At 70.2% G+C, this 115,343-nt stretch carries 96 protein-coding genes, 1 tRNA gene and 2 pseudogenes (1 of these 99 running past the window's edge); 60 read left to right on the top strand and 39 right to left on the bottom strand.

All coding sequences use genetic code 11. The features are described from left to right. From JS756_RS16420 to JS756_RS16345, 16 genes and pseudogenes are all read left to right on the top strand, one after another. Nucleotides 1-500 carry the 3' portion of a TauD/TfdA dioxygenase family protein gene (locus JS756_RS16420; protein ID WP_205383855.1) on the top strand. The gene continues 343 nt to the left of window position 1, outside the view, so the window shows 500 of its 843 coding nt (coding positions 344-843); its start codon lies beyond the left edge, outside the window; its stop codon occupies nt 498-500. Nucleotides 501-583: 83 nt separating this feature from the next. After that, nucleotides 584-1,711 (top strand): YhaZ family DNA alkylation repair protein, encoded by a 1,128-nt coding sequence (locus tag JS756_RS16415; protein WP_205383854.1) that lies wholly within the window; start codon nt 584-586, stop codon nt 1,709-1,711. Between the two features lie 221 nt (nt 1,712-1,932). After that, a complete protein-coding gene (locus JS756_RS16410) occupies nt 1,933-2,772 on the top strand; it encodes an endonuclease/exonuclease/phosphatase (protein WP_240203860.1) in 840 nt (279 codons plus the stop codon). A 255-nt stretch (nt 2,773-3,027) separates the two neighbouring features. Beyond that, nucleotides 3,028-4,962, top strand: a complete 1,935-nt coding sequence (locus tag JS756_RS16405) for an ATP-binding cassette domain-containing protein (RefSeq protein WP_205383853.1) — start codon at nt 3,028-3,030, stop codon at nt 4,960-4,962. Then, nucleotides 4,959-5,504: an HIT family protein gene (locus JS756_RS16400; RefSeq protein ID WP_240203859.1), complete on the top strand. Its 546-nt coding sequence runs from the start codon at nt 4,959-4,961 to the stop codon at nt 5,502-5,504. The genes JS756_RS16405 and JS756_RS16400 overlap by 4 nt, the downstream gene beginning before the upstream one ends. After that, nucleotides 5,501-6,538, top strand: coding sequence for a phosphotransferase enzyme family protein (locus tag JS756_RS16395; RefSeq protein WP_205383852.1), 1,038 nt, complete (start codon nt 5,501-5,503; stop codon nt 6,536-6,538). The genes JS756_RS16400 and JS756_RS16395 overlap by 4 nt, the downstream gene beginning before the upstream one ends. Then, nucleotides 6,522-7,907 (top strand): MFS transporter, encoded by a 1,386-nt coding sequence (locus tag JS756_RS16390; protein WP_205383851.1) that lies wholly within the window; start codon nt 6,522-6,524, stop codon nt 7,905-7,907. The genes JS756_RS16395 and JS756_RS16390 overlap by 17 nt, the downstream gene beginning before the upstream one ends. A 113-nt stretch (nt 7,908-8,020) precedes the next feature. Then, a complete protein-coding gene (locus tag JS756_RS16385; RefSeq protein WP_205383850.1) occupies nt 8,021-9,508 on the top strand; it encodes an NUDIX domain-containing protein in 1,488 nt (495 codons plus the stop codon). Next, nucleotides 9,505-10,773 (top strand): protein-L-isoaspartate O-methyltransferase family protein, encoded by a 1,269-nt coding sequence (locus tag JS756_RS16380; protein WP_205383849.1) that lies wholly within the window; start codon nt 9,505-9,507, stop codon nt 10,771-10,773. Before JS756_RS16385 ends, JS756_RS16380 begins: the two co-directional genes overlap by 4 nt. Further along, on the top strand, nt 10,770-11,639 hold the full coding sequence (locus JS756_RS16375) for a class I SAM-dependent methyltransferase (protein WP_307790712.1): 870 nt from the start codon (nt 10,770-10,772) through the stop codon (nt 11,637-11,639). The genes JS756_RS16380 and JS756_RS16375 overlap by 4 nt, the downstream gene beginning before the upstream one ends. Continuing rightward, nucleotides 11,636-13,081 carry a phosphotransferase gene (locus JS756_RS16370; protein WP_205383848.1) on the top strand — a complete coding sequence of 482 codons (1,446 nt, stop codon included), beginning with the start codon at nt 11,636-11,638 and terminating at the stop codon, nt 13,079-13,081. The genes JS756_RS16375 and JS756_RS16370 overlap by 4 nt, the downstream gene beginning before the upstream one ends. Further along, entirely contained in the window at nt 13,078-14,115 is a 1,038-nt protein-coding gene (locus JS756_RS16365; RefSeq protein WP_205383847.1) for a bifunctional GNAT family N-acetyltransferase/NUDIX hydrolase, read from the top strand. Before JS756_RS16370 ends, JS756_RS16365 begins: the two co-directional genes overlap by 4 nt. After that, a pseudogene (locus tag JS756_RS16360) lies at nt 14,112-14,769 on the top strand (M15 family metallopeptidase). Before JS756_RS16365 ends, JS756_RS16360 begins: the two are co-directional and overlap by 4 nt. Nucleotides 14,770-14,812: 43 nt before the next feature. Then, on the top strand, nt 14,813-17,125 hold the full coding sequence (gene fxlM, locus JS756_RS16355) for a methyltransferase, FxLD system (protein WP_205383846.1): 2,313 nt from the start codon (nt 14,813-14,815) through the stop codon (nt 17,123-17,125). A gap of 40 nt (nt 17,126-17,165) precedes the next feature. Beyond that, entirely contained in the window at nt 17,166-17,924 is a 759-nt protein-coding gene (locus tag JS756_RS16350; RefSeq protein WP_205383921.1) for a PIG-L deacetylase family protein, read from the top strand. 64 nt (nt 17,925-17,988) lie between these two features. Beyond that, complete coding sequence (locus JS756_RS16345; protein WP_205383845.1) at nt 17,989-18,918, top strand: carbon-nitrogen hydrolase family protein; 930 nt, start codon at nt 17,989-17,991, stop codon at nt 18,916-18,918. Between the two features lie 77 nt (nt 18,919-18,995). Here JS756_RS16345 and JS756_RS16340 read toward each other — a convergent pair whose 3' ends face one another. The 4 genes and pseudogenes from JS756_RS16340 to JS756_RS37565 form a co-directional block, all read right to left on the bottom strand. Continuing rightward, a complete protein-coding gene (locus JS756_RS16340; protein ID WP_205383844.1) occupies nt 18,996-19,565 on the bottom strand; it encodes a peptide deformylase in 570 nt (189 codons plus the stop codon). Between the two features lie 102 nt (nt 19,566-19,667). Continuing rightward, nucleotides 19,668-20,513: an SDR family oxidoreductase gene (locus JS756_RS16335; RefSeq protein WP_205383843.1), complete on the bottom strand. Its 846-nt coding sequence runs from the start codon at nt 20,511-20,513 to the stop codon at nt 19,668-19,670. Between the two features lie 150 nt (nt 20,514-20,663). Continuing rightward, a complete protein-coding gene (locus tag JS756_RS16330) occupies nt 20,664-21,653 on the bottom strand; it encodes an XRE family transcriptional regulator (RefSeq protein WP_240203886.1) in 990 nt (329 codons plus the stop codon). Nucleotides 21,654-21,851: 198 nt separating this feature from the next. After that, a pseudogene (locus JS756_RS37565) lies at nt 21,852-22,016 on the bottom strand (helix-turn-helix domain-containing protein); the annotation flags it as partial. Nucleotides 22,017-22,256: 240 nt separating this feature from the next. Between JS756_RS37565 and JS756_RS16325 the strand changes: the two are divergent. From JS756_RS16325 to JS756_RS16310, 4 genes are read left to right on the top strand one after another with little or no spacing between them, the layout of a single operon-like run. Then, complete coding sequence (locus tag JS756_RS16325; RefSeq protein ID WP_205383842.1) at nt 22,257-22,982, top strand: LbetaH domain-containing protein; 726 nt, start codon at nt 22,257-22,259, stop codon at nt 22,980-22,982. Between the two features lie 5 nt (nt 22,983-22,987). Then, nucleotides 22,988-24,298 (top strand): UDP-N-acetylglucosamine 1-carboxyvinyltransferase, encoded by a 1,311-nt coding sequence (locus JS756_RS16320; RefSeq protein WP_205383841.1) that lies wholly within the window; start codon nt 22,988-22,990, stop codon nt 24,296-24,298. Continuing rightward, nucleotides 24,298-25,335 (top strand): serine hydrolase domain-containing protein, encoded by a 1,038-nt coding sequence (locus tag JS756_RS16315; RefSeq protein WP_205383840.1) that lies wholly within the window; start codon nt 24,298-24,300, stop codon nt 25,333-25,335. The genes JS756_RS16320 and JS756_RS16315 overlap by 1 nt, the downstream gene beginning before the upstream one ends. A gap of 16 nt (nt 25,336-25,351) precedes the next feature. Then, nucleotides 25,352-26,476 (top strand): UDP-N-acetylmuramate dehydrogenase, encoded by a 1,125-nt coding sequence (locus JS756_RS16310; RefSeq protein WP_205383839.1) that lies wholly within the window; start codon nt 25,352-25,354, stop codon nt 26,474-26,476. Between the two features lie 46 nt (nt 26,477-26,522). On the opposite strand, the gene JS756_RS36810 is transcribed toward JS756_RS16310, so the two are convergent. Beyond that, nucleotides 26,523-26,912 carry a hypothetical protein gene (locus JS756_RS36810; protein ID WP_240203857.1) on the bottom strand — a complete coding sequence of 130 codons (390 nt, stop codon included), beginning with the start codon at nt 26,910-26,912 and terminating at the stop codon, nt 26,523-26,525. A 945-nt stretch (nt 26,913-27,857) separates the two neighbouring features. Further along, nucleotides 27,858-30,368 carry a hypothetical protein gene (locus JS756_RS16300; RefSeq protein ID WP_205383838.1) on the bottom strand — a complete coding sequence of 837 codons (2,511 nt, stop codon included), beginning with the start codon at nt 30,366-30,368 and terminating at the stop codon, nt 27,858-27,860. A 768-nt stretch (nt 30,369-31,136) separates the two neighbouring features. Here JS756_RS16300 and JS756_RS16295 point away from each other — a divergent pair. Beyond that, complete coding sequence (locus JS756_RS16295) at nt 31,137-32,384, top strand: Fic family protein (RefSeq protein WP_205383837.1); 1,248 nt, start codon at nt 31,137-31,139, stop codon at nt 32,382-32,384. Between the two features lie 174 nt (nt 32,385-32,558). On the opposite strand, the gene JS756_RS16290 is transcribed toward JS756_RS16295, so the two are convergent. The 7 genes from JS756_RS16290 to JS756_RS16260 all read right to left on the bottom strand — a co-directional run bounded on the left by JS756_RS16290 (nt 32,559) and on the right by JS756_RS16260 (nt 38,204). Continuing rightward, complete coding sequence (locus JS756_RS16290) at nt 32,559-33,131, bottom strand: hypothetical protein (protein ID WP_205383836.1); 573 nt, start codon at nt 33,129-33,131, stop codon at nt 32,559-32,561. 641 nt (nt 33,132-33,772) lie between these two features. Further along, nucleotides 33,773-34,864 carry a ParA family protein gene (locus JS756_RS16285; RefSeq protein ID WP_205383835.1) on the bottom strand — a complete coding sequence of 364 codons (1,092 nt, stop codon included), beginning with the start codon at nt 34,862-34,864 and terminating at the stop codon, nt 33,773-33,775. Nucleotides 34,865-35,827: 963 nt separating this feature from the next. Next, the gene (locus JS756_RS16280) at nt 35,828-36,253 is read right to left on the bottom strand and encodes a hypothetical protein (RefSeq protein ID WP_205383834.1); all 426 of its coding nucleotides are present in this window, start codon (nt 36,251-36,253) and stop codon (nt 35,828-35,830) included. Then, entirely contained in the window at nt 36,250-36,780 is a 531-nt protein-coding gene (locus JS756_RS16275) for a hypothetical protein (protein ID WP_205383833.1), read from the bottom strand. Before JS756_RS16275 ends, JS756_RS16280 begins: the two co-directional genes overlap by 4 nt. 65 nt (nt 36,781-36,845) lie before the next feature. Further along, nucleotides 36,846-37,298 (bottom strand): hypothetical protein, encoded by a 453-nt coding sequence (locus tag JS756_RS16270; protein WP_030578383.1) that lies wholly within the window; start codon nt 37,296-37,298, stop codon nt 36,846-36,848. Nucleotides 37,299-37,377: 79 nt separating this feature from the next. Then, the gene (locus tag JS756_RS16265; RefSeq protein WP_205383832.1) at nt 37,378-37,638 is read right to left on the bottom strand and encodes a hypothetical protein; all 261 of its coding nucleotides are present in this window, start codon (nt 37,636-37,638) and stop codon (nt 37,378-37,380) included. Nucleotides 37,639-37,706: 68 nt separating this feature from the next. Continuing rightward, nucleotides 37,707-38,204 (bottom strand): hypothetical protein, encoded by a 498-nt coding sequence (locus JS756_RS16260; RefSeq protein WP_205383831.1) that lies wholly within the window; start codon nt 38,202-38,204, stop codon nt 37,707-37,709. A 363-nt stretch (nt 38,205-38,567) separates the two neighbouring features. Here JS756_RS16260 and JS756_RS16255 point away from each other — a divergent pair, with 363 nt between their 5' ends. Next, nucleotides 38,568-39,179 carry a hypothetical protein gene (locus JS756_RS16255; protein ID WP_205383830.1) on the top strand — a complete coding sequence of 204 codons (612 nt, stop codon included), beginning with the start codon at nt 38,568-38,570 and terminating at the stop codon, nt 39,177-39,179. A gap of 40 nt (nt 39,180-39,219) precedes the next feature. Here JS756_RS16255 and JS756_RS16250 read toward each other — a convergent pair whose 3' ends face one another. The 5 genes from JS756_RS16250 to JS756_RS16230 all read right to left on the bottom strand — a co-directional run bounded on the left by JS756_RS16250 (nt 39,220) and on the right by JS756_RS16230 (nt 42,150). Then, nucleotides 39,220-39,807, bottom strand: coding sequence for a hypothetical protein (locus JS756_RS16250; protein WP_033895227.1), 588 nt, complete (start codon nt 39,805-39,807; stop codon nt 39,220-39,222). Between the two features lie 87 nt (nt 39,808-39,894). After that, on the bottom strand, nt 39,895-40,161 hold the full coding sequence (locus tag JS756_RS16245; RefSeq protein WP_205383829.1) for a hypothetical protein: 267 nt from the start codon (nt 40,159-40,161) through the stop codon (nt 39,895-39,897). Between the two features lie 140 nt (nt 40,162-40,301). Continuing rightward, a complete protein-coding gene (locus tag JS756_RS16240; protein ID WP_205383828.1) occupies nt 40,302-40,913 on the bottom strand; it encodes a hypothetical protein in 612 nt (203 codons plus the stop codon). Between the two features lie 142 nt (nt 40,914-41,055). Further along, complete coding sequence (locus JS756_RS16235; protein ID WP_205383827.1) at nt 41,056-41,445, bottom strand: DUF6354 family protein; 390 nt, start codon at nt 41,443-41,445, stop codon at nt 41,056-41,058. Between the two features lie 72 nt (nt 41,446-41,517). Continuing rightward, the gene (locus JS756_RS16230) at nt 41,518-42,150 is read right to left on the bottom strand and encodes a hypothetical protein (protein ID WP_240203856.1); all 633 of its coding nucleotides are present in this window, start codon (nt 42,148-42,150) and stop codon (nt 41,518-41,520) included. 276 nt (nt 42,151-42,426) lie between these two features. Here JS756_RS16230 and tap point away from each other — a divergent pair, with 276 nt between their 5' ends. The 3 genes from tap to JS756_RS16215 are packed head-to-tail and all read left to right on the top strand — an operon-like array spanning nt 42,427 to nt 47,977. Beyond that, nucleotides 42,427-44,937, top strand: a complete 2,511-nt coding sequence (gene tap, locus JS756_RS16225) for a telomere-associated protein Tap (RefSeq protein WP_240203855.1) — start codon at nt 42,427-42,429, stop codon at nt 44,935-44,937. Nucleotides 44,938-44,958: 21 nt separating this feature from the next. Then, nucleotides 44,959-45,537: a telomere-protecting terminal protein Tpg gene (gene tpg, locus JS756_RS16220; RefSeq protein ID WP_200402162.1), complete on the top strand. Its 579-nt coding sequence runs from the start codon at nt 44,959-44,961 to the stop codon at nt 45,535-45,537. A 37-nt stretch (nt 45,538-45,574) separates the two neighbouring features. Further along, the gene (locus JS756_RS16215; RefSeq protein WP_307790709.1) at nt 45,575-47,977 is read left to right on the top strand and encodes a DEAD/DEAH box helicase; all 2,403 of its coding nucleotides are present in this window, start codon (nt 45,575-45,577) and stop codon (nt 47,975-47,977) included. A gap of 323 nt (nt 47,978-48,300) precedes the next feature. Here JS756_RS16215 and JS756_RS16210 read toward each other — a convergent pair whose 3' ends face one another. Beyond that, a complete protein-coding gene (locus tag JS756_RS16210; RefSeq protein WP_205383826.1) occupies nt 48,301-49,668 on the bottom strand; it encodes an ApeA N-terminal domain 1-containing protein in 1,368 nt (455 codons plus the stop codon). Between the two features lie 233 nt (nt 49,669-49,901). On the opposite strand from JS756_RS16210, the gene JS756_RS16205 reads away from it, so the two are divergent. The 3 genes from JS756_RS16205 (at nt 49,902) to JS756_RS16195 (ending at nt 50,720) form a co-directional block, all read left to right on the top strand. Beyond that, the gene (locus tag JS756_RS16205) at nt 49,902-50,183 is read left to right on the top strand and encodes an HU family DNA-binding protein (RefSeq protein WP_030578350.1); all 282 of its coding nucleotides are present in this window, start codon (nt 49,902-49,904) and stop codon (nt 50,181-50,183) included. 201 nt (nt 50,184-50,384) lie between these two features. Beyond that, nucleotides 50,385-50,591: a cold-shock protein gene (locus JS756_RS16200; RefSeq protein WP_030578348.1), complete on the top strand. Its 207-nt coding sequence runs from the start codon at nt 50,385-50,387 to the stop codon at nt 50,589-50,591. Nucleotides 50,592-50,646: 55 nt separating this feature from the next. After that, nucleotides 50,647-50,720, top strand: a tRNA-Met gene (locus JS756_RS16195). Nucleotides 50,721-50,843: 123 nt separating this feature from the next. On the opposite strand, the gene JS756_RS16190 is transcribed toward JS756_RS16195, so the two are convergent. After that, a complete protein-coding gene (locus JS756_RS16190) occupies nt 50,844-51,266 on the bottom strand; it encodes a hypothetical protein (RefSeq protein ID WP_205383825.1) in 423 nt (140 codons plus the stop codon). Nucleotides 51,267-51,546: 280 nt separating this feature from the next. Between JS756_RS16190 and JS756_RS16185 the strand changes: the two genes are divergently transcribed. The 3 genes from JS756_RS16185 (at nt 51,547) to JS756_RS16175 (ending at nt 55,158) form a co-directional block, all read left to right on the top strand. Further along, nucleotides 51,547-53,085 carry a serine/threonine-protein kinase gene (locus tag JS756_RS16185; protein ID WP_205383824.1) on the top strand — a complete coding sequence of 513 codons (1,539 nt, stop codon included), beginning with the start codon at nt 51,547-51,549 and terminating at the stop codon, nt 53,083-53,085. Then, on the top strand, nt 53,082-53,498 hold the full coding sequence (locus JS756_RS16180; protein ID WP_205383823.1) for a hypothetical protein: 417 nt from the start codon (nt 53,082-53,084) through the stop codon (nt 53,496-53,498). Before JS756_RS16185 ends, JS756_RS16180 begins: the two co-directional genes overlap by 4 nt. A gap of 133 nt (nt 53,499-53,631) precedes the next feature. Beyond that, the gene (locus JS756_RS16175; RefSeq protein WP_205383822.1) at nt 53,632-55,158 is read left to right on the top strand and encodes a hypothetical protein; all 1,527 of its coding nucleotides are present in this window, start codon (nt 53,632-53,634) and stop codon (nt 55,156-55,158) included. Nucleotides 55,159-55,218: 60 nt separating this feature from the next. On the opposite strand, the gene JS756_RS16170 is transcribed toward JS756_RS16175, so the two are convergent. Beyond that, entirely contained in the window at nt 55,219-56,205 is a 987-nt protein-coding gene (locus JS756_RS16170; RefSeq protein WP_205383821.1) for a hypothetical protein, read from the bottom strand. 405 nt (nt 56,206-56,610) lie between these two features. On the opposite strand from JS756_RS16170, the gene JS756_RS16165 reads away from it, so the two are divergent. The 6 genes from JS756_RS16165 (at nt 56,611) to JS756_RS16140 (ending at nt 63,930) form a co-directional block, all read left to right on the top strand. Next, nucleotides 56,611-57,534, top strand: a complete 924-nt coding sequence (locus tag JS756_RS16165; protein WP_307790707.1) for a serine/threonine protein kinase — start codon at nt 56,611-56,613, stop codon at nt 57,532-57,534. A 47-nt stretch (nt 57,535-57,581) separates the two neighbouring features. Next, complete coding sequence (locus JS756_RS16160) at nt 57,582-58,157, top strand: ABC-three component system middle component 2 (protein ID WP_205383820.1); 576 nt, start codon at nt 57,582-57,584, stop codon at nt 58,155-58,157. Beyond that, the gene (locus tag JS756_RS16155; protein WP_205383819.1) at nt 58,154-60,178 is read left to right on the top strand and encodes a coiled-coil domain-containing protein; all 2,025 of its coding nucleotides are present in this window, start codon (nt 58,154-58,156) and stop codon (nt 60,176-60,178) included. The genes JS756_RS16160 and JS756_RS16155 overlap by 4 nt, the downstream gene beginning before the upstream one ends. A 237-nt stretch (nt 60,179-60,415) precedes the next feature. Next, nucleotides 60,416-61,147, top strand: coding sequence for a phosphotransferase family protein (locus tag JS756_RS16150; RefSeq protein ID WP_205383818.1), 732 nt, complete (start codon nt 60,416-60,418; stop codon nt 61,145-61,147). A 195-nt stretch (nt 61,148-61,342) separates the two neighbouring features. Further along, entirely contained in the window at nt 61,343-63,400 is a 2,058-nt protein-coding gene (locus JS756_RS16145) for a hypothetical protein (RefSeq protein WP_205383817.1), read from the top strand. Nucleotides 63,401-63,435: 35 nt separating this feature from the next. Continuing rightward, complete coding sequence (locus JS756_RS16140; RefSeq protein ID WP_205383816.1) at nt 63,436-63,930, top strand: hypothetical protein; 495 nt, start codon at nt 63,436-63,438, stop codon at nt 63,928-63,930. Between the two features lie 496 nt (nt 63,931-64,426). Here the strand turns inward: JS756_RS16140 and JS756_RS16135 are convergent, their stop codons facing one another. From JS756_RS16135 to JS756_RS16125, 3 genes are all read right to left on the bottom strand, one after another. Then, nucleotides 64,427-64,975 (bottom strand): hypothetical protein, encoded by a 549-nt coding sequence (locus JS756_RS16135; protein WP_205383815.1) that lies wholly within the window; start codon nt 64,973-64,975, stop codon nt 64,427-64,429. Nucleotides 64,976-65,183: 208 nt separating this feature from the next. Next, a complete protein-coding gene (locus tag JS756_RS16130; protein WP_205383814.1) occupies nt 65,184-65,543 on the bottom strand; it encodes a hypothetical protein in 360 nt (119 codons plus the stop codon). A gap of 8 nt (nt 65,544-65,551) precedes the next feature. Next, entirely contained in the window at nt 65,552-66,184 is a 633-nt protein-coding gene (locus tag JS756_RS16125) for a hypothetical protein (protein WP_205383813.1), read from the bottom strand. A 339-nt stretch (nt 66,185-66,523) separates the two neighbouring features. Here JS756_RS16125 and JS756_RS16120 point away from each other — a divergent pair, with 339 nt between their 5' ends. From JS756_RS16120 to JS756_RS16095, 6 genes are all read left to right on the top strand, one after another. Beyond that, the gene (locus JS756_RS16120; protein WP_205383916.1) at nt 66,524-70,255 is read left to right on the top strand and encodes an SNF2-related protein; all 3,732 of its coding nucleotides are present in this window, start codon (nt 66,524-66,526) and stop codon (nt 70,253-70,255) included. After that, nucleotides 70,252-71,454 carry a hypothetical protein gene (locus JS756_RS16115; protein WP_205383812.1) on the top strand — a complete coding sequence of 401 codons (1,203 nt, stop codon included), beginning with the start codon at nt 70,252-70,254 and terminating at the stop codon, nt 71,452-71,454. The genes JS756_RS16120 and JS756_RS16115 overlap by 4 nt, the downstream gene beginning before the upstream one ends. 50 nt (nt 71,455-71,504) lie before the next feature. Next, nucleotides 71,505-71,807 (top strand): hypothetical protein, encoded by a 303-nt coding sequence (locus JS756_RS16110; protein WP_205383811.1) that lies wholly within the window; start codon nt 71,505-71,507, stop codon nt 71,805-71,807. 404 nt (nt 71,808-72,211) lie between these two features. After that, nucleotides 72,212-73,837: a hypothetical protein gene (locus tag JS756_RS16105; protein WP_205383810.1), complete on the top strand. Its 1,626-nt coding sequence runs from the start codon at nt 72,212-72,214 to the stop codon at nt 73,835-73,837. 122 nt (nt 73,838-73,959) lie between these two features. Beyond that, nucleotides 73,960-74,925 (top strand): DNA-processing protein DprA, encoded by a 966-nt coding sequence (locus JS756_RS16100; RefSeq protein ID WP_205383809.1) that lies wholly within the window; start codon nt 73,960-73,962, stop codon nt 74,923-74,925. A gap of 176 nt (nt 74,926-75,101) precedes the next feature. Further along, a complete protein-coding gene (locus JS756_RS16095; protein WP_307790706.1) occupies nt 75,102-75,665 on the top strand; it encodes a ComF family protein in 564 nt (187 codons plus the stop codon). A 76-nt stretch (nt 75,666-75,741) separates the two neighbouring features. On the opposite strand, the gene JS756_RS16090 is transcribed toward JS756_RS16095, so the two are convergent. Together JS756_RS16090 and JS756_RS36805 are read right to left on the bottom strand one after the other, a co-directional pair. Beyond that, nucleotides 75,742-76,818, bottom strand: coding sequence for a DUF6615 family protein (locus JS756_RS16090; protein ID WP_205383807.1), 1,077 nt, complete (start codon nt 76,816-76,818; stop codon nt 75,742-75,744). A 314-nt stretch (nt 76,819-77,132) separates the two neighbouring features. Then, complete coding sequence (locus JS756_RS36805) at nt 77,133-78,641, bottom strand: hypothetical protein (protein ID WP_240203852.1); 1,509 nt, start codon at nt 78,639-78,641, stop codon at nt 77,133-77,135. 179 nt (nt 78,642-78,820) lie between these two features. Between JS756_RS36805 and JS756_RS16080 the strand changes: the two genes are divergently transcribed. Continuing rightward, nucleotides 78,821-79,813 (top strand): immunity 49 family protein, encoded by a 993-nt coding sequence (locus JS756_RS16080; RefSeq protein ID WP_205383806.1) that lies wholly within the window; start codon nt 78,821-78,823, stop codon nt 79,811-79,813. A 198-nt stretch (nt 79,814-80,011) separates the two neighbouring features. On the opposite strand, the gene JS756_RS16075 is transcribed toward JS756_RS16080, so the two are convergent. Further along, nucleotides 80,012-81,361 (bottom strand): hypothetical protein, encoded by a 1,350-nt coding sequence (locus JS756_RS16075; protein ID WP_205383805.1) that lies wholly within the window; start codon nt 81,359-81,361, stop codon nt 80,012-80,014. Between the two features lie 145 nt (nt 81,362-81,506). Here JS756_RS16075 and lexA point away from each other — a divergent pair, with 145 nt between their 5' ends. The 3 genes from lexA (at nt 81,507) to JS756_RS16060 (ending at nt 84,044) form a co-directional block, all read left to right on the top strand. Continuing rightward, nucleotides 81,507-82,187 (top strand): transcriptional repressor LexA, encoded by a 681-nt coding sequence (gene lexA / locus JS756_RS16070; RefSeq protein WP_205383804.1) that lies wholly within the window; start codon nt 81,507-81,509, stop codon nt 82,185-82,187. 360 nt (nt 82,188-82,547) lie between these two features. Then, entirely contained in the window at nt 82,548-83,555 is a 1,008-nt protein-coding gene (locus JS756_RS16065; protein WP_205383803.1) for a hypothetical protein, read from the top strand. 75 nt (nt 83,556-83,630) lie between these two features. Then, nucleotides 83,631-84,044 (top strand): WhiB family transcriptional regulator, encoded by a 414-nt coding sequence (locus JS756_RS16060; protein ID WP_205383802.1) that lies wholly within the window; start codon nt 83,631-83,633, stop codon nt 84,042-84,044. Between the two features lie 94 nt (nt 84,045-84,138). On the opposite strand, the gene JS756_RS16055 is transcribed toward JS756_RS16060, so the two are convergent. After that, nucleotides 84,139-85,953: an RNA-binding domain-containing protein gene (locus tag JS756_RS16055; RefSeq protein WP_205383801.1), complete on the bottom strand. Its 1,815-nt coding sequence runs from the start codon at nt 85,951-85,953 to the stop codon at nt 84,139-84,141. 677 nt (nt 85,954-86,630) lie between these two features. Here JS756_RS16055 and casA point away from each other — a divergent pair. From casA to JS756_RS16015, 8 genes are all read left to right on the top strand, one after another. Next, nucleotides 86,631-88,190 carry a type I-E CRISPR-associated protein Cse1/CasA gene (gene casA, locus JS756_RS16050; RefSeq protein ID WP_205383800.1) on the top strand — a complete coding sequence of 520 codons (1,560 nt, stop codon included), beginning with the start codon at nt 86,631-86,633 and terminating at the stop codon, nt 88,188-88,190. Nucleotides 88,191-88,216: 26 nt separating this feature from the next. Next, nucleotides 88,217-88,846 carry a type I-E CRISPR-associated protein Cse2/CasB gene (gene casB / locus JS756_RS16045; protein ID WP_205383799.1) on the top strand — a complete coding sequence of 210 codons (630 nt, stop codon included), beginning with the start codon at nt 88,217-88,219 and terminating at the stop codon, nt 88,844-88,846. Beyond that, a complete protein-coding gene (gene cas7e / locus JS756_RS16040; protein WP_205383798.1) occupies nt 88,843-90,039 on the top strand; it encodes a type I-E CRISPR-associated protein Cas7/Cse4/CasC in 1,197 nt (398 codons plus the stop codon). Before casB ends, cas7e begins: the two co-directional genes overlap by 4 nt. Further along, nucleotides 90,036-90,758 (top strand): type I-E CRISPR-associated protein Cas5/CasD, encoded by a 723-nt coding sequence (gene cas5e / locus JS756_RS16035; RefSeq protein WP_205383797.1) that lies wholly within the window; start codon nt 90,036-90,038, stop codon nt 90,756-90,758. The genes cas7e and cas5e overlap by 4 nt, the downstream gene beginning before the upstream one ends. Before the next feature lie 44 nt (nt 90,759-90,802). Next, a complete protein-coding gene (cas6e, locus tag JS756_RS16030) occupies nt 90,803-91,501 on the top strand; it encodes a type I-E CRISPR-associated protein Cas6/Cse3/CasE (RefSeq protein WP_205383796.1) in 699 nt (232 codons plus the stop codon). 5,477 nt (nt 91,502-96,978) lie between these two features. Continuing rightward, nucleotides 96,979-99,738 (top strand): CRISPR-associated helicase Cas3', encoded by a 2,760-nt coding sequence (cas3, locus tag JS756_RS16025; RefSeq protein ID WP_205383795.1) that lies wholly within the window; start codon nt 96,979-96,981, stop codon nt 99,736-99,738. 468 nt (nt 99,739-100,206) lie between these two features. Further along, on the top strand, nt 100,207-101,568 hold the full coding sequence (locus JS756_RS16020; protein ID WP_205383794.1) for a hypothetical protein: 1,362 nt from the start codon (nt 100,207-100,209) through the stop codon (nt 101,566-101,568). Between the two features lie 214 nt (nt 101,569-101,782). Further along, nucleotides 101,783-102,205, top strand: a complete 423-nt coding sequence (locus JS756_RS16015) for a DUF8825 domain-containing protein (RefSeq protein WP_205383793.1) — start codon at nt 101,783-101,785, stop codon at nt 102,203-102,205. Nucleotides 102,206-102,389: 184 nt separating this feature from the next. Here JS756_RS16015 and JS756_RS16010 read toward each other — a convergent pair whose 3' ends face one another. Next, nucleotides 102,390-102,815: a hypothetical protein gene (locus JS756_RS16010; protein ID WP_205383792.1), complete on the bottom strand. Its 426-nt coding sequence runs from the start codon at nt 102,813-102,815 to the stop codon at nt 102,390-102,392. Between the two features lie 236 nt (nt 102,816-103,051). On the opposite strand from JS756_RS16010, the gene JS756_RS16005 reads away from it, so the two are divergent. Together JS756_RS16005 and JS756_RS36800 are read left to right on the top strand one after the other, a co-directional pair. Then, nucleotides 103,052-104,446, top strand: coding sequence for a hypothetical protein (locus JS756_RS16005; RefSeq protein ID WP_205383791.1), 1,395 nt, complete (start codon nt 103,052-103,054; stop codon nt 104,444-104,446). Nucleotides 104,447-104,566: 120 nt separating this feature from the next. Further along, nucleotides 104,567-105,367: a GNAT family N-acetyltransferase gene (locus JS756_RS36800; protein WP_240203851.1), complete on the top strand. Its 801-nt coding sequence runs from the start codon at nt 104,567-104,569 to the stop codon at nt 105,365-105,367. 38 nt (nt 105,368-105,405) lie between these two features. On the opposite strand, the gene JS756_RS15995 is transcribed toward JS756_RS36800, so the two are convergent. Next, nucleotides 105,406-106,749 carry an XRE family transcriptional regulator gene (locus JS756_RS15995; protein ID WP_307790703.1) on the bottom strand — a complete coding sequence of 448 codons (1,344 nt, stop codon included), beginning with the start codon at nt 106,747-106,749 and terminating at the stop codon, nt 105,406-105,408. 190 nt (nt 106,750-106,939) lie between these two features. On the opposite strand from JS756_RS15995, the gene JS756_RS15990 reads away from it, so the two are divergent. Then, nucleotides 106,940-107,485, top strand: coding sequence for a hypothetical protein (locus tag JS756_RS15990; RefSeq protein WP_205383790.1), 546 nt, complete (start codon nt 106,940-106,942; stop codon nt 107,483-107,485). Nucleotides 107,486-107,569: 84 nt separating this feature from the next. Next, nucleotides 107,570-108,409 carry a hypothetical protein gene (locus JS756_RS15985; protein ID WP_205383789.1) on the top strand — a complete coding sequence of 280 codons (840 nt, stop codon included), beginning with the start codon at nt 107,570-107,572 and terminating at the stop codon, nt 108,407-108,409. Between the two features lie 206 nt (nt 108,410-108,615). On the opposite strand, the gene JS756_RS15980 is transcribed toward JS756_RS15985, so the two are convergent. From JS756_RS15980 to JS756_RS36795, 8 genes are all read right to left on the bottom strand, one after another. Next, nucleotides 108,616-109,050, bottom strand: a complete 435-nt coding sequence (locus JS756_RS15980; protein ID WP_205383788.1) for a hypothetical protein — start codon at nt 109,048-109,050, stop codon at nt 108,616-108,618. Nucleotides 109,051-109,112: 62 nt separating this feature from the next. Further along, nucleotides 109,113-109,541 (bottom strand): DUF4262 domain-containing protein, encoded by a 429-nt coding sequence (locus tag JS756_RS15975; RefSeq protein WP_205383787.1) that lies wholly within the window; start codon nt 109,539-109,541, stop codon nt 109,113-109,115. Nucleotides 109,542-109,656: 115 nt separating this feature from the next. Next, complete coding sequence (locus JS756_RS15970; RefSeq protein WP_205383786.1) at nt 109,657-110,484, bottom strand: HARBI1 family protein; 828 nt, start codon at nt 110,482-110,484, stop codon at nt 109,657-109,659. Nucleotides 110,485-110,602: 118 nt separating this feature from the next. Next, nucleotides 110,603-111,235, bottom strand: coding sequence for a hypothetical protein (locus tag JS756_RS15965; protein WP_205383785.1), 633 nt, complete (start codon nt 111,233-111,235; stop codon nt 110,603-110,605). A gap of 160 nt (nt 111,236-111,395) precedes the next feature. Continuing rightward, nucleotides 111,396-111,869 (bottom strand): hypothetical protein, encoded by a 474-nt coding sequence (locus JS756_RS15960; protein ID WP_205383784.1) that lies wholly within the window; start codon nt 111,867-111,869, stop codon nt 111,396-111,398. Nucleotides 111,870-112,310: 441 nt separating this feature from the next. Then, on the bottom strand, nt 112,311-112,523 hold the full coding sequence (locus JS756_RS15955; RefSeq protein WP_205383783.1) for a hypothetical protein: 213 nt from the start codon (nt 112,521-112,523) through the stop codon (nt 112,311-112,313). Next, nucleotides 112,523-112,690, bottom strand: a complete 168-nt coding sequence (locus JS756_RS15950; protein ID WP_200402129.1) for a hypothetical protein — start codon at nt 112,688-112,690, stop codon at nt 112,523-112,525. Before JS756_RS15950 ends, JS756_RS15955 begins: the two co-directional genes overlap by 1 nt. A gap of 140 nt (nt 112,691-112,830) precedes the next feature. Next, complete coding sequence (locus tag JS756_RS36795; RefSeq protein ID WP_240203850.1) at nt 112,831-113,271, bottom strand: hypothetical protein; 441 nt, start codon at nt 113,269-113,271, stop codon at nt 112,831-112,833. A 526-nt stretch (nt 113,272-113,797) separates the two neighbouring features. Between JS756_RS36795 and JS756_RS15940 the strand changes: the two genes are divergently transcribed. Then, nucleotides 113,798-114,760 (top strand): transcriptional regulator, encoded by a 963-nt coding sequence (locus JS756_RS15940; protein WP_205383782.1) that lies wholly within the window; start codon nt 113,798-113,800, stop codon nt 114,758-114,760. Between the two features lie 79 nt (nt 114,761-114,839). Here the strand turns inward: JS756_RS15940 and JS756_RS15935 are convergent, their stop codons facing one another. Continuing rightward, complete coding sequence (locus JS756_RS15935; protein WP_205383781.1) at nt 114,840-115,115, bottom strand: hypothetical protein; 276 nt, start codon at nt 115,113-115,115, stop codon at nt 114,840-114,842. Nucleotides 115,116-115,343 lie beyond the last annotated feature (228 nt).

Raw genomic sequence — 115,343 nt, 5'->3', positions numbered from 1 at the left:
CCTCGGCGACGATGCTCTACTCGGTCATCACCCCCGCACGCGGCGGCGAGACCCGCTTCGCCGATGCGACCCGCGCCTACGCCGACCTTCCCCCGGCGGTGCGACAGCGGATCGAGGCGATGCGCGCGGTGCACTCCATCGAGCAGCTCGGCGCGCTCCAGAGCCAGGCCAGCGGCGGTCAGTCGTCGATCGCGGCCGGGAGTCTGGCCGCGAGCCCGGAGGTCGTACACCCGCTCGTCCTGACCCACCCCGCAACCGGCGCCCGCTCCCTGCTGCTCGGCTCCATGGTGATCAGTGGCATTAGCACGCTCGCCGAGCAGGAGAGCCGTGCGCTGCTGGAGGAGCTGCTGGAGCACACGACCAGCGCGCCGTACGTCTTCAGCCACCGCTGGGAGCAGGGCGACCTGGTCGTGTGGGACAACCTCGCCACCCTCCACACCGCCTCCCCCTGCGACAGCTCCCGCCACCGCCGGCTGCTGTACCGCGCCGCCGTCCGATAGCCGAAAGCCCCCGCGTTCACACCGCCGGATGACCTGCGGCGAGAACACGAGGTTGCCCCCGTAGCCGGCCCTAGGGTGTGCCCATGACCGCGAAGGTTCCCCTGAAAGAGACCGCTCTCAACGCTGAGCGCATCGCCCGCATCGGCCGCGAAGTCCACGCCGCATGCCCCGAGTTCGACGCCGACAAGTTCGTGACGTCGGTGATGGCGGACCTTCCCCGGCTGGAGCTGGGTGCCCGGATCGCCCGGACCAGCGAGGGCCTGCACACCTACCTTCCGGTCACCGGCTCCCAGGCCCTCGACGTGCTGCTGCGCTCCCTGCCGCCGACCCCGGAAGCGGCCGGCGTGCCGAACGACTTCGGCCTGCACACCTACTCGCCCTACTCCCATTTCGTGGCGCGCTACCTTCGCACCGGCGAGTACCTGGACCAGGCCCTGGCCGCTCTAGCGCGCCTCACCCGGTACTTCTCGGCAGAGGTCGCCGTGCGGCATTTCCTCAACGACTTTCCCGAGGAGACGATGAAGGCGGTCAATGCCTGGGCCCGCGACGAGGACTACCGGACCCGCCGGCTCGCGAGCGAAGCCACCCGTCCGCTGCTGCCCTGCGCCCCACGCATCTCCCTGCCGGCTGACGCGGCACTGCCCGTACTCGAACAGCTCTACGGCGACTCCAGCACTTACGTCCGCGCGTCGGTCGCCAACCACCTCCACGACCTGTCCGATACGCAGCCGGACCTGGTACTTGCCACCCTTCAGCGCTGGAAAGACTCCGGTCGAGCTGCCGACAAGCACTTCACTTTCATCGCCCGGCAGGCCCTGCGCAGCAGGTTGAAGAAGGGCTGGCCGGCTGCGTACGCCTTCCTCGGCTACGCCCACGACGCACCGATCGACCTGTCGCCCCTCACTCTGGAGCGCACCGAGCTCACCGAGGGCGACACGCTCAGCTTTTCCGCCACGCTGACCACCACGGCGGCCGTCCCAGTGCACGTGATGTTCGTGATCTCGTCGACGACACCGACTGGCAAGCCGCGCGAGAAGGTGTACTTCCTGCTGCGTGGCACTGCCGAGCCCCGCAGCGAACTCCTGCTCACGAAGGACCATGTGCTGCGGTCGACGGCCACCGCGAAGCTGACACCCGGCGCCTACTCGATCGCCCTCCAGGTCAACGGGCGCCGATTCCCCGCGGCCGCCTTCACCGTCCTCACTCCCTGACCACTCCCCTCCCCGGCCCGACCCAGGTCCTCCCTGTTCAAGGCAGTGCCCTCCGCGCCGCTGCCGCCCCAGCCATGCGCGCACGACGACCGCACGCCCGGCAAGGACGCGGATGGCGAAGAGAACTGGCTGGCCTAACTACCCGGCGCCCCCACGCCTGCGGGCGCCGGCCCTGGACGCGTCTGCATGATCCAATTACGCGAAAGTGAGATACCAGCCGTATGACTGACTCGCCACTCCTCTTACCGGCGGACCGGCAGCTGCGTGTGGGCAGCTACAACCTCCTCAACGGCGGCCAGGAGCGCTGGGAGGACCAGGTCGGCCTGCTGGGCGGCCTGAACCTGGACGTGCTGAACCTCCAGGAGGCCAAGCACTGGGACCAGAAGGACTCCGAACGCGTGTACGCAACCGCGGAATGGCTGGGGATGCAGCCGCTGGTCGCGCGGTCGCGTAGTCACGGATGCCACCTCGTCACGTACTACCGGTGGCCGCGGGTGCAGTGTCTGGGGTTCTCCCCCGACGGTGCATGCGGCAACTTCCACCACACCGTCCTGCGAGCCCGGTTGCGCATCACCGGGGTCAGGGAGCCGGTCGTGCTCCTTCACACCCACCTCGACCCGTTCAGCCCGCAGGACCGGCTGGCAGAAGTCCAGTGGCTGACCGAGCACGCCGGCGCACGCACCCTGCTGGCCGGAGATCTCAACACCCCCGGCGCCGACGACGAAGAGCCGGAGGACTGGGATCTGATCCCGGCGAACCAGCACTCCGGGCACCGCCTCATGCTGCCCGACGGCTCATACGGCGGCACAGACCGCCGGGCGATCCGCGCGCTCATGCACGCCGGATTCGTCGACCCGCCCGTCCATCTCGATCAGCCCATCCCACGCACCGCGGGCCACCTGCGTCCGGAGCAGAAGTGGGACCACCGAGCCGACCATGTCCTGCTCTCCACCACGCTCGCCTCGGCGCTGCACTCCTACGAGGTACTCGACGACACCGTCACCCAGCAGCTGAGCGATCATCTCCCGGTCATCGTCACCCTCGACATCGCCCGCATGTGACTCCGCCCGGTGGGCCGGCCGAACATCCGCTGTCCTGCCGGCCCTCTCGATATACGGACCTCGACGCGAGCCTCGGCGTTTCGGCCAACTGCACGAAGCATCTGCACCCGTAGACCCCAAGGGTCGGTGCATCCCGCAGTCTCCGCCGCGCGCTCTATTCCGGGGTTCCCAGCTCGACTGAAACACAGGTGTTCGAAATTCATGTCGGGTCGTTGAGCTTCACGACCCAGCCGCAGCGACCGTCAGGGGGCCACGTTGACCTCGGCCAGCACACAGGACCAGCCGGATACCGGCACATCAGAGGCGGGTGCGCCGGACGAGACGAGCAGAGCCCAGGACGAGGAGTTCCTCTACCGGGACGAATCGAGGCATCAGGCTGGGGCGCAGCTGACCACCGGCACCATGGCGCGACGGCTGCCGGCACTGGTTCTGCGGTCACTGAAGATGGCCTGGCAGGTGGACCGAGGTGCGACGGCCGGACTGCTCGCGTGCCAGATCGGCACCGGCGTGCTTGCCGCGTTGGGGCTGCTCGCCGTCACGGGGTCGATCACCGCGCTGATCTCGTCGGGCGACATCACCGAACGCCTGTGGGAGGCGGCGCCACAGCTGGCGGTCGTCGCCGCGGCCACGGGGTTGCGGGCGCTGCTGGGGATCACGGTGACGTGGCTGACCGGGCGGCTGCGGCCGGTGCTGGCCCGGGCGGCGGAGCTGACGATGATCGAGGCCGCGCTCGGCGCGGAGCTGGCGGCGAACAACAAGCCCGGCTACAACGACTTCTACGACATCGCCGACCGCGGTGCCCAGGTCACTCCGGACCTGGTGGACGAGGCGCAGGACGTGTTGGCGGCCACGGCTACGCTCGCCGCCGGCGCGACCGTTCTCGCCGTGCTGCACCCGGTGCTCCTTCCTTTGCTTCTCCTGGCCTGCCTGCCACAGGCCGCCGCGTACGTACGGGCCGCCCGGGTGGTGTACCTGGCGGGCCTCGAGACCTCCGGGCGCCGCCGCATGCTGCACAAGCTGCGCTGGCACATGGCGTACATGGAGTCCAGCGAGGAGATGCGAGCCTGCCTGGCCGGGCCCTTCCTCACCGCCCGGTACCGGCGCCTCGCCGCCTCGGTCAACGCCGCGGAGCGCAAGGCCGCGAACACCGGCGCGTGGATGGGACTGGCCGGCGCGGTTGCCGGCGGAGTGGCGGCGGCCGCTGTGTGGGCCGCGTTGCTGTGGCTCCTGGCTTCCGGGCGCATGAGCCTCGCGGCCGGAGGCGGCGCGGTCTTCGCGCTGCAGACGGCGACCGGGTCCGTGCGCGGCATCATCAACGGCGGGGCCCGACTGGTGCGCACCGGCTGGTACGTGCAGGACTGGCAGAACTTCCTCGACAACGCCCACGGGCAGGCCATGACCGCTTCCCGCGGTACCAAGATGCTGTCCGCTCCGCCGGAGCGGTTCGAGGTCCGCGACGTCACCTACCGGTACGACGGCGCCCCGAAGGACAGTCTCAGCGGCGTCTCCCTCCAGGTGCGGCGCGGGGAGATCATTGCGCTGGTCGGTGAGAACGGGTCGGGCAAGTCGACCCTGTCGCGGCTGATCTGCGGTCTGCTCCTGCCCACGGCAGGTGAGGTGGCCTGGGACCACGTGGCTACGGCCGAGATGGACCCGTGGGAGGCGTGGAAGCATGTCGCCCTGGTGCCGCAGAAGTACACCTATCTGCCGTTGAGCATGCGGGACAACATCACGTTCGGGCAGGGGGATACCGCAGACGCCGCGGTGCTCGCCGCGTGCGAGGCGTCCGGGGCGACGGACATGCTGCCCCATCTGCGGTCCGGTCTGGACACGCTGCTGACGTCCGAGTGGTTCGGCGGCCAGCAGCTGTCCGGGGGCCAGTGGCAGCGGGTGGTGCTCACCAGGGCGTTTCACCGGCAGGCGGCTCTGCTGGTGATGGACGAGCCCACCGCTGCTCTGGACGCGCGGGCCGAGCATCGCATCTTCACCGGGCTGCGGGACCTGGCCAAGGACCGGGCGATCCTGCTGATCACGCACCGGCTCGCCAACGTCGCCATCGCGGACAAGATCATCGTTCTCGATCAGGGTCGCATCGTCCAGGAAGGTTCCTACGAGGAGCTCACCCGCGAGCCGGGGCTGTTCCGCTCCCTGTGGGAACTGCAGCAGCGCACTACCGGCGAGGCAGCATGATCCCCGACCACCCTCAGTCCCACTCCGCGCACTCACCAGCCGGCAGCACCTGGCCGGCGGACTTCACCGCGCACCGGATCGGCGCCGGCTGCCCGATGTGCCGAAACGACTTCGACGCCGACGACATCGGCTGGGGCCTGCTCGTACGGCGCGGTGAGGTCAGCAACGCCTACCTGTGGCGCAGCGGCCAGGTCCGCGGGTATGCCGTCGTGATCTACACAGGACGTCATGTCGCCGAGCCCACTGAGCTGGACGACGGAGAGGCGGCCGCGTTCTGGCGCGACGTCCTGGCCCTGGGCCGCGCGGTGGAGGCGCTTTACGAGCCGCTGAAGATGAACTACCTGCTGCTGGGGAACCAGATCCCGCACGCCCACTGGCACTGCGTTCCGCGACGTGAAGCCGGAACGGACCCGGCGCCGGGCGGGCCGCTGCCCTTCGATGCGCTCGATCTCGGACGGCAGGACGAGGTGCAGCTGCAGGCGGATGCCCTAGCACTGCGCCGGCTGCTGCCTCCCTCCGGCCGGCCGGGGGTGCGGCGATGAACGGCGCAGAGTCGGACGGGATGGTCGTGGCGGGGATCCTGACGCTGTTCTACCGGATCGTCCCGACCGTGGTCGGCGAAGGTCCTGCGGGGACCGCGACCCGCAACTATGTGGCCCGCGACAGCGACGGAGCCCGGTGGTTCGTGAAGTCATACCCGGCGGGCACCGATCTGGACGCGGAGCGCCAGGCGCTCGAGCTCGGCGAGTTCGCGCGGCTCGGCCGGATCCCGGTTCCGGTAGTGCGCAAGACCCTGGAAGGTGACCTCATCGCGGCCGCCGGCGGTATGGCGGTGTCGGTCGCGGCGTACGTCGAGGACACGGAGACGGCGGAGGGCGGCCTGTCCGGCGATCGGTGGGCCGCGGTGGGCGAGACCGTCGGGCACCTTCACCGGACCCTGGCCCGGCACCCGGCCGGACCTCCACGCCGTGTACCCGCCCGGGAAGTCTGCGATGTGAAGCGGGCCCGGCAGCGCCTTGACAGGCTGCTCGTCCTCTTCGCCAAGAGGCCGCCCACCTCGGGGTTTCCCGCCTGGGTACGGGAGACCGCCGCCCGGCGGCTCGACGCGCTGCCTGCCGTGGCCGCCATGGTCAAAGGGCTGCCGACGACGCTGACGGTGCAGACCGTCCACGGAGACCTGGCCTCGCCCAACCTGCTCCTGCGCGGACAGCAGGTGGCCGCATTGATCGACTTCCGGGCGCCCGGTCACCGCAGCCCCGCCTGGGAGCTCGGGCGGATCGTCCTGGACCCGCGCACTGTCCTGGCGCAGCCGCAGTGGCCTACCGGCCTCGCTGAAGCTGTCGCTGCCTACCGGGCAGCCAACCCGGCGCTGCCGGCCGAAGAACTCCTCGCCGTGCCCCGCCTTGCCGCCGGATACCTGGCCTGCTCGGTGTATCCCCTGTCCGAGGCCGTCGACGACCCGGCCGCCGTCACCCCCGAACTCGAGGCGTACGGGCGCAACCGGCAGGCGGCCATGGCCGAGCTGTGCGAGCGCCTGACGGAAGCCGAGGAGGTGCTCCATGACTTCCTCCACTGACCCCTCCTCCTCTCCCGGCACCCGGCCGTCGTTGTGGCGGCACCGCAACTTCCGCCGCTACCTGACCGGGCAGGCAGCCAGCGTGACCGGCAGCTCGATCAGCAGCATGGTGATCCCCGTGCTGGCGGTGCTCGAACTGGACGCGACCACCGCCGAGGTCGCCTGGCTGACGTTCCTGGGCCAACTGCCGCCCGCACTGCTGGCATTGCACGCCGGGGCCCTCGCCGATCGACACTCCAAGCGGAGGCAGATGATCACCGGCGACCTGGTCAGCGCCGCCGCGCTGGCCAGCGTGCCGGTGGGGGCCGCGCTCGACCGGCTGTCCCTGACCCAGCTGATGGTGGTCGCGGCCGTGCAAGGCGCGGCGGGGGTGCTGCACGATGCCGCCGCGATCAGTCTTCTGCCCAGCCTGGTCGAACGGTCCCTGCTCCAGCGGAGCAACAGCCGCATCGGCGGGCTCTTCGCCGTCGCCGCCACCGCGGGCAGCAACCTCGGCGCCGCCCTGACCGCGCTCCTCGGACCGGCCCGGGCGCTTCTCGGGGATGTCCTGTCCTACCTCGTCAGCGCCTGGTGCACCGCCCGCATCCAGGCCCCCGAAAGCTCCCGGCCGGCAGCGGCAGGCCGTCGGCTGCACACCGAGATCGGTGATGGCCTGCGCTACGTGAACGGCGACCACCGGCTGCGCACCCTGACCCTCGTCAACGCGACGACGTCGTTCGCCCTGGCGCTCCTCAATACCTTGTGGGCGCTGTACCTGCTCCGGTCCCTCGCCATGGGCGCGACCGCCTTCGGCGTGGTCCTGGGCATCGGAGCCCTAGGCGCGGCGGCCGGCGCTCTGGCCGCCCCCTCACTCGCGGCGCGGTACGGGCCCGGGCCGATGATGCTCGCCGCCCTCGCGATCACCCCGCTCACCCAGATCCCGTTGCTCCTCGCCTCCCCGGGCCTGGGCTGGCAGTTCGCCATCGGTGGTGCGCTGTTCCTTCAGCTGGCCTGTGCCGCGGCCGCGGGGACGACCCAGCGCACCATTCGCCAGGTCGTCACCGCCGACGGCATGCAGGCCCGGATGCAGGCCGTGAGTACCTGGCTCACCTCCGGTGCACGGCCCGTAGCCGCGCTCCTCGCCGGCGGGCTCGGCACCTGGATCGGCGTACGCCCCACCCTGGTCGCCGGCGCCTGCCTCCTCCTCGTCCCCCTCGTGGTCCTCTACCGCTCCCCGCTGCGCAGTCTGCTGGACATGCCCGGCTCGCCCGCCGTGGCTTCTCCTTCAGCCGAGGCCGCCACACTTCCGACGCCGTCGGGGCCGACCGTCCCCCATCCCGCAGTCGCCGTGGATGTGCGGCACGACCGCTCCTTGGAAGGTGGCCCGTGAGCATCCACCTGCACACGGTCCCCGGCCCGGAGCCGTCATCGGCGGACCCGCCGCCAGGCGCGCCCCTCCCTCCCAGCCCGTACATTCCGTCCGCCACGTCCCGAGGTGATCACGTGCCGCCCTCCCGCTCTGATATCCGCGCGACCATCGAGACCTACCTCAGCCGGCATGCCGAGGAACGAGACTCCCTGGAAGGGTTGTTGGCTGTCCTCGACGCGGCCGAGGAGCCGTCCAGCCGCGCCACGCTGCCCGGACACGTGACCTGCAGCGCCGTGGTCATCGACCGCGACCGCCGGGTGCTCCACATCGGCCATCGGGTGACAGGGCTGCTCCTTTGCCCCGGCGGCCACGTTGAGGCGGGTGACCGTACGCTCCTGGCCGCTGCCGTGCGCGAGGTGTGCGAAGAGGCCGGATTGCGCCCCGGTGACCTGTGCCTGACCCCGCAGTTCCTCGCCGAGCCGATCGACGTGGACGTCCATGACATTGACGCCAACCCGGCCAAGGGCGAGCCCGCTCACCAGCACTTCGATGTCCGCTTCGCGTTCTACCTCACCGCCGAGCAACCGCCCGCGCTCGCTCTGCAGGACGACGAAGTCGCCGGGGCTCGGTGGCTCCCGTACGCCGACGTGCGATCTCCGACGCTGCGGGCCAAGCTCCTGGCCGCCGAGGCGGACGGCCTCGACGGGTGCCCGGAGCCCGTCAGCGCCAACGCCCTGATCCATGACGGAGCCGGCCGGTACCTCCTTCATCTACGAGATGACCGGGAAGGCATGTGGGAGCCCTGGGTGCTGGCCCTCGTGGGAGGCAAACGGTCGCGGGACGATGCCAGCCTCGAGGCGACACTACGACGTGAGCTTGCCGAGGAGGTGCCGGGTCTGGTGCCCACGGAACTGGTGCCGTTTGCCGTCCAGGAGGCGACGAGCGTTGACGGCGTGGCGGTGCCCATCAGCGTCTATGCCGGGCGCTGGAGTGGGGATGCCGGGGCGGTGGATCTCCGCGAAGGTGTCCTGCTGACGTGGTGCACTGTGGACATGCTCGACCGGCTACGCCTGAGCCCCGGGCTCGGGGAGCTGATCCGGCGCCACGCGGCCGAGCACCCCGCGACCGAGGGACCGCCGGACGACACCTATCCGCTGCCCGACGAGGTCCCGCCGGGGACCGAGCTGCACATCGTTGGTGTCCACCTCCATCTCCAGGACGACCACGGTCGGATCCTCCTCGGCCTGCGCCACCCGGATTCCGCCTTCGCGCCGGACACCTGGCACTTCCTGGCCGGACACTGCGAGCGGGAAGCCGCGATCGACTGCCTGGTCCGGGAAGCGAAGGAGGAAGCAGGCATCACCATCGCGCCCGAGGACGTCGACCTCGTCCACACGGTGCACCATGTCGACTCCCCCAACGTGCGGCCCAGGATCGCGCTCGTCTTCCAGGCTCGCTCCTGGACCGGCGACCCGGAGGTCCTGGAGCCCGACCGGTGCGTGGAGTGGCGTTGGTGGGAGCCGCAGAAACTTCCGGCCGCAGTCGTGCCGTACACCCGACGGGCGATCGACGGAATCCTCCGGGGGCGCCCGTACTCCGAGGACGGCTGGGGCGAGCGATGAGCACTCTGGACACCTGTCCCGCCGCCGGACCGGTCGGCGGGGCCACGCCGACGGATGCACAAGCGGATCCGGCAGCCGCGCGGGCGGTGATGGTCGCCCGGCTCGAGGAGGAAGGGTCTTTGCGGCCGGGCCCGGTCCGCGACGCCCTCCTCGCGCTGCCCCGTGAAGTGCTGATGCCGCAGGCGTACGTACGGCGCAGTGCCCCGGGCAAGGAGCCGCCGCGGTGGGATCTGCGGGACTGGTCGGCGCCGCAGGACCGCCCCGAGCTCCTCGGGCTGCTGTACGGCGGGGCCAGTGTGCTCGTCCAGCACGACGGGGAGCCGCTGCTGGGTCGGGCACGGGGGACGCGGTCGGGGGCGTCGATCACGTCGATGTCGACGGTGATGGGCTTGACCGCCTCGCTGCTGGAAGAGCTGGATCTGCGCCCGGGTCTGCGTGTGCTGGACGTCGGGACGGGCGCGGGGGTGACCGCCGCGGTGGCCTGCCAGGTCTGTGGCGACCGGGGGGTGACGACCCTCGACCGGGACCGTCACCTCACCGACGCGGCCGCTGCCCGGCTGGCCGACCTCGGCTTCCGGCCGCAGGTGGTGTGCGGATCGGGCGAACAGGGCGTGCCGGGCCGGGAGTTCGATCGGATCTTCGTGTCGTACACGGTGGAGCGCGTGCCGACGGCCCTGGTCGAGCAGCTCGCGCCCGACGGCAAGCTGCTGGCGCACGTGACCAGCGCGTCCCCGTCGTGGCCCGGCCTCGCTGTCGTCGGACGCACCGCCGACGGGCGGATCACGGCAGAGCTGCGGGCCGTGGAGTTCGCCCACCGCGCTGGGCACGGCATGGCGCGGATCTGGCTCAACGAGGAGCTCCGGCAGCGTATGGCGACCGAGCCCGGCACCTGGACCCAGCGGAGCAAGCTGGCGCCGCCCGCGGACAGCGACCGCGGATTCTGGCTGGCGGCCGACCATCTCCTCGGAGGCGGTCTGGTGCGGGACTTCGGGTCTGAGCACCTGGCGATCGGCGCACCTGGCTGCGGATCCTGGATGCGCGCGGAGCCGGTGGGCCACCGGCGCTGGAGCGTCACCGTCCAAGGGCCGCGGGACATCTGGAAAGAGATCCAGGACCTCGCCGACCGGTGGCGGGCCGCACGCTCCCCCGACCGCTACCGCCTCTACTTCGACGCGGACGGCGGGCAGCGCGCGGCGTCCGAATGCGGACGCCTGTCCTGGCAGCTACCCGCCACCCACCCGCGCGATGAGGGAGCCACCCCGTGACCTACCCCGACGGGCCCCTTCCGGGCCTTGCACCGAAACAGGAGACCATGTTCGAGGGCGCGGCGTTGGCCTACGCCCGCCACCGCCCCGGCCTGCCGGAGGCGGCGGTGAGCCTGCTCGCCGGCACGCTGCGGGGCCGGCCGTCCCCGGTGCTGCTCGACCTGGGCACCGGAACCGGGCAGGTGCCCCTCGCGCTCCTGTCCGCCGGCGCTGAGCTGACGCACATCGAAGCCGTCGACGTCAGCCCGCAGATGCTGCATCAGGCCAGGCAGGCCCTCACCCCCGTGCTCGGCCACTGCACCCTCACCTTGGTCCACGCGGCGGCCGACGCCTACGAGCCGCTCGCGACGCTGCCCGGCGAACCGGACTCCGGCCCGGACCTGATCACCTTCTGCCGGTCCTACCACTGGATGAACGGTGAGGCGGTCCTGGAGATGGCCGACCGGGTCGCCACACCGGGCGGCGCAGTGGCGATCATGGGCGACGGGAGCCTGTGGACCCACGACGCCGACTGGACCCGTGCGCTGCGCGAATTGATCCAGCGCTACCTGGGCGCCGAGCGCCGGGCGGGCGCCCGCCGTGCCTACGCCGAGCCCCGCCGCTCGTACGAGGAGGACCTCGCCGACTCGGCCTTCAAAGACGTCACCGAGCACCTGTTCCCGGTGACCCGCGCCTGGGCGCCGCACGAGGTGCTCGGCTACCTGCGCACCACGTCGTTCGCCGCTCCCGAGCTCTTCGCAGGGCGGCACCAGGCGTTCGAGGACGAAGCCCTCGCCCTTCTCCACGCGCACGTGGTGGACGGGTCTCTGGTCGAGGAAGCGACGTTCAGGGTTCTGCTCGCCCGGCGTCCGGAGGGAGCGCGATGAGCAGCGAGCAGCGGCACACCGAGCCGGTGGACGTCCACCTGATCCTGCGCCGAGAGACCGCCGACGGGCCGCAGGTTCTGCTGTCCCGGCGGGCCGGGCAGGTGTACGCCGCCGGCCTGTGGCACCTACCGTCGGGGCATCTGGACGGTCCGCACGAGGACGTGGTCACCGCCCTGATCCGCGAGGCACGGGAGGAGACCGGTGTCGTCATCGACCCGGCCGACGTGCGGGCCGCCGTGACCGTGCACCACCGCAGCCCCGGAGGCGCCAGTCGTACCGGGCACTTCTTCGAGGTCCGGCGGTGGAAGGGCGAGCCGGAGATTGCCGAGCCGGACGTCTGCGACGCGATGGACTGGGCACCCCTTGCCGCCCTGCCCGCCCCAATGGTGGCGTACTGCCGTGCGGGCCTGGACGCCTACAGCGCTGGCGCGCGGCTCGCCCTGCACTTCCAACTGACCGGCGACAGCATCGCCTTCGACCCCGGTGCCGACCGGCTGCTCATCGTGCCGGACGTGACCGGCCAGACATCTGCCGCCCGTCCCGACGCTGCGGTCGTGGAGTTTGCGGAGCGGGCGGTCGGCCGGATCGCGCAGTGGACGGATACGTCGTGGGCGCGCGAGGAGAGCCGGGTGTGGCGGGTCCACGGCGTCCAGGGCGGCACTTGGTATGTGAAGGTGCACCAGAGCGAGCGGTTCCACGGCAGGGAAGTGCGGGGGCTACGGACGTGGGCACCTGGGCTGGGGGCGGCCGCCCCCCGGCTGGTCGCCGCCGACGAGACCCTGCGGGCGGTGGTCCTCACCGCGGTGCCGGGCCGCCCGCTGCACGGCGCCGTCCTTGCCCCGGAGCGGGAGAGGAAGGTCTTCCACCGGATCGGGGCGCTGGCCCGCCGCATCCACCAGTCCTCTCCCCCACGGCCCGCTCCCGCCGACAGCGGCCCGGCCGTGGCCAAGGCCGACCGGCACCTGGCCGGGGCGCGGTCTCATCTGCAGCAGGGTGATGAGGAGTTCGTCCGCGAGCTCGTCCGGCAGGCCGAGGACCTGCCACCACTGGAGTGGGTGGAGACCCACGGAGATTTCCAGCTCCGCAACATCCTCGCCACCCCCGACGCAGCCGACGAGACGGACGACCGTGAGGTCTTCCTGGCGGTGATCGACCTCGAGCGCAGCGAGCCGGGGCCGGCCGTACGGGATCTGGTTCGCCTGTCCGACGCCTGGGCTGGCCGCGACGACCTCTTCGAGGCGTTCCTGGCCGGGTACGGCAGGTCCCTGACCGCCGCCGAACAGGCCCGCCTCCTCATCGACGCAGCGCTCGATTCCGTGAGCGGGATCGCCTACGGCGCCGCCCACGGCGACCCCGAGCTGGTCGAACGCGGCCGGCGGACCCTGGCCCGGCTGCGCGCCGAGCACTGTGCCGCCCTCTCACCGACAGGAGATGCCCAGTGAACGACACAGCACTCACTGCCGCGGCCGAGCCGCGCGACGCCGCCGGACGGCCGCCGGTCCGCGCGGCAACCCCCGCTGACGCCGAAGCCATCACCCGGATGCGCTCCGCATACGTCCTGTCCGCACCGTTCACCGAGGACTGGGTCCGGCAGTGCACGGACGAGCTGGCGCCACGGCTGACGCCGGAGGGAGACGCCCGGGCCTTCGTCGTCGACGCCCCGGACGGCACGATGGCCGCCTGCGCCCTCGGCCTGATCCACCCCGTGCTCCCGGCCCCGACCTACCCCCGGGGACGGGCCGCCCGCGTACAGATCGTCGCCACCCAGCCCGAGTTCCGCCGCCGCGGTTACGCCCGGGCGGTCTTATCCGCACTCCTCGACCACCTCGCCGACGTCGAGGACGTCACCCTGTTCGAGCTGCACACCAGCCCGGAGGCTGCGCCCCTGTACCGGGAGCTCGGCTTCAGCGGCAGCCCGGCGCTGATGCGGATGACCCGCCACCGTCAACGTGCCGGTGCTGTGCCCGGTGCGCAGCCGGACTCGACGTGGGTGCCGCCGCAGCAGTACTCCGACGCACTGCCCCGGGCGGCCGCGTACGCGTGCCTCTATGTCACCGACGAGGACGACCGGCCCCTGCAGCTGCACTCCGTCTACTCCCCCGGCCACCCCTGGCACATGATCGGTGGCGCGATGGATCTGGGCGAGCGGCCCTGGGACGCGGTGGTGCGCGAGTGCCGGGAAGAGACCGGCATGACCGCCGCGGGGCCGCCCCGGCTGCTGGCCACCGTGTTCGGACAGCCCCGGGAGCAGCGTCCATACAGCACTCTGCAGCTGATCTTCGACGGCGGTCGCCTGACCGATGAACAGATCCGGGGCATCACCCTCAATCCGCGCGAGCACGACGAGGCCCGCGTCCTGCCCTTGGCCGAGTGGGAGGCGTTGATGCCGGCCCGCGATTTCGTGAGGCTGCGCGCCGTGGAGGAGGCCCGCCGCACCGGCGTGGCCGCATACGTCGACACCTGGGGGAACGCATGAGCGCCAGCAGCATCGTTTTGATGTCCGACCGGCGGGTCGCCGCGATCCCTGTCCAGGAGCGCGGCGAGGTCCTCCTCGACGCCCGCGCACACGGCCTGATGGTCGACGACCGCAAGCAGGACGCTGCGGGCGCCTGGGCTCACGTCCGTCAGGGGGGTGCTCACGCGGCTCCAGCAGGCGCAATCGCGGCTCCCCGGCAGTGTGCAGTTGCTGTTCATCGAGGGCTACCGGCCCCCCTCCCTGCAGCGCCGGTACTTCGAGGAGTACTCCGACGAGCTCGCCCGCGCCCACCCGGACTGGAAGGCCGCCGAGCTCCGGGAGGCCGCCAGCCGCTTCGTGTCACCGCCGGAGATCGCGCCGCACTCCGCCGGCGCGGCCGTCGACGTGACGCTGATCGACCACCAGGGCCGCGAGCTGGACATGGGCACGCGCGTCAACGCCTCCCCTGAAGAGTCCGAAGGCGCCTGCTACACCGACGCCCCCAACCTGAGCGCCCGGGCCCGCACGAACCGGGCCACCCTGGGCGACGCGCTGTCCACCGCAGGCTTGATCAACTACGGGACCGAGTGGTGGCACTGGTCGTTCGGCGACCGGTACTGGGCGCTGCAGACCCAGCAGCCGGCCGCCCTCTACGGCCCCGTCGAACTGCCCTGACACCGCACCACCACCCCCGCCTTTCACGAACGAGGAGCGACCTGTGGGATACACCCGGACTGACTGGTCCGAGCACTACAACGGCGGGCGAGGCTTCCGGCGGCTCGGCGACGAGGAGAAGCGCCTGCTCGTCGAGCATGCCCCGGCAGCCGAGGGCGGCCGCGCGCTCGACGTAGGGTGCGGAACGGGCGAGATGTCCGTCTACCTCACCTCGCTCGGCTACACCGTCGACGGAGCGGACTTCGCCGAGGGCGCGCTCGAGCGGGCCCGCGCGGAGCACGCCGGGGTGGAGGGGGTGCGCTGGCTGAGCCTGGATGTCGAGCGCGACGACCTGGCCGCTCTTGCCGAGGACGGCTACGACCTGATCGTGCTGCGGCTGTGCATCGCGTTCGTCCGCGATCGCGCCCGTGTCCTTCGCCGTCTGGCCGCCCGGCTGCGCGAGGGTGGGGTGCTGGTCATCATCACCCCGATCGTGGAGAACACGCCGGAAGAGCGGCGCCACATCGCGCTGGACGAGAACGAACTAGCCGCGATCACCGACGGGTTCGAGGACGTCGAGCAGTTCGACGCGGAGGGCCTGGCGGTGCTGGTCCTGCGCGGACCGGCCGGATTCAGCGCGGAGGAGAAGCTGCGACCCGAGCCGCAGGCCGTCTTCGGTGCCGCAGTGGTGGTCACCGATACGTTCGGCCGGGTCCTGCTGGGCCGCTCCACCCGAGGCATGTGGGAGCTACCGGGCGGCCGCATCGAGACAGACGAGGCCGCACCAGCGGCCGCGGTGCGGGAGCTGAACGAGGAGACCGGGCTGACGGCGCGCGTGGAGGACGCTCACGTCATCACCGTGCTGCACGACGACCGCCTGGATGTACGCCGCGTCACCGCCGTGGTCCGCATCTCCCGCTGGGACGGTGAACTCTCTCTGCCCGAGCCACACCGCTTCGTACGCTGGGAGTTCCACGACCTGAACACCTTGGTGACCCTCGGGAAGATCTTCGCGCCCAGTGCGCACGCTCTGACCGTGGTGTGGCCCGGGGTGCTGCCGGGGCTCCCGTCGGTCCATTCCTACGCGTGCTCCGCCGCCGTCCCTCCGGTGCCCGGGGAGCCGGTCGAGGCGGTCCGGTTGCGCGAGCGGATGGCGGACATCGTGATCAGCAAGGGCTGGGCGCCCTCGCCGCGGGTCCAGGCCGCGTTGCGTGAGGTGCCTCGGCACCGGTTCGTCCCGGAGACCCGGCTGGAGACGGCCTACCACGACGACCTCGCCGTAGTGACGGTCCGCGAGTCACCCCAGACCGCGCTCAGCTCCGTCTCCGCGGCCTGGCTGCAGGCCGACATGATCGAGCAACTCCGGCTGGTGCCGGGGATGACCGTGCTGGAGGTCGGCTCCGGCGGATACAACGCGGAACTCCTGGCCCACGTCCTCGGGGAACGCGGGCGCGTGGTGACCGTGGACGTCGACCCGTACGTGGTGCACCGGACGCAGCGGCTGTGCGCGGAGGCGGGCAGCGGTCGGGTCACCGCCGTCCTCGGCGACGGCCGGCTTGGCGCGCCGAGCCACGTCCCGGCCAACGGGTTCGACGGGATCGTGATCACGCACAACGCGTCCGACATCGCACCAGCATGGCGAGAGCAGCTTGCCGAGGGGGCCCGGTTGGTCGTGCCGCTGGAGATGGGCGGCTACACCCGCTCCCTCACCCTGGTCCGGCGCGGCGACGTGCTGCACTGCGAGCACTGGACGTACTGCGGTTTCGTGCGGGACCGCGGTGCGGCCGCCCGGACCGCCCCCGCCGTGCGGCTGGCCGACGGCAAGGTCACGGTGCGGTGGGAGGACGGGACGCCCGGCGACACCGCCGGTCTCGACGAGGCTCTGCGCGGTCCCCGGCACGAGCGCTCCACGGGCCTGGTCGTCCGGGGGATCTTCAACTTCGAGACGTTGCAGGTCTATGCCGCGACGACCCTGCCGGGGTTCTGCCGTCTGTCCGCGCCGAAGGGGTCCACGTTCGTGGAGCAGCAGGACGCGGCCGCGATCCTGGCGGACGGCTCGCTCGCCTACTTGACCTACCGGAAGGTCAGGGATGCCCCGGAGCCGGCCGACCGCATGACGGAGTTCTTCATCCACGCCTACGGCCCAGCAGCGGAAGAGGTGGCGGAGCGCTTCGCCGAGTGCGTGCGCGTCTGGGACCGCGAGGTGCGCGAGAGCGGCTATCCGCCGATGACCGTCCACCCGGCCGCAACGCCCGACGACCAGCTGCCGCCCGGCGATGTGCTCGACAAGCCCAGCGCACGGCTTGTCCTCCAGTGGCCGGGCCGGACCCCCGCCGGCGCACTGAGCCTCTCGGCCGCAGGGGGACAGCGTGCCTGACTACGACGAGTTGATCCCCGAGAAGGCGGCGTCCTCCACGATGCCGTCCCTGCTCGGCGTGTTCGCCCATCCCGACGACGAGAGCCTCCTCGCCGGCGGTGTCCTCGCCCAGCACGCCGCCGCGCACGCGCGCACCGCCGTCGTCACCATGACGTGGGCGCCCGACAGTCCGCGGGCTTCCGAACTCGCCGACGCCTTGCGGGCGCTCGGCGCGGGCGCCCCTCGCATGCTCGGATACGGCGATGCCCGCAACGAAAGGGCGGCCCCCGGCCGTCCCCGGCTCGTCGATGCGCCACTCGACGAGGTGGTCGCCGCCCTGGTCCAGCAGATCCGCTCGTTCCGCCCCGACATCGTGGTCACGCACGACGCCCTGGGCCAGCTGACCGGTCACCCGGACCACCGCCGCACCCACCAGGCCGCTCTCCTCGCCGCTCAGGACGCGGGGCTCCCGCACCTTCACCCCGCGGCCGGCAAGCCCTGGCAACCGCGCGCCGTGTACTGCGCCACGCACCCCGAGTCCGGTGTCGGCGAACTCGGGCCGCTGCTGGAGTTCGTCGGCAAAGCCGCGCTCGCGGTGCCGGACACCTACGCCACCACCACCGTCGACGTCTCCCCCTGGCTGGAGCAGAAGTGGGCGGCGATCCTCGCGCACCGCGGTGAGGTCGCACGCGAGCGGCCACTGCCCGGCATCCTCGCCCGCCTTCCCGAAGCCGACCGCACCCAGATCATCCAAACCGAGTACTTCACTCGCCTCACCCTCGGCCCCACAAAGGACGACTCCGCCGCGCTATCCATCTGACACCGCAGCCCCGTGCCGACCACCCTTCACCGCCCACGAGCAAGCACTCACCGATCGGAGAGAGATGACGACGACTTCTGCACCCGACGAACGCCCCAGTGTGGCCAGGACATTGCGGCTGGCAGTCGCACAGAGCACGGTGCCGGAAGACCCCACTGATCGAGGAGCACTGCGGGCGGCCGGGCAGGAGATCCGGGCCCTGATGGTTGAGGCCGCCGAGGCTGGTGCGCGGTTGGTGCAGTTCCCCGAGGGGGCAGTCACCTATCCGAGCAAGCACGTGATGGCGGCGGGCCCGGCGGGCGAGCTGGTGCCGGCTGATTGGAGCCGTGCCGCGTGGGATGTCCTGCGCGAGGAAGCGGAGTCGATCACCGTCCTGGCGGGAAGGCTTGGCCTGTGGACGGTGTTCGGATCGATCCACCCGCTCACACCGCCGAACCGACCGCACAACAGCCTCTACGTCGTCTCCGACCGCGGCCAGCTGGTCGCACGGTACGACAAGCGGTTCCTGTCGCACACCGAGGTGGCCTACTTGTACTCCCCTGGACATCAGCCGCTCGTCGTCGAGGTGGACGGGATTCGGTTCGGCTTCGCGCTGTGTATCGAGGCCAACTTCCCGGAGGTGTTTGCCGAGTACGAGCGCTTGGACGTCAACTGCGTCCTGCTGTCGGTGATGGTCGACGACGCGCCCCGTGCCCGTGTCGCCCAGGCGTACGGGACGCTCTACAACTACTGGGTCGGCTACTCCGTCCCGTCCCAGTTCAGCGCCACGGTGCCGTCCGGGATCGTGGCGCCCGGCGGTCGGTGGCTGGCGCAGTGCCCCGCCGATGGGCAGCCTGCTCTGGCGGTCGCGGACATCGACCTCGACTCGGCCGACCCGGACATCGACGTGGCTCTTCGGTACGCCCGGCCCTGGCGCCGCCGGGCGCAGGAAGGGCTGTACGAGGACCGGCTGGTAGACGGGGACCCGCGCAGCGACATCCGCACGGCCTTCTGAGAACGCCCGCGCCTGACCCGCCAGAGCTTCTTGATCGCGAGTATGTCGCGCCCGCCCACGGTCGGCCCCGCCTCCTTCTACTCGTCGTACGACCAGGGTCGGCCAGTGGCCTCGGCCGTCCTGCGGTACTCCTCGACGGGGACCGGTCTCACGCCGGGCCGCATCCGGTCCATCAGCAGAAGTCCGTCGAGGTGATCAATTTCGTGCGCGATGAGCCGCGCGTCGCCCCGCTCGTAGACGGCTTTCTCGGTACTGCCCGCTGCTGTCATCGTTTCCACCGTGATCCGCAGGGGTCGGGGAACCTGTGCCCGTACGTCGAAGAACGACAGGCACCCTTCGAACCTCTCGTCCATGTCCTCGGAGGCGTCGGTGACACGGGGGTTGAGCAGAACGATTGGGTCGGATCCAGGAGGCTGGACGACGGCTGCGGACCGGCCGATGCCGATCTGCGGGGCAGCCAGGCCCAGGCCCTTGCCAGAGAAGTCGTGCGCGCGGCGGATGCGCTCCATGACCTCAAGGAGCTGACCGACGACTGTGTCGAGGGTTTCCCGCTCGTCGGGGAGTGCGAAGGGGCGGGCAGGGTCACGCAGGACAGGCGCGCCATACTGAACTATGCCGAGGTCGCGCATCTGCTGACTGGGTCGCATCGGACCATCTCCCCCTTCGCGAACGGTCATGGAGAGTCTGCCCACGGCTTGTCACGGGGCGGCACGTTTCGCCCTCAATAGAGGCAGGGTGGTGGGTGACTGTCAGGTCAGCTCCGGGCTGTTCCCGCTCAGGAACTCGCGGGCGCCGCGGAGCCGGGTGCGCAGCTTCTGCTGGGTGGTGCGGCTGTCGAGTCGTACGTCGAGCCCGCCGGGCAGCCCCGTATCGGAGCGGCGTGCGGAGGCCAGCCGGGCGGGGTCGAGCCCGTCGCGGCGGGCGATGAGCTCGCCCAGCTCGTAGCGGCTGAGCGCGTCCGGCCCAGCGAGGTGGAACACGCCGGCGGCGTCGGACCGGGTGATCTCCCACAGAGCGACAGCCAGGTCTGTCACGTGGACGGGGCAACGGACGTCGTCGGTGAACAAGGCGCCCTGCCGGGTGCCGTCCGCCAGCGCATGCACCAGCCGCTCGTGCTCGGACCGGCCGTTGCCGATGATCAGGGAAGTACGGGCGACGGCCGCGGTGTTGGGGCATAGGAGGCGTACGGCGGTCTCGGCGGCTGCCTTCGCGGCCCCGTAGGCGGTGAGTGGGTCCGGAAGGCAGGACTCGTCGTAGCGGTCACGGCCCGTGCCGGAGAAGACGGCGTCGCTGGAGACGTGCACCAGGCGGACGCCGCGGCCGGCCGCAGCTTGGGCGAGGCGGATCCCGCCTTCGGCGGTGACTGCCCAGTCCGCTCCGCCGCTCGTCGCATTGATCACCACGGCCGGAGCCACCGTGTCGAGGACCTCCTCCAGGCGGAGGGGGTCGCGAAGGTCGAGGTGATGCCAGGTTGCCCCGTCGCCGCTGCCGGGTCGGGAGTGGAAGGTGGCGGCCGGGTGCAGGCCCGCGGACACCGCCTGGCGTACCAGCTCGGCGCCCAGGAAGCCGTTGCCGCCGATGATCAGCACAGTCATGCCGCCTCACGCTACGGGCGAGCGCCACCGCCCCGAGCTACTTCGGCAGAAATCACCGATCAGCCAGCCAAGGAGGCATGAGCGCCGGCCCGAACCACGAATACCGCTCCGGCCGTCGGCCGACCTGGCCAGCCGGTCAGTGCTCTCTCCTCAGGCAAGAACGCCGCTGCGTTCGGCAAGGCCGCGGAGTTCCGTTGACGTGGGGCCAGAAACCAGCAGGCTGGAGATCAAGGCCTTCGTCGCAGGTCGGGCGTGGGTCTCCTGTGGAGCGCATCGCTCGGCGGCCAGCAGCGTGCGGACGCAGTCGCTGCGGCGGCCGAGGCGGTCGTAGGTGACGGCGATGTCCCCGAGGGCGCGGGAGCGGCGTTCGACGCTGGGCAGCGCCTTCAGCGAAATCGTGCGAGCGGCATCGAGCGCGGCCCGGGGATCGCCGGCGTGGTTCTCGGCGCTGATCCTGTGAAGTTGCACGGTGAGGGGGCTGAAGCCGCCGCCGTGGTCGCGCAGCAGGGTGACGCCGCCGAGTTCCTTGGCGATGGCGGCAGCTTCGTCGGTCAGGTCCCGCATTCCGTCCCGGTCGCCTCGGCGCGCGAGGGTGTACGACGCACTCTGGACCAGGAGGCCGCGGACCGCAGCCCCGGCGCGTCCGGTGCCTCGCAGATCCGGGTGATCAGCGGCTGAGAGCGCGATCGACAGCGCCTGGTCATGCCACCCCGCCTTCCTGGCGAGCACGGCCAGCTGACGGGCGCACTCGGCAACCGCGAGGACGTCTCCCGCCGACTCGGCGAGCTGCCGCGCGCGGTCGGCCGCCATCCAGCCGAGCTGCTGCTCGTCCATCTTCACGAGCATGCGGGTCGCCAGGAGGTAGCTCTTAGCCAGGAGAGCGTGCTGCTCCGTGTCGTCGCCGCTGGTGGTGGACAGCGCGTGGCCGACGCGGATGAGGCGGGGCAGGCGCACGGCCAGGGATGCGTAGCGGCAGGCGTCGAAGTCGGCGAGCGCGCGGGTGAAGTCGGTGACGAGCGCCTCGGGCGACGATGGCGCGGCCGTGGCCGCTCCAAGTCCGAGCATCGCGTCCCGAAGGCGGGTGACGAGCAACTCGCCCAGCAGGGCCTCCTCGGCCTGCGCGTCTCCGCTCCCGAGCAATGGGGCAGCGGCCGTGGCCGCTAGGCCCACGAGCAACTTGCGTCGACGCACCGGTCCTTCACCGTCCTCCCGCCCGGGTGTACCTACCCTAGGGTCGGGGAGCCGGGGAAAGACGCTGATTGCGGCGACCGGCTGACCATGTCGAGTGTCCGGCCGGGGTGCGGGCGGCGTCAGGCCGAATGCCTGGTGCGGGAGTTCCAGGGCGTCAGCGAAGCACCGCAGGACGTCGACGTCGGTCATCGGCGAGATGCCCCGCTCGTACCGGGAGACCTGTGCCCCGGAGTATCCGGTCATCGTGCCCAGCTCGGCGAGCGTGAGGCCCTTCGCCTTCCGCGTCTGACGTACCAGTTCCCCGGGCTTCACATCAGCCCCCCGGGGCGCTCGTGATCCGTTAACCGCATCCGTACCTCGTTCCCGCCGTTAGCCGAGGCTGCGCCGCTCCCACCGTAGTCCTAGGACTGCATGGCTGACAGGCCGTTTGCATGAGGTGCAAACGGCTTTGCAAGCCAGGACAGCGCCTCTCCCGGCGCTGGGCCGGCAGCAGCGACCTTCGACAGCGAGCGGCCCGCAGCCACGGGCCGCCCCAGATTCCGGGAGGTCCTGATGCAGTCCGCGAATCCCATCCCGTCCACGGCGCCGGCGGCCGATGACCGCCTCATCCCCGCCTACTACGTTCGTCCCGAGGGGCTTGGCCCGTACATCACCCGGTTGTTGGCGGGCTGCTCCAACGTCTTCGACATCAAGGCCACGATGGCCGCCGACCTTGACCACGGAGGCGAGGACCTGCGGGCGGGGCAGGGCGTGGTCGAGGACGGCGCACTGCTCCAGGGCGACGTGATCGTCCAGGCGGGGGCCCGCATCGAGGCGGGAGCCCAGGTGATCGGACCGGTCCTGGTGTGCGCGGGGGCCGTCGTGGCGGCCGGCGCGCTGGTGCGGGACCACAGCGTGATCGGCCCCGGCTGCCGGGTCGGGTTCGGCGCGGAGATCACCCGCAGCCTGCTGGCCGGGCACGTCTTCATGAAGCACCCCTGCTTCATCGGCGACTCGGTCATCGGGCGGCGCGTCAACATCGGCTCGTTCTGCTCCACCACCGGACTGCGGTGCGACCGCGGCCCCGTCGCCGAGCCGGCGCTCGAGGAGATCACCGTCAACCTCGACGGGCAGCGGATCCCCACCGGTCAGACGAAGTTCGGCGCTGTCATCGGCGACGAGGTGGCGCTGCCCGCCGGAACCGTGCTCTCGCCGGGCACCCTGATCGGGCCGGGCACGGTGGTCTACCCGCGCGACCACATCGGCGGCTTCCTGCCCGCCGGCTCTCGGGTCCGGTGACGGCCGTGGCCACCGCACCCACACGCGACGCCATGGACACCACCCTCGTGCGGGTCACCGGCGGGCGCCCGCTGTCCGGCCGGATTCCGGTGCAGGGCAGCAAGAACATCGCCCTGCACCTGTACGCCGCCGCGCTCCTTGCCGACGTCCCGGTCGTCCTGTCCGGCGCGCCGGACATCATTGACACCGGGGTGTGCGCGCAGATCCTGCGCCACACCGGAGCCCACGTCGCCATTGGGGACGGCTGCTTCACGGTGACCCCACCGGACGGTATCTGCCCGGTCGTTCATCCCGAGCTCGGCCGCCGCGTCCGCACGACCGCCGTGCTGGCCGCGGCGGTGCTGGCCCGCACCGGGCAGGTGACCTTCCCCTATCCCGGCGGCGACGCGTTCTGCCCCCGCCTGATCGACCGGCACCTCGCGGCGATGCAGGCCGCCGGCGCCGAGGTCATCGCGATCGACACCGGCATCCGCGCCCGGTGCGATGCCCGCCGGGTACGGGCGTTCACTGTGGACGTGAACACGCCGTACGGGCCGAGCCTCGGCGCGACGGTGACGGCGATGCTGCTGGCCGCCCGAGCGCACGGCGCCAGCCTGTTCACCCATCCGTCGACCGAGCCGGAAGTCACTGAAACCGCCCGCTTCCTGGCCGACCGGGGCGTCTTCGTCCACCTCGACCAGGAGGGCCTGCATGTGTCCGGCAGCGACTGGATCGCCGGCGGCTCGTTCGCAGTGGCCGGAGACCGGATCGAGGCCGCCACCATGGTCATGGCCACCGCCGCGACCGGCGGCAGCGTCCACCTCGACAATTTCACCGCCGCCGACTTCCCCGCCGGCCTCACCCGCGCCCTCGCCGCGGCCGGCATCACCTTGGCCGACGACGCGAGCGGTGGTGTGCGTACGCGCCTCCACGGGCCGCTTCAGCCCGTGGAGGCAGCGACCGGCCCGCACCCGGGCCTGCCGACCGACACCGCGCCACAGCTGGCCGCGATGCTCACCCGAGCCGACGGCACCTCGGCAATCGGCGAACGTATCTACCCCCGCCGCGACACCCACGTTCAGGGCCTGCGCACCTTCGGCGCCGACATCACCGTCACCGGCTCAACGCTCCGCGTCCGGGGGCCGGCCCGCCTGAACGGCGCCACGGTGGAGGCTACGGACATCCGCGCGGTGACCGCACTGCTGATCGCCGCACTCGCCGCCCACGGCACCTCTACGATCCGAGGGATGTTCCATCTCCGGCGCGGCTACGCACGCCTGCTGCCCAATCTGGCCACGCTGGGAGCCGAGATCACCACCATCCCCGGAGGCCCTTGATGCCCGTCCCGTTCACCGCCGATGACACCACCCGCCTCCGGGACACCCTCAACCAGGTCGTCGCCGACGGCGCCACCCCCGGTGGCGTCATCGCCTACGGCACCACCGGCGCGAGCCCCGACTTCTTCAGCGTCGGCAAGGTCGCTCCCGAGTGTGGCGACACCGAGCCCGACCAGGACACCGTCTACGACATCGCCTCGCTGACGAAGGTCGTGGCCACCTGGCCCCTGATCGGCCAAGCCCTGGAAGCCGGGCTGCTCGACCTCGACGCCCCGATCCGCGACTTCCTGCCGGCGATGAACAGCGAGACCCCCAGCGGCGAGGCGACCGTGCGCCAGCTGATCGCGCATACCTCTGGCCTTCGCGCCTCCACGCGCCTCGACCACTACCGCGGCTCCGACCTGCCGCTGCACGAACTCCTGTGCCGCGAACCGCTGGAAGACGCCCCCGGCCAGCACCGGTACATCAACCGCGGCTACATCCTGCTCGGCCTGGCCCTCGCCCACATCCAGGGCCGCCCCCTCGACCAACTCGGCGCTGCTCTGTGGCGAAGGCTCGGGATGGACACCACCGTGTACGGGCCCGTCGCCCGCACCACTAAGGTCGCCCCGACCGAACAGCGCATCCCCGGCGCCCCACGCATCTGGGGCGCCCCGCACGACGACAACGCCGGCCTTCTCGGTGGGATCGCCGGCCACGCCGGAGTGTTCTCCACCCCCAGCGACCTCGCGGTATACGCCCAGCGGCTGTTGGCCGCCTATGCGGACGGCGATGAGCACGGCCTGGGCAACTGGCTGCACGCCAGCCTCGTCCCCCAGGCCCCGATCGAGCCCGGCCTGGACCGCGGCCTGTCATGGGTCCTCGCCGCCGGTGGGCGCGTCGCGTACCACCACGGGTTCACCGGTACGAGCTTCTACCTTGCGCCCGAGACCGGCCGCTACGTCGTCATCTGCACCAACGCCATCTACGGCGGCAACGCCCGCACCAAGATCGCCCCGCTGCGGGAACTCGCACTCAAGACGATCACCGCCACCTGACACACGGAGGCACCCCATGGGGGAGCTGCTGGCCGACCACACCACGCTTCGCCTGGGCGGACCCGTCCACCGTCTCCTCACACACACCGACCCCGCCGCCTGGCCTGACGTCGTGCGCTCAGCGTCGGCTGAAGGCACGGCGCCGTTCGTACTCGGCGGCGGCAGCAACACCCTGGCAGACGACGCTGGATACCCCGGAACCGTGATTCGCATGGCCACCCGCGGTGCGGCCATCCGCCCGCTTGGCGGCGACCTCGTGGAGGTCGTCGTACAGGCGGGAGAACCGCTCTCCGCACTCGTTGCGTTCGCCGTCGACCAGGGTCTCTCGGGCATCGAGTACCTCGGCGGCATCCCCGGCACGACCGGTGCCGCCCCGGTACAGAACACCGGCGCCTACGGACAGCAGATATCTGACACCCTCACCCACGTCGTTGCCTTCGACTGGCGCCTCGAACGCATCGTCGAACTCCGCGCGGCTGACTGCGGCTTCGGCTATCGCGCCAGCACCTTTAAGTCCCAGCTTGGACGGTGGACGATCCTCGCCCTCGGCCTGCGCCTCCTCCGCAGTGCATCAGCGGCCCCGGTTGCCTACCGGCACCTCGCCGAAGCCATGGGGGCCCCCTTGGGGGCCCGGCCACCGCTCACCCAGGCCGCCCAGGCCGTGATCACTGACCGGGAGCAGCGAGGTCTCGCCCTGCCGGGTTCCGGCCCCGATGCCCGGCAGGCAGGTTCCGTCTTCCTCAACCCGGTCATCACCCCGGTCCAGGAAGCAGCCGTACGCCGCGCCGGCGGCCCTGTCCACCGCGACCAGAGCGGAGGCCAGCGCACCAGCGCCGGGTGGCTGCTGGAGCAGTGCGGCTACCGTCCCGGAAGCCGCATCGGGCCCGGGGTGTACTGCTCCGACACCCGGACGCTGACACTGACCACCCGTGACGGTGCCACAGCAGCGTCTTTCACCTCGGCATTGCGGCAACTGGCCACCGAAGTATTTGAGGCGTACGGCATCCGCCTTTGTCCGGAGCCCGTTCGTCCGGGCCTGACCACAGGATGGTTGGAAGTCCCGGCCATGCCCTCACACCGAGCCGTCGCCAAGCCGTCCTCGCCCAACCAGCCTCCGGCTGTCGGGAGTCGGATGTGGTGAGGGCCGAACCGCCGCGCAGGGCCGCAAGCAAGGCCTGCTGGCGGGCTCATTCGCACACTGCCTCGGGTGATCCGTCGTCGGGCCAGGTTGGGCGGTACGGGTCGTCGATGTTCCACCCCCGCCATGCGGTGTCGCGGAGCTCGCCCGTGCTCTCGTCGACCACGCCCTCGGGCACCAGCCGCAGTCGGGGCCGGGCGGGCTGGCGTCGCTCGACGGCGTACTGCGTGCGTTCGGTGAGCCACTGCCGGTACCAGCGCCGCTGGTCGCCGTGTCGTTTGCGGCGCCTTTCGCCCAGGCCGGCGGTGCCCCGGGTGAGCGCGACGTGCTCGAGCTGGTCGGGGTCGGGGCGAAGGCCTTCGCCGCCGGCCAGGTGGCGGGGCAGGTAGACCAGGCCGTCGGCCTCCTCGGCGAGACCGTCTTCGACGAGCTTGTCCACGCGGCGGCGCACCGTGGTGCGGTGCAGAGGCCGGTCGCCGCGGCCAAGTGTGCGACGTCGGCGCCGTCGAGCGGGTCGAGGGCGGCGAGGATCCGGGCGCCGGAGGTGCCGTGGGCGTAGTGGTGACAGGCGTCGGTCCCCATCACGGCGCACAGCGCGCGCGTGCTCACCTCCCGCTCCGTGTGCGCGCCCGGGACATCCTCTGCCCCCCTCTCGCCCGAGGCTGGACGGTGTCCCGGGCGCGCACACGACTTCTGGCTTTCGGGCTTTGTCGGGGGGATGCGCAGGGACCAGGTCGAGCTGTGCTCTCCGGTGCCGGCCGCGACCAGGACCAGCCACCGGGCCTCCCGCAGGCGGGTGTTGCTTGCTTCCACGGTCGAGCGGGCGCAGCCCATCAGCTCGGCCAGCTGCCGTACCGAGACCTCGTGCTCGAGTCCGCCGGCTTGTTCGGCCAGTTGCAGCCGCGCGGTGAGGTTCTTGAGATCGGTGCCGCCGCCGGGCCCCGGCCACACGACGGCTTCCACGGCGGCCCGCAGGCGGGCGATTGCCACCATGGCATCGGCCCGGCACACGATCGTGCCGGAAGTGCCCACGTACGCGCGTGCCTTGTCGAGCATTCCGGCGAGCTTGCCCTCGGCGTACCGCTCCCCCTTGCGTGAGCGTAGCGACCGCGCCCAGGCGCCGCCCGCCGTCGGGCGCAGCACCAGGGCCTCCCACCACTGCGCGAGGGTCCACTCCCGGCCGGGCTGGGAGACCGCGACCGCCAGGGCCATTGTCAGCCGGTAGCCGGAATCGGCGGCTGTCTTGCCCGCGTACCGGCTCTCGGTGTCGCCCTCCAGCAGCAGCCGGCGCGCCGGCCCGACAGACCCGGCAGCCCTTGTACCCACTCGGTCAGCGACGGCCGTCGCACCGGCCGGTGCGCGACAGTAGAAGGTACGGGACGGTTCATGCCCCCACCCCCGCCTCGCTGCCACGTGCCAGCGAGCCCGGCAACGCAGGGGGCCGTCGTACGGACATCGCGCGCTCGGGCGGCGCGGGGCGGATCAGGCCACGGACCTGGGCGGCCGCTTGCGCATACCAGTCGGGTTCGGCATCCGCTTCGGACGTGGGCCGGTCGGCCCGCAGCGTACGCAGCTGGTCGTTGAGGAGCGCGTGTGCCGTGTTGAATCGTGCCGTCTGGGCGGTCTCTTCAGCGGCCTCGCGGGCCGCCTCGAGGCTGTCGTGGAGGTGGCTGCGCCGCATCTCGGTGGCGAAGACCTTCTCGTACTCGGCCTGGGCCGGCGGCTGGTGAGCGAACCAGTTCACAGCCCGGCGTTGCAAGGCGCCCAGCTGGAGTTCCGCGGCCAACCGCGCCGCGAGCGCCACCGATTCGGCGAACACGCCACCGCCCGCAGCGAGCAGGTCCCTCACCGCCTGGTCGATCGCGCCGCGCATGTCCCGCTCGGTCCTGCGCACCGCATCAAGCCGGTACGCCTCGCCGCTCATGCCCCAGGTGGCCACCGCCACGTCGACGGCCTCGGCCACCAGTTCCTCGACGCGTCGCTCGTCGCGGCACCGGCCGCACAGACCGGCTGTCTCCGGCTTCCCGCACACCGTGCAAGCCAGCGCCCGTCGGGCGGCCTCCTGGGCCGCACGCTGGGCCCGCTGCTCGGCCCACACCCGCTCACGGGCGTGCCGCTGGCGGAGTGCGTCCTCGCGGCGCACCGCCGCGGCGGCGGCCTCCCGTTGCCAGCACGCGTTGAGCTCCGCCTCGAACACCGGCCGGTCAACCCGGCCGCCGGCCAGAGCCGTTGTCGCCTTGGCGAAGGCGCGGGAGCGCAGCGCCCGTCCGTCCAGGACCAGCATCTGGCAGGCGGCGCAGTCGGCCCGGGTGTCCATCCGTCGTCCGTCGTCGCACCGACTGTCAGGGCACAACGCCCGGCGCGGCAGGGCACGGCCGACCAGCCACCCCACCGGGTCGGTGACCGGCACCGTGCCCTGCTCGGTCAACCGGCGCTTGAGTCGCTCCCGGAGAACCCGCTCGGCATCCACCCCTGGACCGCACGCCCCCGAGATCTCGTCGAGCCGCGCCCGGACCACCTTCGTGACGTAACGCCTGGTCGTCATCCGGTCCAGCCGGCCCCACACCATGGCCACCGGCTCCAGCACACGCTCCAGCCCTTTGGGCACCTGAGCCCACACCGGCGGCGGCCCCCCCGACGCTGACCGCCACGCCTCAAGCGTCGACACCGCGGCCGACGAACCCGACTCCCCCTCCGCCAGCAGCAGATCAGGCTTGTCCCCGCGAAGCGGGCCAGCCCCGGCGTCGACGGCCGTCACGTCACCGTGGAGACCATCCTCCAGCGTCGGGGAGTTCCCGCCCTCGCACGCGCGTACCGGCTGACGGCAGTACCCCGACGCGGCTTCGCCGGAAAACCCGAAACCTCCAGCACCCTCACCACGTACATCAGCCACAACAGCGTGGTCGGCGTGAGGGTCTGCAGCAGCACGACTCGCCTCGAACGTCTCAAAGACGACCTGACCTGCGAAAAGATCGCTACCAGCATCGTCGAGATCCCTGGGTGCAGTTCCGGAACCCTCCTCGGCGCCTCCAAGGTCATCCCACGACAGCTGCCGCCACCCATCCCCCTCCACCACAAGCACGTCGGCCTCTTCACGCCGGGCACACCGAACACAGCGCGCAGCATCACCGGCAGACGCCGGATCAGCAGACGCAGAACTCTCGAGCTCGGCATCGTCCGGGACCGCGGCCGCGGACCCATGCGCGGCCGCCACCGCCGGCACCACGAGTCGACCCGGCGCGACCGTCACCGCTTCCGCGGCAACAAGCCGGCCCAGCACCGTCGCGGCCACCGGCGCACGGCACCCCAGCATCCGCGCCAGAGTCACCGCCGCCCGGCCATGACGAGCTACCTTCTTCGCCAACGGGCCACCGACCAGCGGAACCCGCCCGTCCGGCCGTGCATGCAGGGCGAGCAGAACCAGTGCCAGCCGATCCGACGCCGCGCCCCTGCCCAGCCGTCCCTTCTTCACCAGCAGGCCCGGGGGCGTGGCGCACTGCTCACCCCACCCCGGAGCGAACAACTCCTCCAAGAACCGCAACAGTGTCGCCAACTCGGCCTTCGTCAAAGCCAAAGGTGCGCCGTCGTCGTTTCGGGCCTCCCACAGAGCTTCCACCCGATACTCGACACCGGTCGGTAGACCGTCGCCGCCCCGCAGCACACGCGCAGCGACAGCATCAACGTCACGGAGAACGTTGAGTACTTCGTGGTCGACGGTCGACTCCGACACCCCGAGCCAACGACCCAGCTCTCTGGCCGTGATCTCAATCCGGCAGCTGCCATGGCTGGCCTTCGCCATCAGCACGAGGGTGCCGAGACGCACAACATCCTTGCGGCCGGCGAGCCTGGGATCGGCAAGCAGAGCGCGGACGGCCGTCAACAGCCGGAACCCCATGCCGCGACCTAGCTGCAGCGGATGGCCTGGGGGGACGGTGGCTGCCGACGAAGAACCCGGCGGACTGGGCTTTTTCTTACTGGATCGGGCGTTATCTTCCTGCGACGCGGAGGAGCCAGATTTTGGCAATGGAAGACTAGCCCTATGGCTGGCGGCTATGATCTGCTCCAGAACTGCATAGGGATGAAGGCACAACGCGACCGACCGCTCGACCGATTGAAGGAAAACTCCAGGTCAGCGGGGGTGAGGCTGAAACCCGCCTGAGCGGCGGGACGGGCAGGTCAGGTTGTCGTTTGCTTCTCCTCCTCTTGCGATTTGCGGGTGGCACCGCAGACCGCGAGTGACGCCGACTGAGTCGGCTCGATGCGGCGGACATGGCAAGACTCGGGGTGGCGACCCCGAGCAGTGGCGATGGGCAACTTGGCGAAGTTGCCCGGTGAGGCGACCCCGAGGGTCGCCTTTTCGCTTTGAGTCCGGTTCTGAAGGTCCCCGTCGAGTGACCGTGGCGACGATCCCACCGTTGACCTTGCCGAGGCGCGGCGCGCCTCGATCCGTCCCGAAGCTCGTGTGTTTTGCGCGCTGACAGGCCGGCCTTCGGTGAGACGGGCACCAGCCCCACTCACCGGAACCACCCTGTGCATCACACCAAACATCACGGGGCACACACTATCCTTAAATGGATCTGCCTGAGGCTGAACCTTTGGAGCGTGTCTAGTGGCAAGGTTTTCGGAGCGGCGCTGGCCCACCCAGCCTGGTGTGACCCCTGGCGTGGAGGAGCAGCACCCCCGGACATTCGCCGCGTATGAGCCGGATCTGCTCAGCGGTCGCCAAATCCGACTGTCAGCTGAACTGGCGGCGGAGGTTGCTGAAGTGGACCGGATGGTTCGCTCCTTCAACGACGCGGCGCCCACCAGCCCGCATCTCGAGTCACTGGCCCGTTTCCTTCTCCGCTCAGAGGCGGTGGCGTCCTCGCGTATCGAGGGGGTCGTGGCCTCCGCCCGAGCTATCGCGCATCTCGAGCTCATGCTTGCCACAAAGGCCGGGGACGATCACCGGACGCACCGAGGCATCAGCGACAGCGCGCGCGAGGTCGTCAACAACGTCCTGGCACTTCGCAAGGCTGTCACTGCGCTCTCAGAAGCCGCGGACGTCTCCGTTGATGACATCAACGATCTGCAGGCTGCTCTGATGGTGGAAACGGAGCAGCACGAGACCTCTGGATACCTCCGGACCGTGCAGAACTGGGTAGGCGGGACTTCCGACGGTCCCCACGGAGCGGAGTATGTACCCCCGGCCCCCGAAGCGGTCGCTCCCCTGATGAGCGATCTCGCCGCGTTCATCTCAGAGAAGCACCCACTTCCGCTCGTCCAAGCAGCTCTAGTGCATGCACAGTTCGAGACGATCCACCCCTACAACGACGGCAACGGCCGCACCGGCAGGGCCTTGATTCACACGGCGCTCGCGCGCCAGGGCCTAGCAGTTGGACACGTCTTGCCCATCTCGATGTCGCTCCTGGCTCACGCCCGCGAGTACATCGCCGGACTGAATGCCTACCGGTATGTCGGCGCTGCTGACAGCGCGGCTGCGGCCGCTGGCATGGATGCCTGGATCCGGGTCTTTTTGGCGGCTACGCGGGACGCGGTCTCTGAAGCTCGTCGCTTCACTGATGAGCTTGCCACGATGCGGAAAGCGTGGAACGCGAAGCTAGCTCAGCACCGGGAAGCTCTGGGCCGCCGTGGACAACCCCGCAAGGGTGCAGCGGTGGTGCGGCTTATGGAGCAGCTACCTGGCGTTCCCATCGTGACCGCCAGGGCAACTCAGATGCTGCTGGGCGTTTCGTTCGTTGCGGCTTCAAGTGCCCTCGAGGAGTTGGCCGGCGCCGGAGTGGTGCAGGTAAAGGAAGTGGAGCGGGGCACCCGCGCCTACCTCGCCACCGACGTGCTCGACCTGATCAGTGGTGCCGAACGCCGGCTGATGACGAAGTGGGACCTTCCGGAGCTCGATGCATGGGCATAGCTCGACGGCATCCGAAGTGCGAGCTTTCCTTTAACGTGGCGTGCCGTCCGTTTAAGGTAAAGACTACCGTGAGTAGCCGAGGCGGTCGGTCTGTGACCTAGAGATGCCTCTGCCCCTGCCTTCTCAGCAAGAGGGAAGCAAGGGGCAGAGTCGGTGCGATACCTGTCGACGTGCTTACTGAATCGTCGTAACCAGGTGCCTCTGGAAGAACGATGCCAGGTGCGATCGCTCGCCAGGCAGCCTGCCGAGGAACTCGGCCACACAGGCACTCACGATCTCGAAGGGCTTGGCCTGGATGTCCTGGATCGAGTCCATGAGATCCATCATGCGGGTGAGCCGGGCATTGACGTCGGCACGAAGCGAACACACCGGGCGGTAGTTCTTCATGCTCGCGCTCTCCTGATCGCTCAGGATGTACCGGCGATATGCCAGTCCCTTCTGCGCAAGCTCCCACACGTAGTCCCGCTCGGCCTCCATGTCATCCATGTCGATGCCCGATGGGTCGAGAGGCCGAAGCACTGGCTCCATGGCCGCGTCGATGTAGTGGGCGATGGTCAGCTTCGGCCGCTGAAGCGTAAGGGTCTTCAGCAGGGCCTTGTCCGCGGTGATCTGCGTTCCAGCTTGGTCAGCCGTCAGCCCGTACAGGTTGATGTTGCGGCTCTCGAACGGCAGGGCCTGAAGCTGAGAGGCGCTGTACACGGTCAGGAGATTGGCATAGCTCGGCGAGTTCTCCGCCAGATCGGCCATCGCGGCCTCATTGCGCTGCCTGGGGGCATCAGCGTTGAACGGCTCAGCAGACCTTCGTCGGCCCGGCCGGCGAGCCGGGAGGCCGGAGAGCGAGGACGAGCCTCGTACGGCCGGGGCGCTAGCAGGGCGCTCCGCCCGTGCCAGTTCCGATGAACGCTCTCCAGTTACGAGTTGGGCCGATGCGACGCCAGCCTCCTGTTCGGCATCCAGAGCCATAGGTGCCGATTGCGAGGGCATGTCGTCCGAGTGAGTGACGGCATGCGCAGTTCCGCCAGGGCCACTCTGAACAGCTCCATTTGCGGAGCCGTCGGTCTCCTCGGCCGCGCTGCTTGTAGAGGATGTCCTCTCCGCAGCGGCTGTAGCTCCGGCAGCGACGGTCTTGGGAAGTTCCTCTTCCCGCGATGCGACTGGAGCGTGATCGCGCTGCTGTGGAGGAACGCCAGCTGCCGGCTTCGGCGTGGTCGTCAGAACGAACCCCCCGCCAGGGCGGAAGTCGTCCTCCTCATCGTCCTCGTCACCTCCACCTAGATCGATGGCGGGAACGATCAGGTGTTTCTTCTCCCCCGCGTCGTCTCGCTTGCTGTTCTTCGACTCGGGTCCCTTCGCTGCGCTCTGAGCCTTACCCGCGGCGGTGGACTTGGTCATGACGCTCCCTGCATTTCCTTCTCACGGAGTTGGGCGTTGCGCTGCCGCACTCGGGTGATGACTCCTCGTGCCACGCTCGAGTAGTCATCCGCGAGGTTCACGGACATCTCCGCGTCGGCGTATCGCCCGTTCTCATCGCGAGGGCGGGGGACCAACTCCCCCTTGTCGTCGAGGAGTTTACCGGTCGCAGCCAGAGCAAATTCGCGGGCGGGCTTCCCGTGATTGCGGCAAAGAGTGGCGATGGAACGCGCATCACGCACGTACTCGTCCAGGATCAGGCCAGGGTCCATCCCGGCATCCGACAGCAGCTGCTCGATCTTGGCACGGACATTGGTGAGCTCCGTCGTCGGCTCGCCCTTGACCTTCCGGAAACCGAGAAACGCGATCGCCGTGAGTTCAGCTTCGGGGTTGAGGCGACGGTTGGAGCGGATGAGCCGCGTGACCGTGGAGAGTCCACGCAGAGCGGCGTTGTCAGTGTTGTGGATGGGCGATACGAGGTGCGTCGCCGCCGCCAACCCGGCCCGCTGAATGGCCTTGTCACCCGGCGAGAAGTCGAGAACGATCCAACGGTACAGATGTGAGATCTGCGCCAAGAGTAGTGCGAGAAGAAGATACGCGGCGAGAGCGTGCGTGTCCGCGAGCTTGTTGATGCGCCCCGCGATGTCCGCGCAGAACTTGCCGGAGATCGTCGCGTCCAGGTACGGGCGAACTCCCTGGACCACCTTGAGGTTGCCGTCGTTGGTGATTGCGTCCCGCAGAGCCTTCCCGTGGTCGTTGAAGACCGTTGCGTCGAGACCGAGGTCGGTCCTTCCGTCGCCGTTCGCGTCGATCTCCATGTACAGAATGGGCTTTGCCGACTTGCCCTGTTCAGCTCGGAGGGCCTGCTCCTCCGACAGCATGTAGGCCAGGTTGGTTGCAAGAGTCGTCTTGCCTTCGCCACCCTTGCCGATCGTCGAACCGATGACGTTCCGCAGGTAGGGCCTGAGTTGAGCGACGAGCTGTGCGAGCACTTCCGGCTCCGTCAGATCGTCGAAGTCGGCGATCGCGCTGAGTCGACTCTGCAGCTCTGTGTATTCGAAGAGTTCCAAGGTTGCTCCGCAGTCCCGAGTTGGCCACGAGGACCACGCGCAAGCTAGCCCACAATGGCTGCATCGATCCGCAACCGGCTCGCGTGTCCCGTCATGCTCGTGCGTGACCCTACACGGCCGCGCGAGCCCATGTCACGTCACGTCACCGTGTCTTCATCGAGGGCGTGTTGCGAAGGTCAAGATCATTCTCGCCTTTCCGTCTTTTCTCGTGTTTCGCCCCCCTAAAGGTGATGTATTTGCTTGCGGTAGTGCGCTTATTGAGGTGTCGCCCAATCTCTCCAAAGCGATTAGCTCATTGCCTGTAGGGCGAGGTGAGTGACTGAGTGAGTAACTGAGTGAAGTATGTGATTTTGTGAAACATGCAGGTCAGGGGCCGTTTTGCCAATCCTTGACCATCCACCGCGTCGGCGTCTGCGCGAGACATGTCGTCTCGTCAAGGTGCTTGGTGGCAGGTGACCCGTCAAGCTCCCCTTGGCGCCGAGGAATTCTGCGCCTCATGTGGTGATCGGTAGTTGGAATAGCCTTGCTCGCGCACAGGTGATTCGCGGAATTTGAAGGCGTGCCCTATCGGAAACGGCGACAGACGCCGCACCTTGCGGCACTGACCAGGGAGCGCGAGCAATCGAGATGGGCCACGACCCTCTGGATCGCCCTCCTCGGGCCGTGGTCGACGTGGTCGGCATCGGGAAGCGGGCATCCACAGGTTCGTGAGTTTGGGGCTGCCTGGTTCATGGCAGAGCGCGATCCGCGCTTCACGAGCGCGGATCGCGCTCTGCCACGTAGAGGAGAGGCAGCCGTTGGTGGTCAGGATGGAGCGCCGGCGGAGGCGAGGTGGGTCAGGATGAGAAGTTCGGGCTGGCCGAGCAGCTGATCGAGGTCTCCCGGGGCCTGGCGCAGCCAGTCGCTCTAGTAGATGACCGGCGTTCGGGGAGAGAGCCGGTCTCGGCAGGAGGGGGGTTTGGCTCAGGGTGAGGCAGGTGCGCGCCAGCGCTTCCAGATCCGACGTCGTGAGATCGAGCGGGCGAGAGGTACGAGTGCGGAGCCCGACAGGCCGAGGACTCGCCACGGTTCTTTTGGCATGTGGCCATCGAGCGTCGGCTCGTCGGGGGCGGGGTCGTTCTCGCTGAGGGTTGTGTCGGTCAAGCGAAGCCAGAGCTGGCCGTCGCCGGTGCGGATGTCCAGGGTGTTGGGGCTGGTGCTCTGGACGTGGCCGGCGGGCCGGGCGCGCAGGACCCTGCGGGCGGCTAGGAGGACGTCAAGGCCGGGGAGTTCTCTGTGGTCGGGGCCGGTGGGTTGTGTCCAGCCGCTGTCGGTGCGGATGTGGACGGTGTAGTTGGCGTCGGGGTCGATCAGCTGACGGGCTGTGGCGTAGGCGTGGTTGGGGTTCATGTCGCTGCTCCGTCGGCCGAGGGGCGGGGGTGTTCGTGCTCGCCGGCGTTGTTCACCTCAACGAGCAGCAGTCCGGGCTCTTCGTTCTGGTCCTCGATGTGGACGTAGGGGACGTCGGTGGCGGGGCCCCACTGGGCTCGGCGGCGGATGAGGACGCTGACGCCGTGGACCTGGATCTCGTAGACGTCGCTGGGGGTGTTGTCCTCGGGGGAGGCGTCGACCACGGTGATCGACGCGTCGCGGATGCGGTGGAGTTCGGGGTCGGCCATGGAGGTTCCGGAGGTTGTTGGCGCGGAGTCGGGGGAGTAGGTGGCGGGATCGAGTGCGACGAGAGCCTCGGCGATGGCCGAAGCCAGGTGGGAGGGGATGAGGCTGGTGTTCTGCAGCAGCGCGAGCTTGTCGTGCGGGGTGTCGGCGTGGTCAATCGCGTCGAGCTGGTCCTGGTCCTCGGTGTCGTCGCACGCCCACTGCTGGGCTTCGGCGAGGAGGGCTTCGAAGAGGGGGCCGGCTGCGTCGGTGGGGTTCATGAGGGGCCTTGGGTCGGGGTGCCGTGCCCTGCGGGCCCGGCACCGGAGGGCGGCGTGGGGTGGTGTCAGGGCTTGGCGGGGAGGAAGTGGACGAGGTGGAGGGGGGTTTGCGGCCCGCGCTCGTTGAAGGCGTCGACGCAGTCGGAACAGGTCGCCAGACGGGGATCGGCCGCGATGGGCTGGTGGGACTCGGCGCCGCACAGGGTCCAGCCCTTGCTCGTCGGAGCGAGCGGGGAGGTGAGGGGGCCCGGGTTCCAGGCGGTGGGGTCGGTCGTGGCTGCGATGCACGCCTCCGTGGTGGGGACGGGCGGGGCGTTGCGGACGGCTTCGGCGAGTTGGAGGAGGAGGCCGAGCACCTTGTCGCGGTTGCCGTAGAGGGCGATGCCGTCGCTGCTGTCGTAGACGGCGGCGACGATCTCGCCGGGCTCGACGAGTGCGTCGTCGGAGTTGAAGCCGGGGTAGAGCAGGACCGGTGTGGCGTCGGCGGAGACCCACTCGAATTCGGTGTTGCCGAGCATGGGAGAGCCCTTCGGGTAGGGGTGCGGGACACGGGCGAGCAGGCGCCCGACGCGTGGCCGGGCGCAGCTGTGGGTGAGGTCAGGGGGTGACCGGCTCGACGTGTTCGACGGTGTCGTCGAGCCAGGCGTCGTCATCGCGGGCGAACTCCTCGTACGCGCGTTGCACGGCGTGGCGGTGGGTGTCGACGGGGAACGTGCACGCCCAGTTCGCGCCGTTGGCGAACGCGGGCCGGGTGAGGGCGTCGACGGCGTCCTGGTCCTCGTCGTCCACCTGGTGGGACGCGGTGATGCTGAGGGTGGCGTTGTCCGTGGACCAGCGGCCGATCAGCAGAGTGGACATGGCGTGGCTCGCCTACGTGGCTGGCCGGGACCCGGCGGTGGCTCACCGGGCCCTGGGGACGGTGAGGTTCAGGAGGCCAGGACGACGCGGATGTGTTCGCCGTAGCCCGGCTTGGACCACCTGGTGAGGGAGTCGAGGGCGGCGGCGATGTCCGCGAAGCGGTCCCGGTCACGGAACCCGCCGGTGACCTCTTCGGTCCTGCCGCCGTACATCTCGGTGACCTCGGCGCCGCGCCAGCCGGGTCCGCCCCAGTAGTCGAAGACCACGGCGTCGGGCATCGGGGCGTCGGGGCCGTAGTGCCGGAGCAGCGCGCGGCGCAGCGCGGCCCACCGGCGCTCGGTGTACATGCACGGGTGGAGGTCGCCGACCGGCTTGCCCTTGCTGCCCCATCCGCAGCCCTCGCAGTAGCGCTGCCCCCGGTAGTTGTAGGCGGGGCAGGCCGGGTTGCCGCAGCGCCACAGGTAGCCGGCATGGCGGGCGAGTTCGTGGATGCGCTGGGTCTCGGGCTCGTCGGCATGGGCGAGGAGACGGGCTATGACGGATCGGATCGCGTCGGCTTCGGACATGGGAGATCTCCGTAAGGGGGCGTGGGGGAGCGGCAGTGCGGCTCCGAGAGGGGGGCGGGGTGGAGGGGAACGTCACCCTCAACATGAATAACACTACACACTGAAACGCGAATAGGCAACAGGTCGGGATGGTGTGGGCCCGCGCAGCCCAACCCTTCAAGGAGACGCAGCGCCACGGGGCCAACGCGCTGCCGTAGGCGGGACCCAACGGCGCGGAGCCCGAGCAAAAGCGCACGGACACACTGACCTTCATCTCGCGCGCGCCGGCCCCTCGGGAGCGCCCGCGCCGCCAACACGCCAGCCATCGGCTCAGCCTCAGCCATTCCGGAGAACGCGGTCCCCTCCTGGGCCACCATCAGAGGCATGCGTGAAGAGGACTTCCAGGAAGAGCAGTACTTCGGCGACGACTTCATTCACCTCACTGACGCGCCCTTGTGGGAGCGAGAGGCCCTGCCCAAGTCGCGCAGGACCAAGAACTTCAAGAATCGGCATCTGCTTCCCGGCGCCAGGGTGCGACTGCTCGACTACTTCGACACGGGGCGTACGCCCCCCAAGGAGATCTGCGCCGCCGTACGGCACAGGGCGTGGGAGGACCTGGAAGAAGCAGGAGGGCCGCTCGATGCCGTCGGCGACCGGCTCTACGTCCTGGAGTTCCGGTCCATGATCGAGAAGCTGTCCTACATCAAGGTCGGCAGGGCGGAGAACACGCCTGCCAACACCCGCGAGGTCGTGGATCGCATCTCACGCCATGAAAGCGACGCGCAGGTGACTCAGGCGCTCCTGTTCCAGGCGTGGATCTCGCGCCCGTGCGCCACGGCTGAGGGATGGGAGACAGGCGTCAAGGATCATCTGACGGCCGTGACGGAGATCCTGAGAATCGGCGTGGCGGTCAAGAAGGAGTACTTCCGAGGCATCAGCCACTTCGACGCCGTGCGGGTTGCGAAGATGCACCAGGAGCACGTTGATCTGGCCTAACACCCAGGAGCGCGCGATCCGGCGAGCGTGTCGGCGATGGTCAAGAGAGACGGACGATGCCGATGTGCACGGTCCGGCCGCACGGGAGGCTTCCCCGCCCATCCAGACCGCTGTCGGTGCGCCATGTCCGGACCTGCTCCAGCCCTGCGCCGACGGCAGCGGCGACACTCTCCACGTCGTCACCGCGTGCGGCTGTCGCCAGCAGCCGGACCGTGAAGACCTGGCCGTCGTCGTCCACCCACAACTGGGCCCCCGACAGCAGCTCTTGATCCAGTGCGGCCGTCCACGGGGCCAGCGTACGCAGCAGGGCAGCCGCCGCCGACGTCGACGTTGAGCGGAGTCTGGGCGCGGTCCCGCGCACCGGCGTGTCCACGGCGGCGACCAGGACCACTTCGTCTTCCAGGTCCGCCGTGATCACACCGTCGTCACGGTCGACCGCCCGGCCGGCCACCTCGCCGCCCGTCGCCGCTGACAGGCGCGCCATACTCGCCGAGGCGGCCGGCCCGCTCGCGCACACCTCCGCCTGCACGTCCCGGTCGCTCATGCACAGCCGGACCGGCTCCAACGGGCCACAGCTATCCAGCAGGCGGGCAACCGCTTCCACGCAGCGGGCCAGGGAGAGTGACATGGCCGCCATTCTCGCCCCAGCGAGGTCGAGGCGTTGGGTTGTCCGGCCAACGGGCCGGCTTGAACCCGGGCAGCCGCCGGTCGGCGGTCAGCTGCCCGCGGCGGCCGTCGGCCGGGTGTCGGTGACCGGCCTGAGCCACGACACCGCGTCGTGGGCGTAGCTCTGGAACGCCGGGGCGAGGTCCGAGGAGTCGTCCAGGGCGCTGAAGTTGAACGCGATGCTCGTGGCGCCGTCGTCCAGGGCGACAACTGGCTCCCGCAGTCGGGGCAGCGACCGCGCCGCGTCTTTGGGGGTACGTGTAGAACCAGACCGGCTCCCGGCCGACCCACACCAGACCCGCCTGAGCCTGTTCACCAAGACGTGTGTCGTCGGCTCAAGTACGCCACGGGAAAGGCGTTGTGGGCTGCGCCAGCCCTCGGGGAGCGGCTCTTCGTACCACGCGCCAGTGCCGGGCGGCCGGAGGCCACGGCACCGCATGGCCTGGGGGCCTACGGCTACGCGACGCTGCCGACGGGGGCATGCCCGGAGACGTGCCAGTCCCACAGCTGGTGGGCGCTGTCCAGGCTGGGGCACCAGGTGACCTTGCGTCCGTTGCGGCAGATTTCGCCGGCACCCGGCGCGCACCGGCACACCACCCGGAACTGTCCGGCGCGCGCGGTCACGACCGCCTGCACGATCCGGCCCATGTGCGTGCCGTGGACGACATCCAGACGGATGGCCGCGGCGAGCTGTTCCGCCGTGACTACCTCCAGCCGGTCGACCGAGTCCAGCGCCTGGCAGACACCGCCGTCAGGGAGCGTGTACGACTTCACGGCCACCCACTGCCCGAGCCGGACCACGGCGCCGACCACTGCGGCCCGCTCCTGCTCGGGGTAGCGCTGCATGACCAGGTCGCCCCGCCGGATGTGAGGGGTATCCGCCAGACGCTGGAGCGAGCTCACCGAGACCTTCGCGCTGACGCGGTCCTCGAGCCGCGCGGACTCCACGGTCCACACACCCGGCCCGGGCTTCATCAGTTCCCACTCGCCCGGCCGGCCCTCCACCTCCACGATCTCACCGGCACTGAACATCCCGCCGTCGGGCGGAGTGTCGGGGGTCCAGAGCATGGCCTGAGTAGACGTCACCACTTCTTCCCAGCTTCCTTTCCGTGTTCATTCGAGTGACCTCGAAGCCGCGAGCCGTCGGCCCGGCCCGCCTTCTCGGAGGCGGGCCGGGCCGCAACTGGGCAAGCGCGCTTCGCGCGGCCGGTCAGCCTTGGGCCTTCGTCGCCTCGGCGGTGAGCTCGCGGTGCACGCACAGCGCCGCGGCCGCGTACGCCACGGGCGACGGGTTGGCACCCTGCACGCCCGTCATCGCCGCAAGGAAGCGTGCGTAGAGGGCCTGGTCGGCGTCGTCGACGACATCCTCGATCAGCTTGAACGCGCTCGTTGCGAAGCGCCGGATGGCCAGCGGCCGGGCCTTGCGGCCGGCCGTGCCCTGCCTGTCGCGCTCCACCACACACTCGGCGTGAGTGTCCGTCAGAGCGAGCACGCGCAGCATCCGCTCGCGGTCGACCATGTCGGGGGCCATGTCCTGCCACAGCTGCCCGACCCGGACGGGTCCGACGGCGGAGGAGACGGGGGAGGGGCTGGTACTCATGAGGAACTCCTCAACAGGGGCGAAGGATTGGTGCCGGGCGGGCGCCCGGGGGCAAGCGGAGGATCGGGGGACTCAGGCCGTGGTCCCGGGGAAGGGAGCCTTGAGGATGCGGAGGTTCTCCGCCTGGATCTCGGCGCAGAACCGGCAGATGAGCACCCACAGCGGCATGGACAGCCCGTCGAGCTGGTCATGGAGCAACCGGGCGGCTTCGTGCATGCCGTGCTGCGCGCGGACGACGTCCATCGAGTCCAGGCCGCGCGACCTCCGCTCAAGGGACCGGCCGGCGCCGAGCAGGAGGTCGTGGGCCTCGCGGCTGACCGTCTCCAGCCGCAGCGGATGCGCTGGGGTGAGCCGGGACGGCGGCGGCGGGGCCGGGTCGAAGGCGGTCGGGCGGGCCGCGCTGTAGCGCGTCGCCCACAGCTCGACCATGTAGACCGCGGCGGCCTGCCAGGCCGCTGCGTCGTGCTCGCCGGTGCGCTCCTGGAACGTCGCGATCGCCCGGTCGAGGAGGACCTCGGCGCGCTCCAGTGCCGTGCCGTGGCCGAGGCGGAAGTCTTCCAGGGCCTTGGCGGCCTCGATCACGTGCACCTGGGCCGCGGGGGCGTGATCGGTGAGACTGCGGCGCATCAGGATGTCGCCCGCCTCCATGACGATCCGCGAGCCCGGCGCGGCGGGCTCCCCTGGTTCGGGGGACAGGTAGGGCATGGCTGTCGTACTCCTCAGGTGTCATGTCGGTCGCGGGAGGCAGATCCCGGCGGGCCAGGAGACGGGCAAGTCCCGGCGTGTGCCGTGTCGTTGCGGACAAGGCTGCCTTCTCGTTTCTCCTCCGGGCGGCCCGGCCAACGAACAATGACAATACAACTTGAAATCCAATCAGGCAACAATCACAATACATACTGGAATCTCAACAAGGCGCTTGCGTCCCTCGGCTCGGGTGCGTTAGATTCGCGTTAGATTTGAACTCTGAGGGTGGAGGTGGAGATGGGGGCCAGCGACCCGGTGACGGCTGTACTCGACCGGATCTCGTTCGACGGTCCGGTGCCGCCACTGCCGGAACCGGCGGAACGGGTCAGGCTCCGGGAGGCGTTCGGCTGGACCGTGACGCAGATGGGCCAGGCCAACGACGTCCGTCGCGAGACGGTGTGGACCTGGGAATCGGACCCGCCCCGCACACCGCGCGGCGAGAAGGGGCAGCGGTACGCCAGGATCCTCGCCTACTTCGCCGCCGAGCTCGCTCGCGTTGGTGCAGAGGGTGGCTCCGCCACCTTGGAACCCGAGCCCGAGTCAGCGCCGGATGCGCTCGCCGCGGAGGCGACTCCTCTCGACGAGTTCGAGTTCGACATCGAGGACCCTCCCGAGCTCGTCTGGCCGGACACCGAGCCCGCCCCGGCCCGCGCGGAGACGGCGGTACCCGAGTTCGACGAGCCCGGCTCCTGGACCGACCTGCCGGAGGGCGTCACCAGGCTGTGCGCCCGCTGCGGGCACCCGACGTCCAGCGTCGTGGACGGCCAGCCCCGCCACGTCTACCTCCAGGCCATGGCCGCCATGGGCATGCCCCGCTGCGGCACCCGGCCCACCACGCAAGCCGAGCCCGCCTCCGCCCCGCGCACCGAGACGGCGCCCACGCCCGCCGTTGCCCCTCCCGCCCCCGCGGCGCCGGCGGTCGCCGCACCGGTGGCCACCCCGGCACCGGCCCTCCCCGCTGCCGCCGCACCCGCCGGCCGTCCGACGGCCGCGACGCGCCGCCCGGCCACCGCTCCGGCCTCCCGCCGTACGAAGCGCACGGCGAAGAAGCCGGCCGTGAAGCCGGTGCCGCCGGAATACGCCGACGGCCCTCTGGCCGTCCTCGGCATCACCGACGGCGCCCTCACCGCGCACCTCGCTGACGGCCGCACCGTTCCGTGCCCGGCCAAGACCCTCCAGGCCCTGGCCGCGTGGGCGCTGGACAAGCGGAAGATCCGCCTGGGCGCGGCCAAGGTCCACGACAACGGCTTCGACCAGGACCCGCTGATCATCCTCACGGAGGGCGCCGTCGCCCACTTCGGCCTGCCCACCAATCTCGCGGACCAGGAAGACCTCCGCCTGCCGGCCGACCACAAGGCCCTCAAGAGCCTCACCAAGGCCGGATGGGAACTCACCAAGGCGGGGTTCGGCCCGTGGCCGCGGATCTTCAAGCGTCTCGACGGCAAGCGCCACTGCATCCAGCTCTTCCTCACCCCGTGGGGCGCCCTGGAGAGCCGCGTCTGGGGCCCGGCCGGCGAGCTGCCCGCGGGCGACCTCGCCAGGATGCTTGGCACCTACGCCCGCCTGGTCATCACCCCCCGCGGCACCGTCGCCGTCACCGGCGAGGAGCTCATGACCTCGCTGCGCCCGCCCACCAAGGCCGAGTGGAGCCAGGACGAGGGCAAGTACGTCTCGGCGAAGGTGCCCCACACCCTCCACACCCTCGTCGACCCCGCCCCGCCCGAGGCCCCCGACGAGCATCCCGTCGTCGCCGCCGACTACCCGGAGGAAGGCTCCCGGCCCGCCAGCGAGGCCCTCGACGAGGAGGCGTGCATCTGGGTCCGTCCCGCCGACCTGATCACCGACGCCGAGCGGGCGTGCACCCACGTCGCCGCCCTGGACGTGCAGGTCGCCTTCCTCGCGGCCTGCCGCCGGCTGCACGTCGGCACCGGCCCCGCCATCCACTACCCCCGCAACCCCGACTTCGACCCCGACCTGCCCGGCTCTTGGTACCTCGACCTCTCCCACGTCGAGACCGACCCGCGCCTGCCCAGCCCCTTCACCTCCAGCGGCGAACGCCCCGACGGTCCCGGCTGGTACGCCACCCCCACCGTCGCCTACGCCGTCGAACTCGGCGCCGACGTCCGCCCCTTGGAGGCATGGGTCCGGGAGACCCACAGCCCTTACCTCCAGCCCTGGTACGACACGCTGCGCGACGCCTACCTGACCGTGATGGCCGAACTCGGCGTCACCCAGGACCTCGACGACGAGGACTTCCTCGCGGCCATGGCCGTCTACAAGGATGGCGACCCGCTGCTGGTGACCCTGGCCAACGCGATCAAGGCCACCGCCAAGTCGGGCATCGGCAAGCTGCGCCAGCGCCCGAACATGGGCGTCGACCACGTCTTCGGCGACCCGTGGCCGGCCCTGAAGCGCCTGACGTGGCGGCCCGACATCCGTGCCATGATCCTGTCGAAGGCGCGGACCAACATGCACCGCAAGATGCACAACCTCGCCACCATGGCGGGCCGTTACCCCCTCGCGGTCAACAACGACTGCGTCGTCTACGCCATCGACGGCCTGTCGCCGCTGCCCCTCCTCCTCGGCCCCGACGGCGAGCCGATCCGCGGCGGGTTCCGCCTCGGTGTCAACCCCGGCTCCGTCAAGCACCAGGGCTCCCAGACCATCGGCTGGGCGCTGGACCTGCTCGCCGACGGAGTGAACATCGCCAACGAGATCAAGGACGCCTCGCTCGTCCGCGTGGCCTGAGACCAAGGAAGCTGACTGACCGTGGGACTGATCGAAGACCGCCTGGACGAGGCCGCCGAGACCGCCTACTCCCAGCCGATCCCCAAGACCCTCGGCGCCCGGATCCGTTTCCTGCTCAAGCAGGAGAAGGGCGTCAGCCGTGCTGAGGCCGCCCGCGCGGTCGCTGAGAAGATCGGCAAGTCCCAGCGCACCGTGGAGCGCTACCGCGACGACAAGATCAAGTCTACGAAGCCGGAGACCGCAGCCCTCGTCGAAGCCGAGGTCAAGAAGCTCTGGCAGCCGCTCGTGAAGGCGAAGAAGCTCCAGGCCGCCATCACCACCGGCGGCATCAAGGTCGACGTACGTGCCAAGTTCGGGTTCACGTCCCCCAAGGGCACCACCAACGACCCCCGCTACCGCCGCCTCACCCGCCGCCTGGACGCAGCCACCGCAGCCGCCCTCTTCGAGGCCAAGACGGCCGGCGCCTCCGAGGAAGACCTCGCCCAGATCGTCGCTGACGGACTGCGCGACGACTACTTCACCGACGGCGGCACCCGTGCCACCTCCCTACAGCAGGTCGAGCTGACCGGCATCGACCACATCCGCTTCAGCATCACCTGACCGCCGACCGCCCCCGGCTGAGAGGACCGGCCACCCCGTGACCGCGACCATCACCACCCCGCCGCCCCGGATCAGGCTGCGCCCGCACCAGTCCAAGGCCGTCCACGCCGCGCACACCGCGCTGCGCCACACCGCCCGGACCTCCATCGTGATGGCCTGCGGCACCGGCAAGACGTACGTCGCCGCGCGCACCGCCGCCCGCGTCGCCCCCCAGGGCACCCGGCTGGTGCTGCTGCCCACCCTGGAACTTCTCGCCCAGACCATCGACGACTGGCGCACCGCCGGCATGAGCGGCCCGGTTCTGGCCCTGTGCTCCAAGCGCCCCAACACCGCGGGCGAGCCGGTCCCGTTCACCACCGACCCGGCCGTCCTCGCCTCCGCTGTCCGCCAGAACCCCGGCCTGACGGTGTTCGCCACCTACCACTCCCTGCACCGCGTCCAAGACGCCCACCACCGCTTCGCACTCCCCACCTGGTCGCTGATCGCCATCGACGAAGCTCACCGCACCAGCGGTGACCTGGGAAAACGCTGGGCTGCCGTCCACGACGACGAGCTGATCCCCGCACACAAGCGGCTCTACCTCACCGCCACCCCGAGGATCTGGTCGGCTGGCGAGCCCGATGACGACGAGGACGACTCGCTCGTCGCATCCATGGACAACCCCGCCCTCTATGGCGACACCTGCTTCCGCCTCCCGCTCGCCGAGGCCATCGACATAGACCTCCTGGCCGACTACCGCGTCGTCGTCATGGAAGTCCATGAGGCCACCATCCGCACCCGGCTCGGCATCTCCGACAAGGCCACCGAAGCCGAACTGCGCCAGGCCGCGCTCCAGATCGCCGTCCTGCGAGCCATGGCCGAGCTCGACCTGCGCCGCGTCGTCTCCTTCCACCACCGCGTCGCCGACGCCCACGCCTTCGCCAGCACCCTCCCCGAGACCGCCGCCCTCCTCCACGCACTCGACGAGACCGGAACCAGCTGCCCCGACCCGGGCGAACTGTGGGCGGCCGGCCTCGACAGCACCATGGACCCCGCCTACCGCCGCGAACTCCTCGACCGCTTCGACGGCCGCCCCGGCGAGTTCCTCGAACCCGCCCACCGCACCGTGATCGCGAACGCTCGCCTTCTCGGCGAGGGCGTCAACATCCCCAGCATCGACACCGTCGTCTTCGCCGACCCCAAAGAGTCCATCGTCGACACGGTCCAGGCCGTCGGCCGGGCACTGCGCCAAAAGCCCGGCCAGGGCAAGAAGGCCACCCTCATCGTCCCCGTCTACGTCGCACCCGGCGAAGACGCCGACGACCTCATGGGCTCCAACCTGTACCGGCCGCTCTGGCGGGTCCTCCAGGCTCTGCGTGCACACGATGACCGCATCGCCGACCGTCTCGCCGTCCCCCAGCAGCCCGCCCACCCGGTCCCGCAAGACGAGGACGAGGAGACCGGCGTGCCCGTGGATGTCGTCTTCGACCGGCCCTTCCCCGCCGACACCATCGCCCAGGCGTTCCGGCTGCGCGTCCTCCACCCCCGCGAAGCGTCCTTCCGCCGCGGCCTGGAAGCCGCCACCGCCTACCAGCAGCACCACGGGCACCTCGACGTCCCCCGGCTCTACGACGACGAGAACGGCTTCGCGCTGGGCCGCTGGATCAACCGGGCCCGAAAGGCGTACGCGGCCGGCACCCTCAAGCCCGCCCAGATCAAGGCCCTCGAACACCTCGGAATCATCTGGAACCTCCAGACCCAGGCCGCCGAACGCGGACTCCTCCACGCCCGCAACTGGGCCGCCCGCCACGGCCATCTCGCCGCCCCCACCGGCGAGATGGCCGGCGACTTCGCCCTCGGCCGCTGGCTCACCAACCGCCGGGCCGCCGCCCGCACCCGCGCGGACAACGGACTCGAACCCGACCCCACCGACACCGCGCTCACCGAGATCGACCCGTACTGGAACCCCGCCTGGCCGATCACCTGGCAGCGCCTCTACTACACCGCCCGCACCTACGCCGACGCGAGCATCACCCTCGACGACCTCCCCGCCGACTTCCTCACCGACGACGACGAACCCCTCGGCGAGTGGGTCCGCGCCCAGAGCACCGACTACAGCACCCTCCACCCCGAACAGCTCCGGCTCGTGCGCGAACTCGGCATCACCCTGATCGAACCCGCCGACGACGAACCGCCCCAGCCCACCGGCCGCGCCGCCCGCCAGCAGCGGCAGCTTGACCACGGCCTGGCGGCCGTCGCCGCCTTCCGCGCCCGCGAAGGCCACCTCCACATCCGCCAACGCGACACCGTCACCGTCGACGGCGCCGAATTCAAGGTCGGCCAGTGGCTCAAGAACCTCCGCAAACGCTGGGACACCCTGCCCCCCGAGTATCTCCAAGCCGTCACCGAGGCAGGACTGACCCCCAGCCCCTCACTGACGCCTGGCCCGGCAGGCACCTGATACGAGCAGCCCCAGAGGGAGGACTGTGCTGTCCCGTGGCACCCGAGTCCAATCCCGCACGCGGTCGGCTGTCGGCGGCAACAGCGACCGAGTGCCCCTCGCCAACAGGCTGGAAGACCGCTGACGACCGACTACCACCCCCGGCTGGCGGCCTGGTCGAAGGCTCTGACAGCCGAGCACGCCCGGCACGAGGGACAGCCAGAGTACGTGCGCCGGATGACTGAGAGACGAGCCGAATCCAGCACGGGATCGACCGCCGCCCTGCGAGAACCCCGCCGACTCACCAACCCGCATGGCAAGGCCAGGTGCTGGCGGAACTGGATTTACGTCCCGATGCTGAGTTGTTTCAAGCTGTCCTGGAAGCGTGTGTTGCGGAGAGCTCGGGCGTCACTATCAGTGATACCTAGGTCTTGGAGTAGTCGCACTCTCATCAACCAAAGCAGCACCTCTCCGCACCAATAGCGTTGAGTTGCGCTTGGCCCCTTGTCTGCTCCGCCGTGAGAAACGCCGGTGCGCGCGTTGTAGACGAGAGTTGGAAAATCTGGAACTGTGGCAAGGATTCTCTGTCCGAGTTTTCCTGTAGACGACACGACATCTACAATTTGCTCCTTGAGTGACTTGTCGTTGCGTCCTTGGATCACATTCTTTGCCCACTGGACATGATCTTGGGGCAAGCCAGCAGCATCGAGTGCCGACACGACCAGTTTGACCCGCGCCCCGTGCTCCTGTTTAGATACGTCTTTGCTGCCGAACTCATTCTTCTTGACCCTGTGATATGCCTCAAGGCTTTGGAAAAAGGATGCGTACCGGTGCGCCGAGTAGGTGAAGGGTGCGTAGAGCGGTGCATGCAGCAGTGCGATCACCGTCTGGCGGTCCTGGTACAGGTCGAACCAGCGAGGCAGGAGCTCTGAGAGAGGTACAGAGGAATCCTCTGCGGTGAGCAAGGTAGGGGCACGGTAGGAGGAAATGCTCGATTCCACAACGCTTCCGGGTGCGAGCGTTCGGAAGTATGCAGACATCCATTCCTCGCTTCCTTCTGGGCGCAACTCCACATCTCTCATCCGGAGTTCTCTACCCAGAGACAAGAGCAGGAGATCATGGAAGGGGCGAAGGTAGGATTCAAGCAACTCTGACCAGCGCTGCGGTGAGCCGGATTCAGCAGAGAAGGCGCACCAGCGGCGAACAGAAACATGGGCTTCATCAGACGATCCGATTACGCCACTTCGAATGGCCAGTGAGGCGTCTCCCCATGTCGTTGAGACGCACTCCGCAATCTTGTCGTCAATAAGAGTTGCCCGCGGCTCCTTTTGCCTCTTGCTCACTGGCGGAGCGCCAACCCAGTCCGCCAGATAGTCAAAGTCGGATCGAATTCCGCTGAAATCCGCGTCCATCAGGTGGTCCCCTATCACGGCCAGCTCTGCATCAAACGTCTGCTCCGTGATTTCAGGCCACTGGCTAGTCATTCCGAAAGCGCCGAGCAGTGTAATGGAACGCTGCTGCTCTTCGCGGCCATGGATGAGGGGGAGAGTTCCCCACTCGGCTGGCCCGGAAAGCTCCCCACCGGGAACCTCCTGGCTCAGCAACGCACCGTAGAGCGTCAGGACCGGGCCTTTCTCGGAGAAACTGAGCTTCCCCGTCGTAGGCGCTCCCCCTGGGATCCACCAGGAACCGTAAACCTCGAAGTTGTCCATCGCTGAAGTCTGTCGGATCGGCGCCACATAGGCCGGGTGATGAGGCATGAAGCCAGCCGGCACCAGTCCTTGAGACCAGCGCTTCAAAGTTGCCCGCACCGCAGCTCCGGTGATCCGGCGAGGAACTGCCTGGCACCGGACCCGGCGTTGTCAGACCCAGGTGACAGGATGGCGCCGCACACGTCCCGTCCGTGCAGCGGACGTGACAACCCGAGGACCACGGAGTACCCCTCATGAACCGCAGTGAGCTGATCGCAGCCCTCGCCGAGCGCGCCGAGGTGACCCGCAAGGACGCCGACGCCGTGCTGGCCGCCCTCGCCGAGACTGTCGGCGACGTCGTCGCCAAGGGCGACGAGAAGGTCACCATCCCCGGCTTCCTGACCTTCGAGCGAACCCACCGTGCCGCTCGCACCGCGCGCAACCCGCAGACCGGCGAGCCGATCGAGATCCCGGCAGGCTTCAGCGTGAAGGTCTCCGCCGGCAGCAAGCTCAAGGAAGCCGCGAAGGGCAAGTAGGCGCCAGCCTCCCGCACGCAGCGGGCCAGCACCGAAGAGCCCGAGGCCCGCTGGGGGGCACAACTTGCACGCCTCAGCCGCGCGGGAGCCGGATTGGTGTCCCGCCTACGGGGTAGAACGGACGCCGGACGCCCTTCGATGACGGAGGGCACCACCCACAGACCGACCGGGAAGCACCCGGCGATTTCGAAGGACAGACGCATGGCCAGCGGCACCGTGAAGTGGTTCAACGCCGAGAAGGGCTTCGGCTTCATCCAGCAGGACGGCGGTGGACCGGACGTCTTCGCGCACTACTCCAACATCTCCGGCAACGGTTTCCGCGAACTTCTCGAAGGCGAGCAGGTCACCTTCGACGTGACCCAGGGCCAGAAGGGCCCCCAGGCCGAGAACATCGTCCGCCGCGGCTGACCCCTGAAAATGAGCGCCGCCCCGCGACGGCCACTGTGTAGAGTGGCGTCACCGACGCGGGGTGGAGCAGCTCGGTAGCTCGCTGGGCTCATAACCCAGAGGTCGCAGGTTCAAATCCTGTCCCCGCTACTGACCGAAGGGCCCGGATCCGTCCGGGCCCTTCTCCGTTTCCGAACCCCGCACAGCCCAGGGCCGACGACCTCTTCGCCTCCTTCCGGCGTAGCTGCCCGGGCCCCTCCCCTCAGGCTGGCGTCATTCCGGCAGTGGCGGAGGCCACAGGAGCCGGGCCCGGCCGTACCGGGCCCTGGCCGCATCCGCGCTCAGACCGTGCGGGCGTCCGATCTGCTCCCAGGTGGCGCTCACCTCCCGATCCGCGATCACCGCGCACCGCACCAGCTCGCTGGTCAGGTGCTGGAAGTCCGCGGCCGCAGTGCTGTGCATCCCCGCGTCGGCCCGCTCGTTGCCGACCGCGTCGGCCAATAGCAGTTCCAGGGCCTCGCATCGGGCCCGGATCTCGCGCGAGATCTGCAGCAGAGCGATCCGGGCCCGGAGGGCAGCTGCCGCTCGCCGCCGCTCCCGGTAGGCCTCTTGCCGGCAGGAACGCGGACGAGGGCAGTACCGGCGCCGCCGCCCGCCGGGTAGCCCGGCGCCACACCACGCGCATGTGTCGTCCATATCCGAAGGATTCCCCCGGAACCCGATGACAGGCACTTGCCACCGTCGTCCGGTAGCACCGGCGTGGCCCGCCGCACACGTCCCTACAACCACATTCGCATGCCGTTGACCTGCAAAGACACCGACTGGAGTGCGGGCCGCAGTACCGCTGCCGGCAGCGCTTCGCCCAGCCCCGGCAAGGCGTTTTCGTATGCTCCGCCGCACCGCGGGCACGCCCTCGCCCGCGGCGCGCCTGGAGCCGGCCGGCTCAGCGCCCAGACACGCAGGGCTGGAGGACTTGATGCGCGGCACGACGGTCGCCGGCCGGTACCGGCTGAAGGAGCCGATTGGCAGCGGAGGCATGGGCACCGTGTGGCGCGCAGAGGATCTCCACGAGAACCACGACCTCGCCCTCAAGATCATTGCGGTGGGGGAGGGGGACCTGGTGCGGGAAGCGGCCTTCCGCCGCGAGGCGCAGGTCGCCGCGCGCCTGTCCCACCCCAACGTTGTTGCCGTCCGGGAGCATGGCGTCGCCGACCTCGACGGCTGCCGGATCCTCTTCCTGGCCATGGACCTCGTCGACGGACGGCCGCTGAACACCCTCACCGGCCGCCCGCTCCCCGTCACCCAGGCCCTGACCTGGGCGATCCAGATCAGCCAGGCCCTGGAGGCTGCCCACCACCGCGGCATCGTCCACCGCGACCTCAAGCCGTCCAACGTCCTCCTCGACCAGGCCGCCGGCAACGCCGCGAAACTGTGCGACTTCGGCATCGCGCGTCTTACCGAGGCCACCCACCACACCCTGACCGTGACCGGCGTCGCCATCGGCACCCCTGCCTACATGTCGCCCGAGCAGGCTCGCGGAGACACCACGCTGAGCGCACCCAGTGACCTCTACTCGCTCGGCTGCCTCCTCCACGAGCTGCTCACCGGCCACGTCCCCTTCACCGGCACGGGCTGGCAGGTCCTCAACCAGCACGTCCACGACGCCCCGGCACCGCTGTCCGTCCTGCGCCCCGGGGTTCCCCGCGAGCTCGAGCAGCTGGTCCTGGAGCTCCTCGACAAGGACCCCGACCGCCGGCCGACCGCGGCCGACACCCGCATGCGGCTCACCCGGCTGTACACCGCGCTGGCCGCCTTCGCCGACGCACCCACCGCGACAGCGCCCCGGCGCACGCCCACGCTGGTCGCCACCACGACCTCCGTCAGCCGCCACCGCGAGCCGGGCGCCCGCAGCAGCACCGTGTGCGTGGCCGGCCTGACCGCGGCCGCCATCACCGGCGCCCTCTCGCTCACCACCACCGTGCCGACGCCCTGGACGACCAGCCTGGGCACTCTCGCCGGGCTGCTGCTCGCCGTCCTCTACCTTCTCGATCCGCCCCAGCCACCGCACCCCGGGCAGCTGAGGATCACCACGGCCGCCCTCATGACCCTCCTGCTCCTCACCGGCGGCGCGGCGCTCGCCGTTCTCGTCACCGACATCTCCTTGTGGGCGTACGCCCTGGCCATCAGCGTCCTCGGCGGGCCCACCCTGGTCGCCTGTACCAGCGGTGTGCGCCGCCTGGTCGAGCACACGCTCCACCGCTCGGCCTGGCACGGCGACCTCGCGGCGACCGCCGGTGGCCTGCAGACCGCCGCCGTGCTGCTCGCCGCCCACCATGCCGGCCTTCCGCCTCTCATCCTCATCGTCACCGGCGCCGTGCTGTGGCCGGCCGCAGCACTTCTCACCGCGGTCCTCAAAACGCGCCGAACCCGCCACGACCCTCTTGCGCCGGCCCGGACCGGAAGCACCGAGCTCCTGCGTGTCACCCGGCCCCGGTCCGCCGTTACCCCCACATGAACGACGCCACCACCGGCTCCGGCGAGATCATTTCCGGCTCGGTGATCGACCGACTGCTTGCCACCGCCGACTGCTCCGACGGTGAACGCGCCCTCGCGAACGGCACTCTTGCCGAGGAAGCGGCCTACAAGTACGCACTGGCCTACGGGCTGTCCGGCGGCCGCGATCTTCACCACGATGCTCACAGCGCCGGCATCGACAACCTCCTGGGCCACGCGGTGCCGGCGGCCGTCGCCTTCGCACTGCACCACCTCGGTGCACTGCTGCCCGACCTGACGATCGAGCAGTGGGAGCGGCTCGATGCCGCCGCCATCGCCCTGCACTCCCGAATCTGCGAGGACCTGACCGGAGCGAACGGCACCGGCGATGCACCCCGAGCCCCTGCCGATGCCGTACCCGATGACGTGAGCTGAGCGGTACGGCCCGCGGCACCGGTTCCCACCGACGGCAAGGCGACGATCAGCGTCGATGTCAGTGGCCGGCTCTATGCTGCGCCGCACAGCGAGGCAAGACCCCGCTCACCCTTGAAAAGCGGGGAGTTGGACCATGGCGCGCACCGGTAGACCGCGGAAGGACCCCCGCGAGCCGGAAGAGATCATGCGGGCAGCGGGCCTGGAGCCGCTGGAGCCCTACCCCGGCAGCTCCGCCCCGTGGCGGTGTCGCCATACGGCGTGCGGGCGGGAGGTCACCCCCCGCCTGAGCAACGTCACCAAGACACAGCGCGGCTGCGTCTACTGCTCCGGGCGGGCCCGGATCGAACCCGAGGCAGCGGCCGGCGTCATGCGGGCGGCCGGCCTGGAGCCTCTGGAGCCCTATCCCGGCAGCGACCGCAAGTGGCGGTGCCGCCACCTCGCATGCGGACGCGAGGTCACACCCACCTACGTCCGGATCAACTCCGGTGCCGGGCCCTGCCGGTGGTGCGCGCCGAACGCGCCGGTCGACCCGGACGTCGCCGCGGCCGACATGCGGGCCGCGGGCCTGGAACCCCTCGGCCCGTACCCGGGAGTGGACACGCCGTGGCCCGTCCGCTGCCGGACGTGCGGAGCGCCCGGGGCACCCACGCTGGGCTCCATCCGGCAGGGCCAGGGCGGCTGTTACCCCTGTGGCCGGCGCAAAGCCAACGAGTCGATGCGCCACGACGCCGAGACCGCGGCCGCGGTGATGCGGGAAGCGGGCCTGGAGCCGCTGGAGCCGTACCCGGGGACCGCGTTCCCGTGGAAGAGCTGCTGCACCAAGTGCGGGTCCATCGTCTCCCCCCGCCTGGGTTCCCTGACCGGCCAGAGCCGGCGTCCGGCCTGCAAGCGGTGCGCCGACCGGGCCAACGGTGAGGCGCAGCGCCACGACGAGGACCTGGCCGTCGCCGAGATGCGCGAGCACGGATTCGAACCCCAGGAACCGTACCGCGGGGTCAAGTACCCCTGGCGGTGCCTGTGCCACGGCTGCGGCACCATCACCTCGCCGACCTTCGGATCCATCCTCGCCGGCCAGAGCGGATGCCGGCGCTGCGCCGACCTCCGCGCCGGCGCCGCCCGACGGGAAGACCCCCAGCGCGCCGCCGCCTCCATGCTCGAAGCCGGCCTCGAGCCCCTGGAGCCCTACACCACGACCATGACGCCCTGGCGCTGCCGCTGCACCACCTGCGGCCGCACCTCGACCCCCACCCTGGCCAAGGTCCGCAGCGGCCGCAGATGCAAGTACTGCGCCCGCTTCGGCTTCGACCGCGCCGCGCCGGCCCGCGTCTACGTCGTCACCCACGCACAGCACGGTGCGGTCAAGATCGGCGTCGCTGGCGCCCTTCAGCGCAACGACCGCATCGCCCAGCACCGCCGCCTCGGATGGACCCTGTTCTACGAACACCACGTGCCCACCGGCGACGACGCCCTGGCCGTGGAGCAGACGATCCTGCGGCGCCTGCGCGCCGCCGGGCACGGCGTCTTCCTCACCGCCGTCCAGATGCCCAACGGCTGGACCGAGACGTTCGACGCAGCCCGCGTCACGGCCGCCCAGCTTCGGGACGCGATCCGAGAACATCAGCCCACGCCGGCCCCTCCCGAGCCGCTGACCCTGTTCTAGCGGCCCAGCCGGGCCGGGGAGCAAGCCAACCTCGGCGGGTCGGGGCGGTGATGGGGCGGGCTATGCCGCGCCCTGGAGGGGGAGGGCCGCGGCAGCGGCCAGCTTGGCGGACTCCAGCGCCTTGGTGAACGTCGAGGCGACTACGGCGGCCTCGTCGGTCAACGCCTCGATCTCGGCGACCGCCAGGTCGTCGACCGTGGTGCGGGCAAGAAGGTCGAGGAGTTCGTCGCTGCCCGCGTCCAGCCGCTCGATCTCCCGTACCTCGGCGTAGCGGGCGTCGGCCTCGGCGACCTGTGAGGCGTAGGCCTCCAGCGCCGCCACCCGCCGCTCGATGCCGTGCAGGCTCGTCGCGAGCACACGCCGGCGAGAGGCGAGCAGCTCGGCCACCGTGGCGTTGTCCGTCTCCTGCGGCGCCCTGTGATCCTTGCGGGCCACGCGGCTGCAGCTCCGCAGGTCTTGGGCGATCGCCCACTCCTGACGGGGGAATGCCGCCTCGTTGCGCTGGGCGTCGAGCCACCTCTCGCGGTGCACCCTGGAGTCGAGCACGGCCGTCATCGCCCGCCGCGCACGTGCCAGAAGTTCCTGGGCCTCGGCGGTCAGGTCCCTCGGATGAACGAGGTGCTGCTGGACGGCGGCGAGCCGGCACAGCTGCCCGTTGTACAGCGCCCGATCGGCGATCAGACCGGCGCCGAGCACGGCCACGACGCCGGCGGCCAGCGGCCACACGGACAGCAGCGTGTGCGCCATGTCGACGGCCTCCTGCAGCTTCCGGTCCAGCGTGCCGACGAGGCTGGAGGAGTCGGCGGCGGGATCCGCGATTTCGAGGCCACCGGTCCACCACCACACCACACCGGCAACCGCGACTCCCGCTCCGCCGCGCGCAAGAAGGGGGACGGCCGCCCACAGCGGGTTGGCCGGGCGGCCCACGTACCGGCCAGGGTCCTCAAGGGCCTGCCGCAGGACCTTCCGAGCGGCGTCCGAGAGCTCCGCATCCGGGTCAAGGACCGGGCGCGTCGCGCTGTCCGCGGACTTCTTGGACTCCGTCACCGCTTCCTCCCCTTGTACGACCACAGACCGCTCGGCCCCGCTCCACCTGTCCCGGCGGTGACCGCGCTGTCGCGGGCCGACACCTCGGTCCGCGCCACGGTATGTGATCGCCTTCCGGCGCCAAGGCGATTGGACTTTCAAGTGCTTCACCCTGGTCCGGTCCCAGTGGACTGCCGCTGTCTTTGCGCGCCAGCCCCATCCACCGTGCCACTGCCGGGATACTGCCGACCGCAAGCACCTTGATCGCATGATTCCGTAACACGTACGCTGACGGCCGTTACTGTGTGTGGCGCAGAGTGAACAGTCCGCTGAACGCGGTTCGCTCGGGTTGCCTGCGGGATGCGGGGGTGCAGGTTGGACAACTCCATGCCGGTGGCAGCTGGTGTTCCGCCCATCCATTTCGGAGTGCACGAACTGAGGACCGGAAGCGCGGACGGGGCACGGGCCGACTTCGAGAAGATGCTCGCGCAGCTCGCCAGTGCGACCAATCCGAACGTCCGGATGATCGCCGCGAATCCGGGCGACTGGGGAATCGACGCTTTCGCCGGTGACCTCGGCGGCGCCATCACTGTCTGGCAGTCCAAGTACTTCATGCCGAAGACCACAACCAGCCAGTCGCAGCAGATTCGTGAGTCCCTCGCGAACGGGCTGAAAGCCGCAGCGGCCAACGGTCACACGATCACGCTCTGGATCCTGTGCATCCCCTCCAGCATGGACGGGCCGGCAGCCCAATGGTGGGATGGCTGGAAGAAGCGGCAGGAGAAGGCGCATGGCCTCGTCATCGAGTTGTGGGACGAGACCACGCTCATGAAGAAGCTGCTGAGCCCCGAAGGTGACCAGGTACGCCGTGCCTATTACGAACCCTTCACGGCGCCCGCCGCCCCCACCCAGGAGCAGATACGCCTCGTGCTGGACGTGGAGGAGGACAAGGCGGCGGCGCTCGACTCGGCTCTATTCGTGCGCCAGATGACCGAGGCCGGCCACGTCGAACTGGACTCGGCGAAACGCCAGTTCTTCAACGCCGACCTGGTGGCGCGCGAAGTCGCGCACAAGGGAGTGCCGGCTGAGGTTGCCGCACTGAGCTCTGCTGACGCCACCCTTCACGGGGTGTGGGAGATGCAGTTCAACGAGTGCTCGGCCGAGGGCACCCTCGCTGCTCTGCACGGCCGGGTATGGCGCGAGGTGCGCGGCGAGCACGACAAACTGCCCAAGGTGCTGCGTCTGGAGGTGACGCACAGCTGGGGTCTGGTCCACCGGCTGGTCGACAACCGTCGGGCAGGGTGGGTCGCACACTGGCGGCAGATCGCGAGCGGTCATGCCGACGACTGAGGTTTCGCGTCCGTCCGTACCGCTCGACCACTGATGAGGAGCATGCCGTGCAAGCAGACCGGCCGGTTGTGATGCCCGAGGACGAGGTACCTTTCCGTCTCGCTCAACTGCTGCTGCTCCTTGACGCCGTCGCCGCGCAGGACGCAAACGGGGCGACCCTGGAACGCATCGGGTACTACGACTTCCTGTCCGCGAACCCCTTCCTCGTAGTTCCCTCCGAGGGCCGGGACGCGAGCCTCCTCCGGCTGGCCGGATTCGACCCGCAGGTCCTTGCCTACGCGTCCTCTTCACAGCGATTCACAAGCCGGCGAGAACGGATCCAGCACGACTTGGCGCTCCTGGTGGCCTATGGGTGCTGCCAGGTCCGAAATCGCAACGGCTCCCTCACCTACTCGATCACAGAGGCCGGTCAGCACCTCGGCGGGCAGTTCACCGCCACCTACGCCACCTCCTTTGCTACTGCCGCGGACATCGTCGTCCGCCAGCTCCGCAAACTCAGCGACAAAAGGCTGCGCGAGCAGACCGCACGGTGGCTCAGGCCGGACGGACCCGACGGACCCGCAGCTGCCCTCATGAGCGTCCTGGGGCCAGGCCCGTTGCTGGAAATGTCCTGGGAGGGATGATCACCATGGAGCCGCTTCCCGGCATCCGGATCCGCCGTCTGCGCCTGGTCGGCATGGAGCGGTCCTACGACGTTGATTTCACCGCCGAACAACGGGTACGGAACCTCTCCGTCATCGCCGGGGCATTCAGCTCCGGCAAGACAGCGGTTCTGGAATTCATCGCCTATGGGCTCGGCGCGAAACGGCACCCCCGCCACCAGGAGGTGCTGCGAAGGGTCCGTTCATGTCTCCTGGAGGTCGAGCTCTCCGGCGAGCCGCACGTGATCGAGCGGTCGGTCGGAGAGCCCTCGAAGATCGCCTTCGTACGCCGCGGAACGCTCGATAGCAGGCCCACCTCCAGGGCCGAGAGCAGGCCCATCGACCCGCCCGGGGCACCGGAGAGCCTGTCCTCCCTCCTCCTGAGTCATTGCAAGCTCGAAGGCGTCCAGCTACGCGAAGCGCCCACCAACAGCGAATCCCGCACGGACCCGCTCAGCTTCCGCGACTTGATGTGGCTCGCCTTCCTGCCCAACGAACGCGTCGCGGACAAGAACTTCCTGTTCGAGAACGACTACATGCGCAAGCACAAACTGCGGCAGGTCGTCGACGTCGCCTTCGGGGTCCACGACGACCGTGCCGTCGAACTCGGCCAGCGCATCCAGGAACTCGGCGGCCGGCTCAACCGCGCCAAAGCCGAACTCGCAGCAGCCCGTACCTTCGTCGTGGAACAGGCTCCCACCGCACTGGACGGTGAACCCACACCTGCCGTCCACGAACAGGAGCTGGCTGACATCACGAGCCAGCTCACGGAGTTGGACCGCCGGGCGCAGGCGGGAACGGAATTCGCCGCCCAACTGCGCCACCAGCACAAAGAGGCGGCCCGGACTTCTCACCGGGCGGCAGCGGTCCTGCGGGACTGCGAAACACAGCTCCAACGCCTGATGCCTCTCCGCGCACAGTACGCCGACGATCTCCTCAAGCTCGGCATGCTCGGCGAGGCACAGCAGATCTTCGACCCCCTGAGCGTCACCACCTGCCCCGCCTGCTTGAACCGGCTGTCGGCTCCTCCCACCGCCGACAACGGACGCTGCAGCCTCTGCCGCCACGAACTGACAGCGGCGGAAGGGGCGTTGGTCCTGGGCACTGCCGACACCGGCAGCCAGGCCGGAGACAACCGGGTGGACGTCGCAGCCGAGACCCGGTCCACCAAGGCCCGCCTCAAGGAGATCACCACCTACATCGACGAGCTCGGCGCCTCGCTTGCCACACTCAAACTCCGGGCGGAAGAGGCGGCCGTCCGGGAAGAGGAAGCCGCCGCCGCGCTGGATGCCGCGACGTCGCCCTCCGTCTCACCGTTCCTCGCCGCCCGCGACGACCTCCACCGAAGGCGCGAACGAGTCCTGCGCCAACTCGAACAGGCCGAGAGCGCGGTCAAACTCCGCGAAGGACTTGCCAAACGGGCCGACGCCGTGGAACGCCACGAAGCCCAGATCGCCCGTCTCCGAGAGGAACTCGCACGACTCGGAGATGCCTCCCACGACCGCGATCGGGTCATCGCCAAGATCAGCGGCCGATACGGCGAGCTCCTGCGAGCCTGGCGCTACCCCAAGGTCAGTACGCCCTTCATCAAGACCGACCTCACCCCCTTCGTACGCGGTGAGCCGTACCAGGAAGCCTCCTCCGGCGCCCGCACCCTGCTCACCCTGGCCTGGCAGCTGGCCGTATTCGAAATCGCCGTCGAAGCAGGGGCCGCACACCCGGGATTCCTCATGATCGACAGTCCCCAGAAAAACCTCGGCCACGGCGGCACCCTCGATGCCGTGATCGCGGACGCCGTCGCCATCGACGACTTCTACCACCACCTCTCCCTCTGGCTCGCAGAGCGCGGTAGCCGAGCACAGCTCATCGTCGCCGACAACAGCCCACCACCGCTGGTGGAAAGCAGCGTGGTGGTGCGCTACAGCCGCAACGAGGAACGTCCGCCGTACGGGCTGATCGAGGACGAAACCAGTGCGGACGAGGAGGCAGAAGCCGACGCGTGAAACGCCCTCCCAAACACGGGTCCTTTCCTCGATAGCAGGCTGACCCCAAAAGGCGCATCCGCGCGGATCACTCAGCAGTTGAAGCGCGGGCTCGACTCGACGTCAGCCCGACAGCCGCGTGTCGGTCAGCATCAGTGGCTGCTGCCAGAGCTTGGACGGTGGGCGGACCATGGCGCGGTAGATCCTGACCTTTGCCACTGAAGACTGACCGATGGCCCGCGCGTGCAGGATGTAGCCATGGAGAACGAGGTGCCCTTGTCCGGCGGACGCATCACTACAGGGGTGGTCAGGATCGGCGATACCGTCCGTCGGCCAGTCACCGCGTCGTCCGCGTTCGTCGCCGAATTGCTCGGTGACCTTCGACGGCAGGGCTTCACTGGCGCTCCGCGTCATCTGGGGTTCGACGAGGCCAACCGCGAGATCCTCAGCTACCTTCCTGGCTGGGTGCCCGCCCGCTTCCAGCGCTGGACAGACCCTCAGGTGGCTGCCGCCGGCTCCCTGCTCCGCGCTTTCCACGACGCCACCAGCGCGAGCCGCCTGGCCGGTCAGCACCCCGTTGTCTGCCACCACGACCCGGGGCCGAACAACACGGTCTTCGCAGACGACATCCCGTTCGCCTTCATCGACTTCGACACCGCCGCCCCCGGTGATCCGCTGGAAGACCTCGGATACATGGCATGGACCTGGTGCATTTCCTCCAAGCCTGACGCTCCACCCGCCGCCAGCCAGGCCGAACAGGTACGAATCCTCGCTGGCGCGTACGGCCTCGACGACGCCTCCCGCTCACGTCTCATCGATGCCGCGCTCGACCGCCAGATGCGCAATGCCCGGTGGTGGCGCCACCACCTCATGCGCCCGTCACCGCACGTCGCTGACGACCACGAGATCGCCGAGCGCATCCGGTGGTCCGAACGGGAGCACGCCTACACCTTGGCCAACCGCACGACCTTCGACGCAGCCCTGCACTGACATCCGACACGAGTCCGATCCGCCTGCGCGATCAAGGTTCGCTGGCACACTCCCGCGTCCGCAACCTCGGTGACACTGGGGAGCCATCGCCCGGCGTCCGAACGATCCCGGAAACTCGTCCGCTCTGACTGTCACACCGCGCTCCGTCCGCACACCTGTACCAGGTGACAGCGGACCTCACAGCGGGAGCAGCACGTGACCCACACCCTCACTCCGTACGCGCCCCGGCGACAGCAGGGCCTTCGCACGACCGACACGGCCGTCCCCCCGGTCGCCCTGCGCCAGATGGCCACGGGCGAAACCGAAGAGACGGCCCGAGACGAACTCCCGGACGTCGAGCACCTCATCCCGACGCCAGCGCCCGAACAGGCCCGAGGCGAGGCACGGATCTTCCATGCGCTGATCACCGCCTACGGCCGTCACCGCCCCACCCTCACCGGCGGCCCGTTCGGCATCCGCAGCCTCACCCCCCGCACCGACGAACTGGTGGTGCGGATCGCGCCCGCCCAGATGGACCGGTGGATCGACGCCCTCGCCCACAGGCCGGGCGGGACAGGCGTCGCAGGCCTGCGCTGGGCCGGCATGCGAGAGGGGATTGCCCTGACGCTGCCCGGGATGAGGCTGCTCCTCGCCGGCATCAGCGAGACCGACTGGCGTGCCGCGCTCGGCCGCCGGTCCGCCGACCAGAGCAGCCTGATGCCGCACTGGATCCCCCAGTTCCGCGGCGAACCCGAGTACGCAGCCGCCCAGGACGCCGAACTCGCGGCCCTCGCCGACCACCTGTGCGCCACCTTGCGCCGGATCCGGCTCCTCGACGCCCTCACCCGTATCAGCGGTCACGTCCACCTGTTCACCACCCGCCACCACGGCAGCCTCCACCTGATCGAGGCATGCGAGGCCACCCCCACGGTCCTGCCGCTGTGGACCTCCCGGTCCGTCCCCCTGGCCCTGTGGCCCGCCGGACCGATCCCCGCTCCGGGCCCTGCCGACCCACGCGCAGCTGTCCTTGACCTCCTCACCGAGATCGAACCCGCCCGCGCCCCGTCCGGCACCGCCGATCACCCCGCTGCCCGCGCCCTCTGCCACATCGCCGGCCTCACTACGGACCCTCTGCTGGTCCAGGCGGCCGAGCACGCTCTCGACGTCGCCACCCGAGTCCTCGCCGACCCCGCCCACGCCAGCGTGTACGCCGCCGGCGGATGGGCAGGCAGCTGCCGCACATACCCCGAAGGCACGGTCCACGGAAGCAACCCCTGCCTCCCGCCCGGCGCCGAGGCCGTCACCGACCTCCCCGAGGAAGCCGTCCAGCGCATCGGCCAGCACTTCTCCAGCCGGCCCTCGGACACCTCCCACGCCGACCTCGCCGGCGCCGGCAGGGAGGAACTCGTCCACCTGCTCGACTGGGCACTCGCCGTCGCGACCCGCCCCGCCAACCGGCCGGACTGGACCCGCGACAGGACCGACGGCACACTTCAGCACACCCAGCCGCTGCCCGACCACGACGGCATCCTGACCCTGACCGCCACCACCACCGGCGTCTACCGCGTCAGCCTGGACGCACTGGGGCTGAGCGACCTCGCCGACGAGGACGACACCGTGGAATGGGAACGCGAGGCCGCGCCCTCGCAGAGCGCCGCCGTCCTGCTCGCCGAACACGCCGCGATCGAAGCCGCCGTCTGCCTGCCCTTCCAGCGCGAACACCGCAAGCAGCGCCTCCTGCTGCCCGCGGCGGTGTCGGCCGATCCGACGATCCGGTCCGTCATCGCCGGAGCCGACTACGTTCTGGGGTTCTTCACCTTCGCCAGCGTCCTCGGCCGCCTCCACGAGCGCGTGTGCTCCACCCAGGGAGTAGCCGACGGCCACTGGCGACCCGACACCCCGCCCGACGGCCCGGCCACCCTCACCGCTCTCATCAGCGATTGGTGCGCGCTGCCCTCACCTCACCACGGCGAAGCCGCCAACACCGCCACCGTCGACAGCCCCACCTACCTCCGCCACCTCGCTGCCCACCGCGCCGCGCTCGACCCGTTCATTACCCGCTACCTCGCCGCCGCCGACAGCCTCCCGGGTGCGCGCACCTTCGAAGAGCGGCACGTCGCCGGATTCGCAGCCCTGCGCACCACCGACCTGTCCGCCCTGGCCCGCACCGAGATCCGCCCCGTCGGCGAGCGGCTCCTCCGGTTGGTCCGGTCCATGCCGCAGGACCCTGGACAGCTGACCGCCTGGTACGAACACCACCTTGACCAGGCCTGAACCCCGCCGACCCCGGAAGAAGGAGCAACCGCACGATGAGCGATCAACTGCCGGACCCGACAGCGTTCGTAGGCCCCATCGGGCGAGGGAAGGCGCCGCTGTCGGGTGACGCCGACGCCGACCAGTACGCGGCCGTGCTCCGGCGCGCCCTGCACACCGTCGAATGCCGCGAACTCGGTCCGGAGGCCGCCGGTCAGAAGTTCGGACCGTTCGCGGACACCTCCGACGGCCGTGTGACCGTGTTCGTGGACGAGTACCAGATCCGGGACCGCTACCCCGGCCACGACGAGCTCCACCACCTGGTGCACGCGGTCCGTGAGCGAGGACCAGCGGTGGACGTCGTCATGGTGCCTCCCAAGCCGACCATGCTGTTCATGGACGAGATGGCCCACGTCGTCGGCAAGGTCGCCGACCCCGCCTGCGGCCCAGCGGCGGCCGGGCCCACCCGCTGGGTGTATGAGCCGAGCCGCCCCCTGCGACCGCTCCGGTGGTACCCGGGGGGTGAGCGTGAAGCGGCGGACGAGCGGTAACGGTTCGGGCCGGAGGCGGTGCTCGCCGCGTCGCGTCGGCAGACGTGAGCACGGGCGGGCGTGCCAGGAGCGGCGGGCGGTGGTCGGTCGGGAGCGAGGCAGGCTTGATATGGGAATGCGGCCCGAAGGAAATCTCCTCGGGCCGCAGTTCGGAATCTGTATACGCTTTCGCAGCCGGCCTGCGCGCCGGCGTCCAGCCGGGCCCGGCCCGGGACGAATCAGGGGGACCAGATGACCACCACGAAAACCTCAAGCCCGGCAGTATCAGTGCCCGGCCGTACGCCGGGCGCCCCCGGCGCGCTCTTCAGCGACGAGGCGTCCGCGGTGACGAGAGCCGTGCCCGGCGCGGCCCGAAACTTGCCGCGGCCACTGGACACCCTGACCTGGCAGGAGCCCCCCCGCCATGGAGGACGCGGACGACGACGTGCGGTGACCGCATGGCCCGGGCACGTCGCCTCTCGCCGCTCGGCTGATCCGCCCAGGCGCCCCACCACGATCACCGGTTGTGCCAAGCAGAGTGGTCCTCGTTCCACTGCTCCAGGGCCCGGGCCCGCTCCACTTCTGCGTCCAGGCGTTCGATGCGCGTTCCGTCCTCGATGTGGACATCGGTGTGCGACGAGCCAGCGTGGTACCGGTGGCGCTGGCTGACGATGACCACGGTCCGGGCGATACCCGCCTGGTTCGGCATGGCCATCGCCGTCGACACGAAAGGCCCCGCCGGGCCGCCCGGCACCGAGATCCAGTCGTCCTCGTCGGCCTGCCAGGGGAAGATCAGGTCTCCTCCCTGAGGGCCGGTGCCGGAGGGAAGACCTGCGAGCGCCGGTTCAAGACCGGCGGTCTGCCTGGCGAGCGCCTCCAGTTCGAAGACGGCCACCTGGAAAATGCCTCCGAGGGCCGCCATCTGCCCAAGCATGGCGAGTTCTGAGGCCACTCGGCGCCAGTCCTCCGCGCGGTCACCGGTGATGCTCCGGTCCGTGCGCAGTGTGGTGAGGGTGCGGGTAACGAAGGCGTGACGGGCGCGTTCGCGGCCTGCGTTGCCTCGCATGGCCGGGGGCAGAGGGGGGAGGCGGTCGGCGAGGCGCCGGGCGCGGAGTCGGGTGTCCGGGGCGGGCATCGGGGTCCTCGATGTCGAAGGGCGTTGGGGCGGGTTCTGGCTTGCCGCTGCTCGCCGGTCCGGTGCCGTCGCGGTTAGTAGGACGGCATCGGACCGGGCGGAGTCGGTTCGGCGGGCACCGGCCGGGGCGGGGAGGGGGCTACTCGCCCCGGACGCTCCACCCGAAGAAGCACCAGGTCGGTTCGTCTCCCAGCGTGCGCAGCAGCAGTGCGGCGGCGCCGGATCGGACGATCGGGTCGTAGTCCTCGATCAGGCGGTCGGCGAGCCAGTCGGCGTCGTCCTCGCACAGCGGCCCGCCGTCTTGCCCGTCGAAGCAGCCGTCGGCGCGCAGCCGGTCTCGGCCGTCGGCGACGTTCACCTCGGTCACCTTCGACAGGTCCGCGCGGGGTCGGAACGGATCGTGGGGCTGTTCGCGGTCCTTGGCGGCGAACGCGGTGAAGGCCGCTTCGGGCGTGGGTCCGCTCGCCGTGAAGCGGAACAGCATGGGGTCTGTGATCATGTCGGTCCTCACATCTGGGCGCGAGGCGCCGGGTGCTCGGTCTGCTGGCCGGGGCCGCTGTTGAGGGCGTGCACGAATCGGCCCAGCGCGACGGGGATGGTTCCCTCCAGCTCCGGTGCGCCCTCTCGTCCGGCGACCGACAGGCGGGGCTGCCCGCCGCGGGCCCGCACGATGTGGAAGGCGCGCTGGTTGAGGTCGACGGCGTGGACGATCCGGACTTCCTGGCGGCCGGGCAGGAGATGGTTCACCCGCTCACCGCTGTCCCGCAGCATGCGCAGTTCCGGCGGGAGTTGGACGTTCTTCGGCTTGTTCCACCCCTCGAACATGAACCCAACAGCGAAGACGGAGTCCTCATGCACCTCGCCGGGAACCAGAAGGGACGGTACGGGCGGCAGCGCCTCTGCGTGGTGCCGCAAGGCGTCGGCGGGGTTGATCCCCACCGGGTTCCAGACGACCTCCGGGATGAACTCCACCTCCACGCGCGGGGGCCGCAGAAGGAGCATGAACAGGCGGGGAGGAAGGTCCCAGCCCTGTTGTTCACCGAGCCGGGATTCGATGTCCGCCAGGACGGAGGCGACCATGTCGGAGGCCAGGTCGTGCGACGGGGGCGCAGCGGGGAGGGGCTGGAGGTCTTGGGGCATGGAGGAGCCACCTTTCGGCCCGGCCGCGCAAGAAGGCGGCCGCAGCGAATGCGATCAAGGGGGAGGAAGAAGAGGGCCGGTCTGACCCGGCGACATGAGCAATCTACATACTGAAATACGAATACGCAACATCTATGTTCTGTGTGTACGGCGCGGCCCTGACGCGCCGGCAGGTCACAATGTGAGTGGTCTCGACGGCGTCCGGCTACTGGGGGAGTGTCTTTGTCCATCGACCGCCTGCAGCCCATCAGTCCCGCAGCGCTGGCCGCCCGGACGCCCCGAGTTCGGATCCCGCCCTCCCGCGCCGACGCCTCGGTCGAGAGCACTTCCTTGGCCCTGATGGACGCGGACGCCTTCCGCAGCACGCTTCAACGCGTCGTCGCCCAGGGCACATCCGATGCTGCGGTCGCGTCCGAAGCCACCCGTCGCATCGCCCGGGGCCACCTCGACGTCGCCGCCCTGCGGACGGTGCTGTTCGAGACGGCCGGTACAGACGTCTGGCCGCCCGTACAGCAAGCCGCCATCACCGCCGTCGCCGCCAGCCCGGCCCTGGCGCCGAGCATCATCTCCATGCACGCCCAACTGCTGCGCACCCCCTCCGCGACCGTCCGGGAGGGACAGGGGGATGACGGCCAGCCGTTCTTCGTCGCACAGGCCACCTTCGCCCCGGCCGGCCGCGACATCACCGGCAGCGTCCAGCGGGCCCGCACCCGCAAGGCGGCGCGGCAGCAGGCCATGACCACCCTCATCGCCGCGCTCGCCGACCTGCCGGACCCCCTCGCCGATCGCGCGGTACCCGACTGGACCTGGGACACGCCCGCCACCCAGCCCCAGGCGCCCGCTCCATCAGGGGAAGCCAACCCCGTGTCGGCCTTGAACGAGTTCCACCAGGCCGGCCACATCACCCGGCCCGACTACCGGCCCCCCGCACCGACGCCCACCGGCTTCACGGCCACAGTCACCGCCGTCCACCGCGGCCAGCAGCTCACCGGCGAAGGAACCGGCCCCACCAAACGGCAGGCCCGGGCCGAAGCAGCCGACCGTCTCCTCAAGGCCCTCCAGACCGCCCTCGGCACCGACGCCGAGCCCCCGGCCGCGACCGAACCGGCGGCGGCGTCCGCCCAACCTGCGCCCCCCATGCCGCCCGCTCCGACCGAGAACCAGGAGCCGCCGCGCGCCCTCCCCGCCGGACCGGCCGACCTGTTCGCCGCCCACTGCCTTCTCGAGCAGGCCCTCGCCGACGGCGCCGCCCTGACCCTGCTGCCCTCACGCCACCCCGGCCGGACCGCATGGATGCTGTTCCAGCCCGACGGCACACCCCTACTCGCCCCCGGCCACCTGCCGCCGCTGCAGCCGGTCACCCGCGACCTCGTCCTCGCGGGCGCCGGCGGCATCATGCCTCGCCGCGCCACCGTCACCGGCCTCGCCGTCCCCGTCGGCCTCGCCCTGCCCGCACTGCTCACCTCCCGAGCAGGCGAACACCCCTCCGTCACCGGATGGCGAGCCGGCCTTCGCCTGGCCGTGGCATGCGTGGCCCAGCAGCGCGTCTACCCCGCCCTGACCGCCGACGGCCAGGGCTGCTGGCGCATCGGTCCGATCACCGATCCGCTGCGCACCGCCGTCACCGCGGCCGCCGCCCGGATGGCCCCCGAGGGACACTGCCTCCTCGCCGGCCACAGTCCCCTGCGCGTCCCGGCGCCCGAGAACGCGCTCTGGCCCCTGCTCGACGCCGTCGCCGACGCGATGATCCGAACCCCAGGGACCGCTTCCCTCCTGGGACCCGGCCCGTTCACCAGCACCCCGGCCCCCGGCACCGAGCCCAGCGCAGAGCTGTGGGCCTGGGCCGACGCGATCGAGGACGCCGCCGACCCCTGCCCCGCGCCCCGACTCATGCTGCGCATCAAGGAGCCCGAGGCAGGCGAGCACGCCCCCACCGCCCAAGCTGTCCTGCACCTGGCCGCCGACGACCAGGACGACCCCGTGTCGGCGAGCAGCATCTGGGACGGCCACCCCACCCACCCCGCCCTGACGCCCGCCGTACTGCCCGGCGTACGCCGCGCGCTGCGCCGCGGCGCCCGCCATTTCCCGCCGCTCGGCGACCTCGCCGGACAGGAACGCCCCCGCCGCCTCACCCTGTCCGCGGTGGACCTGGCCCGCCTCCACGACCACGCCGCCGCCCCGCTGGCCACGGCCGGCATCACCGTCCACTGGCCGCCCGCGCTCCTCGGTGCCCTCACCGCCACCGCGGTAATCGGCCGACGCCAGGACGCCGCCGACGAGTTCACCGCCGGCAGCGGCTTCCTGGCCCTGGACCGCCTGGTGGACTGCCGCTGGCACATCAGCATCGACGGCGAACCGCTGACCGAGGACGAGATGACCGCCCTCGCCGACGCCGCCTGGCCGCTGATCCGCATGCGCGGGCGCTGGCTGCTCATCGACCCCGACACCGCCCGCCGCGCCCGCCACCGCGACCTGGCGCCGCTGCCCTCGCTCGACGCGCTCGCCGCCGCCCTGTCTGGCACCCTCACCCTCGAAGGCGAGACTCTCGACGTCCGGGCCGCCGGCACGCTGGCCACCCTCGTCGACGCCCTGCGCCAGGCCCCCGACGACCCCCGGCCCGTGCCACCGCCGACCGGCTTGCACGCGAGCCTGCGTCACTACCAACAGCGGGCCCTGACCTGGCTCGCGCACACCCTCGACCTGGGCTTCGGAGCGCTCCTCGCCGACGACATGGGCCTGGGCAAGACGCTGACGACCATCGCCTTGAACCTCTACCGCGCCGAAACGGCCGGCGAAGCCGCCGGCCCGACCCTCGTGGTCTGCCCGGCCTCCCTCATCACGAACTGGCAGCGCGAGATTGCCCGCTTCGCCCCGGACACCGCCGCCATCCGGTACCACGGCACCGGCCGCACCCTCGACACCGATGCGCTCGACCACACCACGGTCGTCATCACCACCTACGGCACCCTGCGCCGTGACCCCGCCCTCACCGCCACCCAGTGGGGCATGGTCGTGGCCGACGAGGCCCAGCACATCAAGAACCCGGCCTCCGCCACCGCCAAGGCGCTACGCGACGTCCCCGCCCGGGCCCGGCTCGCGGTCACCGGCACCCCTGTCGAGAACAACCTGACCGAGCTGTGGGCCATCCTCGACTGGACCAACCCCGGCCTGTTCGGCACCCGTTCCGCCTTTCGCGCCCGCTACGGCGCCGTCGAGAAAGACCCCAACGCGCCCGCCGCCGCGGGGCTTGCCCGGCTTGTCGCCCCGTTCATGCTGCGCCGACGAAAGACTGACCCCGGCATCGCCCCCGAGCTGCCCGGCAAGGTCCACCACCACCGCATCGTCGCGCTCACCGACGAGCAGACCGGCCTGTACGAGGCGATCGTCCGCGACACCATGGACAAGATCACCACCAGCAGCGGGATCGAACGCCGCGGCTTGGTCCTGAAGTTGCTCCAGGCCCTGCGCCAGATCTGCAACACCCCCACCCTCTATCTGAAGGAGCCCCTGGACGACGCCGAGCCGGCCGGCCTCGCCCTTCGATCGGGCAAGCTCGCAGCCCTGGACGAGCTCACGGCGACCCTCGCCGACCGGGGCGAAGCCGCGCTCGTCTTCACCGGCTATGTCCAGATGGGTCGCATCCTCGAGCACCACCTGCGCCTCCGCGGCCGCTCCGTTCGCTTCCTCCACGGCGGCACCCCGCCGGCCCGCCGCCAGGAGCTCGTCGACGCCTTCCAGCACGACCCCGACCCAGCCCCGGTGTTCATCCTGTCCGTCAAGGCGGCCGGCACCGGACTGACCCTCACCCGGGCCGAGCACGTCATCCACTACGACCGGCCCTGGAACCCCGCCGTCGAGGATCAGGCCACCGACCGCGCCCACCGCATCGGACAGCACCGCACCGTCCAGGTCCACCACCTGATCACCGAGGGCACCGTCGAGGACCACATCAACGACCTCCTCGCCCGCAAACGGGCCCTGACCGACGCCGTTCTCGCCTCCGGCGAAGGCGCCTTCACCGAACTCGACAACACCGAGCTGACCGCCCTCGTTACCCTGGGAACCCGATGACTGGCACCGCCCGATCTCTCGCGCCGCTGGCCGGCGCGTGGAAGCAGGCGTTTCACCTCGCCACCAACGGCTCCGGTTCCTACGGCAAGGGCCTCAACCTTGCGCGCAACGGCGCCGTCGCCCAGATCCAGACTCAGCCGGGCAGAATCAGCGCCCCCGTCGCTGCGAAGAAGGCCACCCACCAGGCCGCGATCCACGTCCCAGAGCTGACCGCGACCCAATGGGACACGCTGGCGGCCAAGCTCGCCGACGATCCCCAGGCCGTTGCCGACCTCGTCGCCAACCGGGTCCCTGCCACGATCGCCGACTCCGGGCACGCCGGCGGCATCTCCATCGCCCCGCCGGCCGACGGCATCACCTTTTCCTGTTCCTGCCCCACCGGCCGGACCCACCGCGTCTGCGACCACAGTGCAGCCCTCGGCCACGCCGTCGCCGAACGCCTCGCCGCCACCCCCTCCCTGCTGCTCGGCGCCCGCGGCATGACCGCCCGGGCCCTCGCCGCCCACGTACGCGACCTCGTCGACGGCGCCGACCCCGGCCCCCTCCCTGCAGACACCAACGGCACCGTGCGCGCCACCCAGCTCTACGCACTGGCCGCCCACCGCCCCCCACAGCCCCCGCCGGACCTCGACCTCGATGCCTTCAGCAACCTCACCTGGAGCGACGCACCCCTCCCCGGGTCCCGAGCCCAGGACCTGATGTGGATGACCACCGATGCCGCCGCCCGCGCTAGGACCCTCCTGGCCGGCACCGCCGCTGCGCCCCACGACGAGCTGGCCGACATCATGCGGATCCTCGCCAGCCCCGACGGCGCGGATCATCTGGAGGCCGCTCAGCACACCACCGGCATCCCCGAAGCCACCCTGCGGGCGATGATGATCGGCTACCGCCACGGCGGCCCGGCCGGCGCCCACGCCACCCTCGCCGCCACCCCAGCAACCATCGACGTCCTCGAACGGGCACGAGAGACCGTCCAGGCCTCCCGCGCCGTCGGCCTCGGGACCATCACCATCGACGGCAGTAGGCTCACCGACGCGACCGCCGGAGTCCAGATCCGCCCCGGCCCCGACGGCCGCTGGTACCCCTTCACCCTCTGGCGCGCCAACGAGTGGCGCCCGGCGCCCGGAGCCTGCGACGATCCCGCCGAGGCCTTCCGCGCCGCACGACGCGCCCGCGCCGCACGACCACTCAGGCGATAGCCGCACCGGCGACCTGACAAGAACGTCACCGAGCCCGAAAGACACACCGCATGCCCTTGGATCCGCAGACCGGCGTACGCGTCTACCAGTTCATCGTCGACCGGCTCGACGACCGGCGCCGCGAGCAGTACCCTGCCGGCCGCGAGGAATACGAGGCCGACTGGAGCGCCGCCCACGATCTGGAGAAAGATTTCGCCGAGGCTGTACATGCCGATGACCTCGCCACAGCTGAGCAGCTCCTCGAGGAGCTCACCGACATGGCGGCTCCGTGGTGCGACCACCCTCACCACCCGGCCAATCAGGCCCGTGATGGGCACCAGGCCGACCCGACGATCCCGGGTACACGATCGTGAGGCGGCAGTTTGTCCTTCCAGGCGGCGTGGTCGCCTTGATGGTGGCGCTCACGCCGACCGTGATCAGCACCCGCAGTACGCGATGGGCCGTGGGATGGGCGGCCATCCTTCTCGGAGCCGTCCTCCTGCTGATGCTGCTCGCCCTGGTAGAGCACCTCACTTCACCAGACCGACCCGAGCCCCACGGCGCCCCAGAATCTGGACCCCTCTGACCCGTCGTCATCGTCCTGGGCAAAAGCGGCTATCAGCCCTCTGACGGAGACGCACGATCATGGGCGTTGTGCCAGCCGGCTGCCGCCGGATCCGAAGCCGGGGAATTCTGAATCTGCGGATGCCCCGTCAGAACGGCTGAGATCATGGCAAGAGGGTCAGTTCATGATCAGGGCACAGCAGTGGGGGCGGCGATGGACGAGAAGAAGACGGTGCGCGCGGTCGCGATCGATTACAAGGCAGTCCTGCACGGGCCCGGGCGCGCGCACGAGGGGATCGCTGAACTGCTGCGGTGGCTCGATCAACGCGATGTGGCTTGGGTGCTGCTGACCAACGACCCGATGGACGCCAAGTCGGCCCTTGCCGCGGCTGGCCTTCCCGAACCGGCCCTGCATCTGTGCCGCGACGACATCCCGGACAAGGCGAAGCGCGGAAACAAGGCATGGCTGGAGGCGGTCGCGGACAGACTCGGCCTCCGCATGAACCAGCTCATCCTCGTCGGGACCTCGCAGTTCGACTGGTACACAGGCATCCACGCCGGCGTCGTCCACATCCATGCCCGCTGGGCCAGCCGCCTGGGAGCGAAGATCACCTCGCTGATGTCCGACGAGCCCGCCGACGTCATCGAGCTCTTGGAGTACTTCCTGCTGCACGAGCCGCGCTGGGCGTTCCGTCTCGATGACGAGGACCGCGCCTTCGCGATCCGCTCGATGCTGCCCTTCAATGCGCGGTTCCCTCGCGGCGGCGGCCGGACCTTCACGATCAAGGACATCTTCACCTACGAGAACACCGTCAAGGTCGGTGACGAGGACGCGCGTGATGTCCTGATGCTGCACCTTCTGTGTGCGGCCTACCTCGATGGTGCGCTGCCTGGGCAGAGCTTCTTCTGCGTGTACCCCAGCAGCACGCCGGCCAAGGGCAACCCGCAGCTTGCTGGCTTCCTGGACCGCGCAAAGGTCATGACGGGCTCCTCCTACAAGGAGGACCTTCTCGAGCGTGTCGTCCAGGCCCCGGATACCAGCCTGGAGCGGTACAAGAGGAGCGTCGGCCAGTCGACGGGCCGGGACATTTCCATCGCCGCCCAGGCCCGCACCGTACGAGTCAACCCGGCCTACAAGAAGAAGATCGTCGGCAAGACGGTGATCGTCTTCGACGACTTCACCACCGAGGGCAAGTCCCTCGAGTGGGCCCGCACCCTCCTCGGCGAGGCTGGAGCAGCACGGGTCATCGCACTGACCATCGGAAAGTACCCCTCGCGCCACACCGTCTACCAGCTGCGCCCCGGCGTCACGATCGATCCCTTCACCACCAACGACATCACCTTGACGCACTTCCAGACGACGACGGGCCCTGGAGGAGCGGAGGAAGGGCCGTCGGTAGTCCTGACGACGGCTATGGAGCACTTCGCCGCCGCTGCGGAGGGTGCCGTCGAACCCCAGGCCCCTGAGGCGGCCGCCGACCGGATGGCTCATCCGGCACCCCGCCCGGTTCCTGCTGGCACCCGCTCTCCCATGACCGCCTACAAGATCGCCCGGCAGCGGCACCTCGCCGACATGCTCACCCACCTCCAGCAGCATGCGTACCCCCTCGTCTGGCGCGGCGAGTACCTCGTGCCGACCGGGGAGACGACGACCACCGCCTTGTGGTGGATCGCCCTGCCAGGGCAGGTCGAGCAGTGGTACGACACCAGCGAGGCGGAGCGCCTGGTCAGCGGCATCTGTCTGGCGGTGGGGATCATCTGGGAACCGGTCGCGGCGCCCGGCGGGGCCACCCAGCTCGCCGAAGCCCTCGCCCGTATGGAACAGCGGCGGCAGGGCTGAGGAACCGGCTCGACGGCCCCCTTCCTGTCCGTCCGGGGGCTCCGTACGCCATGATGGAAGTGGCCCGAGTACCTCGCTTCATCCTTCGAACATCCCGGGGCCACGAGTAGAAGGACACCCTGATGGACATCGATATCACCGTTGACCAGCACGATCTGCTGACCCTGTGCGCGCTGCGTGCCGGCGATGCCACCCTCGACTGGAGCCTGCTCGCCCGCGGCGCCCAGAGCCCCGAGGGCCTGGCCGCGCTCATGGACGGACAGGTGGGCGAGGACTCGCGTGCCGCGACCAAGAACCGCCCCCTGCTGCAGCAGGCCCTGTCCGCCGGCCTGGACGATGCCCGTGCCCGCGTCGACGACGAGCTCGCCGCCGCCGACAAGGTCGGCGCGCGCCTGGTCACCGTCCTGGACAAGGACTACCCGGCGAACCTGCGCGTGATCGGCAACCTGCCGCCGTTCCTCTTCTACCGCGGGGAGCTCGATCAGCGCGACGCACGCTCCATCGCCATCGTCGGCACCCGCCAGGCCTCTGAGGACGGGCTGCGCCGGGCGGCACGGATGGCCCGCGAGCTCGTCGAGCACGACGTCGTGATCGCCAGCGGTCTCGCCAAGGGCATCGACGCAGCCGCTCATCAGGCAACGCTCACCGCGGGCGGCCGGACGTTCGCCGTCATGGGCACCGGCATCGCCGCCCCGATCTACCCGGCTGAGAACCGTCCGCTCGCGAAGGCGATCCTCAGCGCTGGGGGAGCGCTGCTGAGCCAGTTCTGGCCCACGAGCCCTCCGGCGAAGTACACCTTCCCCCGACGCAACGTCGTCACGTCCGGCACCACGCTGGGCAGCGTCGTCATCGAGGCCTCGAGCACGTCAGGCGCGAAGATGCAGGCTCGCCTGGCCGCCGAGCACGGCAAGCTCGTCTTCCTGATCCGTTCCCTCGCCGACACCCAGCCCTGGGCGAAGAAGATGCTGGACGAGGGCCGGGCGATCCTGGTTACCGCCTCCAGCGACATCACCGACCGCCTCGGCCGGGCCGCGGACATCCAGGCCGCCGGACAGCAGCGCCAGCAGCTCGCCCTGGCCGGCCTGTGACGGCCGGTCTCCCTAATCCGGCAGGCTTTCCCAACTGCCCGGTGTGCGCGTACCGCATCACCGGCACTGCCCGCCTGTGCTCTGACTGCGCCGGCCGCACCCTCCAGCCGGTCGCTGAACCCCACTGCCCCGTCTGCTCCCAGGCCGTCGCGCCCGGCAGGCAGTGCAGTAATCGGGTGTGTGCGCTCCCGGAAGCCGAGCGGGGGTTCTCGCGCGTCGACGCGGTGGCCATGTACTCCGGAGCCTTGCGCGACAAGATCCACACGCTGAAGTACGAGGGCAGGGCCGGCTGGGCGATGATCTTTGGCCGGCTCCTCCTTGGCTGGATGGAGAGTCACCCCGAGGCCATGCACGGCGTCGACTACGTCGTAGGCAACCCCACCCACATCGGCCGCCAGCCCATCCAGCACATCGAGGCGATCATGGACGCTGCCTACACAGAGGACGTGACCAGGGCCTTCCCGCTCAGCCCGCCGGGCGCGCACCGGCTGGTGAAGGATGCCGAGACGCCTCGGTCCGCGAATCGCACCCTGGAGGAGAAGCGCGCGGCCGCGACCGCGCATGCCGCCGCGCTGACCTGGACCGGGGACATCAGCGACATCAAATCGGCCACCATCCTGCTCGTCGACGACGTGTTCACCAGCGGATCGCAGCTCCAGCACGTCGCGCTCCGGCTCCGGGCGACGGGAGCCGCCGACGTTCGGGGGCTCGTTCTCGCCCGGGTCCCCTGGAGCGGATGACGTCGCCCGGACACCGGGACTGGGCCTGTCGGCTGGCTCCGGCCGGTCGGTCAGTGCCGGACGCTTCGCGGCGAGCTCAAGCGGCTTGCCCAGGACGGTGGTCATGTGGAGGCTGAGGCGCCTCAAGGAAATCCGGGGGGAGCAGCCCGGCGGCACCGTCACCAGCCCGGGCCGGTGACGCCGTGGTCGGGGCGTCCGCGTCGGGGATCACGACGATCCCGCCGACGTGGTCTGTGACCCATGTTGGAGGAGTCCGGCCTTCCAGGACGTCGCGTACGTAGTCGGGGACCTCTGCCCGCAGCCCGCGGAGCATGTGAGCGAGGTACGGCACGGAGAAATGCCCGTAGTCGTTGGGGACGTTCTCGAAAAGGGCGCCGGTGACCGTTGCGGCGCGTTCCATGACCGCCGCGCCGGCGAACTGGCCGTGCCTGATCCGCTGGACAGGCCGGAGAAGTTCCTTTGCCACCCTGCGAGATCCTCGCTGCGGTTGCCGCAGGAAGCGCTCGAGGTCCTGGTCCAGTCCGCGCGCGAGGGGCACGATCGGCGTGTCCAGGCCGTTGGGGCTGGCGATGTCTTCGACGGGAACGGCGTCGTGGAAGGCGCTCACGCCCGCGTTCTTGGCGTCCAGGCCGACCGCGTTCTCCGCCACCAGAGCGGAGACGGTGGACACACCGACCCGGTCGCGCTCCTTGCACGGAACGTCGTCATGAGTGCGGTCGCAGGCCAGAGTCGATCGGTACTGGGCGTCCCCGCAGTACAAGACGTACGCGGCGGGGACATGGAAGCGGTTCGCCGCCTTGATCAGCTTCGAGAGCTGCGTCCGGTCGTCGCCGCGCGTCTTGTAGCTGAAGTCGATGCTCCAGCGCTTGCCGTGCAACTTCAAGATCTTCGCCTGGACCAGGAGTCCGTAGCAGGTACCGTCCCGGTCCACCCACCACCACAGCCAGTCGGCTCCGTTCTCCTTCTCCTCGTCGGCTGCGAACTCGACGAACCGGATGCGTGGGGAAGCGGTGGACAGGAGCACCTGGGTCGCCGTCACCTCACGGAACATCCCGCCGGCTTCCAGCATCCCCGCCATCAGACGATCTACTGCCGTCCGGCCCTGCCGGAGCGCCTCATGAGGGCTGGTCTCATGACCGGAGAAGTGACTCATCGCGGCTGCCCTTCTGCGACATGGCCATGGCTTCCTCATCATCCCCCGGCACCAGGTCCGTCGTGGCCGATCCGGCGTCCTCGTGACCGCCTCCCGGGCCAGACTGCGTTCGATCCGCGCCGGGCCCCGCCACGCGAATAGGTTCCCCGATATATGCGATAAGCGACTGGATGGCGCGGTACGTTGGCAAGCAGTCCTCCCGGGCGTCGCGTCCCCCGTGCGCGGCGTCCGGGGGCATACCCGCCGGCGGCCGCCGCCTGTCTGATTGAGGCAAGCCGCCCGCCACGTGTTCACCGCCACTTGGGCGTAGCGCGCTACTTGCTCTTCGGCAGCAGCGCACGCAGGCGTGGGTAGCGGGCGAGCAGCCGGGCCAGGTGGGTGCTGAGGCGGCCCGGCTTGAGGGCGGCAGCGACGTGGGAAAGCCAGAAGTCCTCCACGGTGCGCCTGGCGTGCGTCAGGGCGTCCTGGGACGGCGTGGTCTCGTCGTGGTCGGGGAGGTGCCGGCCGTAGACGGGAATCACCTCGATACCGGCGGCACGCAATGCGCACAGGCGGTGCTGGCCGTTGGTCAGGTTCTGCTGTCCGGTGTCCCACCAGATGTGGCCCCCTCCGATGAGGGAGCGAAACCAGGCGCGGTCGCGCTCACTCAGGTGCGTGGCGCGGTAGAGGCGGTCCTGTTCGTCGCTGTCGGGTTGGGCGCGGGCGAAGGCGAGCACGGCCGCGGTGATCGCCTCCCAATCGTCGGCCTGGTGGTAGGGGCAGGCGGCGAAGTCCTGATCGCCGAGCCGGCTGAACAGCTCGGCGTGGGCGGTTTTGCTGTGCCCCTTGGGGTAGCTGGCGGCCAGGGCCTTCGCCCGCTCACCGTAGGGACACTTGAACAGGCCATGTGGCCAGGGAAGTTGGGAGGCGGCGACGGGGCGTATGCCGGTGACGCCGTCCAGGTGCAGGGCCCGCTGGGCGGGGCTGCTGAATCTGCTGGGGTACAGAGCGGCCTCCGAACCAGGCGGCTCCGGCCGTAGACGGGCATCGGCGTGGAGCTGCTCGGTGAGGTCGGGTTCGGTGACACCGGCGAGTTCGTAGAAGGGACCGTCGTGCCAGGCTTCGTCCTCGTCGGAGCGGCGACGCTCCGGGTTGGGCTGGATCAGGACGGTCACTGGAACCTCGGGCAGCACGAGGATGCCGGACAGGCCGTGGACCGAGGCGAGGGTAAGGCGGCCGCGCGCCCAGGCAGGATCGTTCAGCACTGCGTCGAGGGCGTCCCCGGTGAGGTGGCCGATCCATTCGACACGGTGGAATCCTTCGTCAATGCGCATGTCCCACTTCGGGTGCCGCAGGGCATGGATCTGCAGGTAGTCGCCGACCATGAGCGTGTGGGCCGGCTTGTCGAACACGGCTGCCCGCTGCCGTGGCGGCTTCGGCTCGGTCTCGGTGGCCGGCGCCACGAGGTCGGGGCCGTGGATGGTGTTGCGAAAGGGGTGTGGTCCGGCGGCCAAGTGGCTTCCGGTGAAGAGGGGTTCTTGGGTCTCTGGCCACCAGGGATGGGCGGAATCCCAGCGGGCTCGGCCGCTGTCGATCTCGCCGAGGGTCCACTGATCACCCTCGCGCAATATGACCGGGCCCGGCATGCCGTGACAGAACACGACCGCGATCTGCCGGGCTGCCCGGGTACGCACGTGGGTAGAGCGCGGAGCCAGGAAACCGATGTCGGTGATGACCTCCACCCGCTCGATCCGGGCGAACCCCTCGCCGTCCGGCACGCCGTCGACGGCCATCCGTTCCGAAGCGATCTGGAGGTAGTCCCCTGGGCGAAGCGCGGTACTCACGTGCGGAACGGTCATCCCTACCCCCCGGTGCGCCGCCTCACAGTGCGGCGGTCTGTGATCTCTTCGTGTATACCGCACCGGACTAACAGCTCCTGCCCGGCCTCGCGAGAGGACTGTGCTGTCAGTGCCCGTTGATAACGTGCTTCGTCCAGTCATGGAGTTCATGAAGGGACGGGGACGTGCGGAATGTGACCTGCCATCAGGTCGCCGAGGACCGGTTGGCCGAGGCGCTCGACGACATCGAAGGGCGGGCTTACACGCGGTGGCACTGGCTGCGGTACGGCAGCATCTCGCCGACGCTGATCCGGGACATGGCGGACGAACTGCTCGACCATGTCGCCGCGCGAGCGGTGACGGAGCCGGGGCTCGACGCTGCGGCCGGCACGGTCGCCGTCACCGCCGCGGAGTGTGTGCACGGAGTGCTGAGCATCATGTGCTTCCCGAACGGGGACCAGGAGATCCGGTTCCCCCTCGTCGGGGAGCGGATCAGTGCGGACCCGGACGACGACGAGTTCGGGGACGGGCCCATCACCTTCCGGGACGTCGTCAAGGAGGCGCCCACCGCGCGGACCTGGCTCGACATGTTCGAGATGTGTGTCGTCAGCGGGCATGTGTGGGACTGGGAGCGGGTCACCGGGCTGCTGCTGCGCGGCGACTACGCGCCCGCCATCCGTGACGGCGTGCCCTACAACCGGTACACCTCCGTTTCCGACCCTGCCGACCTCGCCGCCATGGACGCCCTGTGCCCCTATCTCACCGAGGCGGCCGGGCATCTGCCCCGCGACTGGCCTACGGTTGCGCTGTGCAAGCCGGCCGCCGCGGAGCGCGCGGAGGCTGCCCGGCGGCTCGACGAGGTCGGCGACGCGCTGAGCGCGGACCAGCGGCTGCTCCGCGTACTCATCGACGACGACCAGCACGCCTTCGAGGACGCCCTCGTCGCCCGGCTGGTCGCGTACCGGGAGAGCGTCGAGGCCGATGCCGGTGATCCAGCGCCCCGGTCCCTCCTCCCCCTCGGCACCCTCGCCCTGGCCTGCCTCGCAGTCCAGGTCCATGGGTGGGAACTCGGTGTCCGGTCCGGGTATCTGCCGTACGGTCTGCTGGGATCGCCGGACGCGCTGCGCCGGGCGGCGGAGGGGAACCGGAACGACCTGGGCTGCTGGGCCGCCAAGTAGGCCACTCGGGGAGGCAGCCCGTAGGACTGCGGTAGCCAAGGACGGAAGACCACCCTGCCCCACGTCGGCCAACGCCATCTGCGGGATCTCCACGCCCTGCGACCCCGGTATACCCGACGGCGCCGAGCCTCAGTCCGTGTCTTTCGCGGTGATCCGAAAGACACCGACCAGCGCCGGGCGGCCTGCGCCGGATGGGACCTAACGACCCGGCGTTGCAGTCGAGTTCGAGAGCTCGTACACGGTTGTGGTCGGGGCCAGAGGGAGGTCGCGGCGGATCCGGGTGCGGGGGAAGAACCGGCGCTCACGCGTGAATGTCGTGCCCTCAACGGCGCCGTCCTTGTAGACCGGACCGACAAGTCGTCCTTCGCTGTCGCGGATCCCGATCCGCACGCCGGGCTTCCAGTGCGCCCGCCGCCACGTGCCGAACTCGAGCGGCCTGCGTGCCCCTGCCGGCGCTGTGCGCTCCTCGGGTGGGTCTTCCGGCGGAGGGGTGAAGTCCAGGACACGGACTCCATGGAACCCACCGGACCGGCCAGCCTCGCTCGCGGCGATCCTTCCCAGGGCGCTGCGCGAGTGGGGGCGCGGCCCCGGGGCCGGGAGTACAGGCGGGGGTGTCCACCGGGCGAACGCGAGCTGCGCGGCGTATCCGTAGAGCACGCGTCCGCCGGCGTGGTCGTCGCCGTATGTGGCCGGCTGCAGCATCCAGTACCGCTTGCCCCTCGCGTCGAGGGCGGAGATGAGCAGGAAGCCGGACGTCGGGTCGAGCCGGCCATCGGGCTGGGCGGCGAGGAGGCCGCCGAGGATGACGGGTTCCGGCCCGATACACACCCCGGCCTCGACGAGTGCGGCGAGTTCGTCGTCATCGGCTTCCGCCGCGCGCAGAGGGACGGCGTCGTGCGTGATGAGCGACCAGGGGGCCGGCAGTCGCAGTGCGGCCCTGGTCTGCTCGTCGAGGGGGGCGGTGGTGACCACGTCCAGGGAGAGCGGGGCGGGGACCATGTGCGCAGCAGCGAGATAGGCCGCCGTCCCGGACAGGGCGCGCACCCACCGCCCCACCCGGTCGCGCTCGAGCTGGTAGGTGCTGGTGCGGAAGTCACGCTCCTCCAGCAGACCGGACCGCAGCGCGCCGACGTCCGCGGGCACGAGGCCCGACAGGTCCATGGGCAGGCGGCGGTGGATCCGGGCGAAGCGCCTCTCGAGTTCCCACCGCTCCCGCTGGCTTGTCAGTGATGCTGCGGCGACATCCACGACGACGTTGTCCGGGCCGGCCAGCGCGAGGACGGCCTTCGACTCGTGAGGAGCCTGGTCCCAGTCGATGTTGTGTTTGGACGCGAGCTGCTGAGCGACTCCGCACTCCGAGACCACGCGCTTCCACAGCACCGCCATCTGCCGGTCCCAGGAGCCCGTTCGGCCCGGCCCCACGCCGGGTCCGAAGAGGAACTCCTTCCACGCTCCCGATTCCAGAGGGACGAAGTCTGTCCCGCCGACGCGTGAACCAGGGACCTGTGGTTGGGCGAAGGCCGTGTCGAGGAGGCTCCGGACGCTCATGCCGGTCCAACGACCGGGCCGGCCCGAAAGTCCCTCTGATGTGGGCCGACGCCACCACTGACAGGTCGGAAAAGTAGTCAAAAGACGTTCCGTTTGTCGGTGTGTGGGGCTACTGTCCAAAGACGCAAGATCGCAAGGGGGGCACATGACCATCACCCACGCTGGACCGGGCCGGCCTCCGGGCATCCGCCGGGGCCCCGACGGGCTCACCGACCGGCAGCGAGCCATCGTCGACTGCATCGCCCGCTCCGTCACTGACCGCGGGTACCCGCCCTCAATGCGCGAGATCGGTCAGGCCGTCGGCCTGACGAGCACCTCCAGCGTCGCGCACCAGCTCCTCGCCCTCGAACGCAAGGGAGCACTCCGCCGCGACCCGCACCGTCCCCGCGCCTACTGCCTCCCCCTCAAATTCTCTGCGAGAGAGTACGAGGGGCCGGAGAGCGAGCCCGCGGCGGCGGAGGTCCCTCTGGTCGGCCGGATCGCGGCCGGCACACCGATCCTCGCCGAGGAGACGGTCGAAGACACCTATGTCCTGCCCCGCCAGCTGGTCGGTGAAGGCGAGCTCTTCGCCCTGAAGGTGTCCGGGGAAAGCATGATCGAGGCAGCCATCTGCGACGGCGACGTGGTCACCGTCCGGCGGCAGCAGGTCGCCGAGCCAGGCGACATCGTCGCCGCCATGCTCGACGGCGAAGCGACGGTGAAGAGGTTCCAGCGCGACGCGGCCGGCCACGCCTGGCTCGTCGCGCACAACCCCGGGTTCCAGCCGCTCGCGGCCGACGAGGCGGTCATCCTGGGCAAGGTCGTCGCCGTGATGCGCGCCCTCTGACGATCCTCGCGGCGGCACACGAACAGCCGTCGCACGCACCAGCCGGGCTCGGCCTCCACAGCCGGGAGAGGAAGGGCACTGCCTCCTGCGGCCCTCGGCACGCGGCGCTCCTCTCTCCCAGGGCTTCGGTCTGATCAGGGAGTGTGCGGCGCGGCGCCCCGTTGGAGTTGAGATCGATGGATATGGTGGCGCCTTGCGGCATCGGTCTGCTGCTCCTCACGCGAACTCGGCCCATTGGTTCAAGGCGGAGGCGAAGAAGCTCGGCTTCGATCAGCGCCATTTCACTGACCGCACCACCGCACACCAGTGCCTGTTCCTCACGCTCCGCGGGCCGACGGAGCGGAGCGAAAGGTACCCGCCATGCCGGCGAACCAGATCAGCAGCCGCGCCCGGACATACGCCCTCTACACCGGCGCCCCCTACCAGGCCGCATGTGAGGCCGTCGCTGCCTTGGAGCCCGACGCCCCCCTCATCCCGGCACCGGCCCAGCACGAACAACTCCTGCTGGAATCGGAGGTGTTCTACTGGATCCTCAACACACAGCGGCACTTCTTCGAGTACCCCTTCGGCATCCGGTACGTACAGCCCACCTCGCACGGCATCCGGCTCCACCTGGAGAGCAACTCGAGCCTCGACAGCCTGCTGAGCGGACTGCTGCCCTGCCGCTCGCCGATGCGCGCCGGGCGAGACGAGATCTACGGGCTCAACGGGGTGAGAATCTGCGCACGCACCGATCGCGGCATCGAGCTCCGCCGTCTCGGGCAGCACACCAGCATCCGGCTCACCGGCCCCTCGCGCCGCGCCTTCCAGAAGGCCGAGACGGCCCTCGCGCAGCGGATCCAGCGCAACGGCGGTGAGGCCTGCTGGCTGGCCGGCGACGCCTGGACCCCCTACGAGAAGCAGTGGGACACCGAACGCCAGCCGATCGCTTACGAGTCCACCTGGCGCGACGCCGCCTGGCTCCCCAGCGGACTGCTCCGCCGCCTCGGACTCCTCCACACCGTCGCTGTCCCCCAGGTCGTCACCGGACACGAGGCGCGCCTGGGGGAGTGGTGGATCCTTCAGCTCGAGCACGACTCCGATACCGGCTTGCGCCGCGCCGAGCTGGTGCAGGCCCTGACCGACCCGCACCACGGTCTGCCGCTGGAACTCTGCGGTCACCGCGACCTGACGCCCGGGGGCAGCCTCGGTCTGGTCCTCCTCAAGTCCCCGGATCGCAGCGCCGCTCTCCAACTGCGCTACGACCGGATCGACTACCCGATCAGGAAGGACCGCGCCGACATGTTCGCGGCGATCAGGCGACGCACCAGTGCCCTGACGGGCGAGGCCTCGCTGCCCGCCATGCCCGGTTGCCCGGGAACCGGATGAGGCTGGTCACGAGGCGTTGGGGCCTTCGTCAAGGCCCCTTCACCCGAAGGGATTGCCCCAATACGACGATGTCCCATGCCGCGGGCGTTTGCCGTACCGTTCTCGGACTGCGCCTGCCCAGGGGAGTGCGGCGGGCCGGACCGGGGAGAGGGCGGCATCGGGGTGGACGGGGAAGACCAGGAGACCTGGGGTGAGCGAGCGGTCTGTAGAACCGCTGATCCGGACGAGCTTTTCGTCGAGGGCGCGGCCCAGAACAGAGCCAAGGCCCTGTGCACCGGCTGCCCGGTGCGTACCGAGTGCCTGGCCTACGCCCTCGATCACCGGATCGAGCACGGAATCTGGGGCGGCATGACCGAACGTGAACGGCGGGCTCTCCTGCGACGGCGCCCCCTGGTCACGTCCTGGCGCCGCCTGCTTGAGACCGCGCGTTCGGAACACGACCGACTCGCCCGACCCGATGAAGCACGTGCCTGGGAAGCAACTGGGTAACCCTCCGGCCACCGTCGAGGTCCTGTCGGCCTCCCCGGCGGCGGGCGAGAGGGCCGTGACAGCGGTGGGTCCCGACCAGTGAGATGGCCTGGTCCTACAGCAGGTCCATCTCCGCGTCGACGTACCCGAACTGGCCAACCATGTACGCCAGCGCCTCCCGCAGCAGGCGCTGGCGCTCTGCGCGGATCATGGCCGGCGCCGCGGTGATGGTGACGGCCATCCGCGACCTGGGGCCGCCGTCGTTGGGGCCGAGCGACGTCAGGTCGACGCGCGTGTCCAGATCCGGCAGGACGCCGTTGTCGGCAGGCTGTTCGCAGGTCATCCGCAGTTCGGTGGTGGGCGGGGCGGCCCACGACAGCCCGGCCGGGTCGCCGACGACATCGGGCAGCAGCTCGGCGGCCGTCTCCCACGCGGCGAGCAGCACGGCCTGGACCTCGTCGAGGCCCAGCTGCGTGTCCTCGCCGGCACCCAGGACCGCGGCCCACGCCTCCGGGTTCTCGATCAGGACGTCCGCGCAGGCGACCACGGTGGACTCCATCGTGGTGGCCAGGGCGAGCATGACGGACGCCTTCACGGCCGGGCCGCCGTCCGGCCCAGCGATCGTGCACACGTAGCCGACGGAACGGGCCGAGTTGCCAAAGGGCCCCCGCTCCCAGCGAGCGGCGGGCAGATCCGCGCCCCGGCGCCGGGACAGCATCGTCAGCGCGCCGGCCACCGCGCTGTGCGGCAGCTGCTGTTCGAGCAGCGTACGCCGGGGTTTGCTGACCTCCAGCGTGCCCGGGTCGGCCCAGGGCAGGTTCACCAGGGCGCGCAAGCGCAGCGCCGGTGTCTGGCCGGAGGTCCCGATCTCGGCCGACCGGCCCTGGTTGAGGCTGAAGCGGGGGAGCGGCTGCCACCGCCACACGCCGCCCTCCGAACGTGTCAGGCGGCCCGCGCCCCACGATCCGCCGTCAAGGTCCACACTTCGGGCGTCGGCCGCGATCACCCACGCCGTGTCCGTGTCCTTCGGCGGACAGGGCAAACCGATGGCCGCGAGCGGGTCCTGGCCCGGTGCATGCCGACCGGCTTCGACGATCGCCTGCCAGACGGGCGCGGCGACGGCCGCCGGAGGGCGCCCGGCCACCAGACACAGCACCCAGCCCGGCACGCCGTCCTGTTCGTGGTGCAGATCCTGCAGAGCAGCTGAGCCCTGCGCCCACGCCTCTCCGGCCGGCTGGCCCAGCCCTGCGTCGGCCAGCTGCTCATAGGCCGCACGCATCTCCCGCTCGCGCTCGGGCACGCCCTGCCCGACCCGCAGCCCGCTGTCCGGCCCAGCTTTCGACGTGGCCCGCCGTACGAGCTCGGTGAGGGCCTGGGCGGTGGTCATGCCGGAGGCTCGGACACCGGCGGAGAGCAGCTGCTGGATCTCGGTCCGCGGCAGCCAATACGTGCTGTCGCCGTCCCGCCTCGGCACGGCGACCGTGTCCGTGCGCGGCGAACCAGGCTTGCCCACCGGTGCCGGCACGACGAAGAGCGTGTCGCCAGCCTGCGTGGGAACGTCGATGAACGCCACCCGCTCGCCGTCCGCGCCGGACCATCCGACGCGCACGCACCGAGGTGCCGGAGTAATCCATTGACGGATCAGCTTGCGGATCTGGTCCATGTTCACCGTCGCCGGGTCGACACCGACGATGTGGTCCAGGACCTCTTCGTCATGCTCCAGGCGAGTGGCTATGCCGATGACGATGACCCCGCCGCCCCCGTTGGCGAACCCGGCTACATCCTTGGCGAGTTCCTCGACCGCCTTGGGGTCCGCCAGCTGGTACGGGCCGCTCTTCGCGTCGAGCCACTGGGTCTCTCGCAGTCCCAGCAGAGAGCCGGGCTGGTGGGACTCCAGCGCGGCCAGCGCGCTCTTCAGATCGTTCAGCACCCCGGCAGTATCCACCGGCGTACCGGCCTACCCCGTCCGGGTTTCACACCTTTACCAGTAACGACGCGCGCGACGAGCGGCGGTGCGGGGAAAGACCAAGTCAGTCAAGCGCGGGGACGAGGACGGGGGCGGCGCGGGCGGCTGCTCGCGGCGGCCGGGCGCGAGTCAGCCACCCAGGCCACTCGGATTGCCAGCGACGCGGGTAGGCGATGCTGTTGGGCTTCTCCAGACGCCGGTCGTAGAGCTGTGCAATATCTCACACGCCGTTTCCGACGAGCGTGGAGATTCACCGTGGGCCTCGATATGCGTCCCGTGAGGTCCACTGTGAAGGCCTCGAATCACTGATGGTCGCTGACCAACCTCTCTGCCCGATTAGCGATCAACTGGCGGGCCGTCACCAAGGGTCCGCAGCGACGCAGTTAGCAGCGACCAGGGCACCTGCGTGGCAACCGGAGCTGTTCGGGAAGAGGCCGCGCGGAAAGCGGTCGCCTGCCCCGCCCGGTAGTGAGCCGCCGGACCTTACCCACCACCTCTGACAACAGGACGCCTCGTCAGCATCCGGTCACAGCGGCTGTTTTGCGCCACGTCGTAGCGGCTGCTTCCATGACGCTCGCTCACTGCCCTGAGCTGCACTGATGCCGCTCCGGGAGGTCGTTGGAGTACGAGGAAGGAGCATCATGTCGCACCCATTTCGTGTTGACCGTGACCCCTGTGTCCCGGTCCGCGTCCGCGCTGGTCTCACGGCGGACGAGGCCGAGGAGCTGGCCGGTCTGGTCCCCGGTGCGACGGACGGAGCAACTGCCATGGTCGGCCTTCGGTCTCTGCTGACCGCCGCGCATCTGCTGGCCGACCTCGATGTGCTCGAACCGCCGATCGAGGCGATGTGGCGCCGCGTCCTAGCCGCGATCACCCTCCGCGTCGGCGGCCTCGACACCCCGCACGGCGAGACCTGGCTCGACATCCGCGAGGACCTCCTGGAGTACGGACGGTTCGACACGGCCCGGATCGCCGACTACTTCGACCCGGCGCCAGAGCGGTGGCGCCTGTACGGCGGGCCCCGCCCGTTTCTTCAGGACCCGCGCCTAGCAGATGAGGGCGGTGACGTGGCGTCCCCTGGCCGGCTGGTGATGACCCGCGCGTCCGGCGCGAACGCCCTGTGGACGGATCCCACCCCCCAGGACGTCCCCGTCGGCGCGAAGGATGCCGTCGCCTGGCTGCTGGCCTGGATCGGCTACGGCCCTTCCGGCACCGCCGGGACGCGTAGCCGCGCCGGCCGCAGCAGCCACATCGTGAAGGCCGGCCCCCACCGCGCCGTCATCTCCTACTTCCCCCACCACCCCGACAGCCTCTTCACCACCCTCGTCCTCTCCGTACCCGCACCAAGCACCTGGCCCACCAACCCCGGTATCGACCTGGCCCCCTGGGAGAACGAGAACCTCCCCGATCCCCTGACTTCTCAGCCACCCGCCGGCCCCGCATCTCTCCTTGCCGGACGTGCCGCCCACGCCGTCCTGCTGAACGGCGATGACACCGGCCGGACCGTCGGATGCCGGATCACCTGGGGCACCACCACCGATCTCCCGCCCGCGACCGACCCGTACGTCATCGAACGCGACACCGGCGGCCCCTTGCGCGCTTCCCGCAGCCGCGCCGTCTGGCGCGACCTGGACGCTCTGCTTCTCCACCAACGGCCCGGCGACAAGAACACCCTGCGCCGCCCCACCGTCTTCGACCACCTCGCCGAACTCGACCCCGACCTCCTCGCCCACCTCGGCGTCCGCGCCCTGGGCTGGGACCAGGAGCGCCGCGACCTCGACCGCGCCTGGTACAGCGCCACTACCCCGCCCGTGCTGCGGCACCTCGCCGAAGCCGACCCTGACAGCGCGGCCGCGATCGCCGCCACCCACCGCAGCGCCGAGGCCTGGGCCTGGCAGCTGCGCCGCGCCCTCTCAGCGGCCTGGCGCGGAGCCAACCCTCTACGTCACAAGGACGAACAGCACGGCTTCGTCGACCAAAGCGCCGCACGGTACTGGGAACGCGCCGAGACCGAGTTCTGGACCGCCATCACCAACCCCGACACACCTCCCGCCTTTCAGCCCCTGGCAATTGCCTGTTTCGACATCAACGCCAGCGCACTGAAGTCCACGGCCCGTGGCCGCCGGGCCACCGCCGAGGCCCGCGCTCAACTCACCCGATCGCCCCGCCAGACCGCAGGCCCCCGCCGCCCGGCAGCCTGACGGCCTGCAGCCACCCGGAAGAACCGATGACCCACTCCGATTCCCTGGCGAGTCCGGCAGAAGAGACGACCGGCCAGAGTCTCGAGCCGCCCCGGTGGCTCGCCCGCGACACCGCCTACATGCGCTACGTCGCCGACGTCTGCTCCACCCCACAGGGCCGCCGCGACCTGAGAGACGGCCTCAACATCCGCCGCCTGGACGAGTCCTGGCGCATGATGCGCCACCTGCGCCCCCGCATCCCCAACTGGGGCCCAGACGCCACCCTCGCGCACCTTGCCGTCGCCGGCCTCTACGCCCACCAGGCCGCCAACCCCACCACCGACCGCACCACCCCCATCCTGTACGACCCCGCACACGGCAACCTCGGCTGGTCCCTCGAGCGTGCCGTGCGCCAAGGCGTCCTGCGTGAGGACAGCACCGCCGACCTCCTGGAACGCGTAGCCCGCCAGCGCCGCCTCCAACCGGCCCTCGCACTGCTGCACCGACCCGTGACCCGCATGACGGCAGCCGGCATCCCCGTCTCCTGGCCCCGGCTGCTGCGCGATCTGAACGGCTGGCCGAAGTACCGCACCCAGATCGCCGACGCCTGGATGCAAAGCCACTACAGCCCCGACCTCACCCGCCTCACCGAAACCCCCGAGGAGATCCCCGCATGAGCCTTGTCATCGATGTCCACGTTCTGCACGCCTACCCCCTGTCCAACCTCAACCGCGACGAGTTTGGCTCCCCCAAGATCGCCCTCCTCGGCGGCGTCGAACGCACCCGGATCTCCTCCGCCTGCCAAAAGCGCGGCTGCCGCATTAACACCGAGACCGTCCTCGGCGACCGAGCTCTGCGTACCCGCCGCATCCCGGAAAAGGTCGCCGCCGAGCTCCGCACCCGCGGCTGGAGCCAGCAGGACGCCCTCGACGCCGGCCAGGCCATCGCGCTGACAGCCCAGTTCTCCGGCATGAAGCTCGCCGAAGCCGGCACCACCAACGTCATGCTCTTCGTCCCCGAATCGGCAATCACCGACCTCGCCGACCTCGCCGCCACCCACCGCGACCTGCTCGCCCCGGCCGCCGAACAGGCCCGCGCCCAGGCCGAAGCCGCCGACAAAACCAAGCCCAAGACCAAAACCAAGGCACCCGTGCTGGATAAGGACACCAAGGCCAAAATCGCTGAACTCAAGGACACCGTCCGCACCATCCTGTGCCGGCGCAACGGCTCCATAGCCGCCTTCGGCCGGATGCTCGCCAACACCCCCGAAGCCACCGTCGACGGCTCCATCGCCGTCGCCCACGCCATCACCACCCACGCCGGCGAAGAACAGCCCGACTTCTTCACCGCCGTCGACGACATCCCCGGAACCGACAACGGCTCCGCCCACATGGGCCAGCACGCCCACGCCTCCGGCACCTTCTACCGCTACGCCACCATCAACGTCGACGAACTCCTGCGCAACCTCGACAACGACCAGGCCATGGCCCGCGAACTCGTCTACGCCTTCCTGACCGAGTTCGCCCGCCACGTCCCGACCGCCAAGAAGAACAGCACCGCCCCCTTCACCCCGCCCGCCCTGGTCCACATCACCGCCCGCACCGACCAGCCCATGAACCTCGCCGGCGCCTTCGAAGCCCCCGTCACAGCGGACGACACCTCCGGCTGGACCGGCCCCAGCATCACTGCGCTCGACCACCACGCCGCAGCCGTCAACCGCTTCCTCGGCGACGAAAATCTTCTGGCCGCCGCGCACTCCGGCACCGCCGACCTGACTGGTGTGACCGCCCTCGGCACCCACATCCCCCGCCTCGACGCCCTCGTCACCACCATCACCGAGGCCGCCCTCACACCGGCAGGCCAGCAGTGACCCCCGCACTCCTCCTACACCTCTCCGGGCCGCAATTCTGGGGCGGCCCCCAAGGCGGCACCACCCGCACCAGCCACCCCCACCCCACCCGCAGCGGCATCACCGGCCTCCTCGCCGCCGCACAAGGCCGCTCCCGTGGAAGCGACCTCAGCGACCTCGACCACCTCAGCCACACGATCCGCATCGACCGGCCCGGACAACGCCTTCTCGACTTCCACACCGTGGGCGGCGGGCACCCGAAACACCACACCGTCCCCACCGCCGAAGGCGGACACCGCGGCAACGCAATCGTCTTCCGCGACTGGTACCTCCACGACGCCGCCTTCACCATCGCCGTTACCGGACCAGCCCCGCTCATCGACGACCTCGCCACCGCCCTGCGCACCCCTGTCTACCCGCCCCACCTCGGCCGTCGCGCCTGCCGACCCGACACCCCCGTCTTCATCACCACCACCAAGAACCCCGACACCGCCCTCGAACACCTCCCCCTCCACCGCCCAGCCCCCCGCACCGGCGACACAGTGCCGGTGACCTTCCTCAGCGAACACGCACCCACCCCCACCACCCCCCACACCCACACCATCGACGACGTCTCCCGCCCCGGCCGCACCTTCACCACCCGCCGCCTGTGGGAGACCACACGACACCTCCCCACCACCCGATGCGCCGGCCTCGGAACCGCCTACCTCAACGCACTCACCGCCCACCGCACCACCTGACGACCCCCACCCGCCCACGCGGGAACCCACAACGGAGCACCACCATGACCTCCACCGCCCACCTCACCCGACTCAAACTCAACCCCCTGTCAACCGAGGCCGCCCGCGACCTCCGCAACGTCCACTCACTCCACCGCACCGTCCTCACCCTCGCCCCCGACCACCTCGGCGACAGCCCCCGCCAAGCAGCCGGCATCCTCTTCCGCCTCGAACACCACCCCCGCGGCCACACCCTCCTCATCCAGTCCACCCACCCGCTCAACCTCGACGCCCTCCCCATCGGCTACGCCACCGCCACCGACGAACGTGACCTCACCCCCCTGCTCACCTGGTGCCAACCCGGCACCCCCATCCGCTACCGCATCCACACCGAGCCCATGCGCTGCACCCGCGATGCCGCGACTACAGAACGAGACGAGAAGGGACGGCTCAAGCGGGGTCGCCGCATGCACCTCCACGGCGACGACGCCACCCAGTGGTGGCACGAACGCGCCACTACTGCCGGCCTCGCACCCCATACGCACACCACCAGCTCAGCGGCTCAACCTGACATCGCCGGATGGAAGAACGACCCCGACCACGAAGGTAAACGCATCCGCATCCGAGGCCGCGTCACCCGCTTCGAAGGAACCGCCACCATTACCGACACCACCGCACTCCACGCGGCACTCACCGCCGGCATCGGCCGGGGCCGCGCCTTCGGCACGGGACTGCTCTCCATAGCTCCCCTCATCCGGGCGTAGAGCGCACACCAACCCCACGGCCTTCAGGCTTCGAACGTTGATAACAAAAGAGCAAAGCCCTTGGAAATGGGCAGGGCGCGAAGTGTGCTGCCCGGCCGCGCGGGAGTCCTCCGACCGTGCCGAACGCGGAGCTGGCGGAGCGCGCGTGCGCCCGGCCGCGCGGGAGTCCTCCTGTGTACCGCGGCCCGGGGCCGACCCCGTGCCAGTGCCGCCCGCCCGCGCGGGAGTCCTCCGGCTGCCTCGTACTGGCTAGACCGGACGACGCAGTGTCGCCAGCCCGCGCGGGAGTCCTCCGTTGATGGCAGTGATGGTCGTGCCGGGCATGGCGTGCCGTCCGCGCGGGAGTCTTCCGGAGATCCACACGGCATCCGAAGAGGAGCTCCGTGCCGCCCTGCCGCGCGGGAGTCCTCCGGCGCTGAACCCGCCGCAGGGCGAGTGCCGGCAGTGCTGCCCGCCCGCGCGGGAGTCCTCCGCACATCGCAGCCGGGAGGCTCGCGCGGGTCTCGTGCCGCCCGCCCCTGCGGGGCGCCATCGGCCATCGACATTCGTGGGCAAGGCCTTTGCTGCCCGCCCGTTCGGGAGCCCTCCGTGGGCGAGCACCGACCGAACAGCCGAAGGGGTACCGTCCGCCTGTGCGGAGTCCTCCGGTCAGCGTCATGCCCTCGGTGAGGATGGGGATGTGTCGCCCGCTCGCGCGGGAGTCCAGCGCAGACGGGAGACGCCATCCCAACTGCAGTCCGGTCCTGAGGACATCAGGGTGTCCCACCCGCTCACGCGGGGTCCCTCGGTTTGGGCCTGTCGTCCGGGGCTCCCATCCCTGTGCCGCCCGCCGTGCGGGAGTCCTCCGGATCACCAGCCGCGCGTTACGGCGCGGGCCCTGTGCCGCCTGCCTGTGCGGGAGTCCTCCGGCCACAGACGCGGTGTTCACTCCGTTTCTGTGGTGCAGCCCGCCCGTGCGGGAGTCCTCCGACCGAGTTCCTAAGCCTTAGGACGCCCGCCCAGTGCAGCCCGCCCGCGCGGGAGTCCTCCGTACGACTTCTACCGGATGGACGCACTGCGCAAGCGCCGCCCGCCCGCGCGGGAGTCCTCCGATGCTGACGTTGGCGTCGTCCCAGATGATCCGGTGCCGCCCGCCCGTGCGGGAGTCCTCTGCCGTACGAGTACCGGCGGTGGGTCGAGCAGTAGTGCCGCCTGCCCGTGCGGGAGTCCGGCGTGGTCGTGCTTGGGGAAGTTCCCCGGATTGTGGCGGCCCGCCCGCGCGGGAATCCGCCGAAGGGCGAACTCACTGATGTGCCGACCGGCTTGTCAGCTACGTCTGTACGGGAGTCCTCCTGTCACCCAGGAGCAGGGCCAGGACGACTCGCTGTGCCGCCCGCCCGTGCGGGAGTCCTCCATTGACGTTGCACCAGATGTTGTCGACCGCCCAGTGCCGCCCGCCGGTGCGGAGTCTTCCGATCGAGTCCGGGCGGCGGTCCAGGACGAGAGGTGCCGGCTCGCCCGTGCGGGAGTCGTCCGGTGCCCGGCGTCATGGAGGGCATGGTCATCCGGTGTCGCCTGCCCGTGTGGGAGGCCAGCGCTGACGGGAGACGCCATCCCAACTACAGTCCGCTCCTGCGGAGGCCGTCGATACCCGACCAACGGAACGACGACGTCAGGGTGTCCCACCCGCTCATGTGGGGCCCCTCGGTTGAGGCTGTCGTCCGGGCTGCCATCCCCCTGCAGTCCCGCCCGCGCGGGGTCCACCATGGGGCGCCTACCACTGGGGTACAGACGGCGAGTGCATTCCCGTCTTCGCAAGATGGCATCGATCTTCCGCCGATGCGGGAGTCCTTCAATGACTACCGAGCAGGCCACCCGGCACTGTAGATGCTGCCCGCCTGTGCGGGTGTCCACCGTTGCCGTACAGCACGTTGCCCATGACCGCGTTGAGCAGCTTGCGAATGCGTGGATCCACCGGGAACCGATCGGCGCGACCTGATGGAGTACCAGTGCAGCCGCTCGTGCGGTGGGCCTCCGACGACGAGGGCCCTGGAACTCGCTATGGCCTGTGTCGCCCGCCCGTGCGAGAGCCCGCCGTGGTGTGCGGGGGTCCTCCGAACATGTTCTCTGGCAGCGGCCGCTGATCGGTGTGCCGCCCGCCTGTGCGGCAGTCCTCCGTTCCTGGACACCGACCGACGGTTGGAATCGGTGTGCCGCCCGCCTGAGTGGGATTCCTCCGATCGGTGCACCGTGGATCCCGGGTGACGTCTAGTGCCGTTCGCCGTGCGGGAGTCCGCCGCCGGAGATCCGTGGGTTCGGGCTCGTCATCGCGTGCGCCCGTCCGTGCGGGAGTACTCCGCACGCCGACGCCTTCCCGCTCGCCTACGAGTCGCGCCGCCCGGCCGTGCAGGAGTCCTCCGACCTTGAAGGCTCCGTCGATGTTCTCGTAGATGTGCCGCCCGCCCGTGCGGGAGTCCTCCATTGACGTCGCACCAGATGATCTCGACCGCCCAGTGCCGCCCGCCCCAGCGGGAGTCGCCCGGTCGGGCTCGCCCGGACCAAGCTCCGCGACGTTTGCCGCCCGCCCATGCGGGAGTCGTCCGCCGTAGACGTGTCGGCCCTCAAAATCGTTACAGTTCCGTCCGCCCGCGCGGGAGTCCTCCGCACATCGCGGCCGGGAGGCCCGCGCGGGTGTCGTGCCGCCCGACCGTGCGGGGCGCCATCGGCCTCGGGATTCGTGGTCAGGGCCTGTGCTGCCCGCTCGTGCGGGAGTCGTCCGACGTTCGAGCTGGAGGCCCGGTACCGCAAGGGGGTGCCGCCCGTGCGGGAGTCCTCCGTCGTACGGCGTGCCGTGCGTCGGCATCGACACGTGCCGCCTGCCCGCGCGGGAGTCCTCCAATCACACCGGCGTCGAGCGTTTCGGCCACTGTGTGCCGCCCGCCCGCGTGGGAGTCGCCCACTCCGAGACCACCTCCACGAAGGCCCCGTAGAGTGCCGCCGCCCGCGCGGGAGTCCTCCGCCGCGGACAGCGGCTTGGTCTCGATACGATCCGTGCCGCCCGCCTATAGCTGGGATCCCACGTACGTGATGGTCGAGCCGGATCTGCCCGGCTGGCGCTGCCTGCCCGCGCGGGAGTCCTCCGCGGAGTGAGCACCAGTCCGCCGAGGCCTGGATGCGCCGCCCGCCCGTGCGGGAGCCCAGCGCAGACGGAAGATGCCATCCCAACTGCAGTCCGGTTCTGCGGAGGCCAGGGTGTCCCACCCGCTCACGCGGGGTCCCTCGGTTGGGGCTGTCGTCCGGGGCTCCTATCCCTGTGCTGCCCGCTCGTGCGGGGGTCCTCCGTACGCGATCCCGATCGGCTCGGAAGGACAGATGTGCCGCCCGTCCGTGCGGGAGTCCTCCGGGATCGGCCTGTTCCGAGGTGATTTGGTTGACGTGCAGCCCGCCCGCGCGGGAGTCATCCGCTCCGCGACGATGCGCTGGCCTCACAGTCGCTGTGCCGCCCGCCCGTGCGGGAGTCCACCGGCCCGGATGTCGTGATACGTGCGTTGGGAGGGGCAACTCATCGCCGGGTTCGCTTGGCGCAAGGCCTGATGCTTCCACGACCGCAACCTACTGGCGCGGGGGTCCTCCGGGCGGGGTTGGCAAAATGGCCAACCCTCAAGCACAGCCCGCCTGTGCGGGAGTCATCCGGCCCCCGAGTCCCGCCACTCCCTGTACGTGCCGTGCCGCCCGCCCGCGCGGGAGTCATCCGTCGACGGTGGCCGACCCGTCCAGGGCTTTCCCGTTCCGCCCGCCCGTGCGGGAGTCCTCCGATCCCCGATCCGGTCGCCCCCGCCGGGAACGGGTGCAGCCCGCCCGTGCGGGAGCTCTCCGTTCAACATCCTGACCCTGCGCACCCGGGACACGTGCGGCCCGCCGGTGCGGGGGTCCTCCGCGGTATTGGTGGGTCCTGTTCGCGCACGTGGTGTGCGGGCCGCCCATGCGGGAGTCATCCGTTCTTCGACCCGGACGGCGAGGAGTATGGAATGGGCGGCCCGGCCGTGCGGCCGCCCGCGAGGGAGTCAACCGGTGCAGAAGTCCGCACTTCCGGAGCTGCACGCGTGCAGCCTGCCTGTGTGGGAGTCCTCCGCCGAAGGCCTCGTTCGCCTGCCACATGATCGATGACCGCCCGTCCCTGCGGGACCATCCGGCGCGCAAAGTGGCCCACATGATCGTGGCCGCGTGCCGCCCGCCCGTGCGGGAGTCTTCCGTACGCGATCCCGATCGGCCCGGAAGGACAGATGCGCCGCCCGCCCGTGCGGGCGTCCACCGGCGATGATGTTGACTCCGCGGGCTGCGAGGCAGTGCAGTCCGGTTGCGCCGGAGTCGTCGCGGAAGGTGGCACCGGACCGATATCTGGCGGTGCACCTACCCCGGGGTTTTCCGCACTGGATCTTGAAGTGGGCGAGGAACACCCCGCGCGGCCCGTCCGGGCGGGACCCCGGCATCGGTCTCATCCTGCTCCGGGCCGCACTGCCTCGCTCGCCGTGCCCCTGTGCTGCCTGCCCGTGCGGGAGTCCCTCGCTGGGATACCCCGAGGGCACGAAACCGTCCCGGTGCTACCCGCCCGTGCGGGAGTCCTCCGTGGGCGGTCGCCAACAACTAGCCTGCCAGGCTGTACCACCCGCCGGCGCGGGAGTCCTCCGGCCCTGAACCCGCCGCCCCGCGAGTGCCGCCAGTGGCGCTCGCACGTGCGGGAGTCCTCCGGACGTGCCGTACGCGCTCGGGCTGATGGCCGCGTGCCGCCCGCAATTCGGGAGTTCTCCATCGTGCTCCAGTCCCACCGACTCGGCGGCGAAGTGCTGCCGCCTGTGCGGGAGTCCTCCGTGGTACCGCCGCCCGCCCGTGCGGGAGTCCTCCGCCCTGGCTCGGCGGGCTGCCGTCGAACACGTCGTGGCGCCCGCCCGTGCGGGAGTCCTCCGGAGGCCGCCGAGCATGAAGAGCGCGTCACCCAGTGTCGCCCGCCCGTGCGGGAGTCCTCCGGGGTTCGACGCCGAACTGCTCGACGCCCTGTCGTGCCACCCGCCTGCGCGGGAGTCCTCCGGTGAGCTGGTTGTTCGTGCCGCACGAGTACGGGTGCCGCCCGCCCGTGCAAGGAGTCCTCCGTCGCGGCTCGCCGAGCTCGGCTACGCACAAGCGTGCCTCCTGCCTGCGCAGGAGTCCTTCATTCAACGAGGAACCACGGTTCGATCAGATCAAGCGCCACCCGTCTGTGTGGGAGTCGTGTGTCGACCTGGACGCGCCCCGACCTTCTGATTGAGTGCCGCCTGCCCTGCGGGAGTCCTCCGCAGTTGATGGACGCCATCTTCACGTCGATGCCGTGCCGCCCGCCCGCGCGGGAGTCCACGTTCCGTGCATTAGGCGTGGCTGCGCGGCTCGTGGGTCGGTCGGCGCCTACCGGGGGTTCTGGCTGAACACCTGGCATTTCCATAATCCATTGCAGTGAGGTGATTTCTATGAAGTCTGATGTGTGTTCCTGTGTGTGGGGAAAGTTCGATGAGCTTCCGGCTCCGTATCCGCTGGGGTGCCATTTGCTGGATACTGCGGCAGTCGCCATGCTGCTGTGGAATGTTCACCTTTCGGCAGGTCAGCGTAGATTTATAGCCGAATCATTCGGGGTTCCGGAGTGCCAGACGCGTGCTCTGGTGGCGTTCTGGGCTGGTCTCCATGACCTGGGGAAGTGCTGCCCTTCTTTCCAGGCATCCCCGACGGGCCCGGAACCGGAGTTCCTGCAGCGGAAAGAATTCGCATCCCCGGCAGGGTGGATGAACGAGGGTTCCGTACGTCATGAACGGGTGACACATCTCGTTCTGCCGTCCATCCTGGCCGACTTCGGGTACGACGTTGCGTCGCGTCCGGGGAAGTCGGTGGCGCATCAGGTGGCGCAGATCCTTGGAGGACATCACGGCGTCTACGGCTCCATGCTGGACCGGGTGACGCTGCGGCACCCGGAGAAGACGGAGCCGCGCATCGGGACGGCGACGGGATGGCAGGAGCAGCGGGCCGCTTTGGTGGACGTCGTGCACCGGGCGTGCGGACGCCCTGCTGCGCCGGCGCGGGTGGCGCCTGCGGGAGCGGCGGTGCTGGTGACCGGGCTGGTGGTGCTCGCGGACTGGATCGCGTCCAGGCACCAGTGGGTGTCGGCGCGGCAAAGCGGCTGGCTGGCTGCCGCAGATGAGGACTGGGAGGCCCACTTCCAGCGGGCCCTCGCCGCTGCGAGCCCAGCCGTGGAGAAGTTGCAGCTTGCGGCACCACAGTGGGCGCCTGCGACCCGGTTCTCGGACGTCTTCCCGGAGATCACCCACCCGTACCCGCTGCAGGCCGACATCGGCGCCCGCCTGCCCGGCCTCGTGACCGGACCAGGGATTTTGCTGGTGACCGCACCCACCGGTGACGGTAAGACGGAGACGGGACTCTTCGGCGCCCGCCTGCTCGGCGCGGCGGCCGGCCACCCCGGCCTCGCGGTCCTGCTGCCGACGATGGCCACGACCGATGCGATGTGGGACCGCGTACGCACCTACGTACGCCGTGCCGCGGCCGCCGACACTCCAGTGACTCTGCTGCACGGAATGGCCTGGCTGAAGGAGGCATACTCCACGGACGCCCCCGACACCGAACTCTCCGACGACGGGGTGTCCACGACGGCGGGCGACTTCATGCGCCGCAAGCACCTCGGCCTGGCCGCCGGCGCAGCAGTCGGCACCTGGGACCAGGCCGCGATGGCCTGCCTGCCCATGCGATTCAACACCCTGCGCTGGCTCGGCCTGTCCGGCAAAACCGTGATCATCGACGAGGCCCACGCCTACGACGCCTTCGGCCACGCCCTCACTGTCCGCCTGCTCCAGTGGCTCGGCCACTTCGGCGCTCCCGTCGTACTGCTGTCCGCGACCCTCGCCGGCCACCTCGCCGAGCGCCTGGTCCACGCCTACCTCCAGGGCGCCGGCCACACCACCCCACAGCCCGTCGACCCGGCCTACCCAGGCTGGCTGTTCGCGGACTCGACCACCGGCGTCGTGACCGACTCTGGCACGATCCCCAGCGCCCGCGCGCACTTTCTCGGCGTCGACCAGCACCTCGTGCGCCACACCCATGACCCCAGCGCCCCCGACGGACGCGCCACACAGCTGAGGCGAACCCTCGCCCCGCTCTACGACGCCAGTGAAGACCCCGGCGCCGTCCTCATCGTCTGCAACACCGTTCCTGACGCTCAGGCCACCTACCAAGCCCTCGCCGCCCGCTCCGGCACCCGCACCCCGAAGCTCCTGCTGCTCCACGCCCGCATGCCGCAATGGCAGCGCGAGGACATCACCCGCCGACTCCTCGCTCTCCTCGGCCCTCGCGCCCGCCGACCGCGCGAGCCGTGGATCGTGGTGACCACTCAGGTCGCCGAGCAGTCCCTCGACGTCGACTTCGACCTCGTCATCACCGACCTCGCACCCCTCGCCCAGCTCCTTCAGCGCGCCGGCCGCGGACACCGCCACTCCCTCGCCGGCCGCGGGCACCGTCCCGCCTGGGCACCCGCCCCACGCCTAGTCGTCTTGACACCCGCCGGGGAGCTGCCACCACCAGCGTGGGGGAACGTCTACGACCAGGCCCTGTTGCGCCGGACCCGCGACCTGCTCGCCGAGAAGGCTGACATATCCGTCGCCATCCCGGACGCCGTCACCCCCATGATCGAAACCGTCTACGCGGACCTGAACACCCTCGCCGAACAAGCTCTGCACGACGACCACCGGCGCGCTGGCCAGGATGCCGCATACGCTGCGGCCGCTGACACCGCTGCCATACCCGCCCCCGACACCCTCACTGACCTCTACCCGATCACCGACCGCGACCTCGACCCCGACCTGCTCACCACCCGCCTCGGCGCCGACTCGGCACGGCTGCTGCCCGTCTACCGCGCAGACGACGCCACCTACTGGCTCGACCCCCAGCGCAGCTGCCCCCTGCCCATGCCAGCCCCTGGGCACAAGCGGCTGACCCGCGAACAGGTCGCCAATCTCGCCCGTCTCAGCATCCCGGCTCCCGCAACGTATCTACCCGACGACCCCGACACCGCCCCGCCCACGGAGTGGAACAAGACTCCGCTCGCCCGCGAGCTGCGTCTGCTGCCTCACCGGGTACTGCCTGACGGGCGTATTCAGGGCCGACGGACAGAACGACACATCCTTCGTCTCGACCCGGTCCTCGGTCTGGTCCGTTCTGCCGCCCGATGAATCAATGACGGCAGCGGCCGATTGTGCTGGATTCCCTGGAGTGAAGACCACCAGCACCTGCTTGTCACTCGGCAGCCTGCAACTCCAGGTGAGATCCACCGGTCAAGCCCAAGCCGACGGCAAGGGCGCCCGGGCCTGTCGGACGACCCGACGGCACTCACCCCGGAGCCTGACCCCACGACTCTACGGCCTTGCAACAGCCGCTCTGCATGGGCAAGACGGCCGCCGAGGAGCATGCCGGTCCCCTCCCTTCCGTACCGGCGATACTCGTTCGCGCCACGACACCAAGCGGGTGGGTGTACCGCAAGGCTTCAATGCCGAACAGTCGGGCGGTCAGGTGTCAGCCATGTCCGGTTCTCGTGCTTCACGGGTGCCGGGCCGCAACGCCGGGCAGAGTGGGGGCGGCAGACAATCCGGGCTGGTCTACCGGCCAGGGGGATGTGCTGACGGTCTTGGGGAGGGGACGGCATGACGCTGTTCACACGGAACGCACCGGACGACGGCAACGGCCATGCGAACCAGCAGCAATGGCTCCAACAGCCTGCAGGAAAAGCCGTGTTCGACCGGGCGGAGTTCATCGACCGTTACGCGGTGCTGCGGTGGGACACCGACCGCGGCGGCGTCGCGCTTGTGCACTCGCTGGTCGACGGCAACGCCGCCCCCAAGACCGTCACCAGTGCCCTGCGCCGACACCACGGTGCACGCCTGGCCGACAGATACGCGTGCGTGGTCGTGGCACAGACCAGCACCCAAGTGAACCAACCCTGGGTGCCTGACCTCCAGGCCTATGACGTTGACGGGGGCGACCAGCCGTACTACACAACATGGGCCGAGCTGGCGGCCCTTCTCGGACAGCCGGCGCCGTACTGGTTCCACGCGCTGCGCGACCGTGACTCGATCGCCGCCTGGCGGCCGGGCGCCCCACCGGCGGTGGTGCCCGCGCATGACATCGCCACCCCAGTCACGGCGTTGACGGAGCTCGCTGCGGACGAGCCGGACGGGTCCCCGGCGGCCGAGCTGTGCTGGTACCTCGCTCGCGAAGTCCGCCACCGCGGCCACTCGTCGACCACCCGCTACATCGCCGAACTGCGCAAGAACGCGGCCGACGGCGGCGACGGTGCCCACCTTGTCCTTGGCGCGGTACCGGCCTCGCTGCTGCGCCCCGCCCCAGAGGAGCCGACGGAGATGGTCCGCCGCGCCGGCTGGCTGAGCATCACCGAACGCCGCGACGTTCTCGCCCACCGGGTCGCTGCCTTCGCGCAGCGCTGGGACGGTGGCCGGGACTGGCACACCGGAGCTGTGGTCAGCGTGCGGCCGGAGGCCTGCGCCACCGCCCGTGAGTGGGCCAGGCGCCTGGTCCCGGCAGATGCCGACCAACCACCGACCGTCCTGGAGAAGGTCCTGCTGGACAACGACCGCCGTGCCGACAGCGACGTCCTCCTCCACGATCCCGTCGCCGGCGTCCCCGTGCTGCAGCGCGACCCGGACACTGGCGCTACGGACCTGTCCACCTGCACACTGCAGCGCCTGCCGACCCGCTCGCCGCTCGCGGCCCTCGTCCTCAGCGCCGGGATCTGCTGGATCCGTACCGAAGACCAGACCTTGTGGCTGGCACCCGAACGGGACGGCTGGGGCATCGGCTACGGCTACTCGGGCAACGGCTGCCTCACCCTCGCCCGCCTCGTCGATGTCCTCCTCGACGACATCTCCGCCCCCGCGGTACGTCCCGACGATCCCGCGGCACCGCGAGCGCTGTTCGAGCTCCTGCGCGACGCCCCCGGCACGGTGACCTACACCCGAGCCCAACTGCTCGCAGCCCGAGGCAAATGACAACGTGAGGGCCCTTACCCGCCTGCTGAAGCCGGGGGCATCATGAGCAGCGCATCGCACCTTCCTGCCTGGAAGAGCATGGCGGGCCCCTCGTGCTGAAGAACCAAGGAGGGACCCGCCCCGCTTCCGCTCGACCCGAGCCGGGATGAAGCGGTCAGATGCACGGTCGCGCGCTGGCGGAGGTTTGTCAGCCGGTCGAACTAAGCTCCGAAGCATGAGTACCCCCGCACCAGAACCGGGCCCGTTCGACCCGCGGAACTTCCCCGCCGACCTGGTCGCGGCCCAGCGCCAGGTGACGGAGCTGTACGCCGCTCTCCGCGCCCACCAGGCGACGCTCCCCTGGTCCCGTGAACCTCATGCCGGCTGGCCAGACGAGACGGAGCAGGGAAGGGAACGGTGCGGCCGACCCGCGTCGCCCGGCTGGACGCCCGACGAGGCCAACAAGTTCGACCGGCTCATGGAGGAACTGCGCGCCGCCACGGCGCTGGTGCAGTGCCACACCTGGTGGGCGCACTGCGAACAGGAGGGCATCAAGGGCCCAGACATGGTCGCCGCACGGCAGGCCCTCAAGCACGCGAAGGGCGCCGTTCCGGAAGGCGCGCCCCTCGAGCAGGAAGACGTCCGTCCAGCCGCCTGAACCGGCTGCGGGCATGGTCCTTTCCGGCCGAAGCTCAGAGCGCTCAAGGGGTACAGGGCCCCGCATCATCGCGTCCCCTGCAAACGCCACGTCGCCGCCTCTATCTGGTGACTCTCAGCCCGCAGTGGGCCCCGTCCGCCGTAACGGTTGGCTCTGAGCGGCCCGAGGTGCCGGGTGGCCGTGGCTATTGCCGCTCGGCACGCTTCTTGTCCGCGACCTCCTGGCGGGTGGCGAGCAGACGGCGGGCGCTCTCGACCGCGGCGTCGGCGTCAAGGTGGCGGACCAGCCGCCACTGGTAGGCGTCGTATCCCTCCGTTCCCTCCCAAGGCCAGACAATGAACACCAGCCGGTTCCAGGACGTCTTACGCGCCTGGAGGGTGTCGGGCTCCTCATCCTCGAAGCACTCGTTGAGCGCGTCGAGGTGCACGCCAACGGCTTCCTTCAAGGCGCGGGCCGCGCGTTCCTCGGGGCTGCCCGCAGGATGCTTTGCACGGAGTTCCTTCACGCGCTCGTCCAGGAAGGCACCGATGGCCTTGGCGTGCTCCGGCTTGAGCTCGTCGGCGTTGAACGGGGCGGGGCGGGGCTCGTCATGGGCGAAGTACTCGAGCACGGGCTGGCTTTCCTTCCTGTCGTGACGCGCTGCGACGAGTCGTCGTGTCCTGTCCGTCGCGTTGGATGAGAGAGGAAGGTATCCGACGCGGTCACCTCTGTAAGCGGTTCCCGGACGACTGGCTGTGAGGTTGGCTGGAAACGGCTGCACGAAGAGGGTTGCCGCACATGTATAAGGGAGACAACATCAGTGATGCACAAGGAGTGCAGCACTTGAAGTGAAACGAGGAATCAGCCTTGAATCACGTTCTTCCGCTCGCCAACGGCCTGCGCACCGATCATCCGGTGCCGGGCCTGCCCTTCATCGACGACTCCCACCTCCCGCTCGACGAGGGGCCGGAGGCCATCGAGGCCATCGGCCGCAACCGGGGCCCGGGCATGTGGGGCCGCTTCGACAGGGACCGCTCCGACAAGAGCTGGCGGGCCTTCACCACTGACCCGCTCAACCACGCGCTCGGCTGGGCGGTGCGCTACCACCCCGACCACGGCCGGACCGTGCTGCTCGTGCGGGACGGCGAGACCTCCGGCCTGCACACCGAGTGGGACGGCGAGGTGCTGCTGTTCCGCGCCGGCGGCTACTGGTGGAACGGTGATACGTGGTACCGGCCCGGCCAGGTCTGGGACCCCGTCGCCCAGGATTACGAGAAGCGCAAGGCCCGCATGGCCGTCACCGTCACCGCCTCCGACATGCTCGACGGCCGCGCCGACCCGGCCAAGGCCTACGTCAGCAAGGTGGCCACCTTCGACCCGGACGCCCCGCGGCCGGACAACTGGCTCGAACACCTGGCGCTGTGGGCAAAGCACCACCAGGAGCAGGACGGTGCCCTGCCGCTGGAGCGGTGCGTGGTCGACGTCTCCAGCCCCGAGCTGACGGGGGCGCAGCTCATCGGCGCACCGGAGATGGCGGAGCTGGGCGGCATCACCGCCTCGACGCTGCGGGCCTACATCTCACGCGGCAACAGCGAGGTCCCGCGCCCGCAGGCCGTCGTCGGCGGTCGCGACCAGTGGGCCCGCGCGGTGGCCGATGACTGGGTGGAGGCCCGCAAGCGCTCCTACACGGGCGTCGGAGAGGCCATGTCCGCCGGCGACCGTGACGCCCTCTCGCCCGGGGCGGCCGAGGTGCGCGACCGGTTCGCCGCCGACTTCCAGCACGCCCTGTACGACCGGCCCGACGTGCGCAAGCGGTGGGTGCTGCGCCACCGCAACAAGGAGTCCGTCACCCAGATCGCGGGCGAGCTCGCCTGGTCGGTGGCCGCCGGCCTCGACCAGATCGTCCCCACTGAACACCTCGGGCGCACCGTGCGGGCAGCGGTGCTGCACGACTTCGCCGAAACCGTCGAGATGTTCGCCGACGACGAGGATGCCACGGATGGTGAGGCGTCCCCGGAGTGGTGGCACCTCAACCTGACGCCCTCGGTGGGCAAGTTGCTCGACTGGTACATCCGGTGCTTCCCCGGCGAGGCGTACGCCACCATCGGGGAGATCCAGCGCCAGGCCCACAAGACGTGGAAGATGCCGGCGGCGGACACCCTGAGCGCCCTGAGGTCGGCGCTCTCGCTCGACGGCGAGCTGACCGAGCAGCAGCGTGAGACGTACTTCGCCCTGCTCGAACCGCGCGAGGATACCGACTGACCCGTTTTCGCCGCCAGACACAGGGGCCGGAGCCAATGTCAGTGGCTCCGGCCCCCTGCCGCGTGACTGTAGCGGGCGAATCCCGCACGGCGATGCTCGGCTCAAGGAAGGGTGAGCGCCATGGATTCTGTCGACACCGCCCTGGACCGTGTCTGGCCCGCCCAGTTGCGCACCGACCGTCTCCTCCTGCGGCCGGTCACCCGGGAAGACGGCCCCCTGGTAAGCGAGTTGTTGACCGACGACCGGGTGCGCGCGCATCTCGGCGGTCCGGTCACGGAGGATCGCGTCGCCGCCCGGCAGGCCGCCTACCCAACGACGGCCGGCGCCTTCACCGTCGTCCGCGTCGCCGACCAGCGGCCGATCGGCCTGGTGACCATCGGCGCCGACCACAGGTGCGAGGGCCGCGCCGAAATCTCCTACCAGCTGCTCCCCGCCGCCTGGGGCGAAGGCCTGGGCAGGGAGGCCGTCGCGGCAGCCGTCAGCTGGTGGACGGACGCCGTCCACGGCGGTGGCCCGCTGGTCGCGGTCACCCAGAAGGCCAACAGCGGCTCGTGCCGCATGCTCGAGGCGATCGGCATGACCGTCGTCGACGAGCTCGACGAGCACGGTGCGCGCCAGTGCCTCTACACCCCTGCGGGCGACCAGGACGACAGCGACCTGCGCTGGTTGCGCCTGCTCGCCGAGCGCCGGGACGCCGTCGAGCGTCGCCGAGGCGCCCAGGCACGCGCGACCGCGGCCGGCCAGAACCTTCCCGACGACCTCGCGGCGCTCACCCCCGAGGAACTGGCCCGGCTGTGCCCCGCCCGCCACGGGGCCTACGGCCGGATCTGTGCCCGCATGGCCGATCACACGCCGGACCTTCACCTGGGCCGGGCACAGGACGGCGCGTGGATCGCCTGGCTGACGACGGCTGACGCCTGACCGCCCGACCCGGCGCGGCCGGGGTAGCGCGTCGGCGATCAGAACTCGTCAGGGCGCATGGGGACGAGCTCGGCGACCTCGAACTGGGTCGTCTCGGGGTGCAGTTCGAGGAACCGGTCGATGACCTGGGCGTGCGCCTGGCCGGTGAACAGGTCCAGTGCCACGCGGTCGAGGGGACCGTCGTCCAGCTGCAGGTACGTCATGGCCAGATGGGCGCCGTGGTGCAGAGCGTCCTTCTCGGTGGGGTAGGTCCAGGTGCTCAGCTCGCGTTCCGGCTCGCTGCGGTGCAGCAGAACCCACGGGCCGCCGGCCGTCCCCTTGGGCGCGTCGACCAGGGCCCGGCAGGTGCGGCACCACGACGCGTTCGCGGCAAGCCGCTCCGCCGAACCGGCACCCCACACCGGCTCCGGCACGACGACGCGCGCGACATCCGGCCGTACGGGCAGGGCCTGCGGCTCCCGGGTGAGCAGTTCGGGGACCCGGTAGGCGGTGCGGGCGCGGCCCTTCCTGCCAGCCGGAGGCTGCCACAGTGCCCGCGGCCACGGCTCGTCGAGTGTCACAGAGGGGCTGCGGCTGAGGGGATGGCCGAGGTCGACCCGGTCCCCGTAGGACGGGGCCGGCTCCTCCCCCGGCGGAAGCGGCAGCAGCCACCCGGCCACGTCCTTCACCCACGACTGCCCGCAGCCGCACCAGTGCACGGCGGCAGCCTGCTCGGCGGGGCTGTCGTACCAGTCCGGCTCCTCCCGGCCCAGCCCGAGGCGCGCCATAGCGGTCGGCTTCTCGCACGGGCAGGACGCGAACCGGTACAGCTGCACATCGGGCTGCTCGTCGCGCGCCGCGTGCAGCCACGCCGGATGAACACCCAGCGCCCGAGCCAGCGCCTCCCGCTCAACGGGCCGGGACCGGCCCGCCGCCCAGTGCCCGATCTGGTGCGCGCCGACGCCGACGTCGCCCCCCAGGCCGACCGCGGTCTTGGCGGCCGCCTCCTGCAACAGCCGTAGGCGCCGCGCGAAGGGAGACAGCTCCAGCAGCGCCCACACCGGGTGCTCCCCCTGGGGCTCGACGTGATCCGGATCGTCTTCCCACACCTCATGGAGCTCGTTGTAGGAGAAGGCGTGCTCGGCGAGCGTCTCGGTCAGCCAACGGCGCACCGCAGCGTCGTCCGCCCACTGCTCGTCGGTAGCCTCCCGGGCCGCATCGTCCGCGTTCTCCGCCAGCACCAGCTCCTCGTGCAGCGGGAACACCAACTCCTCGACGGCCAGCAGCGCCCGGGAGGCGACGACACGGCGGGCCGGCTCCGGCGCCGCGCCGCTCAGCACGCCCGACAGCACGTCGACGGCCCGAACCACCAGCCGGTCCTGCTGCTTACCCCACCTGCTCACCCTGACCCCACTCCCGCGGCCGCCGCGGCCCCGCACGTGCCACATCATCCCGGCCACGACACGGAAGCGGGCGACAACGCCCGAAGTTCACCCACACCAGAACAGACCCGCCTCGCCCCCACGCCAGCCAGCAGCGCCCGCCATGAGACCCAGCACAACCGCCAGCTGCACGACCACATACGCTGTGCCGATGCCCGTCGTGCCCCCGCTCTTCAGCGATGCCGAGACCGACCACCCCGCCATCGCCCAGTGGTGCTCCACCATCCTGGCCGGCGACACCGCCCGTCTGCTCCTCTTGGGACCGCACTGGTCCGGCAAGTCCCACGCCGCCTACGCCGGGCTGCGCCGTCTCCTCGCCGCCGGCTACCGCGAGGAGAACATCACCGTCCACCAGGCTTATGAGCTCAAGCGCAGCTACGAGCCCAGCATGATCGAGAACACCACCGCCGTCACGGTCATCGACGACCTGACCCTCTCCGTCGACCTGGTGCGCGAGGCGAAGGTGCCGCTGAAGCCGGACCCCGCCGACGTCCAGGCCATGATGGCCCTGGAGGCGGGAGCACTCGCGGATGCCGTCGCCCGTCTGAGCGTGCTGCCGGGGCGTTCCTGGCTCCTGATCGCCTCGAACCTCGACTGCCTCGTCGAGGCGGTCGGCCAAGAGACCGCCGACCGCCTCGTCGCCGTCGCCGAGCAAGCCGAACTCGTCCCCCGCCCCCGGCCGACCCTGCGCTGGTAGCAGCCGGACAATCAGCACGCCCGCCGCACCTCAATCAGCTGGACTACGCTGCGCGTTGTCGTCAGGGCGAAGGAAGGGCGGGCTGTGGCCAAGCGGACGAACGGCTCCGAGAAGAACCGCAAGGAGCCGCTGTCCGGCGTCGCACGCCGGCTGTGGGCGTTCTCCGGCAACGAATGCGCCTGGGGCGACCCGCACTGCTCAACCCGGCTGGTCACGGAGGAAGGCGCCTGGGTCGGCAAGATCGCCCACATCATCGGTGCCGAGCCCGGTAGCGCCCGTCACGAGGCGTGGGACGGCCAGGACGTCGACCAGCTACGGGACTTCGACAATCTGATGCTGCTGTGCGGGGTGCACCACGACCTGATCGACAGCAGCGTCACCCGGCACGACTACACCGTCGAGTACCTGCGGGCAGTCAAACAGAAGCACGAGGCCACGTACCGCTACACGGTCGACGACATCGAGGCCGAGTTCCGCGACACGGTCAACGGCTCCCTGGTCCGCCCCGCCACCACCATGACGCGCTTCTTCGCCTGGGAGGACGCCAACCAGGACCCGTCGGACGAACAGGACTTCCTTCAGCTGGTCAACCGCTTCGCGGGGCGGGTCGGCGGCCTCACGCGGATGGCCCGACAGGTGCTCGCCCTCGTCGTGCACGAGGAGACCACGGACTTCGAACTGGTGCTGAGGCGCTTCTCGGCGGACCGTACGACGCTGCTCAGCGTCGTACGCGAACTCCAGAAGGCGGAGATGGTCTACCTCCACGCCGAGGAGTACGACGAGGACCGCGGACAACTGTCCCTGCTCAGTGGCGCTCTGGAGGGAGTCCCCGAAATGTGGGACGAGCTTCGGGGCTTCTGCCGCGACGAGAAGGTGGACCTCAAGGAGATCCTGGTGGATCTCGACTTCTCCCGCTTGGACTGAGCCGCCGGCGGGCGTACGACCTACGCCCGGGGAGTGGCGGCCCCGGCCGTACTGCGTCCCGTCACGGGGACCGGGGCCTGTCCCGCACACTCCATTCCGGCACGGGCCACGGCGAGCCTAACGAATGACCCAAGAGCCCCTGCACCGATTTCCACCGGCCCGGGACGAAGCACGAGGACAAGCACGGCGGGGACTGCCACAAGGCATCACGCCGTCGGCTTCCGCACAGGACAGGTACCGCGAGCGGCGACACCGACGGCATCGTCGCCACTGTCCTGAACGCGCGGCGTGTCGGCCTCGGCGGGCCTGGCGGTGACACCGTAGAAGCCGCCGAAGGCCTCGACGCCGCTCTTCCCTTCCAGTTGGGCGAGCAGCGCCGCCGCTGCCACGCCGCGCGCCAGTTCGCTCGCGGTCCGGGCCACACGGTTCTGCGCGCGTCCCGACCGAGGACGACCATCGCTGAACTGGATCGCGTCACCGTTCTCGCCCAGGCTGCCACCAGCGCGCTCGGCCTCGCCACGTAGCCAGGCCTTGGCCTGCTCGCGCGAATGGCCCCATTGCCTGAGCTTGTACGCGATGTCAGCACCGCACAGCGGAACTGCGAAATCCAGGAAGAGCCGCAACTCATCAATGGCATTCAATGGTTCAGGCTGGCGCACAGAAGAATCTCCTAGACATAAAGAGTCGGAAACCCGAAATTGGGCTAAAGAAGCGGCTGGGTTCCAGGAGAAAGCGAGCAGGAAGCGTCCGTCGGAAAGATGCCGGCACTATCGGGCCACACGGCCTGCCAATACGGCACGGCAATCTCCTGGCCGTACACCGCCCGCAGCATCGAGAAGGGCTCCAGGGACGTCACGGGGCGCATGAGCAGCTGGAATCCGTTCGCAAGAACCCCGTCCAGCGCCTCACCGTCAACTGGACCAGACGATCCGGCGAACCGCTCGATGAGGGAGTGAAGCAGGCCCTGCATCACCCGGACGTCCAGGCCGGCCATCACGAACTCGCACCCCAGAGATTCGTGCAGACCGATGGTGTAGCAATAGGCAGCAGAACTCTCATCACCAAGAACTGGCTGGATAGCGAACCCGTGCTCCGCGATTACGCCCCGCAGCCGAGCAACGTACGCCGTCATGAAGTCGGGCGGACACACCGGGCAATCCGCATCTCCGCAAGAATCGTGAGGGCGGCCCTTCGGCAAGACACTGAACTCTTCTCGGTAACGTCTCGTGACGGTTTGTGATCTTCGTTCAGGCAGTGCGGCTGTGTTCGAGCTGGAGCAGGACGAGGGCGGCTCGGGCGATGCGGGTGATGGCCGCGGGGTCGAGGCTGACCCTGCGCAGGGCCTTGAAAGTCACCTTCAGCAGGGCGTTGGCACGTTCGGCGACCGTATGGACGCCCCGGATCACGGCGTTGAACGCCTGGTCGGGCTCGGCGAGTTCACCACCCTTGGGCTTCTTGACCGGGTGGCGGAAGCCGGGCCCGGCGTTCTCGTAGCCGAGGTCGGTCAGGGTGGGGACGCCCAGGGTGGCGGCGAGCCGGTTCAGGGCGTCGACGAGGCCGTGGGCCCGTGCGCAGGTGGTGTCGTGCTCACGGCCCGGGCGGACCGGGGAAACCCACAGCGGCCAGCCGTCCGGGGCGGCGATGACCTGCACGTTCCCGCCGTGATGCTTGTGCTTGCCGGACCACCACAGGTCCGCGCCGTTGGGGCCGGCGGCGGCCACGCGGTCGGTGCGGATGACCGTGCCGTCCAGGTTGAGGTGGGTGTACCCGGCCGCTACCGCCCTCTCCAGCGCGGTGGACAGATCGGGCGCGTGGTCGGCGAGCACCGTCAGCCCTTCGTGCAGGTAGCGGTAGGCGGTCGGTACCGAGATGCCGTTGTCCCGGGCGAGTTGGACCAGCCGGGTACCGTCGACGAACCAGCGCAGCACGAGCACCGCCTGTCTGAAGACGCCCAGCGCACGGGTGCCCTTGCGGGTTCCGAGCTGCTCGCGGTGCCCGCGCAGCAGCTTCGCGAGATGCTCGGCGGTCGCCCTGCGGACATCGAGCACGGCGGTATAGGTGATACTGGACGCCACGTGGAGCCTCTGGTTGTACGGAACGTGATCTTCGCAGACCCGTTCCTACCAGGGGCTCCACTCATGTCTGACACCGAGTCACCATCCCGCCGCCCGGCTTGATCACACACCGCAACCGTCATGTTGCCGAGAAGACTTCACTGGCCGCGGCATCGGGTGTGAAATCGAGATCGCGGACGACCAGCTGGGACGGGTCATCGTCCGGACCAAGTGACTCCAGAGCCGGGAGATCGATCAGGCCCCACCCGCCTTGCGACAGGTCACCCCCCAGGCACGACCACCCGTAAGCCCGGCCGCTCGCGTCGTCGACCTCCACGACGTACCACTCAGCCTCGGCGGAGTAGTACCGGAGGCCGACCACCCTGTGCTCATGCGGCTCCAGGACCGTTGCCCACAGAGCCGGGATCTCGGCCAGCACCTCCGGAGCCGGGTAGAAGCCGTGGCCGCGCTCCTCGCGCCACAGCTCGGGCGGCCGCGTCCCGACCGGAGCGCCCCCCTGCGCAGAGCCCTCGGCGTCGGGCTGGGCGCGGAAGACGGCCTGCTCCACATCCGGGTGAAAGATCGACACCTCCTCGCCGTCCCAGCGCACGGTGTAAGCCTCCAGGTCACCGGGCAAAGCGAGCAGTTCGGGGACGGTCTCCATCGCCCTGAGGAAGAGGGCGATGAACAGTTCTTCCCGGCTTCCGGCGTCGGTAGAGACGGTGGTTCGCTCCCAGGGGTGCCCGAGGACGCGCATGCGGATGTCCGCCATGATCAGTTCTCCAGTGAATCGTGGGTGGGGAGCCGACGAGGGCCTGGCTGAGGGCGTGCGTCGCCTCTGAGGCGATCGCGGAGTAGCGACGCTGCGCCTCAGCGCGCATCACGGGCCAGCCGGCCCCGACGGAGTGAGAGGAGGGAGGAGCCTGCCCGGATCAGGAGGCTGACGACTGCTGGGCCCGATACTTGCCCACCACGGCGAGCACGGCGGTGCCGAGCAGGTCGGCACCCTCACCCGCCATCCAGTCGCCGAGTGTCGCTTCCGGGCTGCTGCTGAGCCGCTGGATGAGTTCGTGCACGCCGACATGCGGAACGCCCTCGGCATCGCAACCAGCCTCGAAGTGCCCGAAGTCGGGGGCGTACGCGTGGTAGTGCCCGTCGGCGCTCCAGTGAGGGTCCTGCCACAGCTCGAACACGGCGTTCGGAGCGTCCTCCTCCAGCCGCGCGGCTACTTCCTCGCAGAGGCCCAATGCGGCGTCCCGGGCGCGGTAGACCTGTCCCAGCGTGAGGGTCTCGGAGGGACCACGCTCATACTCGCCGCGAAGCCTGTGCTCCCGCATGAGGTCGAGAAGCGCGACGACCTCGCAAGCGGGAATCGAATGGATGCGGAGCTGCAGATCAGCAGACACGATTCTTCCTACGATCGAGCGCCACGGCGGGCGCGCATGAAGAGGGACAGCACCGCGGGCGTTGTCGGCAGCGGTGAAGTAGAGGGGCTTCGGTCGCTCGGCCGGCGCCCTCGAACCGGCGGAAGGAGTGGGGCCGTAGGCGTTTGGCTGTGTGCGGCTCTTCGGCCGTCCGGAGTTACGCCAAGGCCTGGTTGAGGGCAGCCGTCAGAACCGCGATGCCTCACGCCGCCAGCTGCGCGTCTCGGCGCGGCGAACCAGACGGCGGAACCAGGGCCCCTTTTCGCCCTCATCGCTGTACCGGCCCGGCAGGATCTTGCTCCCCACGGAGCCGGTCCGAGCGTTCTTGACCTTGCGACGCCTCGCGGGACGCTTACTCGCCCCGGTTCCCGGGACGGGGGCGCTCATGTTGAGATCAACTCCGCATCTGTTTGCCCCGATGCCTTACGCGGCGTCGTTCTCGGCGCAGTCGGGGCAGTCGTCGGGGCAGCGGTCGTGGGTGCCGTAGGTGTGAACCTCACAGCGCACACAGGGGTCAACGGAGGCGACGTAGTCGCCGTCTTCGGTACGGGTTTCTCCGACCCAGTCGTCAGCCGGGATCCCAGTCGGTTCGTTGCAGTGGCCGCAGTTGACCTCGCCGGGACGGTAGATGGCCATCAGAGCTCACGCTCGGGCAGACCGCCGTGGAGCCTCCACAGGAACTCCGACATGTCGACGCCGATCTCGTGCTCGGCGTCGTTACTGTCGCCATCGACGGCCTCGTTCCAACGGGCGAGAAGTTCTTCGACCTCGGCCAGGTCGGAGGGGCTGAGTTTGGTGCTCAAGGCGCGGTCCTCCTGCTTGCGCGCCCCGACAAGCGGGGTCGGATGGGGTTGGGGCATGGGCCCCGGAGGGCTGGAAAGTCAGCCAGGCGGTAGGTGTGATCAGCAGTCGAAGGCCGACGTGAGGCTGTTTAGCTCACGCTTCAGCCCTCAGCGACCACCACCTGTACGCCCGAAGTCCGGCACTTCTGGCCGCGCACGAGGTGGCGATCCAGCCGGCCATCGATCAGATCGACAACCGCACCGCACCCGGCGGCCGGGCAGCGGACGGCCATCACCCGGCCCTCATCGTCGAGGAGGGGCATTTCAGATGCGATGGCCATCGCCGTCTGCTCGCCCTTCAGACGTACGGAGAAGGTCACCGCGCCGCCGGCCTCTACGTCACTGATGCACGACTGGCACAGGGGCCGCCTACGCGCTCTGGCTGTGGCTTCTGGCGACGCGGCCACGCTGCGACCGTCGGGAGAGATACCAGGCGGCAGGCCCGTCTCGGGGTCGATCAAGAGGCTCGGGGCGGTGTGTCGCTCCAGTTCGTGAAACAACGTCGGGCGGCCGCAACAAGGGCACATCATCAGATAGAACAACGCGAGCTCTCACGATCGTCGGAGTGGTGTGGGTAGGCACGGCCGGCCCCATGGGAAGGGCCGTTCTGGCGCGGGGCCGTTCCAGGGACATCCAGTTGGTGACCTCGGCCGGGTCTTCTTCCCCGACGAGGCCGCGGGCGGCGGTCCGCTGGTCGGGTGGCTTCTCGGCCGAAGGTCTTCGCTCCCCGGCCCCGCAAGAGCAACAATACATATTGGAATCGCAATATGCAACAACAAAAAGAGTCCGTCTGCCTCAATGCCCGGACCAGGTGCCGGAGGCGCGAGAGGGCCAACCCGATCGCCGCCGTCCCTAGACCGTGCCATGCCCTCAGGGCCTCGCCTACGCACAGCCGCCTACCCGCCCTTCGCCCACGGCCCCGGCGCGCCAGGGACGCAAGAGGCGCACGGAGCCGACAGACGTGCGCCCTGCCCGAGGCACGGCCAGACCCGTACCGTCGCAACATCGGGCCGAATACGCCGGGGGGACGCTCGGGACACAGCGGCCGGGGAGGACGGTGGCGTGGTCATGGAGCGCAGGAGGGTACTGGAGACCGGGCTCTGCGCGGCGGTGCTGTGGACGGGCGGCACGACAGCGGTGCTGGCCGGCGAACACGGCCAGCACCTGGACGAGGGGGATCTGCCGGCTGCGCGCAGGCTGTTCGCCGCCGGCAGATACGACCGGCTCCACCAGATGCTCCCAGGGATGATCGCCCGCGCGAGCGAGAGCGAGCGAACGGACCCAGTCGGCGCCAGCCGCGCGGCGGGGGTATGGGTACTCGTCTCTCAACTAGCAGCAAAGGAAGCTGAGATGGGCACTGCGGCCGCCTTCGCGGTCAGGGCAGGGACGGCGGCCCGCCGCTCGGGCCGACCGGAACTCCTCGCGGCCGCCGCGCGCGCGGCCGCGACACCGCTGCGTCGTACGGGCCGCGCGGACACGGCCCTGCAACTGCTCGCAGAAGCGCACGATGAGCTGGGCACCGCTCCCCGGCCGTCCGCGGCCGTCCTGGACGCGTCCGGCATGGTGGCCCTGACCGCGGCCTACACCGCCGCCCAGGCCCGAATGCCCGCCGTCGCCGAGCAGTTTGCGTCCCTGGCCGAACAGACCGCGGCCCGCCTCCTCCGCGACCGCGGACGGGTACCGGCTGGCGCAGAGCTGTCGCCAGCGCAGTGCGTGCTGTACCGGGTCGGCATCCACCAGAAGCTCGGCGACGTCGACCGAGCCCTGGCGTACGCCGCGGGCCTGGAGCCGACCGCGCTGACCACACCGGAGCGCCGAGCCCGCGCGGCGACCGACACCGCCCGCGCCCTGCTGACCGCCGGAGACGTGGCGACCGCGTTCGTCCAGCTACAACTCGTGGAACGAGCCGCGCCGCAGGAGGCCCGCCGCCCCTCAGTCCGCGCGCTGACGGCCGAGGTCGCCGCGCGTCGGCCGGACCTACCCGGCGTCACAGCCTTCGCCCGCCGCACCACCCTGCGCGCCGCGACATGACCACCCCGCCGGCCGATTCCCCACCGCGCCCTCGCATTGGGACTTGATCAAGGTCGAGCAGACCTCGCGGGGGGCGTCGTCAGCCCAGGTAGTAGGTGTGTGTCGGGCGAAAGGTCGGGTAGAGCAATTCGAATGCACCCGGGCCCCGCGGGTCGTCGAAGGCGAGCAGCGCCGGGGCGTCCAAGGTGCAGCAGCCACACTTTGGATCCATCCACGTGATGGTGATGTGGGGAAACTCGGCCGCCATTTCGCGGATGGCATCCTCCCACGCCGTCTTGTCCTCATCACGCCAGTCGTGCTGGGTTCCGTCCATGTAGACCTGGTCCAGGCGCTCGGCCCACTTGTCGAATTTCATGCCTGCGGCCTTTCTGCGCTCGTGGTTGGTGGCCCGGCCCCCGGTCCCGCGTGGAGGGGGTTGGTGGGGCCGGGGGGCCGGGCCAAGGGTGGACGTGGGCGGGTCCTGGGGGTTGGGACTGATCCTGCCCTGGTCTGGGTGTTCCGCTTCCGTCGGCGCGGGCCGCGAAGGCCCGTGCGGTGCGGGTGGGCCCGGGGTGGGCCCGGGCACGGGCGGGGGTGGGGGGTG

The organism is Streptomyces actuosus (genome assembly GCF_016921115.1).
Taxonomy (GTDB): Bacteria; Actinomycetota; Actinomycetes; order Streptomycetales; family Streptomycetaceae; genus Streptomyces; species Streptomyces actuosus_A.
This window is presented reverse-complemented; position numbering and strand designations above follow the sequence as displayed.

Coding starts and splice junctions, on each gene's coding strand:
- JS756_RS16100 (WP_205383809.1), top strand. CDS start 73,960: ATGGACATCGATATCACCGTTGACCAGCACGATCTGCTGACCCTGTGC.
- JS756_RS16015 (WP_205383793.1), top strand. CDS start 101,783: ATGAGTACCCCCGCACCAGAACCGGGCCCGTTCGACCCGCGGAACTTC.
- JS756_RS16210 (WP_205383826.1), bottom strand. CDS start 49,668: ATGGACAACTTCGAGGTTTACGGTTCCTGGTGGATCCCAGGGGGAGCG.
- JS756_RS16300 (WP_205383838.1), bottom strand. CDS start 30,368: ATGGGGTTCCGGCTGTTGACGGCCGTCCGCGCTCTGCTTGCCGATCCC.
- JS756_RS16185 (WP_205383824.1), top strand. CDS start 51,547: ATGCGCGGCACGACGGTCGCCGGCCGGTACCGGCTGAAGGAGCCGATT.
- JS756_RS16230 (WP_240203856.1), bottom strand. CDS start 42,150: ATGCCCTACCTGTCCCCCGAACCAGGGGAGCCCGCCGCGCCGGGCTCG.
- JS756_RS16280 (WP_205383834.1), bottom strand. CDS start 36,253: ATGAACCCCAACCACGCCTACGCCACAGCCCGTCAGCTGATCGACCCC.
- cas6e (WP_205383796.1), top strand. CDS start 90,803: ATGACCTCCACCGCCCACCTCACCCGACTCAAACTCAACCCCCTGTCA.
- JS756_RS16335 (WP_205383843.1), bottom strand. CDS start 20,513: ATGACTGTGCTGATCATCGGCGGCAACGGCTTCCTGGGCGCCGAGCTG.
- JS756_RS16265 (WP_205383832.1), bottom strand. CDS start 37,638: ATGTCCACTCTGCTGATCGGCCGCTGGTCCACGGACAACGCCACCCTC.
- JS756_RS15955 (WP_205383783.1), bottom strand. CDS start 112,523: ATGGCCATCTACCGTCCCGGCGAGGTCAACTGCGGCCACTGCAACGAA.
- JS756_RS16390 (WP_205383851.1), top strand. CDS start 6,522: ATGACTTCCTCCACTGACCCCTCCTCCTCTCCCGGCACCCGGCCGTCG.
- JS756_RS16140 (WP_205383816.1), top strand. CDS start 63,436: ATGAGCGATCAACTGCCGGACCCGACAGCGTTCGTAGGCCCCATCGGG.
- JS756_RS16060 (WP_205383802.1), top strand. CDS start 83,631: ATGCCGCGGGCGTTTGCCGTACCGTTCTCGGACTGCGCCTGCCCAGGG.
- JS756_RS16370 (WP_205383848.1), top strand. CDS start 11,636: ATGAGCAGCGAGCAGCGGCACACCGAGCCGGTGGACGTCCACCTGATC.
- JS756_RS15975 (WP_205383787.1), bottom strand. CDS start 109,541: ATGACGGCGTACGTTGCTCGGCTGCGGGGCGTAATCGCGGAGCACGGG.
- JS756_RS16310 (WP_205383839.1), top strand. CDS start 25,352: ATGGGGGAGCTGCTGGCCGACCACACCACGCTTCGCCTGGGCGGACCC.
- JS756_RS16125 (WP_205383813.1), bottom strand. CDS start 66,184: ATGCCCCAAGACCTCCAGCCCCTCCCCGCTGCGCCCCCGTCGCACGAC.
- JS756_RS16090 (WP_205383807.1), bottom strand. CDS start 76,818: ATGAGTCACTTCTCCGGTCATGAGACCAGCCCTCATGAGGCGCTCCGG.
- lexA (WP_205383804.1), top strand. CDS start 81,507: ATGACCATCACCCACGCTGGACCGGGCCGGCCTCCGGGCATCCGCCGG.
- tap (WP_240203855.1), top strand. CDS start 42,427: ATGGGGGCCAGCGACCCGGTGACGGCTGTACTCGACCGGATCTCGTTC.
- JS756_RS16200 (WP_030578348.1), top strand. CDS start 50,385: ATGGCCAGCGGCACCGTGAAGTGGTTCAACGCCGAGAAGGGCTTCGGC.
- JS756_RS15990 (WP_205383790.1), top strand. CDS start 106,940: ATGCCCGTCGTGCCCCCGCTCTTCAGCGATGCCGAGACCGACCACCCC.
- JS756_RS16315 (WP_205383840.1), top strand. CDS start 24,298: ATGCCCGTCCCGTTCACCGCCGATGACACCACCCGCCTCCGGGACACC.
- JS756_RS16020 (WP_205383794.1), top strand. CDS start 100,207: ATGACGCTGTTCACACGGAACGCACCGGACGACGGCAACGGCCATGCG.
- JS756_RS16340 (WP_205383844.1), bottom strand. CDS start 19,565: ATGCGACCCAGTCAGCAGATGCGCGACCTCGGCATAGTTCAGTATGGC.
- JS756_RS16255 (WP_205383830.1), top strand. CDS start 38,568: ATGCGTGAAGAGGACTTCCAGGAAGAGCAGTACTTCGGCGACGACTTC.
- JS756_RS16075 (WP_205383805.1), bottom strand. CDS start 81,361: ATGAGCGTCCGGAGCCTCCTCGACACGGCCTTCGCCCAACCACAGGTC.
- JS756_RS15940 (WP_205383782.1), top strand. CDS start 113,798: ATGGAGCGCAGGAGGGTACTGGAGACCGGGCTCTGCGCGGCGGTGCTG.
- JS756_RS16410 (WP_240203860.1), top strand. CDS start 1,933: ATGACTGACTCGCCACTCCTCTTACCGGCGGACCGGCAGCTGCGTGTG.
- JS756_RS16175 (WP_205383822.1), top strand. CDS start 53,632: ATGGCGCGCACCGGTAGACCGCGGAAGGACCCCCGCGAGCCGGAAGAG.
- JS756_RS16105 (WP_205383810.1), top strand. CDS start 72,212: ATGGACGAGAAGAAGACGGTGCGCGCGGTCGCGATCGATTACAAGGCA.
- JS756_RS16180 (WP_205383823.1), top strand. CDS start 53,082: ATGAACGACGCCACCACCGGCTCCGGCGAGATCATTTCCGGCTCGGTG.
- JS756_RS16120 (WP_205383916.1), top strand. CDS start 66,524: ATGGACGCGGACGCCTTCCGCAGCACGCTTCAACGCGTCGTCGCCCAG.
- JS756_RS16260 (WP_205383831.1), bottom strand. CDS start 38,204: ATGTCCGAAGCCGACGCGATCCGATCCGTCATAGCCCGTCTCCTCGCC.
- JS756_RS16395 (WP_205383852.1), top strand. CDS start 5,501: ATGAACGGCGCAGAGTCGGACGGGATGGTCGTGGCGGGGATCCTGACG.
- JS756_RS16275 (WP_205383833.1), bottom strand. CDS start 36,780: ATGAACCCCACCGACGCAGCCGGCCCCCTCTTCGAAGCCCTCCTCGCC.
- JS756_RS36800 (WP_240203851.1), top strand. CDS start 104,567: ATGGATTCTGTCGACACCGCCCTGGACCGTGTCTGGCCCGCCCAGTTG.
- JS756_RS16155 (WP_205383819.1), top strand. CDS start 58,154: ATGATCACCATGGAGCCGCTTCCCGGCATCCGGATCCGCCGTCTGCGC.
- JS756_RS16240 (WP_205383828.1), bottom strand. CDS start 40,913: ATGCTCTGGACCCCCGACACTCCGCCCGACGGCGGGATGTTCAGTGCC.
- cas7e (WP_205383798.1), top strand. CDS start 88,843: ATGAGCCTTGTCATCGATGTCCACGTTCTGCACGCCTACCCCCTGTCC.
- JS756_RS16150 (WP_205383818.1), top strand. CDS start 60,416: ATGGAGAACGAGGTGCCCTTGTCCGGCGGACGCATCACTACAGGGGTG.
- JS756_RS16135 (WP_205383815.1), bottom strand. CDS start 64,975: ATGCGAGGCAACGCAGGCCGCGAACGCGCCCGTCACGCCTTCGTTACC.
- casA (WP_205383800.1), top strand. CDS start 86,631: ATGTCGCACCCATTTCGTGTTGACCGTGACCCCTGTGTCCCGGTCCGC.
- JS756_RS16130 (WP_205383814.1), bottom strand. CDS start 65,543: ATGATCACAGACCCCATGCTGTTCCGCTTCACGGCGAGCGGACCCACG.
- JS756_RS16205 (WP_030578350.1), top strand. CDS start 49,902: ATGAACCGCAGTGAGCTGATCGCAGCCCTCGCCGAGCGCGCCGAGGTG.
- JS756_RS16350 (WP_205383921.1), top strand. CDS start 17,166: ATGCCGTCCCTGCTCGGCGTGTTCGCCCATCCCGACGACGAGAGCCTC.
- JS756_RS16380 (WP_205383849.1), top strand. CDS start 9,505: ATGAGCACTCTGGACACCTGTCCCGCCGCCGGACCGGTCGGCGGGGCC.
- casB (WP_205383799.1), top strand. CDS start 88,217: ATGACCCACTCCGATTCCCTGGCGAGTCCGGCAGAAGAGACGACCGGC.
- JS756_RS16345 (WP_205383845.1), top strand. CDS start 17,989: ATGACGACGACTTCTGCACCCGACGAACGCCCCAGTGTGGCCAGGACA.
- JS756_RS15935 (WP_205383781.1), bottom strand. CDS start 115,115: ATGAAATTCGACAAGTGGGCCGAGCGCCTGGACCAGGTCTACATGGAC.
- JS756_RS16290 (WP_205383836.1), bottom strand. CDS start 33,131: ATGGCCGATCTGGCGGAGAACTCGCCGAGCTATGCCAATCTCCTGACC.
- JS756_RS16115 (WP_205383812.1), top strand. CDS start 70,252: ATGACTGGCACCGCCCGATCTCTCGCGCCGCTGGCCGGCGCGTGGAAG.
- JS756_RS16270 (WP_030578383.1), bottom strand. CDS start 37,298: ATGCTCGGCAACACCGAATTCGAGTGGGTCTCCGCCGACGCCACACCG.
- JS756_RS16065 (WP_205383803.1), top strand. CDS start 82,548: ATGCCGGCGAACCAGATCAGCAGCCGCGCCCGGACATACGCCCTCTAC.
- JS756_RS16400 (WP_240203859.1), top strand. CDS start 4,959: ATGATCCCCGACCACCCTCAGTCCCACTCCGCGCACTCACCAGCCGGC.
- JS756_RS15965 (WP_205383785.1), bottom strand. CDS start 111,235: ATGGCGGACATCCGCATGCGCGTCCTCGGGCACCCCTGGGAGCGAACC.
- JS756_RS16110 (WP_205383811.1), top strand. CDS start 71,505: ATGCCCTTGGATCCGCAGACCGGCGTACGCGTCTACCAGTTCATCGTC.
- JS756_RS16235 (WP_205383827.1), bottom strand. CDS start 41,445: ATGAGTACCAGCCCCTCCCCCGTCTCCTCCGCCGTCGGACCCGTCCGG.
- JS756_RS16190 (WP_205383825.1), bottom strand. CDS start 51,266: ATGGACGACACATGCGCGTGGTGTGGCGCCGGGCTACCCGGCGGGCGG.
- JS756_RS16325 (WP_205383842.1), top strand. CDS start 22,257: ATGCAGTCCGCGAATCCCATCCCGTCCACGGCGCCGGCGGCCGATGAC.
- cas3 (WP_205383795.1), top strand. CDS start 96,979: ATGAAGTCTGATGTGTGTTCCTGTGTGTGGGGAAAGTTCGATGAGCTT.
- JS756_RS16250 (WP_033895227.1), bottom strand. CDS start 39,807: ATGTCACTCTCCCTGGCCCGCTGCGTGGAAGCGGTTGCCCGCCTGCTG.
- JS756_RS16415 (WP_205383854.1), top strand. CDS start 584: ATGACCGCGAAGGTTCCCCTGAAAGAGACCGCTCTCAACGCTGAGCGC.